Annotated in this window: 99 protein-coding genes and 6 pseudogenes (1 of these 105 running past the window's edge); 66 read left to right on the top strand and 39 right to left on the bottom strand. The window is 62.4% G+C overall.

Features of this window, described 5'->3' with window-relative positions; translation table 11 throughout:
- From AC15MQ_RS03040 to AC15MQ_RS03015, 6 genes and pseudogenes are all read right to left on the bottom strand, one after another.
- A protein-coding gene (locus tag AC15MQ_RS03040; protein WP_483079284.1) for a cupin domain-containing protein crosses the window boundary here: on the bottom strand, window positions 1-586 show its 5' portion. Its footprint begins 755 nt before the window's first position; only the first 586 of its 1,341 coding nucleotides appear in the window; its start codon is at window positions 584-586; its stop codon lies off the left edge, out of view.
- A 13-nt stretch (window positions 587-599) separates the two neighbouring features.
- Window positions 600-1,751, bottom strand: a complete 1,152-nt coding sequence (locus tag AC15MQ_RS03035; RefSeq protein WP_483079283.1) for a cupin domain-containing protein — start codon at window positions 1,749-1,751, stop codon at window positions 600-602.
- A gap of 10 nt (window positions 1,752-1,761) precedes the next feature.
- Window positions 1,762-3,576 carry a GMC family oxidoreductase gene (locus AC15MQ_RS03030; RefSeq protein ID WP_483079282.1) on the bottom strand — a complete coding sequence of 605 codons (1,815 nt, stop codon included), beginning with the start codon at window positions 3,574-3,576 and terminating at the stop codon, window positions 1,762-1,764.
- A 10-nt stretch (window positions 3,577-3,586) separates the two neighbouring features.
- Window positions 3,587-4,630: a gluconate 2-dehydrogenase subunit 3 family protein gene (locus tag AC15MQ_RS03025; protein ID WP_483079281.1), complete on the bottom strand. Its 1,044-nt coding sequence runs from the start codon at window positions 4,628-4,630 to the stop codon at window positions 3,587-3,589.
- 286 nt (window positions 4,631-4,916) lie between these two features.
- Window positions 4,917-5,276 (bottom strand): annotated as a pseudogene (locus tag AC15MQ_RS03020) (ISAzo13 family transposase); the annotation flags it as partial.
- 189 nt (window positions 5,277-5,465) lie between these two features.
- Window positions 5,466-6,626: pseudogene (locus tag AC15MQ_RS03015) on the bottom strand (transposase).
- A gap of 650 nt (window positions 6,627-7,276) precedes the next feature.
- Here AC15MQ_RS03015 and AC15MQ_RS03010 point away from each other — a divergent pair.
- The gene (locus AC15MQ_RS03010; protein ID WP_483079280.1) at window positions 7,277-9,112 is read left to right on the top strand and encodes an alpha-amylase family glycosyl hydrolase; all 1,836 of its coding nucleotides are present in this window, start codon (window positions 7,277-7,279) and stop codon (window positions 9,110-9,112) included.
- Window positions 9,113-9,187: 75 nt separating this feature from the next.
- Complete coding sequence (locus AC15MQ_RS03005) at window positions 9,188-10,705, top strand: MarR family transcriptional regulator (protein WP_332335740.1); 1,518 nt, start codon at window positions 9,188-9,190, stop codon at window positions 10,703-10,705.
- 427 nt (window positions 10,706-11,132) lie between these two features.
- Here the strand turns inward: AC15MQ_RS03005 and AC15MQ_RS03000 are convergent, their stop codons facing one another.
- From AC15MQ_RS03000 to AC15MQ_RS02990, 3 genes and pseudogenes are all read right to left on the bottom strand, one after another.
- On the bottom strand, window positions 11,133-12,242 hold the full coding sequence (locus tag AC15MQ_RS03000) for an IS91 family transposase (RefSeq protein ID WP_287665915.1): 1,110 nt from the start codon (window positions 12,240-12,242) through the stop codon (window positions 11,133-11,135).
- Window positions 12,239-12,696 (bottom strand): annotated as a pseudogene (locus AC15MQ_RS02995) (tyrosine-type recombinase/integrase). Before AC15MQ_RS02995 ends, AC15MQ_RS03000 begins: the two are co-directional and overlap by 4 nt.
- Window positions 12,662-13,147 carry a site-specific integrase gene (locus tag AC15MQ_RS02990; protein WP_483079020.1) on the bottom strand — a complete coding sequence of 162 codons (486 nt, stop codon included), beginning with the start codon at window positions 13,145-13,147 and terminating at the stop codon, window positions 12,662-12,664. Before AC15MQ_RS02990 ends, AC15MQ_RS02995 begins: the two are co-directional and overlap by 35 nt.
- Window positions 13,148-13,419: 272 nt before the next feature.
- Between AC15MQ_RS02990 and AC15MQ_RS02985 the strand changes: the two genes are divergently transcribed.
- Window positions 13,420-13,866 carry a helix-turn-helix domain-containing protein gene (locus AC15MQ_RS02985; RefSeq protein ID WP_483079186.1) on the top strand — a complete coding sequence of 149 codons (447 nt, stop codon included), beginning with the start codon at window positions 13,420-13,422 and terminating at the stop codon, window positions 13,864-13,866.
- Between the two features lie 37 nt (window positions 13,867-13,903).
- Window positions 13,904-14,422 (top strand): IS630 family transposase, encoded by a 519-nt coding sequence (locus AC15MQ_RS02980; RefSeq protein ID WP_483079185.1) that lies wholly within the window; start codon window positions 13,904-13,906, stop codon window positions 14,420-14,422.
- Between the two features lie 136 nt (window positions 14,423-14,558).
- Here the strand turns inward: AC15MQ_RS02980 and AC15MQ_RS02975 are convergent, their stop codons facing one another.
- Window positions 14,559-15,353: a PEP-CTERM sorting domain-containing protein gene (locus AC15MQ_RS02975; RefSeq protein WP_483079279.1), complete on the bottom strand. Its 795-nt coding sequence runs from the start codon at window positions 15,351-15,353 to the stop codon at window positions 14,559-14,561.
- A 1,021-nt stretch (window positions 15,354-16,374) separates the two neighbouring features.
- Here AC15MQ_RS02975 and AC15MQ_RS02970 point away from each other — a divergent pair.
- The 9 genes from AC15MQ_RS02970 to AC15MQ_RS02930 all read left to right on the top strand — a co-directional run bounded on the left by AC15MQ_RS02970 (window position 16,375) and on the right by AC15MQ_RS02930 (window position 20,621).
- Window positions 16,375-16,617, top strand: coding sequence for a type II toxin-antitoxin system Phd/YefM family antitoxin (locus AC15MQ_RS02970; protein WP_287665422.1), 243 nt, complete (start codon window positions 16,375-16,377; stop codon window positions 16,615-16,617).
- The gene (locus tag AC15MQ_RS02965; RefSeq protein WP_287665419.1) at window positions 16,614-16,877 is read left to right on the top strand and encodes a Txe/YoeB family addiction module toxin; all 264 of its coding nucleotides are present in this window, start codon (window positions 16,614-16,616) and stop codon (window positions 16,875-16,877) included. Before AC15MQ_RS02970 ends, AC15MQ_RS02965 begins: the two co-directional genes overlap by 4 nt.
- Window positions 16,878-17,014: 137 nt before the next feature.
- Complete coding sequence (locus AC15MQ_RS02960; protein WP_483079278.1) at window positions 17,015-17,494, top strand: type II toxin-antitoxin system VapC family toxin; 480 nt, start codon at window positions 17,015-17,017, stop codon at window positions 17,492-17,494.
- Complete coding sequence (locus AC15MQ_RS02955) at window positions 17,487-17,699, top strand: hypothetical protein (protein WP_483079277.1); 213 nt, start codon at window positions 17,487-17,489, stop codon at window positions 17,697-17,699. Before AC15MQ_RS02960 ends, AC15MQ_RS02955 begins: the two co-directional genes overlap by 8 nt.
- A gap of 297 nt (window positions 17,700-17,996) precedes the next feature.
- Complete coding sequence (locus tag AC15MQ_RS02950) at window positions 17,997-18,233, top strand: DUF4160 domain-containing protein (protein ID WP_483079276.1); 237 nt, start codon at window positions 17,997-17,999, stop codon at window positions 18,231-18,233.
- Window positions 18,214-18,528 carry a DUF2442 domain-containing protein gene (locus AC15MQ_RS02945; RefSeq protein ID WP_287665406.1) on the top strand — a complete coding sequence of 105 codons (315 nt, stop codon included), beginning with the start codon at window positions 18,214-18,216 and terminating at the stop codon, window positions 18,526-18,528. Before AC15MQ_RS02950 ends, AC15MQ_RS02945 begins: the two co-directional genes overlap by 20 nt.
- Window positions 18,529-18,643: 115 nt before the next feature.
- Window positions 18,644-19,036, top strand: a complete 393-nt coding sequence (locus AC15MQ_RS02940; RefSeq protein WP_483079275.1) for a VOC family protein — start codon at window positions 18,644-18,646, stop codon at window positions 19,034-19,036.
- A 333-nt stretch (window positions 19,037-19,369) separates the two neighbouring features.
- A complete protein-coding gene (locus tag AC15MQ_RS02935; protein ID WP_483079274.1) occupies window positions 19,370-19,831 on the top strand; it encodes a methyltransferase family protein in 462 nt (153 codons plus the stop codon).
- 94 nt (window positions 19,832-19,925) lie between these two features.
- Window positions 19,926-20,621 (top strand): aspartate/glutamate racemase family protein, encoded by a 696-nt coding sequence (locus tag AC15MQ_RS02930; RefSeq protein WP_483079273.1) that lies wholly within the window; start codon window positions 19,926-19,928, stop codon window positions 20,619-20,621.
- 117 nt (window positions 20,622-20,738) lie between these two features.
- Here the strand turns inward: AC15MQ_RS02930 and AC15MQ_RS02925 are convergent, their stop codons facing one another.
- The 3 genes from AC15MQ_RS02925 to AC15MQ_RS02915 form a co-directional block, all read right to left on the bottom strand.
- Complete coding sequence (locus AC15MQ_RS02925; RefSeq protein WP_483079667.1) at window positions 20,739-21,311, bottom strand: Uma2 family endonuclease; 573 nt, start codon at window positions 21,309-21,311, stop codon at window positions 20,739-20,741.
- An 82-nt stretch (window positions 21,312-21,393) separates the two neighbouring features.
- Window positions 21,394-24,471 carry an efflux RND transporter permease subunit gene (locus tag AC15MQ_RS02920; RefSeq protein WP_483079272.1) on the bottom strand — a complete coding sequence of 1,026 codons (3,078 nt, stop codon included), beginning with the start codon at window positions 24,469-24,471 and terminating at the stop codon, window positions 21,394-21,396.
- Entirely contained in the window at window positions 24,468-25,628 is a 1,161-nt protein-coding gene (locus tag AC15MQ_RS02915) for an efflux RND transporter periplasmic adaptor subunit (RefSeq protein WP_483079271.1), read from the bottom strand. The genes AC15MQ_RS02920 and AC15MQ_RS02915 overlap by 4 nt, the downstream gene beginning before the upstream one ends.
- 331 nt (window positions 25,629-25,959) lie before the next feature.
- Here AC15MQ_RS02915 and AC15MQ_RS02910 point away from each other — a divergent pair, with 331 nt between their 5' ends.
- From AC15MQ_RS02910 to AC15MQ_RS02895, 4 genes are all read left to right on the top strand, one after another.
- Complete coding sequence (locus AC15MQ_RS02910) at window positions 25,960-26,292, top strand: hypothetical protein (RefSeq protein ID WP_483079270.1); 333 nt, start codon at window positions 25,960-25,962, stop codon at window positions 26,290-26,292.
- A gap of 118 nt (window positions 26,293-26,410) precedes the next feature.
- Entirely contained in the window at window positions 26,411-27,502 is a 1,092-nt protein-coding gene (locus AC15MQ_RS02905; protein ID WP_350497178.1) for an alkene reductase, read from the top strand.
- Between the two features lie 407 nt (window positions 27,503-27,909).
- Window positions 27,910-30,555, top strand: coding sequence for a cysteine rich repeat-containing protein (locus AC15MQ_RS02900; RefSeq protein WP_483079269.1), 2,646 nt, complete (start codon window positions 27,910-27,912; stop codon window positions 30,553-30,555).
- Window positions 30,556-30,625: 70 nt separating this feature from the next.
- Window positions 30,626-31,084, top strand: coding sequence for a hypothetical protein (locus tag AC15MQ_RS02895; protein ID WP_287654391.1), 459 nt, complete (start codon window positions 30,626-30,628; stop codon window positions 31,082-31,084).
- Window positions 31,085-31,112: 28 nt separating this feature from the next.
- Here the strand turns inward: AC15MQ_RS02895 and AC15MQ_RS02890 are convergent, their stop codons facing one another.
- The 4 genes from AC15MQ_RS02890 to AC15MQ_RS02875 form a co-directional block, all read right to left on the bottom strand.
- A complete protein-coding gene (locus tag AC15MQ_RS02890; protein WP_483079268.1) occupies window positions 31,113-32,561 on the bottom strand; it encodes an efflux transporter outer membrane subunit in 1,449 nt (482 codons plus the stop codon).
- A complete protein-coding gene (locus tag AC15MQ_RS02885; RefSeq protein WP_483079267.1) occupies window positions 32,558-35,740 on the bottom strand; it encodes an efflux RND transporter permease subunit in 3,183 nt (1,060 codons plus the stop codon). Before AC15MQ_RS02885 ends, AC15MQ_RS02890 begins: the two co-directional genes overlap by 4 nt.
- A gap of 12 nt (window positions 35,741-35,752) precedes the next feature.
- On the bottom strand, window positions 35,753-36,931 hold the full coding sequence (locus AC15MQ_RS02880) for an efflux RND transporter periplasmic adaptor subunit (protein ID WP_483079266.1): 1,179 nt from the start codon (window positions 36,929-36,931) through the stop codon (window positions 35,753-35,755).
- Window positions 36,932-37,110: 179 nt separating this feature from the next.
- The gene (locus tag AC15MQ_RS02875) at window positions 37,111-40,608 is read right to left on the bottom strand and encodes a calcium-binding protein (protein ID WP_483079265.1); all 3,498 of its coding nucleotides are present in this window, start codon (window positions 40,606-40,608) and stop codon (window positions 37,111-37,113) included.
- 422 nt (window positions 40,609-41,030) lie between these two features.
- Here AC15MQ_RS02875 and asd point away from each other — a divergent pair, with 422 nt between their 5' ends.
- Window positions 41,031-41,885, top strand: coding sequence for an archaetidylserine decarboxylase (gene asd, locus AC15MQ_RS02870; protein ID WP_287665375.1), 855 nt, complete (start codon window positions 41,031-41,033; stop codon window positions 41,883-41,885).
- 57 nt (window positions 41,886-41,942) lie between these two features.
- Window positions 41,943-43,667, top strand: a complete 1,725-nt coding sequence (gene cptA, locus AC15MQ_RS02865; RefSeq protein ID WP_287665373.1) for a phosphoethanolamine transferase CptA — start codon at window positions 41,943-41,945, stop codon at window positions 43,665-43,667.
- A gap of 77 nt (window positions 43,668-43,744) precedes the next feature.
- On the opposite strand, the gene AC15MQ_RS02860 is transcribed toward cptA, so the two are convergent.
- Complete coding sequence (locus AC15MQ_RS02860) at window positions 43,745-44,602, bottom strand: HTD2 family dehydratase (protein WP_332335748.1); 858 nt, start codon at window positions 44,600-44,602, stop codon at window positions 43,745-43,747.
- A gap of 351 nt (window positions 44,603-44,953) precedes the next feature.
- Here AC15MQ_RS02860 and AC15MQ_RS02855 point away from each other — a divergent pair, with 351 nt between their 5' ends.
- The 15 genes from AC15MQ_RS02855 to AC15MQ_RS02785 all read left to right on the top strand — a co-directional run bounded on the left by AC15MQ_RS02855 (window position 44,954) and on the right by AC15MQ_RS02785 (window position 63,860).
- Complete coding sequence (locus AC15MQ_RS02855; protein ID WP_287665909.1) at window positions 44,954-46,141, top strand: CaiB/BaiF CoA transferase family protein; 1,188 nt, start codon at window positions 44,954-44,956, stop codon at window positions 46,139-46,141.
- Between the two features lie 22 nt (window positions 46,142-46,163).
- Complete coding sequence (locus tag AC15MQ_RS02850) at window positions 46,164-47,390, top strand: CaiB/BaiF CoA transferase family protein (protein WP_332335747.1); 1,227 nt, start codon at window positions 46,164-46,166, stop codon at window positions 47,388-47,390.
- A 23-nt stretch (window positions 47,391-47,413) separates the two neighbouring features.
- On the top strand, window positions 47,414-48,634 hold the full coding sequence (locus tag AC15MQ_RS02845) for a 2-methylfumaryl-CoA isomerase (protein ID WP_483079666.1): 1,221 nt from the start codon (window positions 47,414-47,416) through the stop codon (window positions 48,632-48,634).
- A 67-nt stretch (window positions 48,635-48,701) separates the two neighbouring features.
- Window positions 48,702-49,745 carry an HpcH/HpaI aldolase/citrate lyase family protein gene (locus AC15MQ_RS02840; RefSeq protein WP_483079264.1) on the top strand — a complete coding sequence of 348 codons (1,044 nt, stop codon included), beginning with the start codon at window positions 48,702-48,704 and terminating at the stop codon, window positions 49,743-49,745.
- Window positions 49,746-49,778: 33 nt separating this feature from the next.
- Window positions 49,779-50,837, top strand: a complete 1,059-nt coding sequence (locus AC15MQ_RS02835) for a MaoC family dehydratase (protein WP_287654375.1) — start codon at window positions 49,779-49,781, stop codon at window positions 50,835-50,837.
- A 284-nt stretch (window positions 50,838-51,121) separates the two neighbouring features.
- Window positions 51,122-51,718, top strand: a complete 597-nt coding sequence (locus tag AC15MQ_RS02830) for a 2-oxoacid:acceptor oxidoreductase family protein (RefSeq protein ID WP_287654374.1) — start codon at window positions 51,122-51,124, stop codon at window positions 51,716-51,718.
- Window positions 51,711-52,964 carry a pyruvate ferredoxin oxidoreductase gene (porA, locus tag AC15MQ_RS02825; protein ID WP_287665364.1) on the top strand — a complete coding sequence of 418 codons (1,254 nt, stop codon included), beginning with the start codon at window positions 51,711-51,713 and terminating at the stop codon, window positions 52,962-52,964. Before AC15MQ_RS02830 ends, porA begins: the two co-directional genes overlap by 8 nt.
- Before the next feature lie 11 nt (window positions 52,965-52,975).
- The gene (locus AC15MQ_RS02820) at window positions 52,976-53,989 is read left to right on the top strand and encodes a thiamine pyrophosphate-dependent enzyme (RefSeq protein ID WP_287654370.1); all 1,014 of its coding nucleotides are present in this window, start codon (window positions 52,976-52,978) and stop codon (window positions 53,987-53,989) included.
- Window positions 53,989-55,611, top strand: a complete 1,623-nt coding sequence (locus AC15MQ_RS02815; protein ID WP_483079263.1) for an NAD(P)-binding protein — start codon at window positions 53,989-53,991, stop codon at window positions 55,609-55,611. Before AC15MQ_RS02820 ends, AC15MQ_RS02815 begins: the two co-directional genes overlap by 1 nt.
- A gap of 161 nt (window positions 55,612-55,772) precedes the next feature.
- On the top strand, window positions 55,773-58,502 hold the full coding sequence (ppdK, locus tag AC15MQ_RS02810) for a pyruvate, phosphate dikinase (RefSeq protein ID WP_287654368.1): 2,730 nt from the start codon (window positions 55,773-55,775) through the stop codon (window positions 58,500-58,502).
- A gap of 161 nt (window positions 58,503-58,663) precedes the next feature.
- Window positions 58,664-59,773, top strand: a complete 1,110-nt coding sequence (gene tgt, locus AC15MQ_RS02805) for a tRNA guanosine(34) transglycosylase Tgt (protein WP_287665355.1) — start codon at window positions 58,664-58,666, stop codon at window positions 59,771-59,773.
- Between the two features lie 53 nt (window positions 59,774-59,826).
- Complete coding sequence (yajC, locus tag AC15MQ_RS02800) at window positions 59,827-60,156, top strand: preprotein translocase subunit YajC (protein WP_287654366.1); 330 nt, start codon at window positions 59,827-59,829, stop codon at window positions 60,154-60,156.
- Window positions 60,157-60,214: 58 nt separating this feature from the next.
- Complete coding sequence (secD, locus tag AC15MQ_RS02795) at window positions 60,215-62,095, top strand: protein translocase subunit SecD (protein WP_287654365.1); 1,881 nt, start codon at window positions 60,215-60,217, stop codon at window positions 62,093-62,095.
- Between the two features lie 12 nt (window positions 62,096-62,107).
- Window positions 62,108-63,052: a protein translocase subunit SecF gene (gene secF / locus AC15MQ_RS02790; RefSeq protein ID WP_287654364.1), complete on the top strand. Its 945-nt coding sequence runs from the start codon at window positions 62,108-62,110 to the stop codon at window positions 63,050-63,052.
- 115 nt (window positions 63,053-63,167) lie between these two features.
- Entirely contained in the window at window positions 63,168-63,860 is a 693-nt protein-coding gene (locus AC15MQ_RS02785; RefSeq protein WP_483079262.1) for a cytochrome b/b6 domain-containing protein, read from the top strand.
- A gap of 211 nt (window positions 63,861-64,071) precedes the next feature.
- Here AC15MQ_RS02785 and AC15MQ_RS02780 read toward each other — a convergent pair whose 3' ends face one another.
- The 4 genes from AC15MQ_RS02780 to purB all read right to left on the bottom strand — a co-directional run bounded on the left by AC15MQ_RS02780 (window position 64,072) and on the right by purB (window position 66,682).
- A complete protein-coding gene (locus AC15MQ_RS02780; RefSeq protein ID WP_483079261.1) occupies window positions 64,072-64,527 on the bottom strand; it encodes a c-type cytochrome in 456 nt (151 codons plus the stop codon).
- A 131-nt stretch (window positions 64,528-64,658) separates the two neighbouring features.
- On the bottom strand, window positions 64,659-64,979 hold the full coding sequence (locus AC15MQ_RS02775; RefSeq protein WP_483079260.1) for a DUF2322 family protein: 321 nt from the start codon (window positions 64,977-64,979) through the stop codon (window positions 64,659-64,661).
- 3 nt (window positions 64,980-64,982) lie between these two features.
- Entirely contained in the window at window positions 64,983-65,315 is a 333-nt protein-coding gene (locus tag AC15MQ_RS02770; RefSeq protein ID WP_483079259.1) for a hypothetical protein, read from the bottom strand.
- Window positions 65,315-66,682 carry an adenylosuccinate lyase gene (purB, locus tag AC15MQ_RS02765; protein ID WP_483079258.1) on the bottom strand — a complete coding sequence of 456 codons (1,368 nt, stop codon included), beginning with the start codon at window positions 66,680-66,682 and terminating at the stop codon, window positions 65,315-65,317. Before purB ends, AC15MQ_RS02770 begins: the two co-directional genes overlap by 1 nt.
- 122 nt (window positions 66,683-66,804) lie before the next feature.
- Here purB and AC15MQ_RS02760 point away from each other — a divergent pair, with 122 nt between their 5' ends.
- Window positions 66,805-67,413: a glutathione S-transferase gene (locus tag AC15MQ_RS02760; protein ID WP_287654357.1), complete on the top strand. Its 609-nt coding sequence runs from the start codon at window positions 66,805-66,807 to the stop codon at window positions 67,411-67,413.
- Between the two features lie 165 nt (window positions 67,414-67,578).
- Here AC15MQ_RS02760 and motB read toward each other — a convergent pair whose 3' ends face one another.
- Window positions 67,579-68,547, bottom strand: coding sequence for a flagellar motor protein MotB (motB, locus tag AC15MQ_RS02755; RefSeq protein ID WP_287654355.1), 969 nt, complete (start codon window positions 68,545-68,547; stop codon window positions 67,579-67,581).
- Window positions 68,548-68,578: 31 nt separating this feature from the next.
- Window positions 68,579-69,436 (bottom strand): flagellar motor stator protein MotA, encoded by an 858-nt coding sequence (gene motA, locus AC15MQ_RS02750; RefSeq protein WP_287654354.1) that lies wholly within the window; start codon window positions 69,434-69,436, stop codon window positions 68,579-68,581.
- A gap of 166 nt (window positions 69,437-69,602) precedes the next feature.
- Between motA and AC15MQ_RS02745 the strand changes: the two genes are divergently transcribed.
- Window positions 69,603-70,142: an NUDIX hydrolase gene (locus AC15MQ_RS02745; RefSeq protein ID WP_287654353.1), complete on the top strand. Its 540-nt coding sequence runs from the start codon at window positions 69,603-69,605 to the stop codon at window positions 70,140-70,142.
- On the opposite strand, the gene AC15MQ_RS02740 is transcribed toward AC15MQ_RS02745, so the two are convergent.
- The 13 genes from AC15MQ_RS02740 to AC15MQ_RS02680 all read right to left on the bottom strand — a co-directional run bounded on the left by AC15MQ_RS02740 (window position 70,139) and on the right by AC15MQ_RS02680 (window position 81,605).
- Window positions 70,139-70,417, bottom strand: a complete 279-nt coding sequence (locus tag AC15MQ_RS02740; protein WP_483079665.1) for an energy transducer TonB — start codon at window positions 70,415-70,417, stop codon at window positions 70,139-70,141. The two genes, AC15MQ_RS02745 and AC15MQ_RS02740, sit on opposite strands and share 4 nt — an antisense overlap.
- 480 nt (window positions 70,418-70,897) lie before the next feature.
- Window positions 70,898-71,038, bottom strand: a complete 141-nt coding sequence (locus AC15MQ_RS02735; RefSeq protein ID WP_287654394.1) for a DUF3149 domain-containing protein — start codon at window positions 71,036-71,038, stop codon at window positions 70,898-70,900.
- Window positions 71,039-71,041: 3 nt separating this feature from the next.
- The gene (locus AC15MQ_RS02730; protein ID WP_287654351.1) at window positions 71,042-71,590 is read right to left on the bottom strand and encodes a FixH family protein; all 549 of its coding nucleotides are present in this window, start codon (window positions 71,588-71,590) and stop codon (window positions 71,042-71,044) included.
- Window positions 71,587-73,002, bottom strand: coding sequence for a cytochrome c oxidase accessory protein CcoG (ccoG, locus tag AC15MQ_RS02725; protein WP_287654350.1), 1,416 nt, complete (start codon window positions 73,000-73,002; stop codon window positions 71,587-71,589). The genes AC15MQ_RS02730 and ccoG overlap by 4 nt, the downstream gene beginning before the upstream one ends.
- A gap of 262 nt (window positions 73,003-73,264) precedes the next feature.
- On the bottom strand, window positions 73,265-74,173 hold the full coding sequence (gene ccoP, locus AC15MQ_RS02720) for a cytochrome-c oxidase, cbb3-type subunit III (protein WP_287654348.1): 909 nt from the start codon (window positions 74,171-74,173) through the stop codon (window positions 73,265-73,267).
- On the bottom strand, window positions 74,170-74,364 hold the full coding sequence (locus AC15MQ_RS02715) for a cbb3-type cytochrome oxidase subunit 3 (RefSeq protein ID WP_287654347.1): 195 nt from the start codon (window positions 74,362-74,364) through the stop codon (window positions 74,170-74,172). Before AC15MQ_RS02715 ends, ccoP begins: the two co-directional genes overlap by 4 nt.
- A 4-nt stretch (window positions 74,365-74,368) precedes the next feature.
- Complete coding sequence (gene ccoO, locus AC15MQ_RS02710; RefSeq protein ID WP_287654346.1) at window positions 74,369-74,983, bottom strand: cytochrome-c oxidase, cbb3-type subunit II; 615 nt, start codon at window positions 74,981-74,983, stop codon at window positions 74,369-74,371.
- A 14-nt stretch (window positions 74,984-74,997) separates the two neighbouring features.
- Window positions 74,998-76,425, bottom strand: coding sequence for a cytochrome-c oxidase, cbb3-type subunit I (gene ccoN, locus AC15MQ_RS02705; RefSeq protein ID WP_287654345.1), 1,428 nt, complete (start codon window positions 76,423-76,425; stop codon window positions 74,998-75,000).
- Between the two features lie 337 nt (window positions 76,426-76,762).
- Entirely contained in the window at window positions 76,763-76,960 is a 198-nt protein-coding gene (gene ccoS, locus AC15MQ_RS02700) for a cbb3-type cytochrome oxidase assembly protein CcoS (RefSeq protein WP_287665338.1), read from the bottom strand.
- A gap of 6 nt (window positions 76,961-76,966) precedes the next feature.
- The gene (locus AC15MQ_RS02695) at window positions 76,967-79,423 is read right to left on the bottom strand and encodes a heavy metal translocating P-type ATPase (RefSeq protein ID WP_483079664.1); all 2,457 of its coding nucleotides are present in this window, start codon (window positions 79,421-79,423) and stop codon (window positions 76,967-76,969) included.
- 40 nt (window positions 79,424-79,463) lie between these two features.
- On the bottom strand, window positions 79,464-80,615 hold the full coding sequence (locus AC15MQ_RS02690) for a tetratricopeptide repeat protein (protein WP_287654343.1): 1,152 nt from the start codon (window positions 80,613-80,615) through the stop codon (window positions 79,464-79,466).
- Window positions 80,612-80,920 carry a tetratricopeptide repeat protein gene (locus AC15MQ_RS02685; RefSeq protein ID WP_483079663.1) on the bottom strand — a complete coding sequence of 103 codons (309 nt, stop codon included), beginning with the start codon at window positions 80,918-80,920 and terminating at the stop codon, window positions 80,612-80,614. The genes AC15MQ_RS02690 and AC15MQ_RS02685 overlap by 4 nt, the downstream gene beginning before the upstream one ends.
- 34 nt (window positions 80,921-80,954) lie before the next feature.
- Entirely contained in the window at window positions 80,955-81,605 is a 651-nt protein-coding gene (locus tag AC15MQ_RS02680) for a tetratricopeptide repeat protein (protein WP_483079662.1), read from the bottom strand.
- A gap of 199 nt (window positions 81,606-81,804) precedes the next feature.
- On the opposite strand from AC15MQ_RS02680, the gene AC15MQ_RS02675 reads away from it, so the two are divergent.
- The 7 genes from AC15MQ_RS02675 to ispH all read left to right on the top strand — a co-directional run bounded on the left by AC15MQ_RS02675 (window position 81,805) and on the right by ispH (window position 88,734).
- Window positions 81,805-82,323 (top strand): hypothetical protein, encoded by a 519-nt coding sequence (locus AC15MQ_RS02675; RefSeq protein WP_483079257.1) that lies wholly within the window; start codon window positions 81,805-81,807, stop codon window positions 82,321-82,323.
- A 212-nt stretch (window positions 82,324-82,535) separates the two neighbouring features.
- Window positions 82,536-82,793 (top strand): PEP-CTERM sorting domain-containing protein, encoded by a 258-nt coding sequence (locus tag AC15MQ_RS02670; RefSeq protein ID WP_483079256.1) that lies wholly within the window; start codon window positions 82,536-82,538, stop codon window positions 82,791-82,793.
- 288 nt (window positions 82,794-83,081) lie between these two features.
- Window positions 83,082-84,005, top strand: coding sequence for a bifunctional riboflavin kinase/FAD synthetase (locus AC15MQ_RS02665; RefSeq protein ID WP_332335738.1), 924 nt, complete (start codon window positions 83,082-83,084; stop codon window positions 84,003-84,005).
- 8 nt (window positions 84,006-84,013) lie between these two features.
- Window positions 84,014-86,842 (top strand): isoleucine--tRNA ligase, encoded by a 2,829-nt coding sequence (gene ileS / locus AC15MQ_RS02660; protein WP_483079255.1) that lies wholly within the window; start codon window positions 84,014-84,016, stop codon window positions 86,840-86,842.
- On the top strand, window positions 86,829-87,335 hold the full coding sequence (gene lspA / locus AC15MQ_RS02655; RefSeq protein ID WP_332333154.1) for a signal peptidase II: 507 nt from the start codon (window positions 86,829-86,831) through the stop codon (window positions 87,333-87,335). The genes ileS and lspA overlap by 14 nt, the downstream gene beginning before the upstream one ends.
- Window positions 87,335-87,805 (top strand): FKBP-type peptidyl-prolyl cis-trans isomerase, encoded by a 471-nt coding sequence (locus AC15MQ_RS02650; protein ID WP_483079254.1) that lies wholly within the window; start codon window positions 87,335-87,337, stop codon window positions 87,803-87,805. Before lspA ends, AC15MQ_RS02650 begins: the two co-directional genes overlap by 1 nt.
- Window positions 87,806-87,813: 8 nt before the next feature.
- Window positions 87,814-88,734, top strand: coding sequence for a 4-hydroxy-3-methylbut-2-enyl diphosphate reductase (ispH, locus tag AC15MQ_RS02645; RefSeq protein ID WP_483079253.1), 921 nt, complete (start codon window positions 87,814-87,816; stop codon window positions 88,732-88,734).
- A 9-nt stretch (window positions 88,735-88,743) separates the two neighbouring features.
- On the opposite strand, the gene AC15MQ_RS02640 is transcribed toward ispH, so the two are convergent.
- The gene (locus tag AC15MQ_RS02640) at window positions 88,744-89,436 is read right to left on the bottom strand and encodes a TonB family protein (protein WP_483079252.1); all 693 of its coding nucleotides are present in this window, start codon (window positions 89,434-89,436) and stop codon (window positions 88,744-88,746) included.
- 355 nt (window positions 89,437-89,791) lie between these two features.
- Here AC15MQ_RS02640 and AC15MQ_RS02635 point away from each other — a divergent pair, with 355 nt between their 5' ends.
- The 21 genes and pseudogenes from AC15MQ_RS02635 to AC15MQ_RS02535 all read left to right on the top strand — a co-directional run.
- Complete coding sequence (locus AC15MQ_RS02635) at window positions 89,792-90,226, top strand: type IV pilin protein (RefSeq protein ID WP_483079251.1); 435 nt, start codon at window positions 89,792-89,794, stop codon at window positions 90,224-90,226.
- Entirely contained in the window at window positions 90,223-90,807 is a 585-nt protein-coding gene (locus AC15MQ_RS02630; RefSeq protein ID WP_483079250.1) for a GspH/FimT family pseudopilin, read from the top strand. Before AC15MQ_RS02635 ends, AC15MQ_RS02630 begins: the two co-directional genes overlap by 4 nt.
- Window positions 90,804-91,280, top strand: coding sequence for a type IV pilus modification PilV family protein (locus tag AC15MQ_RS02625; RefSeq protein WP_483079249.1), 477 nt, complete (start codon window positions 90,804-90,806; stop codon window positions 91,278-91,280). Before AC15MQ_RS02630 ends, AC15MQ_RS02625 begins: the two co-directional genes overlap by 4 nt.
- A gap of 6 nt (window positions 91,281-91,286) precedes the next feature.
- Window positions 91,287-92,342: a PilW family protein gene (locus AC15MQ_RS02620; RefSeq protein ID WP_483079248.1), complete on the top strand. Its 1,056-nt coding sequence runs from the start codon at window positions 91,287-91,289 to the stop codon at window positions 92,340-92,342.
- Window positions 92,343-92,413: 71 nt separating this feature from the next.
- The gene (locus tag AC15MQ_RS02615; protein WP_483079247.1) at window positions 92,414-92,959 is read left to right on the top strand and encodes a pilus assembly PilX family protein; all 546 of its coding nucleotides are present in this window, start codon (window positions 92,414-92,416) and stop codon (window positions 92,957-92,959) included.
- A 30-nt stretch (window positions 92,960-92,989) separates the two neighbouring features.
- Window positions 92,990-98,080: a pilus assembly protein gene (locus tag AC15MQ_RS02610; RefSeq protein ID WP_483079246.1), complete on the top strand. Its 5,091-nt coding sequence runs from the start codon at window positions 92,990-92,992 to the stop codon at window positions 98,078-98,080.
- Window positions 98,081-98,286: 206 nt separating this feature from the next.
- Window positions 98,287-99,411 (top strand): homocitrate synthase, encoded by a 1,125-nt coding sequence (gene nifV / locus AC15MQ_RS02605; RefSeq protein WP_483079245.1) that lies wholly within the window; start codon window positions 98,287-98,289, stop codon window positions 99,409-99,411.
- Between the two features lie 4 nt (window positions 99,412-99,415).
- Window positions 99,416-100,231, top strand: a complete 816-nt coding sequence (gene cysE, locus AC15MQ_RS02600) for a serine O-acetyltransferase (protein WP_483079244.1) — start codon at window positions 99,416-99,418, stop codon at window positions 100,229-100,231.
- Window positions 100,224-100,751, top strand: a complete 528-nt coding sequence (locus AC15MQ_RS02595; protein ID WP_483079243.1) for a hypothetical protein — start codon at window positions 100,224-100,226, stop codon at window positions 100,749-100,751. The genes cysE and AC15MQ_RS02595 overlap by 8 nt, the downstream gene beginning before the upstream one ends.
- 14 nt (window positions 100,752-100,765) lie before the next feature.
- Window positions 100,766-101,080 (top strand): nitrogenase-stabilizing/protective protein NifW, encoded by a 315-nt coding sequence (nifW, locus tag AC15MQ_RS02590; RefSeq protein WP_483079242.1) that lies wholly within the window; start codon window positions 100,766-100,768, stop codon window positions 101,078-101,080.
- Between the two features lie 4 nt (window positions 101,081-101,084).
- Window positions 101,085-101,543 carry a nitrogen fixation protein NifZ gene (locus AC15MQ_RS02585; protein ID WP_483079241.1) on the top strand — a complete coding sequence of 153 codons (459 nt, stop codon included), beginning with the start codon at window positions 101,085-101,087 and terminating at the stop codon, window positions 101,541-101,543.
- Window positions 101,536-102,399 (top strand): nitrogen fixation protein NifM, encoded by an 864-nt coding sequence (gene nifM / locus AC15MQ_RS02580; RefSeq protein ID WP_483079240.1) that lies wholly within the window; start codon window positions 101,536-101,538, stop codon window positions 102,397-102,399. The genes AC15MQ_RS02585 and nifM overlap by 8 nt, the downstream gene beginning before the upstream one ends.
- 146 nt (window positions 102,400-102,545) lie before the next feature.
- Window positions 102,546-103,721, top strand: a complete 1,176-nt coding sequence (locus AC15MQ_RS02575; RefSeq protein WP_287665274.1) for a DUF2863 family protein — start codon at window positions 102,546-102,548, stop codon at window positions 103,719-103,721.
- A gap of 10 nt (window positions 103,722-103,731) precedes the next feature.
- Window positions 103,732-105,063, top strand: coding sequence for an adenosylmethionine--8-amino-7-oxononanoate transaminase (locus AC15MQ_RS02570; RefSeq protein WP_483079239.1), 1,332 nt, complete (start codon window positions 103,732-103,734; stop codon window positions 105,061-105,063).
- Window positions 105,060-106,214 (top strand): 8-amino-7-oxononanoate synthase, encoded by a 1,155-nt coding sequence (gene bioF, locus AC15MQ_RS02565; protein WP_483079238.1) that lies wholly within the window; start codon window positions 105,060-105,062, stop codon window positions 106,212-106,214. The genes AC15MQ_RS02570 and bioF overlap by 4 nt, the downstream gene beginning before the upstream one ends.
- The gene (gene bioH / locus AC15MQ_RS02560) at window positions 106,211-106,957 is read left to right on the top strand and encodes a pimeloyl-ACP methyl ester esterase BioH (protein WP_483079237.1); all 747 of its coding nucleotides are present in this window, start codon (window positions 106,211-106,213) and stop codon (window positions 106,955-106,957) included. The genes bioF and bioH overlap by 4 nt, the downstream gene beginning before the upstream one ends.
- The gene (gene bioC / locus AC15MQ_RS02555; protein WP_287665267.1) at window positions 106,957-107,727 is read left to right on the top strand and encodes a malonyl-ACP O-methyltransferase BioC; all 771 of its coding nucleotides are present in this window, start codon (window positions 106,957-106,959) and stop codon (window positions 107,725-107,727) included. The genes bioH and bioC overlap by 1 nt, the downstream gene beginning before the upstream one ends.
- A complete protein-coding gene (bioD, locus tag AC15MQ_RS02550; RefSeq protein ID WP_483079236.1) occupies window positions 107,724-108,413 on the top strand; it encodes a dethiobiotin synthase in 690 nt (229 codons plus the stop codon). Before bioC ends, bioD begins: the two co-directional genes overlap by 4 nt.
- 161 nt (window positions 108,414-108,574) lie before the next feature.
- A pseudogene (locus AC15MQ_RS02545) lies at window positions 108,575-108,835 on the top strand (IS5/IS1182 family transposase); the annotation flags it as partial.
- 306 nt (window positions 108,836-109,141) lie between these two features.
- Window positions 109,142-111,013, top strand: a pseudogene (locus AC15MQ_RS02540) (sensor domain-containing protein); the annotation flags it as partial.
- A gap of 317 nt (window positions 111,014-111,330) precedes the next feature.
- A pseudogene (locus AC15MQ_RS02535) lies at window positions 111,331-111,537 on the top strand (IS5/IS1182 family transposase); the annotation flags it as partial.
- Window positions 111,538-111,722: 185 nt separating this feature from the next.
- Here the strand turns inward: AC15MQ_RS02535 and AC15MQ_RS02530 are convergent.
- The gene (locus AC15MQ_RS02530) at window positions 111,723-111,983 is read right to left on the bottom strand and encodes a hypothetical protein (RefSeq protein ID WP_483079680.1); all 261 of its coding nucleotides are present in this window, start codon (window positions 111,981-111,983) and stop codon (window positions 111,723-111,725) included.
- A gap of 269 nt (window positions 111,984-112,252) precedes the next feature.
- Between AC15MQ_RS02530 and AC15MQ_RS02525 the strand changes: the two genes are divergently transcribed.
- Both AC15MQ_RS02525 and AC15MQ_RS02520 read left to right on the top strand, forming a co-directional pair.
- On the top strand, window positions 112,253-113,887 hold the full coding sequence (locus AC15MQ_RS02525) for an ATP-binding domain-containing protein (RefSeq protein ID WP_483079235.1): 1,635 nt from the start codon (window positions 112,253-112,255) through the stop codon (window positions 113,885-113,887).
- 97 nt (window positions 113,888-113,984) lie between these two features.
- Window positions 113,985-115,343, top strand: coding sequence for a vWA domain-containing protein (locus AC15MQ_RS02520; RefSeq protein WP_483079234.1), 1,359 nt, complete (start codon window positions 113,985-113,987; stop codon window positions 115,341-115,343).

Genomic DNA, 115,343 nt, shown 5'->3' with positions numbered 1-115,343 from the left:
CACCGCGCTCCAGCGCGGCGCGGCCCTTGGCGTCCAGCCGGCCAAGCAGATCGCCTTGGTCATACGCCCAGATTTCGATCTCGTAGCGGTGCGACAGCGGGTTGTACGGCACCAGGATGGTCTGCGTCCCGGTCGAGGCATTGCCGACCTTCAGGTAAAGCCGCACCGCATCTTCAAGCAGCGGTCCGCCGTCGGCGCTCAGCAACGAGTTCAGACCGGGCGTGTAGCTCAGCCGAAGGAAGGGGCCGGTCCAGTCACCTGCGTGCGCGTAGCCGCGGCTGAGCTGGGTATCGGCGAGATCAAAGCCCGCGACGTTCTGCTTCTGGAAGTCGTCCTTATTGTCCTGAAGGCGCACGTCATCAACCTGCCAGTCGTCGCCCGAAGGGCCGTAAAAGGTCAGGTTGCGAAACGGAAACACGAAACCGCGGCTGCCGACGACATAGTGCTGCAGGCCCGCAGACGTGTCGGTACCCTCGATGGCCTCCAGGAGCTTGGTCAGCGGGTTGTTGCGGTTGTAGTTGGGTGAGGTGCCAGGCACCAGCGCTACGACGTTGTGAATCTCATGTTCGACGAGCGTGTACATCATGGCGGCTCCGGTCTCAGGCGCTGTGGTAGAGGAATGCAACGAAGCGCAGCGGCGAATTGCCCGCGTTCTCGATGCCGTGGATGCCTCCGCTTTTGGTGAAGATCACGCTTCCCGGCTGCACCGGCACCTTGCGGACCTGGCGCGGGCCGAAACCGTAGATGTCCTTCTCGACGGGCGCCACATTGGCCAGCTTCGGGTCGTCATCGAAGCCGAGGTAGGCAAAACCCTGGCCCTCGACCACGTAGTACAGTTCCTCGCTGCCGATGTGCCGATGTGTTCCTTCCACGACACCGGGCGGAATCGTGACCTCATGGAAGAACACCACGCTGCCGCCGAACTCCTGCTGCAGGATCCAGCGCATCTCCAGGATGTTGTTCTCGGCACGCTGAGGATTGTTGTCGTTCATCATCGCGTTGCGGTAGCGCACCGGTGCGATGTCAGCGGTCACATTCTGGAAATACCAGCCGCGCTGGAAGTCGACGCCGTAGCTGCGCTGCTTGTCGGTGTTTAGCCCGCTACTCGGCTCCTGAGAGAACGGCCGCTGGACGTTGCGCTCGTAGTAGTCGTCGACCGCGCGATCGCGCTCCGGCGTGGTGCGTCCGTTGGGCCATTGCAAGGCGGCCTCCTTGAAGGACAGGTTCACCCACCGCAGATCGTCAATCTGCTCCAGCACCGGCACGAACTCGGGGACCACGGTGATGCTGCCGCCGTGGCCCATCATGCTCAGGACCTGGTAGTCGTGCCGCGTTCCAGCGGGCGGCTCCAGCGATTCCCAGATCTCGGCGGTGTACGAAGCGACCCATGGGCACCAGTCCAGCGCAATTGTCGCGGTGGCCTCGTGATAAGGTGCCTCCTTAAGTGACACGCGGATCTGCGCGTCGATGGTCTGGGACAGGAAGCGACCCTTCTCGCGCACCGTTTCCACCAGGCGCGAGCCCTTGTACTCGATGCGCAGGAAGTTGCTTAGCTTGAGACCGTCCAGATACACCTCGCCCTTGAGCACGTTAATGTCCGCCTTGCCGCGAACTTCGCGCACGTTGTACCGATAGCGCGCGCTTCGCGTCGCGTTGAGGTACTGCGCGTGATAGATGCGGTCGGGGAAGAAGACGACCTGGAATATCTGGTTCTGCGGGTCCGTCGCGAATTTGTTAAAGCGATTGTCCACGGCGGCTCTCCTATGGCAGCGTCTGACGGATCAGGTCCGCCACACGAAATGAATTGGCCTGGATCGTCAGCGTTGGGTTCGCGCCGCCAGAGGTCGGCATGAAGGAACCGTCAGTCACGTAGAGGTTGTCGAAGCCCCAGACGCGGCAGCTAGGATCGAGCACCGAATCGCTCTCGGCGGTGCCGAAGCGCATGCCGCCAAGGATGTGGTTGGCGATGCGCAGGGCATTGCCGTACACCGAGCCCTCGGCGATCTCGCCGCGCGTCACGCCGGGAATTCCGGCCAGCAGAATGTCCTCGCAGACGCGTGCCAGCGCCTTCATCACGGCCTCGTCGTGTGGATGCCAGTCCTTGATGATGTGCGCCGACTTGCGGCCCCACTTGTCGGGCGTTGGGTGCAGCGTGATGCGGTTGTCCCAACGCGGGATCTGGTTAGCCATGAAACTGACTGACAGACGAGTGCCAAAGTCGTCGTTCAACCAGCCCGAGAGTGCATCGCCGTACTTCCAGGTGGCACCCGCGAAGCCGCCCCAATTGCTGTCCAGGTCCGCACTGCCGTCCGTGCGCGCCAGCGTTACGGGCAAGCACTGGTCCGACGTGTTGTTGTAGATCGCGCCGCCGGCCCAAAGCCCTTCTGCTTGCAGGAAGTCGGGTCTAGCGCAGGCGTCGGTGGCGTAATCGCTGTCCAGCGAAATCGACTTGTCGAAACGATGCCCTTTCACCACGGTCTCGGCGCCACCGAAGGCGTGCGTGAGGAAGAAGCGTCCCAGCAGACTGCTGGGCTGCCCATAGCGTAGGTTCTGGCCCAACCCCATCAGATCCTGCTCCGCAGACAACATGAGCAACCGCACGGATTCAATGGCCGAGCAGGCCACGACGACGCATTTTCCAGTGACGGAGGCCACGCGACCGCTGGGGTCGCGATACACCACGCGCTTGACCTCCCGTCCGGCCGACTCGAGGTGCGTCACGCTGCAATTGGCGCGCAACTCGAGATCGTGGCCAGTTCGTATCGTGGGCCGCAGCAGCGAGACCCATGTGTTGGATTTGTAACCGAGCGGGTCGCCATATCGGTTCACATATCCAACTTTCGGCTGCCCCGCTTTCCGGCCACTCGGCTCGTGATCCTCTGTAATTACGGCCAGAGGGGTGCGGTACGTCTGGTAGCCAAGCGATCGCATGCCGCTTGCTGCGAATTCGCTGATGGGATTGGGCGGCAATGGCGTTTGATAGGCGTCGTTGGCGAAGGCCTTGGCCTGCCCCGTAACAGTGCCGTTGATACCTAGCAACCGCTCAGCCTTTTCGTAATAAGGGGCCAAGTGCTCGTAATCGAATGGCCAGTCACGCACGTGGTCAAGGGCAGTGCCATCGTCCAGCTTGAGCGAGCCGGCGCGCCCCTGGTTGAAGCTGGCGAGCTTGAAATCCGTGGGCGAGAACCTGAGCGAGACAGCCCCATAGATCTGCGTGCCTCCGCCGACGGCCTGCGCCGTGTAGCCTTCAATGGTTGCGCGCGGCGGTGAGTTCTTCAGATCCGAAAAAATGTGCGGTTCATCGTTGATATCTGGCTCGATGTGACTGGAGTAGAACGCGTCGCCCGTGTTGGCCATACCGGGCACCGTGATGATCCGCTCGTGACCCGCGTTGAAGAATTCATCGCGTTTGTAATCGCTGAGGTTGCCGCCTTGCAGTTCGTCCTGGGTGCGCAGCATCGGACCCTTCTCGATCACTAGCACCGAGTAGCCGGCGCGTGCCAGTTCATAGGCGATCGGCGCACCGCCGGCGCCGCTGCCGATGACCACTACATCGAATTTATTGCGCAGTGCCATATCGTCGTCCTCAGCCCCTGTACTCATTACTGGTGCCCAGCGGAGCTTCCATCCCCTGCCGCCAATCGAAAGCGGTCGCGCCCGTGTCGGCCCTGAACCGCGAGCCGAGGTAGTCCCAACCCAACCCCGAGGGATTGCCACCGTACTTGGGATGCGAGAAGGCGCCACTCATCGCGTGGCGCCGCAACACTTGCAGAAAATATGAGGGACTCTTATAGCGCTCGCTATTCCAGCCATCAACGAAGAGCGCCGCGGAGTGAAATCGCATCTCGTCGTAGAGGCGGCGGTATTCGCCTTCCTCGACCGACTCCGGCGGTGCGCCGCCGTTGCGCCGCCGTAGAACCGTATCAAGCATTTCCAGGCAGGTGCGGTAAGTGTACGCGTGATGGCGTTCCTCTTTGGCCACAACCTTGTCAATGAAGTTGGCCACACCCAGCGAAACATCAAGCCGGAAGAGGTGCTGGACCTGATTCTCCTGGCCTTCGCGAGAAAGGAAGTTCAGTTGCTCGGAGCTATTGGCAGGCAAGATGTGCCGCGTCAGCCGGTCGAGAATTGTGAACTCCCAGCGCTCGAAGGTGATGGGCTGCGGGTACGCCCAAGTGAAAAAGCTGGACCAAGTCTCACCGGAGGCCAAAACTTCAGTCTGCGGGTTGATCGGATCCAAAGTCATAGAGCCGTCAAGACGGAACAGGTACCGGTGGCACTGGGCCTTGCGAATGGCCAGCGTGACGCTCCAGAAATCGGAGTCGCCTACGGGTTGCAGCGGTATCTCTTCGTGCAGCACATGAGCCGTAGTGAGGAGCGAAATTGCGCCGGGCGCCCCGTCGCGCGCGTGCCAAACGAAGGTGACATCGTTCCAGTCATAGGCATTGGCCTCGGTGCCGTGATGGCTGTCAATGACGGGATACCGCCAGCAATCCGCGATGCGAGCACGCGGCTGACCGTCATAAATGCCCCGCGGGCTATGTCGCTCATCCGTGTTGGAGCGAGCCAAATACTTCGTGCAATGGTTCAGGACGTACTGAACGTCCTTGTCGACACGACGCAGTTCCATCTCCCCCTCCCTGTAGACGGCGCCCTCAAAACGTCATTACGCGGCATCGTAGTGACTATCCCTGAGCCGGCAGTCAGCCGTATGGCCCAAAACAGCTAGCAACCAATCATATTGAAAAGAAAACTCGTCGCGCCGTTCCCGAAGTTCGGAACAAGGATCGGAATTTTGGCGCCATTTTCAAAAGCATCGGGACGATACTATCATGGTCAATCGCAGAATTGACGTGCGAATCTCTTGAAATCTCGGTCTGGAAGCCCACTGCATTGTGCCGCCAGACAGGGGACGCATAGGTGCTTTTGCAAGTCCAGCGCAGCGGCGACATCGGATCACCACGCGTTGTCGGCTCTACCAAGGCGTCGACTTCGCTCAGTAAGCTGGCATCCTTGTCAATCAGTTTCTTTCGCCCACCTCCTGCCGCTCGCGCTCGGAGTGGCACGCCTTGCTCCCCGGCTGACACCGGTGCATTCAGTTCACTCAAACCGGCATGAATCGTCGTGCGCGACAGGCCAGTCGCCTTGGCGACCAAGGCGACGCCACCACGCCCCAGGCTTCGCGCCTCCGTCGCCGCCCAAAGGCGAAGCGTGGCCTCATCCAGCCTCCCACACAGCGCTTGATACTTGGCTTCTATGGCTAACTCTTGCTCCATGGAGCCTCTTGCAAAACTCACCCGGTGCGAGTTGCTGCGCCGCAGCATTCGCTCTCCGGGAGCGATTTTTGTTGCGAGCGAAGCCTGTCGGGCTGAGCGGCTAACCTGATGGCATAGTTTTCTGAATCCGGTGCGAACCCCCTCCTGCACTCCTCGAGTGCACCGCGTTCAGAGAGCGGAGGCTGGGGGTCATCGTCGTAATCGCATCAATTGGTCAGCGGACAGCGCCAGAATGCCGAACATCAGGTGGGCCATCACCTTGGTGTGGCCCTTGACCCGGATGTTCCGGCCACCGAACTCATCCTTGAGGCGGGCGTTGCTCCGCTCGGCGGCGCTCCGCTCGTTGTAGCGGAGCGCTTCGGCCGGAGAGAATTCGATCTTCTCACCGCGTCGCGGGTTGTGGTCGATCAGGGGAACGTGCCCGAGGCTCTTGCTGTGCGCGCGCAACTCGCTGCTGCAATAGGCCGCGTCCATGAGGTCATAGAGGCTGGTGACGCGCTCGGCGCTGATCAACGACAGGGGAATGGCGGCGAGGCTGTCGTGCATCGAGGCGCTGGAAAGGAGCGCTGAGATGGGGACACCACAGTCGGCGGTGTCGAGATGCAGCTTGTAGCCGGTCCAACTGTTCTTGTAGCCCTGCGCATTGCACTTGGTGCCGCGATCGCACGCGGTGGGAATCTCCTGGAGCATTTGCGCCAAGGCTTTGCCCGCGCTGGCGCTCGATCGGCGAGGCCTTCGCCGCCGGACGCGCTTCGCCGCGCCGCGGGCGGCCCCGCTTTCTCGCCGGCGCCGGCGGTGCCGGCGTGCTCGTCGTCGCGGCAGGGCTCTCTTCGGTCGCCAACAGGGTGGGCTGTGCCGTGGTGGCCCCTTTCTTCTGCGCCTTTGCCTTTCCCGGCGGGGCGTTCGCGGGCCTCGATGGCTGTCCCATCGCGGCTGAGATGCCCGATCAGTTGATCGCCCAGGTGCTCCTTGATCAGGGCTTCATGGACTCGTTGGCCCAGGCTCCCTGCGGCAAACTCGTCGAAGGCGCGCGAGAAGGTGGCCTCGGAAGGCAAGGTCCGGTACAGCGGGAAACCACAGATGCGGCGCAACGACACGGTCATTCACCAGGCGATCGAGCAGCCCCACCGTCGTCGTCAAGCCCAGCACCGCCTTGGCGACAAAGGCGTTCGCCAGCCACGCCCGCTCAAACGGCGGACGGCCGACACCACACCACGACACTGCCGTGAACTCCTCGATCCGCACCCACTCGAGAATGTGGATCACCCGCTCCAGCTTCGGCGTCATCGCGCCCCAGCGCGCCTCAAGTTCCGGGATCAGTTCGTGCTGCACCACATTCCACCGGTCCATCGTCCGGCAAGCTGTGCTATCGTTCGTCATGGCAGGCGTGATCAGGGTTTCGACGCTCCAATCATGCCAGAAATGGCCGCCTGCCACCCCATTGCCAACCGCTTGCACGGAAAAATTCGGCTGAATAGCGAGTTTTGCAAGAGGCTCCATGCTGAAGCCATAGGCCAATCACCACAAATGATCAAGTTATTTTTGCTTAACGCCTAAGGCGGTCTTTGACAACCTCAATGCGCTCGCCGCCTATGTCGCCACGGACGCGCTCATCGATCCGGATTCGGCCTACAAGATCAACCGAACCCTGGCGATCGACAAGATCAAGCGACAGATCGGCCGCTGGTTGCTAGCCGCCGCCACCCCGCGTCGCCTCAAACCGCTGCTTGAGGAGCTCGCTTTGAACCTTCAGAAGTTCGTAGCCAACCGTTCTCGACCTCGAAAGCCCCAGCCCAAACCACACCGATCCCATGCCTATAAGCGGACATGACAAAATGCTAAGTTGTGAGGATGGGGGGGCACTCTGAGAATCGCGATGTAGGCCAACCCAGAATTGGAAATTGACTGCGGCCCCGGCTTCACCCACAATCCTAAGAAAGCCTTTGCATTTCCTATCCCTCCTTTCGATGAAGAGAATGACTGAAATAGGAGACGAGCAGATGAAGAACTTAAAAGTATGGGCGCGTAACGCTCAAAGCGTGGAACTCGTAACGAGAGACAAGCAGTCGTTCGCGCCACCGATCCTGCTAGAACGGACAACCGCTCAGTATCGGGGCGCGACGATGGACGGATATTGGCAACTTCCCCTCCAACACCGCCAGGCCTTCCCACTCAACGACGGAGACGGGTATTGGTTCAAGATCTTGATCGAGAACGGCGAGACCCGCTACCGTGTCGACCCTTATGCCCGAGCCTTGAACCATAGCGAGTCTTATTCGATCTACAAGGACCCGGACCAATTTCAATGGACTGACAGTGGGCACCGCCCTCCGTCCCGCGGCCAGATGGTAATCTACCAGCTCTTTCAAGGAGGTTACGTCGGGCGCGGCGACGAAAACTGGAAGGATCCTGCTGGAAACAACTACCACTTCGGATGGGGCCCCGCGAGGAAGGGGAATTTTCCTCAGCTTCGCAACAAGCTCGACTACATTCAGACCCTCGGCGTCAACACGATCGAGATCCTACCCATCAATGAGTTTAATGGGGACAGCTACATCGGGTACGCCTCGGTGACGTTCTTCGCCATCGAGTCCTCCTACGGCAACGTAGTAGGCGACGGCAGTTCGTACGACGATCTAAAAACATTCATCAACCACGCACACGCTCGCGGCATCTCGGTCATCGCCGACGTGGTGTTGAACCACTTTGGGCGCGCCGGCGATTCAGGCCCCCTATGGAACTTCGACTCGACCACGAAGAACATCTATTTCAGCGGCGAGGAAGCGTCGAATCAGGCGGGCGGTACCTTTGGCATGGCCCCAAACTGGAAGAGTTACGAGGTGCAGAAGTACATTGAGGATGCCTGCCGGTACTACCTCGAAGAACTCCACTTCGATGGGCTCAGGTTCGACTTTACTTCCCAGATTGTGAACAAGAACGCAGGGGCAGGAGACAACAGTGGAAGCGAAGTGCTGCGCAGGCTGGTGCGCGGTCTCAAAAAGACCCACCCGGAGAAAATTTTCATGTGTGAGCATTGGGACGAGTACACCGGGAGTTACAGCCGCTGGATGATGGAACACATCGGCTTTGACTCGGGATGGTTCAACTTTCGGCAGCCGGTGCAAAAGGCCCTTGAGCCGTTCGCCCAGGGTATCGAAGGTAACCTTGCGCATGCCATCAACGGCGGTAACTACTCTCATTCACACAGCCGGGTCATTTATGCCAACAACCACGACGAGTGCTGGTGGGATGGTGGACCAAACCATAACAAGTATTACCCGGTAAGTCAGTTTGGCTGGCGAGGCGACTATTGGTCCAAGAAGAAGTCGCGGATGATGTATGCTCTTAGCTTCTTCGTCCCGGGGATCCCGCTGTTCTTCATGGGCGATGAGTTTGCCATGGAGGGCAGCTTCAACGATGCCAGGAAGGACCATATCCTCAATTGGACTTTGGAAAAGCTCACCCCCGGTCCTGAATTCAAGGCCATGTTTCGGAGCCTGATCGAGATTCGACAGACCTACGATCCGCTTACTCGCGACGGCGCTACGTTTGAGTGGCTCCACTACCCCAATGACGGATGGTTCGCCTTCAAACGGAAGTGGAACGCCGCTGTGCTCATCGTGGCTGGCAATTGGACTGGCTTAGACATGCTCCACTACGCGGTCTCCACAAACGGCGAGACTGGCAACTGGAGTCAGATCTTCAACAGTGATTCGACCCATTTCGGCGGGGATGGAGTCGGCAACTATTTGAACAACCCAAACTCAGGAGGGGGAACGATCACGATCAACATTCCCAAAAATGGGATCGTGGTGATGGGAAGGACGTCGTTGTAGGACCTAAGCCGGCGAAGCCGGAACCAAACAGGTTGAGATTTCTGTCATAGCCCAAACGGAAAAGCGGAGGCGACCATGACACAGATGCTGACCGATCGCTATCACGAGCGGCTTGCCGGAACACTCTCCTGCTACGACCGGATCGTGATTACGGGCACGTTGCCGGGCGCGTGCTACGCGGCGGGGATGACGAGTTTTCTCAATGCCCGGCACATTCGCATTTTTGACTACCCGCGCTTTGCCGAACCGCTGCGTGATCGCATTCGTGAAGCCGCACAGGCTCTGGCGACCGCGCAGGGAGCGCGAATCGAGCACGTGGCCAAGGCGCACATCCGCAAGGAAGACCTCGTTGCCGCGGTGCTCAAGGACCGTGGGGATCATCCAGGATTGGTGCATGTGCTCTCCGCCATGGAAGCCTGTGACGCCTACGAACCCTGGCACGACAAGCAAAGTCACCAAACCTTTCTGCGCCATACCTCGGGCAAGTGCCTGCACTACTACTTCTACTGGATGGACGAAACCCTCGGACTGATCTACCTGCGCGTGCCGACGTGGAGTCCATTCCGGCTGCAGTTCTACTGCAATGGCCACAGTCGGTTGGCACACTCGCTGACAACGGCAGGTATCGACTACGCGATGGCGGACAATGCGTTCATCCGTATCACCGATTGGGAACGGGCGCAGCAACTCGCGGACGCCTTCTCGCCAGACACCCTGCATGCGCTTCTGGACCACTACGCCGAGCAGTGCTGCCCAATTCTGGATGTCTTCGGACAGTCTTATCACTGGAGCCTGATGCAGGTCGAATACTCTACCGATCTGGTGTTCCGCTCCGACGCCATCCTGAAGTCGCTCTACGAGGAACTCTCCCGGCAGGCCATCTTCTCGGTCAAGGCCGAGCAGGTCGCCAGTTTCCTGGGCAAGAAGATCACGCCGCAACTGGCACAGGAACTCGGCAGCCGCTTCACGACGCGTATCGAGGGCACCTGCATCAAGCACCATTTTGGCAAGGTATCGGTCAAGATGTACGACAAGTTCAACCGTGTGCTGCGCCTGGAAACCACGACCAACAACGTTTCCTTCTTCAAGCACCACCGCAAGGTGGAACATCGGGATGGTCACGAGTCGCGCGAGATCGCCCCCCTCCGAAAGACCATCTACAGCCTGATCGACTTGCGCGAGATCCTGCTCGGCTGTAACCGCCGCTACCTCGAATACCTCTCCGCACTCGACGACTTTTCCGCCGGCGATCGTAACCTGCATCGGCTGGTCAACCCCAAGACGGTCAACGGCCATACCCTCAAGGGCTTCAATTTCTTCGATGCCACTCAGCAGGCCCTGCTGCGGGCGCTTCAGCGTCCCGAGTTCAACATCCGTGGCATCCGCCGTGCCGACCTCGTCCCCTTCTTGCGCCAGATCTCGCCGGCCAGCATCACGCGCCAGCTTTGGCGCCTGCGCCAGTTCGGTCTCATCAAGAAAGTCGTTCATGGCTATCGCTACTACCTGACCCGTCTGGGCCGCTCGACCATCGCCGCCGCTTGTCGAATCACTGAACAAACCATCGTCCCGGCTCTCGCCCACGCTACCCCGTAACTGAATCTGCTCAGGAAATGTAAAGATCTGAGTCATAAGTGACTAACCCATGTTTAACGGGCCAAGAAAAACCTATCGCTGAATCAATTACTTGCGTGCCAGGAAAGTAACTTCTCAAAAACCCCAGGCATAACGAATAAGGATAGATCGTGCGAAGCCACGATCTGATCCGATTGTTGGACGAGCCCGTGGGGAGCCGACTGGGCCGCCTAGAAAATATGTTTTTGGGAAGTCTCCTGGCTGAACATTCTGCCCAGCTGGCGGGAACTTGAACCTGGTTCGAATGCCTGCCGTTGGGACAGACGATGCCCCATCTGGGCGGTGGTGGGCGAAGAACCCCGGATGGGCGCCGACTGGAGGCGAACCCGCATCTCAGCTTGCGGGCGCTGAAGTCCCGTGCCACTCCAGGGAAGGTTCTCCTACACGATCAGGGGTTCCCTTCGGCCGCGATGGAGATGGGCAGCTGCCCCGTGAACGGCGAAGGAATGCGCGTTCGCACGATCGCCATCACGGCTCCACAGCAGGTGCACAGAATCGGCGCCCGTTGCTTGACCCAGGCCAAGGTCTGACCAGGAACGCACTTCAGCAGCACGTGCAGCAAGGCGATCACGTGCTTGCAGTTGGGATGCAAAAAGCCGAAGTTGCGCGCCCGCCGGAAGCCCTTCGGCAAGACATGCTGCAGGACCAGCCACAGGAACTGAGCGCCGGACACGGTCCGCCGCTCCCTCCTCGTCGTCTTGGCGTTGCGATAGCGGAAGCTCACCTGCCCGTTGGCGCAGGCGACGATATCGTTCTCCTGAATGACACCCCGATAAAGATAGCGCCCCAGATAGATGAGGGCCGACTCGCCGCTGCCCACCGACTTGCAATCCACCACCCACTCCTGGGGATAGCGAGCAGGAAGCGTCAGCCCGGCCGTTTCGATCGCCGCCAGGATCTTCGCCCGAAAGACCTTGGCCAGAGCCTTGTGGTTGAACAGATAGCCCCCTTTGGCCTTGCCTCGCGGCTTGGTTCGCCATTGCTTTTGCTTACCGTCGACCACTGCCGCAGGCATGACGAGATGGACATGCGGGTGATAATCCAGCCGGCGCGTGTTCGTGTGCAGCACCGCAGTGGCACCCGGCGTCCCCTGAAGCGGTTTGTCGTTCTGGCTGAAGGTACGCACCGTCTCCCAGCTACAACTCATGAGCAGATCATAGACGACGTTCTGGTGCGCCCAGGCCAGCGTCCGGAATTCGGCGGGCAGGGTGAAGGTCAGCAGAAAGTACTCGGCGGGCACCTGCTTCTTCAACTGACGTTCCAGCCATTGCTGACTCTCATGATGCTGGCAGTGCGGGCAGTGGCGGTGGCCGCAGGAATGTGGCACCAGTTTCTGATGCTCACATGCCGTGCATTTGACCTGCATCATGGGGCTGGCCTGCGTGCGGCAATGTTTCATGGCCGCGAGTGCGCGGTAGTGATCAGGCGTGAGTTGATCCCGGTATTGCGCCAGGAAGTCCGCCTCGAAGGTGTCAATGACGGTAGCCAGGCGGATCATTTGACCTGCCCCCAGGTGATGGAGAAGCCATCCATCAGGCCGTTGATCCGTGCGATGGCGTGATGCTTGGTCTGGTCGGTCAGATGGGTGTAGCGAGCGGTGGTCAGAATCGAGTGATGGCCGAGGAATTTCTGCACCTCGATCAGATCGACGCCAGCCTCGATCAGGTGGGTCGCGTACGAATGGCGAAGGCTGTGGGGGGTGATCTTTTTTTTAGCCCGCAGGCCTCGACTACCCGGTGCAAGGTGGTCTGTACGCCACCGGGGTCCATCGGCGTCGTGGCGGTCGCCGCGCCTTTCAGGCCGTCGTGGCGACTGGGAAAGAGCAGGACCGGGTTACGATGCACCTGCCAGAAGCGGCGCAGGAGTTGATGGGTCGCTTGCGGCAGCGGCACCAGACGATCCTGGTTGCCCTTGGCGTCACGGATATGCACGCGCCCGCGTGCGCCATCGATGTCGCCGACCTGCAGCCGCAGCCCTTCCCCCAGGCGGCAGCCCGAGGCTATAGAGCGTGAAAAAGAACACGCGGTAACTGAGCACCCGCGTGCGGGTGATGATCCGCTGGGTTTCATCGACCGTGGCGATGTCGGGTAAGCGCTGACTTCTGGGCGGCTTGATCAGGCCGGGCATCGCCCAGGGCCGGCGCAAGACGTGCTCGTAGTAAAACTTCAAGCCATACAGATCGAGCTTGACGGAACTCCACGAGTGCGACGCCACCAGTTCGGTGAAGTAGTCCAGCAATTGCTGCTCGGACAGTGCGTCAATCTGATGATCAAACCGCTCGCCGATCCGCCGGATGGCGCGCGAGTACGCCTCGATGGTCTTCGGTTGCAGCCCCTTGAGGGTCAGGTGTTGCAGATGCCGTGCGTAGTTGCGATCAAACGTTGCTTCCGGTGATGTGCTCATCGTAACATGACCTCCAGTTTCGTCAGGGGAGAGTCCCTCGTTCGAGGGGTGAGGTCATATTCTGATGCGAGCGCATCGCCACCGGATCCTCCGCGCAGCGGCTTCGTCCAACCCTACGCTCAAGCGGGACTGCGCAAAAGTAGGAGTAATAGGGTAGAGTAGCGGAGCAAAAGGGGCCAGGCTCGAATTACGCTAAGCGCTTCCTGATAAATATTTCGAGTTAAGCCAGTATGCCTGCATACTGTCCGCTCCAACCTCCCGAATGCCTCGCCATGTCCCGCAGAGCCAAAACGTTGACCCTCACAGCACAAGAGCGCCAGCAACTGACGCAGGTAGAGGAGCGAGGCAGTGACTGGCGCGAACGCCGGCGAGCCCGGACCGTACTTCTCCTGGCTGAAGGAGGGTCCCTTGACGGAGTGGCGAAACAGCAGAAGCTCCACAAGGAAACCGTAGCCAACCACAGGGATGCCTGGCTGGCCAGGGGGTTCATCGGGCTGCGCGACCTGCCGCGCAGTGGTGCCCCTCGCAAACTATCGGAAACGTATCAGCAGGTACTCTGCGCCTGGGCGACGGCTGATGCCTGTACGGCCCCCCAGTTGAGGGACCGCCTGTCAGAGGAACATGGCGTACAGGTTTCGGTGGGAGTGGTTCAGGCGGCCTTGAAAGAGAAGAACTATGTCTGGAAAAGGACCCGGCACAGTCTAAAAAAAACGGGATGAGGCGAAATTTCGAGCAGCCCAGGTAGAAATAGATGAATTGCTTGAAAAAACAAAGCTTGGCGAACTCACGTTATCGTATATGGATGAAGCCGGCTTTGTGCAGACCCAGCCCAATCGGAGCGCCTGGACCGAGACAGGAGAGGTGCACCGCATCACGGCCGCGCGGGGAAAGCGTCTGAATGTGATGGCCGCGTTGATCTCGACGGGTGAATTGTTCACGGCCAAGTTCTGGGAGACAACGACCGCAGCTCTTTTTGGCGGCTTCCTCGGTCTCCTCCTGGAAAGCGTCGGCAGACCCCTGACGGTGATTCTGGACAATGCTTCCATCCACAAGGCGAAGGAAATCCAGCCCCTGTTGGCCCTGCTGAAAGAGAAGGGCCTCACGCTTTACTTCCTGCCACCCTACAGTCCGGAACTGAACCGCGTCGAGAAGCTCTGGCACAAAATGAAGTACGAGTGGATGGCCTTCAAAGCACGGAACTCTGCCGGGCTTGAGGCTGACGTCGACAAAATTCTGGACGGTTTCGGCTCTCATTATCGAATGACTTTTTGCTAGGCGCTTACCGAATTTCGACGTTCATATTTTCAGCAAGAACTGCTCTTGCGACCCGGCAGACTCCGTTACCGGCTTTCTCGGAATTTAAATCGAGCCTGGCCCCTTTCCGATTAGGAGCCCCTAAAGATCAAAGCACTTACTCGAGAGCGCTTACGAAACAACGTCCCAAAACCCCCAAGCCAAGCGCAGCAAATAGCAAACAAAGCGTGCCAGGTTCCGGCACTGAGGCAACGTTATCGCGTACAAGAATGGCACTCACATTTGAGCCCTCAAAATCATCGGGACTTTGAAAGTCTGGAATGATCTGTGTCATGGCGTATATAGTGGGCTCGATTGTGCCGTCGCTAATAATATAAGCGGCGACAGCAATAATTCCGACTTTCGAAGGATCTTCGCCTAAATCGTCATACCATCCTTGCGTCACAATACCAGTGACGGAGGTATCCCAAAGGCTCCTTGTGGAGCGCGGATCTGGTGGAGCACCGAACGAGACGTTGATTCCAAGCAATTCAATAATATTATATGCCGCGTTGTAAGCCTGCGTTCCGTAATTAAACGTTGTATAGCCATTTTGATAATTCAATATCGCCAGAGGCCCAACATAGTCCGTGATAAGCTGATTAATCTCCTCGCCGTTTGCGTACCTCCAGCCATCTTGTACGTAGCCACCAAAGCCCGACAAAACCGAATTGTAGGACTGCCCCGCAAGCGGAGTGTTGTGCAGCCAATCCAGTCCGGTATTCGTATCCGTCGCATACGCACCGTTGTTGATTAGAACTGCGTTTGATACAGAAGACACACCAAAAAGCAGTACAAATATCAAATAACAAATTTTTGCCCTAATTTTAGCAAAAATATTTAATGTTCTTGTATTGAAAAGAATAATAGATATCAATGCTATAAAGTGATGCACATCACGTAGGAAATTCATTGGGAAACCCTCACCCTCGTTAAAACAATAGGGGCTATAAAAAAGGCTATAATACGACTAAGAAAATAACACATGCATTACGTGATTCACTCAGAGTCAAAGCCAGATAGTGGCAGCGTAGTGCTTTCGAGCAACAATGATCCCAGGATTCTGTAGTAACAGAAATATATGTATATCCAGACTTTCAACGGAGGAACTTTGCTGGCACATGACTGGCTGCACCCATTGGAATTCTAAACCTGAACGGCTAGAAAAAGATACGCGTTTAAGTAACCTTAGCGGGCAATAGGGGTCACCCATTAGCCGGCCCGTGCCAAGCGTGCAAAGCAAGGCCTCGCGTTGCTATCGCGATACCGTTTTGAGAGAGCAAAAGGGGCCAGGCTCGAATTACGCTACCGAATTACGACGTTCATATTTTCAGCAAGAACTACTCTTGCGACCCGGCAGACTCCGTTACCGGCTTTCTCGGAATTTAAATCGAGCCTTGCCCCTTTCCTAAATCGAGCCTGGCCCCTTTCCGCGTATGCCTTTCCGCGTAAACAGCCTGGCCCCTTTTCCGCGTACACCCGCCAGTTACGCCGCCTGTATCAGGAACTCGGCGTGCGCGGCGCCATCGCCTTCATCCGGAATTCCTGCGCCGCCCCCTGGCTCGATCCTGCGCGGATGCGCGTGCTCCTCGCCCAACCGTTCCTGCTGCAACTCGAATAACCTTGTCCGGCCCTGCCCAAGACCGCTTCCCAAGCACGGCGCTCTCAGCGCCGGCAAAGGCTCGCCTCGCGATCGTACCGGAGCTCCTACCACCTCTCAACACCCTCTTCACGGACCCCACACCACCCGCGCATCCAGCGCTCACTTGCCGCCAACACGCCGCAATCTGACCGCCACAGCGGCGAAAGCGCGGGTTTCCAGCAAACGCCTCCGATTCGGCACGGTCATGCGTCAGGGCTGGCCTCTTGATTGGCGCATTGACGTGACGTACGGAAAAGCGTACCGTTATGGCTTCACCTGAAGGAGATCAAACATGGCTGCCCTTACCGCGAGCGAAGCCCGCGCCAACCTATACCGCCTTATCGACCAGACAGCCGAATCACATCAGCCTATCCATATTGCGGGAAAGAGGACGAGCGCGGTTCTCCTATCCACTGAAGACTGGGACGCCATTCAGGAAACACTCTACTTGCTCTCGATCCGTGGCATGCGCGAGTCTATCAAGGAGGGTATGGCCGAGCCTGTTGGCAAGAGTGCCAACAGGCTTAAGTGGTGAGTTGGCAGGTCGTCTATTCGAAGCACGCACAGAAGGACGCCAAGAATCTGGCGGCTGCCGGCCTCAAGGACAAGGCGCTGGATCTGTTGGCGGTTCTCGCTGCGGACCCGTTTCAGAATCCGCCACCCTATGAAAAGCTCGTTGGTGACCTCGCCGGCGCCTACTCGCGACGCATCAACATTCAGCACCGTTTGGTCTACGAGGTCTTTGCCAAAGAGCGCATTGTCCGTGTCCTTCGCATGTGGTCGCACTACGAGTAGAGGCCCAACCCGGCGTTGCAGGGGGCGCTGCGCGATGAAGCCGCGCAGCGCCCCTGTGCTCAAGCACAAAGGGGGCCAGGCTCGATTAAGGAGAGCAATAGGGGGCAGAATACGGCTTATGCAAAAGGACTGAATACTTGAGACGCAAAATCTACGTCGAAACGTCTGTTATTAGCTACCTGACAGCACGCCCCAGCAAGAACGTTATCGAAGCAGATCATCAGCAGAGCACTTACATCTTCTGGGACCGGCGTAGCGAATTCGACTTGGTGGTGTCGGAACTTGTTGTCACTGAATGTGGCGCTGGCGATGCCTCAGCGGCGAACAAGCGGCTCGACGCGCTCTCGGCAAGACCACTGCTAGACATTACGGCCCGGAGCGTTGAACTGGCGAAAGGACTAGTTGCCGCGGGAATCGTCCCGGCCAGGGCAAGTGAAGATGCTTTGCATATTTCGATTGCCACAGTTCATTTCGTGGATTATTTGCTGACGTGGAATTGCCGGCATATTGCTAACCCTGAAATTCAGGCGCGTATCGCTGAACACTTCCAACAACAGGGCTCGTTCTTGCCTTTTATTTGCACACCTGACGAACTCTTGGGAGACGAAAATGGCTGACAGCATCATTCGCGAAGTACGTGCGATACGTGAGCAGCACGCAGAAAGTTTTGACTTCGATCTCGACCGTATTTATGCCGATCTTCAGGCCCGCCAGATCAAGCACGCAGCCGAGGGGTGGACGATCATCCCCACTCCTGTCATCGCGCCAGCGGAGCCCAACTCGGCATTGCAGCGGACTCGCTTCGCTCACCGCAGAATTTGACGTTGAACTAAACCGCTGACGCGGTGGTGGGGAGACCCACCGTCGCGTTGCTGTTTCTGAATGATCGTCCTGAGAAGGCGCAGTTTTTCACACTGAACGTCATCAAATCGATCTTCATCATTGGGAATGTTCCCGATCTGGATGAGGAGAACGAGATGACCGAACTGCGCAAGCGGATGAGTGACGCAAGGAGAGTCTTTGTTGATTCTGATTCCACTAGCGGAAGCATACAGCCGACGCGCTGCGCGCGAGGTTGGTCTTGGTCGTTAGGCACATGGCGTCCCGAGGATAGTCCGAATGCCCACTGTCTTGCGTGTCGGAGCGTATCGGTTTTTCTTCTACGCCAGTGATCGAGGTGAGCCCGAGCATATCCACGTGGAGCGTGAAGACAGCATCGCCAGGTTCTGGCTCGACCCGGTTCGTATTCAAAGCAGTGGAGGCTTCTCACGAGTCGAAATCAGCCGAATTGAGAAGCTCGTCGAGAAGCATCAGTCTGAATTGATGGAGGCTTGGAATGAGTATTTCCGCGATTGAAATCGAGATTCCCCTCGCCCAAGCCGTGAGGGTCACTCAGGATTCTTTGCACGTCGATCTTGCTGACGGGCGGACGATCTCTGTTCCGCTCGCATGGTACCCGCGCCTGCTGCATGCCACGGCTGATGAACGAAAGAGCTGGCAGTTAATTGGAATGGGTCGAGGCATCCATTGGGAGGCTCTTGACGAAGACATTAGTGTGGAAGGTCTGTTGGCGGGAAGAGCCTCTGGAGAGAGCCAGACCTCGTTGAAGAAATGGTTGAACTCACGATCATCGGGCCTGACCGGCGCTTAGAGCGGACCGGCCGCAAGCGGCCTGAAAAAGCATCGCCGCTTTCGGCCGATCCGTTCAAGCTTGACGTTAAGCCGCCCGGCGCACCAAGATCGCTGATATCAAGAAGGAAAATATCATGATCAAGCAAGTATTCATCAATCTCCAGGTTGCCGACCTTCAGAAATCAGTTGCCTTCTTCGCGGCACTTGGATTTTCGAAGAACCCACAGATGTCCAGTGACGCTGGCGCATGCATCGTCATGAGCGATGCAATTTTTGTCATGCTGAGTACGCACGACGGATTCCGAAATTTCACGCCGAAATCCATTTGCGACACAAAGACAGCCGTTGAGGTTCTTGTCTCGCTCTGTTGTGAAAACCGTGAAGAAGTCGATGGCCTCGTCGCCAAAGCAATTGCATCTGGAGGCTCGACCTACGACAAGCCGGAAGATCTTGGTTTCATGTATTCACATAGCTTTGTCGATCTGGATGGCCATGGTTGGGGGCTTTTCTGCGTGAGAGAGACATAGGCACGGCAATGATTTGCGCATTATTGACTGAGCCAAGGCATCTCGCTCGCGAAAAACTCATCGCCCAGCGAGCAGCCTGAATGCTTAAGCGTAGCGCCATGAGGGGCTGTCCCCTGTTTTCAGCCTTCGTCGGTTTCGTTCCCGGTTTTCCCGGTGCTCATTCCCAAGGTGGACGCTGGATGAAGTCAACCACAACCTGGCGAGGCCAGACTGAAGGCGGCCGGCGTGCAGGTTATAGCTGCCCCCGCCAATCCGGCAAGTTTGCCTCACACTGCATTGCAGCGGATTCGCTTCGTTCACCGCTGAATTTGTCTACAGGCATCACCGACACCCATGCAGTGGCTTGAACACAAGATTCCGCCTCCGGTCGTTGGCGCACTCGTGGGCGTGGCGATGTGGCTCGTTGCGCCTTTTGGCCCAGCGCTGGCGCTTGCTGCAAGCACTCGGCATGTCGCCGCAGCAGTCCTGATCGCCGTAGCCCTGGCGTTCGATATTGCGGGTCTGCTGGCCTTTCGCGCTTCGCGAACCACCATTAACCCGCTCACGCCCGATCGGGCGTCGGCGCTGGTCACCGGCGGGGTCTACCGAATCACCCGGAATCCCATGTACGTGGGCCTGTGCTTCATCTTGTTGGCCTGGGCCGTACATCTCTCGGCGTGGCTGCCCTTCCTGGGCCCGCCCATCTATGTCCTGTGCATCACGCGCTACCAGATCCTGCCGGAGGAGCGCGTTCTTCGTCGCTTGTTCGGGGAGCAGTACGTCCAGTACACCGCCCGTGTCCGGCGCTGGCTGTGACGCCAACCCTTCGCAGGAGCCGACTCGCACCAACATGGCGCTCGCGCCTCGGATTAAACCGTCGGGCGTCCCCGGAACTCACAAAGGAGCATTCTTGAAGACCATTGGCCTTATTGGTGGCATGAGCTGGGAATCAACCATCCCCTACTACCGCATAATCAACGAGACGATCAAGGAACGATTGGGCGGACTCCATTCGGCGAGGATCGTTCTCTACAGCGTAGACTTTCAAGAAATTGAGCGCCTGCAGCAGGCCGGTAACTGGGAAGCCGCCGGAATAATTCTGGCCGATGCGGCGCGTTCACTCGAGGCGGCAGGAGCCGCCTTCCTGGTTTTGTGCACCAATACCATGCACAAGGTGGCGTCCAGCATTGAGGCTGCCGTGGCCATCCCGCTGTTTCACATTGCCGATCCAACCGCCACCGCAATCAAACGCGCGGGCCATTCATCCGTTGGCCTGCTTGGCACGCGGTTCACCATGGAACAAGCCTTCTACCGCGACCGATTGAGCGAGCAGCACGGCCTTCGGGTCATCGTTCCTGGTGCGGAAGATCGCGCAGTTGTCCACCGCATCATTTACGAAGAGTTGTGCCTGGGGATCGTCAGGCCGGAGTCTCGCAGCGCGTATCGAGGAGTCATTGAAAGGCTTGCCTCCCAAGGGGCACAGGCCATCATTCTCGGATGCACTGAGATTTCGCTGCTGGTCGATCAGCAGGACTCACGGGTTCCACTTTTCGATACCGCAGCCATTCACGCACGAATGGCTGCGGAAGCAGCGCTATCCCCGTGACGACCCACCCCGCGGTCAACCGGAAGCCCAGCATCGCCGGCTTCCGCGAATCCATCCAGTTCAACCCTGGCGTCGATGACTGCCCTGTCAATGCGCCAGCCGGCACCACGCGACGCATTACGCCAACAGCTCGGTTGGCGTAACGAATACACCCGGCACCAACAGCGGCGCGATCGCGTCGACGGCGGCCGGCGTGCGGATCAGGCCATAATTGTTGCCGGCCGGTTCCCTATGCACCGTCATTTCGCCGGTATTGGCATCCAGTAGCCAGACTTCCGGGATGCCGTGGCGGGCATAGCAGCGAAGTTTCACCTCGCGGTCGTATTTGAGCGTGCTGTCGGACACCTCGACGATCAACAGGATGTCGGGCGGGCCGGGAAGCCTGTCGAGGTAGTTGTTCCGCGTGACCAGGGAGATATCCGGCAGCGGTTCGCTGTTGTCGCCAAGCTGGATCGGATTCTGGACGCGCACCATGTAGCTCGCGCGTGGCCCGCCGCCCAGCAATTCCGCCAGGCGATCGACCAGAAACGCATGCTTGCAGCCTATCGGCGCCATGTCGATCAACTCCCCATCGATCAATTCGATACGGTCGGTCTCGTCGAGCACACCGGAGCGTGCCATAAGGTGATATTCCTCCACCGACCAACGATGATACTGAACGGCCGCGGATTCGCGAGCTTCTTCAAGCATGGTGGACATGGCGCCTTCCCGAAGTCATGGGCGAAGAGATGATAGTCCTGCTATTCGTCTGCCGGCAATGGCTCCACCCCTTTCATCCGGCGTCGATGAGCACTTCGCCTCCTCCTGCCACCGCCTCCTTCCGCCTCGCCAGCAAGGTATACACCGTCGGCACGACGAACAGCGTGAACAAGGTCCCCAGCAGCAGGCCGCCGACGATCACCCAGCCAATCTGTTGCCGGCTCTCGGCGCCGGCGCCGCGGGCCAGGGCCAGGGGGATCGTCCCCAGCACCATCGCCCCGGTGGTCATCAGGATCGGCCGCAGCCGCAGGACCGAAGCCTCGATCACCGCCTGCCTGATCGCGCTCCCCCGCTCCTGCAACTGGTTGGCGAACTCGACGATCAGGATGCCATGCTTGGTGATCAGCCCGACCAGCGTCACCAGCCCGATCTGGCTGTAGACGTTGAGCGTGCCGCCGCTGAGCAGCAGCGCCAGCAGCGCGCCGGTCATCGACAGCGGCACGGTCAGCATGATGATGAACGGATCGCGGAAGCTCTCGAACTGGGCGGCAAGCACCAGGTAGATGAAGGCCAGCGCCAGGATGAAGGTCAGCGCCAGCGACGACGACGAGAGCTTGAACTCGCGCGACTGGCCGGCATAGTCGATCGCATAGCCGGGCGGCAGCACGCGCCCGGCGGTCTGTTCGAGGAACGTCAGGGCTTCGCCCATGGCGTAGCCCGGCGTCAGGTTGGCGGTGAGGGTCACCGCCCGCCGCTGTCCGAAGTGGTTGAGTTCGCGCGGACTGACCGTCTCGTTCACCCGCAGCAGATTCGCCAGCGGGATCATGCTGCCGTCCTTGGCGCGGACAAAGATGTCGCGAATGTCCGACGGCGTGGCCCGGTCGATGTCCGCGACCTGGACGATCACGTCGTATTGCTCGCCCTCGCGCTTGAAGCGGGTCACCTGGCGGCCGCCGAGCATGGTTTCCAGCGTCCGCCCGACGGTTTCGATCTGCACGCCGGTGTCCATCGCCTTGTCGCGATTGACGATCACCGACAGTTCGGGCTTGTTCAGCTTGAGGTCGGTATCGACGTTGGTGAAACCGGGATTCTTCGCCACCTCGTCGAGGATCTTGCGGGTCATCTGTTCGAGCTCGGTATAGGACGCCGAGGTGACGATCACGAAATTGACCGGCCGCTCGCGCGGACTCTGCCCGAGCGACGGCGGCAGCACCGGAAAGGCGAGCACGCCCGGGATGCCGCTGAATTTCGGGAAAAGCTCCTTGACCACCGCCGCCGAGTTGCGTGTCCGCTGGCTCCAGTCCGTCAGTCCGACGAAAGAGATGCCCTGGCTGACAGTCGGGTTGCCGGCGACGACGAAGTAGCGCTCGACGTCGGCGGTCTGGGCATAGATGTTCTGGAGCTGCGTGGCGTACTTTTCGGTGTAGTCGAGCGTCGCCCCCTCGGGCCCGAGGAACACCCCGAGAATCACGCCACGGTCTTCGATCGGCGCCAGTTCGGACTTCAGTGCGCCGAGCAGCAGCACGTTCGCCCCCGCGACCAGCGCAAAGGCCAGCATCACCAGCCAGCGCCGTGCCAGCGCGGCGGTGAGCACGCGGCGATAACCCGCGGTCACCCAGTTCAGGAAGTTCTCCACCCGGACGTAGGCCTGGCCGTGCCGCGTCTCGTGCTTCAGCAGCAGCGAGCACATCATCGGTGACAGCGTCAGGGCGACGAAACCCGAGACCAGCACCGCCCCGGCGAGAGTCAGCGCGAACTCGACAAACAGCTTGCCGGTGCGCCCGGTCATGAAGGCCACTGGCGCATACACCGCGGCCAGGGTGATGGTCATCGCCACCACCGCGAAGCCGATCTCCTGCGCGCCCTGGAACGCCGCCTGCCGGCGCGGCATGCCCTCCTCGATGTGGCGGTAGATGTTCTCGAGGACGACGATGGCGTCATCGACGACGAGTCCGATGGCCAGCACCAGCGCCAGCAGGGTCAGGGTATTGATCGTGAACCCGAGCACCAGCATCAGCGCGAAGGCACCGATCAGCGACACCGGGATGGTCACCAGCGGAATCAGCGTCGCCCGGAAATTGCGCAGGAAAATGAAGATGATCAGCAGCACCAGCAGCATCGCCTCGCCGATGGTCTTGAACACCGCGTCGATCGAACGGTCGATGAACACCGACGAATCGTAGGCGACGCTGGCGGTCATTCCCGGCGGCAGTTCGCTGATTACTTTCGGCAGTTCGGCGCGCAGCGCGCGCGAAAGTTCGAGCGGATTGGCCGTCGCCTGCTTGATCACCCCGAGCGCCACCGCCGGCCGGCCGTTGAAGCGCACGCTGCTACGCTCCGAGGCGGCGCCGATTTCGACCCGCCCGAGGTCGGCGATGCGCACCGGGTAGCTACCCTTGGCATCGGCCGCCTGCTTGACGATGATCTCGGCGAACTGCGCCGGCTCGGAAAGATCGGTGCGCGCGACCACCGAGAATTCGCGGCTGCGACTCTCGATGCGGCCGGCCGGCACCTCGACGTTCTGCCGCCGCAGGGCCTCCTCGACATCCTGCGGCGTCAGGGAGAAGGCCGCCAGACGGTCACGATCTAGCCAGATGCGCATCGCAAACTTGCGCTCGCCGAAGACGCGCACGTCGGCGGCGCCGGGCAGCGTCTGCAGGCGCGGCTTGACGATGCGATTGGCGATGTCGGTGACCGCAAGCGCCGAATGCTGGTCGGAGGAAAACGCGATCCAGATGATCGGATTGGCGTCGGCCTCGACCTTGGCGATCACCGGTTCGTCGATGTCCGTCGGCAACTTGTTGCGGACCCGCGAGACGCGGTCGCGCACATCCGAAGCCGCCGAGTCGGGGTTGCGCTCGAGCTTGAAGCGCACCGAGATCTGGCTGTTCTCCTGGCGCGAGATCGAGGTGATGACGTCGACGCCTTCGATGCCGGCCAGCGAATCCTCCAGCGGCTTGCTGATCTGCGACTCGACGATTTCGGCGGAGGCCCCGCGATAGGTGGTATCGACGGTGACCACCGGTTCGTCGATCTTCGGGTACTCGCGCACCGGCAGACGGGTGTACGAGACCAGCCCGACCAGCATGATCGACAGCGAGAGCACCGTCGCAAACACCGGGCGACGAATGCACAGATCGGAGATTTTCATTTGCCCGGCCCCGCCGTCGCGGCCGTGGCCGCCGGCGGCGGCGTGCCGGCGGCGCCATCGCCGACGACGCGCACCGCCGTCTCATCGCGCAGCTTCATCTGCCCGGCGGTGACCACCTCGTCGCCGGCGCTCAGACCCTCGACCACCTCGACCTGCGCATCGCGGCGCAGCCCGGTGCGGATCGGCGTGCGTTTCGCCCGGCCATCGATCACGCGGTAAACATAAGGCGCCTTGCTGTCCGGCACCACCGCCTGTTCCGGGATCAGCAGCACCTGGTTGCGCTGCTCGAAGATCAAACGTACACGTACGAACATGCCGGGGCGCAGCCGCGCTTCGCGGTTCGGCAGATGCGCGCGCAGCGAAATGGCCCGCCCGCCCGCCTCGACCAGGGGATTGATCGCGTCGAGCACCGCCGTGAACACCTCGCCGGGCAGCGCGTCGCTCGACACCTCCAGGCGCTGCCCGGGCTTGAGTTGCGCGAGGTACGATTCGGGCAGGCGAAAATCGATCTTCAGCGTGCTGATATCCTCGATGTTGATCAGCTCCTGCCCTTCCTTGACGTAGTCGCCGACACTGATGTTGCGAATGCCGACGATGCCCGAGAATGGCGCCAGCAGACGCATCTTGTCGAACCTGGCCTGCGCCAGCGCCAGCGCCGCTTCCTGGACCTTCAACGCCGCCTGGGCGTTGTCGAGCGCCTGCTGGCTGATGAATTTCTTCTCGAAGAGATCGGCCGTGCGCTGGTAATTGCTGCGCGCGAGGCCGAGGTTGGCGCGGGCCTGATCGAGTTCCGCGGCCTGCGTCGCGGCGTCGAGCACCAGCAACAGCGAACCCTTGCCGACCGCCGCGCCGTCCTGGAAGTTGATCGACGCGATGCGGCCCGCGGTCTCCGGGCGCATCACCACCGACTCGTTCGAGCGCAGCGAACCGACCGCGCTGGCGTCGAGCGCGAGCGCAGCCGCCAACACGCGCGCCGTCTCGACGGGAAGCGCCTGGGCCGGCGGCGCGGTGCCCGACTTCGCCGCACTGCCGCCAGGCACCGCCGGCAACGTCGGGCCGGCCGTGCCGCGAAAGCCCGTGTAGGCAAGATAGCCGAGCCCGAGAAGGCCGGCCAGGGCCAGGGCCAGCACCAGAAAGCGCTTGTTGCTGCTCGACATGTCGATCCGAATCTTCCGCCGCAGCGGCTCAATGAAGGGAGTTCACCACTGCCGTGCCCGGTGGCCCGGCAGGCGGCGAAGTGTAGCGAAGCCCGATGATATCGGAAAGCCCGCACAACGCACGCCTGCCGGGCGCCGGCCCAGCGGCGGCGCTTGTTTTCCTGCGCCTTACCGCGACATTGTTGGCAAAACGGGGGGCTTTTTCGGTTCAACTCCGGCAGGCGCGGTGCTAGAGTCCCGCTTGTCGTGTTCGTCGATTCGATTGCCTGTCGATTGTCTGACCGCCCGTTCCGGTGCATTGGCGTGCGGTCACCGAAACGGGAGTGGGTCAATGAGAATACCAGCCGAAGTCATACCACCTGTCGCCAACCTGAACAAGGAGATCGAAGGCGAAAGGAAAACAGAACCCGTCGGCGGCGCCGCCGGACTGCCCGACGAGGTTTCGGCCTCGCCGGATGGCCAGGCGCCACCGTTCGCGGAACGGGGCAAGCGCCGGCAGGCGGCAACGTCGCCGGTCGTTCACCAGCAGCAGGAACCGCCGCCGCAGGCCGAGCGACGACAGGCCGAGCGCCGTTCGGAAAACCGGCCGGTCCTGCTCGACACGCGCACGCAGCGCGGCCGTCGGCAAGCCTCCGGGGATCAGCGCATCAATATCAAGGTCTGAGCGCCGCGCCGAGCTTTCGCTGGTATCCTTGACGGATTCCGGGTCGCGTGCGCGATGGCCTGCCCCCGTCGCTCGCCAGAGCGTACCGCCCCCCGTTTCACTTCCTCAAGGACTCCGCATGCGCACACTTTTCAGCCCGCTTCGCGTCGGCGAAATCGACCTGGCCAACCGCATCGTCATGGCCCCGCTGACGCGCAACCGCGCGGCACCCGGCCAGGTGCCATCGACCCTCGCCATCGACTACTACCGGCAACGCGCGACCGCCGGACTGATCATCAGCGAGGCGACGCAGATCAGCCCCGCCGGCCAGGGCTACCTCGACACGCCGGGAATCTACAACGCCGAACAGGTCGCCGCATGGCAGCGGATCACCACCGCCGTGCATGCCGAAGGCGGACGCATGGTCGCGCAGTTGTGGCACGTCGGGCGGATCTCGCATGTCTCGCTGCAACCCGAGGGTCAGGCGCCGGTGTCGTCAACCGCCCGCCGCGCCGACACCAAGACCTTCACCAGCAACGGCTTCGTCGACGTTTCGACGCCGCGCGCCCTGCGCACCGACGAGATCCCGGCGCTGATCGCCAGCTACCGACACGCGGCGCGTTGCGCGCTCGACGCCGGCTTCGACGGCGTCGAGGTGCATGGCGCCAACGGCTACCTGATCGAGCAGTTCCTGCGCGACAGCATCAATGACCGTAGCGACGAATACGGCGGCTCGATCGCCAACCGCGCGCGCCTGCTGGTCGAGGTGATGCAGGCCGTCGCCGGCGAGATCGGCGGCGGCCGCACCGGATTGCGCCTGTCTCCGGTCACCCCGGCCAACGACGCGGCGCAGGACAGCAACCCGCAGGCTTTGTTCGAACATGCGCTGACCCAGCTCGCGCCGCTGCAACTCGCGTTCATCGAAGTGGTCGAGGGCCAGACCGCCGGCCCGCGCGATTTCGCGCCCTTCGATTACGCCGCGCTGCGCAGCCGGTTCAACGGCCCCTGGATGGTCAACAACGGCTATCAGCGGCAGATGGCGCTCGACGCCGTCGCCACGGGCGCGGCCGATCTCGTCTCATTCGGCCGCCCGTTCATCTGCAACCCGGATCTCGTACGCCGGCTGCGCGAAAACGCCGCCTGGAACGCGCTCGACCCCAGCACCCTGTATGGCGGCGGCGCCAAGGGCTATACCGACTATCCGACGCTCGACGAACCGGTGACCGCCTGACGCAGCACTGACCGACTCCCCGAGGCCCGGCCGTGCATGCTTGAGACTCACGCATGGCGCCCTGAACCCTGACCTTGAGTTTTCGGGACGCGCGCCCGACTCTCCGAACCTCAAGCGTGAGTCTCTGTGCCTCACAGGCGACTTTCCGAGCCTCGACCTTGAGTCTCTGCACCTCGCAAGTGACTCTCCGAAGCTCGACCGTGATTCCCTGCGCCGCACGCTGGACACGCCGCGGCCTGACCTCGACGCTCCGTGCCCGGAGCGTGAACCGTTGCACCCTGACGCCAAGTCCCCGTGGCTTGCGTCTGGCACTGCGAACGGCCACCACCTTGTTCCGCAGCCGTTACAATAGCCTGACCGGATGCTCGCGGCAGCGTCGAGGGATATCAACTTGGAGGGGAAAACGGATGATCCAGCAAGACACTTTCCAACGCATTCGTCAGGGGTTGCGCGCTGCCCTGGCGGTATTGCTCGTCAGCCTGGCCCTGCCGACGGCGGCACAACAACCCGGTTCGGCGCAGATCAGCGCCATCCGTCAGGCGTGCCGCGCCGATTATCAGGCGAACTGTGCCGGGGTGCCGACCGGCGGCGCGGCGGCGATGTCCTGCCTGCAGGAGAATGCGATGTATACCTCGCCGGCGTGCCAGCAGGCCTTGCGCGCGGCAAGCGGCGGCGGCGCGGCGGCGACGGCACGACTGGCGGCAAGCACTGACCGCGCCGCGGCGGCCGACAGCTGGCCACACACACTCAGCGGTGCCAGTGGCAGCGCGGTCGTCTATCAGCCGCAGGTCATCGCCTGGCCCGACCGGCAGACGCTGCGGACGCGCATCGCACTGAGTGTGACACCGGCGGGCGCGACGGCGGCGGTACTGGGCACCGTCGAGGTGAGCTTCGCCACCAGCACAGACCTGTCGACACGCTGGGTAACGCTGTCGAGCCCCCAACTTGTCAGTTCGCGTTTTCCGGCCGCCGACACCGCCCAGGCGGAACGTATCGACGCGCACATCCGGTCGGCGCTGGCCGCGCTCCCCGCCAAGCGCGTGCCGCTGGACACCCTTCTCCTGAGCCTGCGGCGGGAGACCGAGACGCCACCGGCTGTCGCGGTGCACAATGAGCCGCCGCGCATCTTCGTCAGCGAGCGCCCGGCCAGCCTGCTGATCTTCGATGGCGCACCGGTGTTGACCCCGATCGCCGGCACGCCCCTGAGCTATGCCGTCAACACCAACTGGAGCATCTTCTTCGACGGCGACACGCACACCTGGTACTGGCTGAACAACGGCGCCTGGCTGCGCGCAAGCAGCGTCGAAGGACACTGGACGCCGGCCGGGACGCTGCCGCCCGCCTTCTCCGGACTGCCGAACGATCGCAACTTCGCCGACGTTCGCCAGCAGATTCCCGGACGCCAGTTGAGCATCGCCGACGTGCCACAGGTCTTCGTGTCCACGGTGCCGGCCGAGATCATCGTCACACTCGGCGCGCCGCAGTTCACGGCCATTCCCGGAACCAGCCTGCAGTACGTGGCCAACACCGACGCGGCGCTGTTCCGCGACGCCGGCAACGGCCAGTTCTACTACCTGGTGTCGGGCCGCTGGTTTTCGGCAAGCAGCCTGAGCGGTCCGTGGACCTTTGCCACCACCCGCCTGCCGCCCGATTTCGCACGCATCCCGGCCAGCAGCCCGCGCGGCTTCGTGCTCGCCTCGGTGCCGGGAACGGCGCAGGCGCAGGAGGCGCTGATCCAGGCGCGCATCCCGCAGCAGGCAACCCTGAGCAGCAGCACCGCCAGGCTCGACGTGGTCTATGCGGGGCCACCGAAATTCGAGCCGATCCCGGGCACGACCATGGCCTATGCGGTGAACACCTCGTTCAATGTGGTGCAGGCCGAGAACAGCTATTACGCCTGCCATCAGGGGGCGTGGTTTGTCGCCGCCTCGCCGCTGGGGGCGTGGACGCTGGCCGGGTCGGTGCCCGACGCGATCTACACGATTCCGCCGAGCAGCCCGCTCTACCCCTGTACCTACGTGCGCGTCTACGCGTCGACGCCGACCACCGTGACCTACGGCTACACCGCCGGCTATACCTTGGGCTACATCAGCGCCGGGGTGATGGTCTACGGCACCGGCTTCTATTATCCGCCGGTGATCTATCCGGGACTGGTGCCGATCTACTACCCGTACCCGGTCAGCTACGCCGGCGCCACCTACTACAACTCGGCCACCGGCGCGTGGGCACGCGGCGGCGCGATCTACGGCTCCTACTACGGCGCCGCAGGCGGTACCGCCTATAACCCGGCGACCGGCGCCTGGGCGCGCGGCGGTGCGGTGTACGGACCGTACGGCGGCGCCGGCGCGTTCTCGGCCTACAATCCGACCACCGGCAGCTATGCGCACGGCAGCGCGGTCTGGGGCGCCAACGGCGCGGCCGGCAACGCCAGCTGGTACAACGCCCGCACCGGCGTTTCCGGGACCACCAACCAGAACAGCAACGCCTATGGCCGCTGGGGATCGAGCACCGTCTCGGGACCGAACCAGACGGTGCACACGCAGAGCCAGAGCAATGCGCGCGGCGCGGCCGGATCGTTTACTTCGAGCAGCGGTGCCGAGGGCGCCGCGGTGCGTGGGGCCGGCGGCAACAGCGCCGGCGCGGTCAAGACCGCGAGCGGCAATGTCTATGCCGGTGCCGATGGCAACGTGTACAAGAAGACCTCCGACGGTTGGCAGAAGTACGATAACGGCGCGTGGAATTCGCCGCAGAAGCCGGCGAGCAGTTTTTCCGGCGCCAGCGAGCGCGGCAGCGCCGGTGCGGCGGCCGGAGAAGGCGCCCGCGGCTTCGACCAGTCGGCGCAACTGGAGCAGGATCACCAGGCGCGCTTCGACGGCGCGCAGCGGCAGCAGCAATTCGGCGCGACGGGTGGCCAGGACAGTTTCGCCTCGCGTTTCGAGGGCGGCATGCGCGGCGGTGAAGGCGGCTTCGGAGGCATGCGCTCGGGCGGTTTCGACGGTGGTGGCGGCTTCCGTGGCGGCGGCGGTTTCGGCGGCGGCAGGTTCCGGCGCTGAGCGTGCCAGGGGCCGCGGCGGCGACGCCGGCTCGGCCCGATCTGGCGACACATTCGAGAGGAGAACGCTGATGCAGCGATCGCGTCACATGCACAGTCTGTTGGCCGGCAGCGTCCTGCTGGCCCTTGCCGGCGTTGCCGACGCCCAGGCGCTATTCCTGGCCCGGCGCGCGGTCGGGCGCATCGAACAGATGTCGCAGTCGTCGCCGACCACCGGCGCCGCCTACGACACGGCGGTGGTGATCGTCGAGGTCGCCCCGGATCGGGTCTTCGCCACCATCAAGCGCCTGCTGGCCGAGAACACGGAAGTCCGGGTGACCGGCAGCGATGACGCCCGGCGCTCGGTGGAGTTCACCGACGGCACGCAGATCGGCGGCATCCAGGTCAACCCGCTCAACGACCAGCTGTCGCAACTGCTGGTCTCGACCGCGCATCCCGGCATCACCACTTCGACGACCTCGAAGATCGTGGCGCGCATCATGGACGTGTGTCGGGAGTTGAACGTCGCCTGCCACCCGGGAGGTTCCTGATCCTCGCCACCGGGTTTGCTGGCGAGGATCAGAACAGCGGCGGCAGCATCTGCGGGGCGGCCGAAGGGCCGCCGCCGCTGAGTTTGTCGGCTTCATTTACCCAGCCGCCGCCCATCGCCTTGTAGATGTTCACCGCAGAGGCGAACAGCGAGGCACGCAGGGACGCCAGATTGAGTTCCGCCGGGAACAGCGTCTGCTCGGCCTGCAGCACCGTCGAATAGCCGGTGTACCCGCCGTCGTACTGCAAGCGTGCCAGGCGCGCGTACTCGGTCAGGGCGACGACCAGCCGCTGTTGCGCGGCGAGTTGCTCCTGCAGCTTCTGGTTGGCGACCAGCGCGTTGTCCACATCGGCAAAGGCGTTGCGGATCGCCAGCTGGTAGTTGAGCAGCGCCGCCTTCTGCCCGGCTTCGGCCTGCGCGACCTGACCGCTGACCGCGCCGAAGGTGAAAATCGGGCCGACCAGGGAACCGCTGTAGTTCCAGACGCGCGCCGAGCCCTTGAACAGATTCGACAATTCGGAACTGGCGCCGCCGAAAGCGCCGGTCAGCGAGATCGCGGGAAAGTACAGCGCCCTGGCCGCGCCGATCTGCGCATTGGCGGCCACCAGCGCCTGCTCGGCCTGCAGCAGGTCGGGGCGCTGCTCGAGCAGGGCAGACGGCAGGCCGGCCGGTACCGGCGGCAGGGCAAGTTCATCGACCGACTTGCCACGGGCGATCGGACCCGGATCGCGGCCGATCAGGACTGCCAGCGCGTTCTGGTTCTGCGCGATCTGCGATTCGAGCAGGGGAATCTGCGCCGCCGCCGACTCGTATTGCGACTGCGCCTGCACGACGTTCATCTTCGACACCTGGCCGTACTTGAACTGCAGTTCGAAAAGCCTGACCGATTCGCCGTAGGTCGACAACGTCTTGCGGGCGACCTGCAGTTGCGCGTCGAGGCCGCGCAATTGCAGGTAGCTGTTGGCCACCGAAGCGACCAGCGACAGGATCACGCCGCGCCGCGCTTCGTCGGTGACCAGCAGGTTGGCCAGCGCCGCCTCGGACTGGCGCCGAATGCGGCCCCAGAGGTCGATCTCCCAGCTTGCCGAGAGCGCCGCCTCGTAGGCCGTGCTCGGGTTCGGGTAGTTGCGCAGCAGCGCGGCAAACGCCGGTTCGAGCGAGCGCTGGCGCTCGCCGGTGGCCGCGTAGCCGAGTTGCGGAAAGAGTAGCGAGCGCGATTGTGTGAGCAGCGCCGCGGCCTGCTCGACGTTGACCGCGGCGATCGCGATGTTGCTGTTGTGCGCCAGTCCTTCGATGATCAGTTGATCGAGCACCGGGTCCCGGAACTGCTTCCACCACCGCGTGTCGGCGGTGTCGGCAGCGTCCTTCGCCGCGTACTGGAACGTCGCCGGGGGATCGACTGGCGGGCGCCGGTAGTCGGGGCCCATCAGGCAGCCGGCGAGCAGCGCGGTGCCGGCGCAGACGAGCAGACGCTTCATGCCTGGCGGCCGTCCGGCGACGACGCCGACGCCGGGTCAGCGGCTTCCCGCGGCATCGCCTCGCGGCGGCGCTCGGCGAGGCGGTCGAAGAGGTAGAAGAACAGCGGCACGTAGAGCATGGCCAGCGTCGTCTCGCCGATCATTCCGCCGATGATCCCGGTGCCGATCGAATGACGGGCATTGGCGCCGGCACCGAGCGCCATGGCCAGCGGCAGGCAGCCGAAGGCGAAGGCCAGCGAGGTCATGATGATCGGCCGCAACCGCTGTTCGCCGGCAAGCACGGTCGCTTCCATGATCGACTTGCCCTGCCGGCGGAAGTCGACCGCCGACGACACCCGCAGGACCGCGTTCTTGGCGCCGAGGCCGATGAGCACCAGCAGGCCGATCTGGAAGTAGACGTCGTTCTCCAGCCCGCGCGCCCAGTTGGTGAGCAGCGCCCCGAGGATGCCGAAGGGCACTGCGGTCATCACCGCGCCCGGCAGCGTCCACGACTCGTACTGCGCGGCGAGCACCAGGAAGACGATCAGCAACCCGAAAGCAAAGGCCAGCGCCGAGGTGCCGCCGGACTGCTTCTCCTCGAAGGCGAGGCCCGACCAGGCGAAGGTATAGCCTGCCGGCAGGACTTCGCGCGCCACCGCCTCCATGGCCGCGATCGCCTGCCCGGAACTGAAACCCGGCGCCGGGTTGCCGATCACCTTGGCCGCCGGGAAGCCGTTGAAATGCGGCAGGATGTCCGGGCCGGCGCGCCAGTGCGTGCTGACCACCGCCGACAGGGGCACCATCTTGCCCTGGCTGTTGCGGGTGTACAGCCGCGTCAGATCCTCGGGTTGCTGGCGGAATTTCGCATCCGACTGCACGATGACCCACCAGACGCGGCTGAACTGGCTGAACTGGCTGGCGGTCAGCGAGCCGAACTGCGCCTGGATCGCGCTGTAGACATCCTGCACCTGCAGACCGAGCAGCGTCGCCTTGTCACGATCGACATCGGCCCGCAACTGCTGCGCCTGCGCCGTGAAGGTGCTGTTCAGCGCAGCCAGCTCGGGACGCGTACGCGCCTTGTCGAGGAAGGCGCGCGTCAGCTCGTCGAGCTTCGACGGGTCGCCGGCGGTGCTGTCCTGGATCCAGAATTCGAAACCGCCGGTGGTGCCGATGCCCGGGATCGGCGGCGGCGCGATCGGCAGCACGATCGCCTCCTCGATGTGTCTGGCCTGTTCGTAGAGCGCGAGCAGGATGGCGCGGGCGTTCTGGCTGCGCGCCGAGTCGATCGAGGCGTAACGTTCGTCGAAGGACCTGAAGGTGACGAAGAAGGTCGCCGCATTCGCCTTGTAGCCGGCATCAATCAGACTGTAGCCGGTGATCATCGAGCGCCGTTCGACCCCCGGAATCTTCGCCAGGATGGCATCGACGCGCTCGGCGACGGCCTGCGTGCGATCGAGGCTGGCGGACTGCGGCATGATGATCGCCACCATCGCGTAACCCTGATCCTCGTTCGGCACGAAGCTGGTCGGCAGCAGGTGAAACAGATGCCAGATGCTGTACAGGAACACCGCCAGCAGCAGCAGGGCTACCACCACCCGCTTGATGACCCATTCGACCGCGTGCCCGAAAGCCCGCGTCACCCGCTCGACCTGGCGGTTGAACCAGGCGAAGAAGCCGCGCTGCGCCGCCGGGGTGTGCCGGAGCAGCAGCGAACACATGGCCGGGGTCAGGGTCAGAGCGACAAAACCCGAGAGGCTCACCGAGATGACGATGGTGATCGCGAACTGGCGGTAGAGCTGGCCGGTGGTGCCGGGCAGGAAAGCGGCCGGCACGAAGACCGAAGCCATCACCAGGACCACGGCGACGAGCGAACTGCCGATCTCGCCCATCGAGCGGATCGTCGCCTCCTTCGCTGCCAGATGGTGTTGCGTCATGTTGCGCTCGACGTTCTCGACGACGACGATGGCGTCGTCGACGACCATGCCGATCGCCAGGATCAGGCCGAACAGGGTCAACAGGTTGACCGAGAAGCCGAGCGCCAGCATGCCGGCAAAAGTGCCGACCAGCGCGACGACGATCGCCACCGCGCAGATCAGCGTCGTGCGCAGACTCTGCAGGAACAGGTAGACGACCAGCACCACCAGCACCATCGCCTCGGCCAGCGTCTTCAGCACCTCCTCGATCGACAGGCGCACGAAATCGTTGGTGTCGAGCGCCACCACCACTTCGAGGCCCTCGGGAAAACGCGACTTCATCTCCGCCAGCGCCGCGCGCACGGCCTGCGAAACCACCAGGCCGTTGGCACCCGGCTGCTGGTAGATGGCGATGAAGGTCGTCGGCTCGCGGTCGAGCTGGGTATCGACGATGTACTGTCGCAGGCCCACTTCGGCGCGCGCCACGTCTCCGACGCGGACGATCGCGCTGCCGTCCTGGCTGGCGCGCAGGATGATCCTTTCGTATTGGCGCGGGTCGACGAACTGGCCCTGGGTGACCACCGGGAAGCTGAGTTCGACGGCGCCGGCGGTCGGCTGCTGTCCGATCTGGCCGGCGCCGAACAGCGCATTCTGGGTGTTGATCGCATTGGCGATGTCGCTGGTGGTGATCGCCAGCGAGGCCATGCGGTCCGGGTTCATCCAGATGCGCATGGCCTGGTCGGGGACGCCCATGATCTGGGCCTGGCCGGCGCCGGGAACGCGTTTCAGCGCATCGAGCACGTACACGTTGGCATAGTTGGCGACATAGCCCGGGCTGTAGCGGCCGCCCTTGCCGGTGACGCCGAGCAGCATCATGATCGTCGAGGATTTCTTCTGCACCGACACGCCCTGTTGCGTCACCGCCGAAGGCAGTTGCGGCAGCGCCAGGTTTACGCGGTTCTGCACCTGCACCTGCGCGATGTCGGGGTCGGTGTCGAGGGCGAAATAGACGGTCAACAGGAGCTGGCCGGTGGCCGAACTGCTCGAACTCATGTACAGCATTTTGTCGACGCCGTTGATCTGCGCCTCGATCGGCGCCGCCACAGCGTCGGCCAGGGTCTTGGAATCGGCGCCGGGATAGGTCGCCTGCACCGTGACCTGCACGGGGGTGATCGTCGGATACTGCTGTACCGGCATGACGAAGATCGCGACCAGGCCGGCGATCACCACCAGGATCGCGACGACTGCCGCGAAGATCGGACGCTCGATGAAGAATCGGGAGAACATGCCGGCGGCGGCTCAGGAGCCGGCGGCTGCCGGTTGGGACGCCGGCGGCATCACCGTCACCTTCGCGCCCACCGACAGGCGCTGGCCGCCATTGACGACGACCTGTTCGCCGGCCTGCAACCCCTCGGCGACGAACCAGCTCTCGCGGTACCAGTCGCCGACGGTGATCGGCCGCTGCTCGGCCTGGCCTTCCTTGTTGACCAGCCAGACGAAATGACCCTGCGCGCCCTGCTGCACGGCGCGCTGCGGGATGAGGATGGCGTTGGGCCGCTGCGCCCCCTGCAGGCGCGCCCGCACGTACTGGTTGGGACGCAGCACCCCGTCCGGGTTATCGACCGTGGCGCGGATCAGGAAGGTCCCGGTCTGCGAGTTGTACGAGGGATCGGCAAAGGTGATCTTGCCGGTATGCGGGAATGGCGTACCGTTACCCAGCTCGATTTCGACCAGCAGCTTGTTGTCGGCGGGCAGCTTGAGCAGTCCCTTCCTGACGTTGGCACGCAGGCGGTCGACTTCGTTCTCCGAGATGCTGAAATTCACCCACATCGGGGTGAGCACCGAAACGGTCGTCAACTGGCTGTTCTGCGAGTTGACATAGGTGCCTTCGGCGAGTGCTGAGAAACTCGTCACGCCGGCAACCGGCGAGGTGATTCGGGTATACGACAGGTCGAGCCTGGCCGACTCAAGCTGCGCCTTCGACTGCGCCACCGCCGCGGCGGCCTGCTCGTACTGACCCTGCGCGTCGTCGAGGTCCTTTTGCGACAGCGCGTTCTGCTCGACCAGCGGCCTGGTGCGCTTGAGATTGGCCGTCGCCACCTGCAGCGATGCCTGGTTGCGCTGCAGCGCGGCGGCGGCGCCATCGACCTGCACCTGGAACGGCTTGGGGTCGATCTGGAACAGCAACTGGCCGGCCTTGACCACCGCACCTTCGGTATAGACGCGCTTGTCGAGAAAGCCCGAAACCCGCGCCTGGATATTGACCGCCTGCGAACTCTGCGTCTGCGCCACGTATTCGGCCGACACCGGGACGTCGCGCGCCTCGACCGTCATCGTTGTGACTTCGAGCGGAGCCGGACCCGGCTTTGGCGGCTCCCGGCCGCAGCCGACCAGGCCAGCCAGCGCAATGACCATCGCGGCGCAATGGCTGCTCAGTGGTTTGGCAATGGGGTGCTGGTGCAGCAGTGCGATGGGCATCGGGGTTTCCGACAATTGGCGAGCGCCGGCAGGCGAATGGACCACTCAACGGTCTGGCCGAAAGTATCTCCGGCAGTCACAGCACAGTCAAGCGCGTGGACGCCAAAGGGAAGCGTGGATTGGCGCCGGCCGCCAGGGTGCCGCCGCGGTTCATGCACCGCGGCGGCGGGCTGACCCGGTCAGAAAATGAAGTCCGCCGGGCCCAGATCGGCGACCCTGACGCCGATCAGCAGGACCTCGTTGCCATGCCAGGTGATCAGCGCGTTGCTGCCGACAGCGGCGAGACTCAGGTCCTGGAGGCCGGCAACACCAGTGTCATGAAAGTTCAGACGGTCCGTGCCATCCCGGAAATCGCTCACGACATCGTGACCCCAGGCGACGCCGAAAACGAAGGTGTCCGCACCGCTGCCGCCGGCGAGTTTGTCGTTGCCGCCGCGACCGTCCAGAATGTCCGCGCCGGTACCGCCAAACAAGACTTCGCCACCACTACTGCCGATGACGACATCCTGGCCATCACCGCTGTCGATCGTGAGCTTGCCGACGAAGGTGGTGGCGCTGAAATCGAGCCGATTGTTCTGCCAGTCTCCGACAATGCGCGCCGCCCCCGTGACGGCCGAGACATCGACGATCTCGACGCTGTTGCCCGGACCGAACGCAGTCATCCCGATATCGACCTTGCCGCCATACGCGACGATGCGGTCCTTGCCGCTGCCGCCGTCGTAGCGGTCGTAACCCTCGAAACCGCTGCCAAGGTGACCGCTGACGCGGAAGGTGTCGTCACCGGCGCCGCCGGCGAGCTGGTCGGTGCCCGTGCCGCCATGCAGCACGTCGTTGCCGTTGCCGCCCGAGAGCGTCTGGTCGCCCCAACTGCCGCCGTCGATGCTGTCGTCGCCGGCGCTGCCAATGATCGAGTCCTGGCCGCCACCGCCGTCGATCGTGAGCTTGCCGACGAAGGTGGTCGTGCTGAAATCGAGCCGATTGTTCTGCCAGTCCCCGACGATGCGCGCCGCCCCCGTGACGGCCGAGACATCGACGATCTCGACGCTGTTGCCCGGACCGAAAGCAGCCATCCCGATATCGACCTTGCCGCCATACGCGACGATGCGGTCCTTGCCGCTGCCGCCGTCGTAGCGGTCGTAACCCTCGAAACCGCTGCCAAGGTGACCGCTGACGCGGAAGGTGTCGTCACCGGCGCCGCCGGCGAGCTGGTCGGTGCCCGTGCCGCCATGCAGCACGTCGTTGCCGTTGCCGCCCGAGAGCGTCTGGTCGCCCCAACTGCCGCCGTCGATGCTGTCGTCGCCGGCGCTGCCAATGATCGAGTCCTGGCCGCCACCGCCGTCGATCGTGAGCTTGCCGACGAAGATGGTCGCGCTGAAATCGAGCCGATTGTTCTGCCAGTCCCCGACGATGCGCGCCGCCCCCGTGACGGCCGAGACATCGACGATCTCGACGCTGTTGTCCGGACCGAAAGCAGTCATCCCGATATCGACCTTGCCGCCATATGCGACGATGCGGTCCCTGCCGCTGCCGCCATCGTAGCGGTCGTAACCCTCGAAACCGCTGCCAAGGTGACCGCTGACGCGGAAGGTGTCGTCACCGGCGCCGCCGGCGAGCTGGTCGGTACCCGTGCCGCCATGCAGCACGTCGTTGCCGTTGCCGCCCGAGAGCGTCTGGTCGCCCCAACTGCCGCCGTCGATGCTGTCGTCGCCGGCGCTGCCGATGATCGAGTCCTGGCCGCCTCCGCCGTCGATCGTGAGCTTGCCGACGAAGGTGGTCGCGCTGAAATCGAGCTGATTGTTCTGCCAATCGCCGACGATGCGCGCCGCCCCCGTGACGGCCGAGACATCGACGATCTCGACGCTGTTGCCCGGACCGAAAGCAGCCATCCCGATATCGACCTTGCCGCCATACGCGACGATGCGGTCCTTGCCGCTGCCGCCGTCGTAGCGGTCGTAACTCTCGAAACCGCAGCCAAGGTGACCGCTGACACGGAAGGTGTCGTCACCGGCGCCGCCGGCGAGGCTGTCGTTGCCACTGCCACCATAAATCAGGTCGTTGCCGTCGTCACCGGCGATACGGTCGTTACCCCAACCGCCATAGACCAGATCGTTGCCGGCACCGGCGGTCACATTGTCGTCGCAGCCGCCGGCATTGATCTGCTCGCTGCGCTCGTCCCCGCTGATGCGGTTAGCACCCTCGTCGCCCAGGACAATCGGTGCCTGCCCGTAAAAGAAATTGAGCCAGGTGGCGACATCAAAAAGCGAGGCATTCGGGTCACCATCCTCATTGAGGAAGTGGCCATTGCGGATCTCGAAACCCAGGTGATAGATGCCGTCGCCCACCGTGTCCACCAGGTTGCGACCAAAGAAATCGGTCGTGGCACCGTTGTTCTGAACGTAGTGATAACCGCTGGCATTCCCGCCCTCGTCATCGCCATGCAGATTCGTCCACTGTTTCAGCAAGGCGGTATTGCCCTGGATCAGATGATTCATCGCGGTGAGTTCTTCGACCGTGATCCAGCCGTCGGCACTCGCGCCGGTTTTGCCGATCAGGTCGACGATGATCCTGTTCATGGCATCGGCGGCTTTGGCGCCTTCGTTGATCTCGGCCGCCGCCGTATTGCGTGCCAGCCCTCGGTCGCTCTTGACCACATCGACAATGCGATCCAGCCCGGTGCCGGTGCTCGAGGCATCTGAGAGGAAGTAGTTGAGCCAGTCGGCGACATCCGACAGGGCTGCGTTGCGATCACCATCCTCATTGAGGAGATGACCGTCCTTGATCATGAAACCAAGGTGGTAGATGCCGTCGGCCACGGTATTGACGAGGTTTTCGCCGAAGAAGGTGGTGCTGGCGCCATCGTTCTGGACCTTGTGGAAGCCGGTTTCCAGACGCTTCTCGTCATCACCGTGCAGTCGCGTCCATTCGGCCAGGCGCCCGGCATCGGCACGCAGGTAGCTGTTCAGGGCGACCACGTCCGACACCGAAATCCAGTTGTCACGGGCCACACCGGCCGCCGCCAGAGCTTCGCGCAACATCAGGTTCAAGCCATTGGCGGCATCGGCACCAGCGGCGATCTGTTGGTCGCTGATCCGGCGATCGAGCCCGGCATCGGCCATGATCAGGTCGGTCATTCGGTCCAGCCCGGTACCGCTCTGCGAGTGGTCAACATAGAACTGGGTCAGCCATTCGGCGACCTGTTCCAGCGAAGCGTTCGGATTGCCATCCTCGTTGAGCAAGTGACCGTCGCGGATTTCGAAGCCCAGGTGGTAGATGCCATCGACGACCGTGTCGAGCAGATTGTTGCCGCGGTACCGGCTGTTGCCGCCGTCGTTCTGGATCAGGTGGTAGCCAGTCTCCGCGTCCGTTTCGTCGTCGCCGTGCAGCACCGTCCACTCGCTGGCATAGTTGCTGCGCAGATAGGCGTTCATGGCCCTGACTTCATCGACGGTAAACACCTTGTCGTCGGCAGCGTGTGTTGCCATGGCCGCCTTCACGATCAGTTCGTTCAACTGATTGGCCGCCCTGGCTCCCGCCTTGATGTCCTTTCCGTCAGTTGCACCCGCGAGCCCGGCATCGCGATGGATCGCGTCGACGATCTGATCGAAACCCGTCCCGGTCAGTCCGGTAGACGGACTCCCGACGAGGCTGTACGACCTGACTCCTGAACTGCTGGGCATGGGTGGGCTCCTTCGAAAGGTCACCGCGACGGGTAGATGAGGGGCGGACGAAGCGGCGATTTCGCCGACCGGAACGAGAGCATTGCGGATATCATTATAGTCAGCAAGGTTGCTCGCCGTCGCCGCCACAGGTGACCGCTGGTCGGGTCGATCCGGGCGTTCATCACCTCCGACCCCAAGACCATCGGCCGCATATAGGGCGACGAACAGCAGATGGGTTTGGCGAGGGTGCCTGGCGCCCGCTACCCGCCGCGGCTTGTCGCCGTACGTGATGCCGCAGGACAGGGGGCGGTGGTGCACTGACCCGCAGCAGCGGGCGGTGACCGGACAAGACTGTCCGGCCCTCGACCGGTTCACGGTGGTCATGCGGACCACCGGCCGAAGCCGTATAATCCTGCGCTATCAATCCTGCAGGCTCAATCGTGTCCGACCGTCTCGCCGTACTGTGCCAATACCTTATCCCCAAACAAGCACTTACCACACTTGCCGGCAAATTCGCCGAGAGTGAAGCCGGCAGCCTCAGCACCAGCGTCATCCGCTGGTTCGTCAAGCGCTACGGCGTTGACCTGAGTGAAGCCGTCGATGACGACCCGGTCAGCTACCGCAGCTTCAACGAATTCTTCACCCGCCCGCTGCGTGCCGGTGCACGACCGCTGGCCAACGCCGACTTCCTGTGCCCGGTCGACGGCGCGATCAGCCAGTTCGGCCGCATCGACCGCGACCAGATTTTTCAGGCCAAGGGCCACCACTACTCGACCACCGCTCTGGTCGGAGGTGACAGCGAGTTGGCGGCACGTTTCGAAGATGGCGCTTTTGCCACGCTGTACCTCAGTCCTCGCGACTATCACCGCATTCACATGCCGGTCGCAGGCCGCCTGCTGCGCATGATGCATGTTCCCGGCGCGCTGTTTTCGGTCAATCCCGTAACCGCACGCGGGGTCCCCGGTTTGTTCGCGCGCAATGAACGCGTCGTTTGCGTCTTCGAGGCCGAGTTCGGCTGCTTCATCCTGACCCTGGTCGGGGCCACCATCGTCGGCAGCATGGCCACCGTCTGGCATGGCACCGTCAACCCGCCACGCGGCAAGGAGATTCGCCAGTGGCACTACGCCGATCAGCAGATCCGGCTCCACAAGGGCCAGGAAATGGGTCGCTTCCTGCTCGGATCGACGGTGGTCATGCTGTTCCCGAAAAATGTGCTCCGCTTTACCACGGACTGGGTTCCGGAGCGCCCGATCCGCATGGGCGAAGCGATGGGCCAGCAGGTCGCGCCGTGCTGATCGTCAGCCCGGCCGGCGGCGACCTGCAGGCTCCCGTTCGCCGATAAGGGAAACGACATGCTCTCTGCCAGACCGGCGACCGTCCCTTCGCAGGCCATCGACTGGTCAGGTCTGGGCTGGATGTACCTGTTCTTCTGGTACTTCTCGGGAATCACCCAGCTATTGCTGCAGTTTACCGGCTTCGTCAATTTCTTTCCTTTCGGCCAGGCAGCCTTCATGAGCCTGCTCTGGTTGGTACCACCGCTGTTGTTCCCGCGCAGAACCAGGACCATCGCCGCACTCATCGGCGTGGTGCTGTGGTTTTTTTCCCTGTTCAGCCTCGGTTTTTTCTGCATCTACAAACAGGAGTTCTCGCAAAGCGTCATTTTCATCATCTTCGAGTCCAACCAGGCCGAAGCCAGCGAGTATGTAGCGCAGTACTTTGTGTGGTGGATGCTGCCCGCCCTGATGGCCTATAGTGCCGGCGCCGCCTGGTTGTGGACACGCATCCGCCCGGTCTGGCTGGCGCGCCGGCAGGCGGCGGTATTGAGCGCCCTGATTCTCGCCTTCCTGTTTGTATTCCCGCTGTTCAAACCTCTGGTCATCAAGGGAAGCAGCCTCGAAAAAGCCAGGGAAGAGTTGGAAGAAAACATGGAGCCGGCGGTTCCCTGGCAAATGCTGATCGGCTATTCCCAATACCGGCAACAGTTGCGCAACATGCAGAGCCTCCTCGAAGGCAACGCCAGGATCCCGCCGCTGGCCAATCTGCAGGATTCGACTGCCGGTCTACCGGCGACGCTGGTGCTGGTCCTCGGTGAATCGACCAACCGGCAACACATGAGCCTTTACGGGTATCCGCGCCCGACCACACCACAACTGGACGGCATGCGCGATCAACTGCTGGTCTTCGAGCAGGTGTATGCACCGCGCCCCTTCACCATCGAAGTCCTGCAGCAGGTGTTGACCTTCGCCGATCAGGAAAACCCGGATCTGTACCTGACCCGGCCATCGCTGATGAACATCATGAAACAGGCGGGTTACCAGTCCTACTGGATCACCAATCAGCAGACCATGACCAAGCGCAACACCATGCTGACGACTTTTTCCAGGCAAACGGACAAGCAGTACTACCTGAATTTCAGTCGTTCGCAAAACTCTCGCCAGTATGACGAAGTCGTGCTCGAACCATTCCAGGAGATCCTGCGCGACCCGGAACCGCGCAAATTCATCGTCGTACATCTGCTCGGCACGCATGCCAAATACGAATACCGATACCCGTCGGCCTACGCCCGCTTCAGCGGTCGGGAAGGTCTCCCCGAAGCGCTGAGCAGCAAGCAGGTGGCGGTTTCCAATGATTACGACAACGCCGTGCTGTACAACGATTTCGTGGTCTCCAGCCTGATCCGGATGCTCGCTGCGGCGCGGTTGAACTCCCTGCTGGTGTATTTCTCGGATCATGGCGAGGATGTCTACGATTCAACCGGACACCAGGTCCTGGGGCGTAGCGAAGGCAAGCCGACCCTGCCGATGTACGCCATCCCGTTCATCGTCTGGAACTCGGAGCAGTGGCGAGCCGCGCATCCGCGCACTTATCCTCGCGAGGTTCTCGATCGACGCTACAGCACCTCACACTTCATCCATACCTGGTCCGATCTCGTCGGCTTGCGCTTTGATGACTTCGACGCCAGCAAGAGCCTGATCAGCAGGGATTTCAAGGAACGCGCCCTGTTGGTGGGCAGTCCCGCCCAGCCCGGATCGCTGATCGACCTGCGGTCAATGATGCCCAGACCGGCAACCCGCTAGCGGCAGGTCGGCCAGATCACAAGTCCGGCCTGCCCGGCCTGCGCAGCAACTGCCAGTGGTCGCGACAGGGTGCCATTTCACGGCACAGACGCCAGTTCGGCGGTGGCGCTCATCGCCGTCGTGCCGTCCGGTCCCTGCGCCGCAAGCGACAACTCGTCGCCGTTGGCTGCGCACACGAGGCGAAACGGTGCCAGGTCGAATAGCGGTGCCAGGCCACGGAAACTGAACCCCTGGACCGTCCGTGCGAACTGCTGCCGAACCAGTTCCATCAACAACACCGCAGTCAATGGGCCATGCACCACCAGGCCCGGATAGCCCTCTTCATTGATCGCATAGGGCCGATCGTAATGAATCCGGTGCGCATTGAAGGTCAGGGCCGAGAAGCGGAACAGCAGCCTGGCGTCCGGGGTCACGATGCGCGTGCTGGAACCTGCCGGCAACAGCGGCCAATCGAGCACGCGTGGGCAGGGCACGGCCGGCCCGGGTTCCCGGTAAACGATGTCCTGTTCCTCCTCGATACACAGCCGACCGTTCTGGTAAAAGCGGCAGAGCACCGAGACAAAGGCGAGCGCGCCGGAACGTCCCGACTTCAGCCGGATATCGCGAATGAGCGCCTCGCGGCGCGCCGCTTCGCCGATCAGCAACGGGGCGTGAAAGCGCATGCGTGCGCCGGCAAACATCCGCCTCGGATAGGGAATCGGCGGCATGAAGCCGCCGCGCTGCGGATGGCCGTCGTCACCCAGCAAGGCCTGTGGGGCTCTGGGGAGAAAATAGAACCAGTGCCACAAGGGCGGCAGGGCACTCCCGTTCCCGAAGCGCGTCCTGGTGTCGTCGAGCGTGGCCGCCGCCGCGCGGGCGGGAGCCACGCTCATGTCATCGTCCGTGGTTTCCTGGCGGCCAATCCAGGCGGCGTAGTCTGCGGTGGCGTCGGTCATGAAAGGGTTCCTTCTGGAGGCTTTTCGGAAGCGGTGCGGCAAGTACAGCACAGCAGGCCGGCAAACTCAAGCCTCAGATCTTTGCGCCGGGACGCCTGTTTTCACCCTATACTGCGCGGATTGCATCGCTACCGGGCCGGCCATGAAATCAGCCAGGGGCGCATTTTCCCGGAGATGCTGTCGAGAGGTGCGGTCATGAAAGAGGGAGCAACTTCGGCGACATCCGCCTCGTTGCGGTCTGGCGTCGAGGAGAGAGAGGACGAGACGCCGGCAGTTGATCGTTCCTCGATCAACGATGAACGGCAGCACGACCCGGATCAGGAGCGCTCGGCCGATAACGACAAGCTGCCGATGAGCGGCCTGCGGGTGATCGACGTCGGCACCTTCCTGGCCGGTCCCTATGCGGCGTCGATCCTCGGCGAGTTCGGTGCCGAGATTCTCAAGGTCGAGCATCCGATCGCCGGCGATCCCATGCGCCGCTTCGGCACGGCGTCGAAGCGCCACGACGCGACGCTGGCCTGGCTCAGCGAAGGCCGCAACAGGAAATCGGTCACCCTCGACCTGCGCCAGCAGGAGGGTGTCACCCTGTTCCTGAAACTGGTCGCCAAATCTGACGTCCTGATCGAGAACTTCCGCCCCGGCACGATGGAGGAATGGGGACTCGGCTGGGACGAGTTGAGCAAGGCCAACCCCGGTCTGGTCATGCTCCGGGTCTCGGGCTACGGACAGACCGGGCCGTATCGCCGACGCTCGGGGTTCGCGCACATCGCACACGGTTTTGCCGGTCTGTCGTACCTCGCAGGTTTCCCCGGCGAAACTCCGGTGGTTCCGGGTACGGCGCCCATGGGTGACTATCTGTCCAGCCTTTACGGCGCCATTGGCATCCTGCTGGCACTGCGCCACCGCGAGGCGACCGGCGAGGGACAAATCATCGACATCGGGATCTACGAGGCGGTTTTCCGCCAGATGGACGAGATCGCCGCGGCCTACGGCCTGTTCGGCAAGGTCCGCGAGCGCGAAGGCGCGGGCAGCTTCGTCGCCGTTCCGCACGGGCACTTCCGCTGCATCGACGACAAGTGGCTGGCCATCGCTTGTACTACGGACAAGATGTTCGAACGCTTCGCCGCGGTGATGGGCAAACCCGAACTCGCCGCCGCCGATCGCTACGGCGATCAGCGCAAGCGTCTGGCGGCGCGCGACGAGGTCAATCGCATCGTCATCGAATGGGTCGGCTCGATGACGCGCAAGGAAGTCATGCAGCGCTGCATCGACGGCGAAGTACCAGCCGGCAAGCTCAACAGCATCGCCGACATCTTCGAGGATGAACACTTCCAGGCACGTGGCAACCTGGCCCGACTCCGGGAAGAAGGCCTCGGCGAAGTGGTCGTTCCGGGGGTCGTGCCCACCTTGTCCGAAACACCCGGCAGGATTTCCAATCTCGGCCCGCCGCTCGGCAACGCGACCTATGAGGTGCTGCGCGAACTGCTGGGGATTTCCGCACAGGAAATCAAGCGGCTGCGGCAACACAAGATCATCTGAACCGACCATCGCGAGACCCCCCATGCACACCCAACCGACCGCGAGCAGGCTACCGCTCGAAGGCATTCGCGTCATCGACGCTGCGACGGTCATCGCCGCCCCCTACAGCGCGACCATTCTGAGCGAGTTCGGCGCCGAGGTCCTGAAGGTCGAAAATCCGATCGGCGGCGACCCCATGCGGCACTTCGGAACGCCGACCCAGCGCAAGGACACACTGGCCTGGCTCAGCGAAGCCCGTAACAAGAAATCGGTGACGCTCGACCTGCACCTGCCCGAAGGCGTCGAACTGTTCAAGAAACTGGTTGAGAAGTCGGACGTGCTGTGCGAAAACTTCCGGCCCGGCACCCTCGAAAAATGGGGACTCGGATGGGAGGTGCTGCATGCGATCAACCCACGGCTGATCATGCTGCGCGTCACCGGCTATGGGCAGACCGGCCCATACCGGGACCGACCCGGTTTTGCCCGCGTCGCACACGCGGTCGGCGGCATCGCCTTTCTCGCCGGCATGCCACGCGGGACACCGGTGACGCCGGGGTCGACCACCCTCGGTGATTACCTTACCGGTCTGTACGGCTGCATCGGCATTCTGATGGCCTTGCGCCACCGCGACCGCACCGGCCAGGGGCAGTATATCGACGCCGCGCTGTACGAGTCGGTCTTTCGCTGTACGGATGAACTGGCGCCGGCGTACGGGATGTTCGGACGGGTGCGCGAGCGGCACGGACCGACGCACAACGACTTCGCCTGCCCGCACGGGCATTTCCCGACCAAGGACGACGGCAAGTGGGTGGCCATTTCATGCGTCACCGACAAGCTCTTCGAGCGCCTGGCAATCGCCATGGGACGCCCCGAACTGGCGGCGCCACACGTCTATGGCGACCAGAAGACACGCCTGGAGAGCCGTCATGACGTCAACGAAATCGTCCGCGACTGGTGCGGGTCGCTGCACCGCGAGGAGCTCCTCAACCGCTGCTTCGCTGCCGGCGCGCCGGCGGGTCCGCTGAACAGCATCGCCGACATTTTTGGCGACCGACAGTTTCACGCCCGGCGCAACCTGGTGGCCATCGACGAGGAGGACATTGGCGAGACGGTGATCGTGCCATCGGTGCTGCCGCGCCTGTCGGCGACACCGGGGCGCATCAAGCACCTCGGTCCGCGCCTGGGGCAGCATACCGACGAAGTACTCTCCGGTCTGCTGGGTCTGGAGGCGCACGAGATCGAAGGGCTGCGCAAGAAGCGCGTCATCTGAACGCGGCAGGAGGCATGGAAAGCATGGACGGTATTCTCAAGGGGTTGCGAGTCGTCGAGGGATCGGCTTTCGTCGCGGCGCCACTGGGCGGGATGACTCTGGCCCAACTCGGAGCGGAGGTCATCCGTTTCGACCCGATCGGCGGCGGCCTCGACTATCGCCGCTGGCCACTGACCCGCGACGGCCAGCACAGCCTGTTCTGGGCCGGTCTGAACAAGGGCAAGCGCTCGATCGCCGTCGACTTCCGCAAGCCGCGCGGGCAGGAGTTGCTGACGCAGTTGATCTGCGCACCGGGCGAAAACGCCGGCCTGTTCAGCACCAACTTCCCGGCCAGGGGCTGGCTGAGCTATGAAAAACTGCAAGCGCATCGCCAGGATCTGATCATGATCAACCTGACAGGTCGCCGCGACGGCGGCTCGGAGGTGGACTACACCGTCAACCCGCAAATCGGCCTGCCGTTCATGACCGGGCCGACCAACTCTCCGGACGTGGTGAACCACGTCTTTCCAGCCTGGGACTTCATCAGCGGCCAGATGATTGCCGTTGGCATGCTGGCCGCCGAACGGCATCGGCGACTCACCGGAGAAGGACAGCTGGTACGGCTGGCGCTCAAGGACGTGGCACTGGCGATGCTCGGCAATTTCGGCATGCTCGCCGAGGTCATGGTCAATGACACCGACCGGCCACGCCAGGGCAACTACCTCTACGGCGCGTTTGGCCGCGACTTCGAAACCCTCGACGGCAAGCACTTGATGGTCGTCGGTCTGACCGACATGCAGTGGCAGTGTCTCACCAGGGCCACGGGTCTGCAGGAAGCGATCGCGGCGTTGGGCACACGGCTTGGCCTCGACCTGGAAGACGAAGGTAATCGCTTCCGTGCCCGCCAGCAGATTGCCGCGCTGATGGAGCCGTGGTTCCACGCGCGCACGCTCGCCGAAGCGGCAGAGATCCTCAATGCCCACCGGGTCACCTGGGGCCCCTACCGCAGCGTGCGTGAAGCCCTGGCCTGCGACCCGGACTGCTCGGTCGACAATCCGCTGTTCACTCTGACCGAACAGCCGGGCATCGGGTCCTACCTGATGCCGGCCACGCCGCTCGAATTCGGTCGTTCACCGCGCCTGCCGGCAATGCCGGCGCCCGCCCTCGGCGAGCATACCGACCAGATTCTGCTCGACATCCTCGGCTTGAGCGCAGCCGAAGTCGGCCGCCTGCACGATCAGGGCGTCGTCGCCGGGCCCGCCTGAGTATCAAAGCCGCCGCAGAGAGCAAGCACTCTGCGGTGTATCCACCCACCTCTGCAGGGAACAAACCATGAAGCTACCCGTTCATTTCTACAAGCCACTCGCCATCGGTGCGCCTCAACCCCTGCGTGAACTGCCGGTGCGGCCGGAACGAATGATCCACTTCTTTCCGCCGCACATCGACAAGATCCGCGCCAAGGCGCCCGAAACCGCCAGGCAATGCGACGTGATGTGCGGTAACCTCGAGGATGCGATCCCGATCGAGGCCAAGGATGCGGCGCGCGCCGGTTTCATCGACCTGCTCGCCAGCCATGACTTCGGCGACACCGCCATGTGGGTGCGGATCAACGCCCTGAACAGTCCCTGGGTCCTCGACGACCTCAACGAGATCATCAGACACGTCGGCAACAAGCTCGATGTGATCATGATTCCCAAGGTCGAAGGGCCATGGGACATTCATTTCGTCGATCAGTATGTCGCCCTGCTCGAAGCGAAATACGCGATCAGGAAGCCGATTCTGCTGCATGCGCTGCTCGAAACGGCGCAGGGAGTGACCAACGTCGAGGCGATCTGCGGTGCCAGCCCGCGCATGCATGGTCTGAGCCTTGGCCCGGCCGATCTGGCCGCGTCAAGAGGCATGAAGACGACCCGTGTCGGTGGTGGCCACCCCGGCTATGGCGTTCTCGCCGACCCCGAGGAAGGCAAGGATCAGCGCGCGTTCTTTCAACAGGACCTCTGGCATTACACCGTCGCGCGCATGGTCGATGCCGCGGTCGCGCATGGTCTGCGCTCGTTCTATGGCCCGTTTGGCGACCTCAAGGACGAAGCCGCCTGCGAAGCGCAGTTCCGCAACGCCTTCCTGATGGGCTGCTCCGGCGCATGGTCGCTGGCACCGAACCAGATCGCCATTGCCAAGCGTGTTTTCAGTCCCGACGTCAAGGAAGTGCTGTTTGCCAAGCGTATCCTGGAAGCAATGCCCGATGGCAGCGGCGTGGCGACGATCGACGGCAAGATGCAGGACGATGCGACCTGGAAACAGGCCCGCGTCATCGTCGATCTGGCCCGCCTGGTTGCCAGGCGCGACCCGGAACTGGCCGCAGCCTATGGCCTCTAGACCCTTTACTCAAGACTACACGGAGAGACGCCAGTGAGCGAAAAGACCAGGCTGGGCAACTTCTTTGAAGACTTCTGGGTCGGGCAGAAGATCGCCCACGCAACACCGAGAACGATTACCGAAGGGGACGTGGCGCTATACACCGCGCTCACCGGTTCGCGCTTTGCCACCAATTCGGCCGACACCTTCGCGCACAGCCTGGGTTTCCCGCGGGCGCCGGTGGACGATCTGCTGGCGTTCAACATGGTCTTTGGCCGCACGGTGCCGGATATTTCGCTCAACGCCATCGCCAACCTCGGTTACGCGGCCGGCCGCTTTGGTCATCCGATCTATCCAGGAGATACGCTCACCGCCGATTCGACGGTGATCGGCCTCAAGGAAAACAGCGACGGCAAGACCGGCATCGTCTATGTGCGCTCGTGTGGCGTCAACCAGCGTGGGCAGATCGCACTCGACTATTGCCGCTGGGTGATGGTTCGCAAACGCAATCCCCAATCGCCGGCACCTGCCGCGAGTGTGCCCGATCTGCCCAGCGCCGTCGCAGCCGCCGACTTGATTGTGCCGACCGGGATCAGGATCGAACAGTACGACTGCGCGCTGGCCGGCAGTTCCGAGTTGTGGGACGACTACCGGGTCGGCGAGCGCATAGATCATGTGGACGGCATGACCATCGAGGAAAGTGAACACATGATGGCCACCCGACTTTACCAGAACACCGCGCGTGTGCACTTCAACCAGCAGGCCGAGCAGGCGGGGCGCTTCGGGCGTCGCATCATCTATGGCGGCTACATCATCAGTCTGGCGCGCGCGCTGTCATTCAATGGCCTGGCCAACGCCTTCAGCCTCGCGGCGATCAATGGTGGCCGACATGTCTCCCCGGCATTCGCCGGTGATACGGTATACGCCTGGTCGGAAGTGATCGCGCAGTTGATCATTCCCGGGCGTCACGATCTCGGAGCCCTGCGGCTACGTACCGTAGCCACCAAGGACCACCCCTGTGCCGACTTCCCCTACAAGAGCCCTGACGGTCGTTACGACGCGAGCGTGCTGCTCGACTTCGACTATACGGTGCTGATCCCGCGCCGGGCGTAGCGGCTACCTTTCGACTCGGCGAGAGCAGCGGCGACACCGCTGGCACGCGCCGAGGTCGCACCTTGCCGGTGAATGCTGCGCCGCAGCGCACCGGCAAGTGCACACCCCTGTTTCTGCCTGATCACCGAACCGCAACGGCAAGCGGAGGCGTTTCCTTGCGTCCCCGGAGAAGACCTGCTCCGAGCCTCGCGCTGCAGCCATGAGTTGGTTGCTTGTTTTCAATTCGTTAGAAGTAAGTTATCCTGAGCGGGCGTCAAGAGAAAATTGAAAACAATGGAGGAAACATGTTCCAAGTCCGAATACACGGTCGCGGCGGCCAAGGCGTGGTTACGGCTGCCGAGATGTTGTCGATTGCTGCGTTTGAGGAAGGCCGCCATGCCCAGGCCTTCCCGAGTTTCGGTTCCGAGCGTACTGGAGCCCCGGTCGTCGCGTTCTGCCGTATCGCCGACAAGGAAATCCGGCTGCGCGAACCGATCATGGAACCCGATGCACTGATCATCCAGGATCCGACCCTGCTGTACCAGGTCGATGTCTTCTCCGGCCTGAAGAAAGGCGGTTACATCCTGATCAACACGACGCGCAGTTTCGACGAGTTGGGGCTGGGCGATTTCGTCCGTGACTGGCCAAAGGAAAGGTTGTGTACGGTCCCTGCCACCGATCTCAGTCGCCAGCACGTCGGTCGTCCGATGCCGAATGTTCCCTTGCTGGCCGGCTTTGCCGCCGCCTCGGGTGTCATTCGGCTGGAGTCGGTGATCAACGCCATCCGGACCAAGTTCCCGGAGAAGATCGCCAACAGCAACATCGCCGCAGCCACCGCGGCTTACCAGTTCGTCCTCGACGAGATCGCCAACGCGCGTCAAGAGGAGGTAGTCCATGCTTAAGCAGACTGAAGGTTCACACGCCGTTGCCGAAGCCGTCGCCCTTTGCCGGCCAGAGGTCATCTGCGCCTACCCCATCTCGCCACAGACCCATATCGTCGAAGGACTCGGCGAAATGGTCAAGGCCGGCGAAGTCGCAAACTGTGAGTTCATCAACGTTGAATCCGAATTTGCCGCGATGAGCGTTGCCATCGGCTCTTCGGCAACCGGCGCCCGGACGTACACCGCCACCGCTTCACAGGGTTTGCTGTTCATGGTTGAAGCGGTGTTCAACGCTTCCGGTCTTGGCCTGCCGATCGTCATGACCGTCGCCAATCGCGCCATCGGCGCACCGATCAACATCTGGAACGATCACTCGGACTCACTGTCGCAGCGCGACTGCGGCTGGATACAGCTGTTCGCCGAAACCAATCAGGAAGCCCTCGATCTGCACATCCAGGCCTTCAAGCTGGCTGAGGAAGTGAGCCTGCCGGTAATGGTGTGCATGGACGGCTTCATTCTGACGCACGCGTACGAACGTGTGGACGTCCCCACTCAGGAGCAGGTCGACGCCTTCCTGCCTCCGTACGAACCTCGCCAGGTGCTGGACCCGACTCAGCCGGTATCGATCGGCGCAATGGTCGGACCGGAGGCCTTCTCGGAGGTTCGCTACCTCGCGCACGCCAAGCAGATGCAGGCGCTCGAACGTATCCCGCAACTGGCTGAGCAATTCAAGGAAGTGTTTGGTCGCGACTCCGGCGGCCTGACACATTCGTACCTGACCGACGATGCCGAAACCGTCGTCGTGGCCATGGGCTCGGTGCTGGGCACCATCAAGGACACCGTCGACGAGATGCGTGCTGCCGGCGACAAAATCGGGGTGCTGGGCATCACCTCTTACCGGCCATTCCCGATCGACAGCGTCCGCGCCGCCCTGCAGAACGCGCAGCGCGTGGTGGTCCTCGAAAAGAGCCTTGCCGTCGGCATCGGGGGCATCCTGTCCACCGATGTGCGCATGGCCATGTCCGGTCTGCAACTGCACGGGCATACCGTCGTGGCCGGGCTCGGGGGGCGAGCGATTACCAGAAAATCGCTGCGCGCCCTGTTTGCCCAGGCCGCGCGCGGTGAACTGGGTCACCTCACCTTCCTCGATCTCGACTGGAACGTGGTCAACAAGCAGCTCGAACGCGAGCGCACCACGCGCCGCTCGGGCCCGGCAGCCGAAAGCATGCTGCGCGACGTGGGCGTCATAGCCGCCCGTATTGGCTGAGGACATCGACGATGAGCTTCCAACCCCTGCATTTTTACCAGACCGGCACCTTCACCATTGGCAACCGCCTGCTCGCCGAAGAAGACCTCAGCGTGCAGTCCGATATCGAGCGTACCAATTCACTCAATTCCGGGCACCGCGCCTGCCAGGGCTGTGGCGAAGCACTTGGCGCGCGTTTCGCCATCGACGCGGCGATGAAGGCCGCGCGTGGCCGCCTGATCGCGGCCAATGCCACCGGTTGCCTGGAGGTCTTCTCGACGCCCTACCCCGAGACTTCCTGGCAGATCCCCTGGATCCACTCGCTGTTCGGCAACACCGCTGCAGTCGCCACCGGCATCGCCGCGGCGATCAAGGTGAAAAGACAAAAGGGCGAGATGGGTGACGTCCGCGTCGTGGCCCAGGGCGGCGACGGTGGTACCACCGACATCGGCTTCGGCTGCCTGTCGGGAATGTTCGAACGTAACGACGACGTGCTGTATATCTGCTACGACAACGGCGGTTACATGAATACCGGTGTGCAACGCAGTTCGGCCACCCCCCCGGCAGCGCGCACGGCGACCACCATGCCGGTCGGCCCGGAGCCGGGCAATGCTTTCGGTCAGGGCAAGTTCGTTCCGGCGATCGCCATGGCGCACGAGATTCCGTACGTCGCGACGGCCACCGTCGCCGGCTTGCACGACCTCGAATACAAGGTCACCAAGGCCATGGGCATGCGCGGCGCACGTTACATCCATATTCTGGTGCCCTGCCCCCTGGGCTGGGGCTCGGCGTCGCAGGACACCATCCGGCTGGCGCGCCTGGCCAAGGAAACCGGCATTTTTCCGGTCTTCGAGGCCGAACACGGCGAAGTCACCGGCGTCCTGAAGATCCGCCGCCAGCAGCCAGTCGAGGAGTATCTGCGACTGCAGAAACGCTATGCCCACCTGTTTGGCAAGACACCGGCAGTGGAAACGATCGCCCGCCTGCAAGCGGCGGCGGACAAGAACATTCGCAAGTACGGACTGCTCGACCAGGAGGCGAACTGATGGACAAACCCTTTGCTATTACCCTCGACCCTGGCTCGTCACTGGCCAACCACACGGGCTCCTGGCGCACCTCACGGCCGGTCTATCTTGACCGCCTGCCGCCCTGCAACAAGCAATGCCCCGCCGGCGAGGACATCCAGGGCTGGCTGTTCCACGCCGAATCCGGTGACTACGAAAGCGCCTGGCGACACCTGACGAAAGACAACCCTTTCCCGGCGATCATGGGACGGGTCTGTTACCACACTTGCGAGAGCGCCTGCAACCGCGGCCAACTTGATGCGCCGGTCGGCATCAATTCGGTCGAGCACTTTCTCGGCGACGAGGCACTCAAGCGTGGCTGGAAGCTGACGGCACCTGCCGTCGAAACCGGGAAACACGTTTTGGTCGTCGGCGCGGGCCCCTCGGGCATGTCGGCCGCTTACCACCTGCGTCGACTCGGTCACCGCGTCACGGTGCATGAGGCCGGCCCGCTGCTAGGCGGCATGATGCGCTTTGGCATTCCCAAGTACCGACTGCCGCGTGACGTACTCGAAGCGGAAATGCAGCGCGTGGTGGACCTCGGCGTCACGGTCAATCTGAACAGCAAGGTCGCGAACATCCTGGACACCATGCAGGCCGGCGCCTTCGACGCCGCGTTCCTGGCTGTGGGGGCACACATCGGCAAGCGAGCGATGATCCCGGCGGGCGACGCCGCAAAGATCATCGACGCCATTTCCTTGCTGCGCAGCATGGAAGGTGAAGATAAGCCCATGCTCGGGCGTCGGGTTGTCGTTTATGGTGGCGGCAATACCGCCATCGACGTGGCACGCACCGCCAAACGCATGGGCGCCGAGCCGCTGATTGTTTATCGCCGCACCCGCGAAAAAATGCCGGCACACGACTTCGAGGTCGAGGAAGCGCTGCAGGAAGGAATCATGGTCAAGTGGCTATCGACCATCAAGCAGGCCGACGAGTCCTCACTGACCATCGAAAAGATGGCCCTCGACAGCAAAGGCTTTCCACAGCCGACGGGTGAATTCGAAACCATCGAAGCCGACTCGCTGGTGCTGGCGCTCGGGCAGGACGTTGATCTGGGCCTGCTCGACGGCGTTCCGGGACTGCAGGTGAGCGATGGCGTGGTGCAGGTCGGTGCCAACATGATGACTGGCCATCCGGGTATCTTCGCGGGTGGAGACATGGTCCCGGCCGAACGCAACGTCACGGTCGGCATCGGTCACGGCAAGGCCGCAGCCAAGCACATCGATGCCTGGCTGCGCGGCGAGCAATATGTCCCACCGCCAAAACACGAAGTCGCAGCGTTCGCCAACCTGAACACCTGGTACTACACCGATGCGCCGAAAACGGTACGTCCCATGCTGGACATCATCCGTCGCCAATCGACCTTCGACGAAGTCCAGGGCGGTCTCGACGAGGGGACAGCGCTCTTTGAGGCCCGACGCTGCCTTTCCTGCGGCAACTGTTTCGAATGCGACAACTGCTACGGTGTCTGCCCTGACAACGCAGTGATCAAGCTTGGCCCCGGCAAACGCTTCGAGTTCAACTACGATTACTGCAAGGGCTGTGGGATGTGCGTTGCCGAATGCCCGTGTGGTGCGATCAAGATGGAGGCCGAAGAAATCTGACCGCAGTACCGCACCAGTCTTGCCGCTCCTGACCCGTTTGACGGACAGGAGCGTACTTGAACACCGTGGCCCGATGCAGATCCCGGGTCACCGACTCTGGGGGCACTTCGAGCGTGCCGTTCGAAGTGTCCTTTCCTTGTTTCCTCACCCGCGAGGTATGTATGCCAACTGAAACAAAGAACGTCTACGTATTTGGTGCCACCCGAACTGACGGCGATGCCAAGATGAAGAATTTGCTGGGAGGCAAGGGTGCCAACCTTGCCGAGATGTGCCGCCTGGGAATTGCGGTGCCATCCGGCTTCACGATCAGCACCGAAGCCTGCACCGTTTACAGCGAGCAGGGCAAGGACGCCGTGTTCAAGTTGATCGAAGCGGACGTCCGGCAGGGCGTCGCATTTGTTGAACAGGAAATGGGGAAGAAGTTCGGCGACGCGTCCGATCCGCTGTTGCTGTCGGTGCGCTCAGGCTCGCGCGCGTCGATGCCGGGAATGATGGACACCATTCTGAATCTCGGGCTCAATGACGAAGCGGTTCTTGGCCTCGCTCGCAAGGCCAAGAACGAACGTTTTGCCTGGGACTCGTACCGCCGTTTTGTGCAGATGTACGGCGATGTGGTCATGGGTCTCAAACCGGTGTCCAAGGAGGACCATGATCCCTTCGAAGTGGTCATTGACATGGTCAAGGAGAAGAAGGGGGTTCAGCTCGATACCGACCTCGACACCGAAGACCTGAAGGAACTGGTGCTGCGTTTCAAGGGCCTGATTCGTGCCCGCGTCGGCCGTGAGTTTCCGACAGATCCCTGGGAACAGCTCTGGGGTGCGGTGATGGCGGTTTTTCAGAGCTGGAACAACGACCGGGCCAAGGTTTACCGCGAGTTGAACGACATTCCGGATTCGTGGGGCACGGCGGTAAACGTGCAGGCCATGGTCTTCGGCAATCTCGGAGACAACAGCGGCACCGGTGTTGCCTTCACTCGTGACGCCAGTACCGGCGAAGACCTGTTCAACGGCGAGTTCCTGATCAACGCCCAGGGTGAAGATGTCGTGGCCGGCATCCGTACGCCACAGCAGGTTACCCTCGAAGGTTCGCGGCGCTGGGCGCAACTTGCGCTGGTCAACGAAGAGGAGCGCCGCAGCAAGTTCCCTTCCCTCGAAGAACTGATGCCCGACATCTACCAGCAACTCCTGCAGGCCGAAACAAAGCTGGAGAAGCACTACGCCGACATGCAGGACGTCGAGTTCACCATCCAGGAAGGTCGCCTGTGGATGCTGCAGACCCGCAACGGCAAACGCACCGGCTCGGCAATGGTGCGTATTGCAATGGAAATGCTGCGCCAGGGCATCATTGATGAAAAGGAAGCTCTGCGGCGTGTCAACCCCGAGCGCCTGAACGAGCTTCTGCACCCGGTCTTCGATCCGGCGGCAATCAAAAAGGCACGCTCGATCGCGCATGGCCTGCCGGCGTCTCCCGGCGCGGCGACCGGACAGATCGTCTTCTTCGCCGACGAAGCCGAGGAGTGGGTCAGAAAAGGCAAGACCGTGATCCTCGTGCGGCAGGAAACCTCGCCCGAAGACCTGCGCGGCATGAGCGTCGCCAAGGGCATTCTCACCGCTCGCGGTGGCATGACCTCGCACGCGGCCGTGGTCGCGCGCGGCATGGGCAAATGCTGCGTCTCCGGAGCCGGTGCGGTGCATGTCGACTACCACGCGCGCACGATGTCGATTGGCAGCGAAACCTATAAGGAAGGCGATTGGCTGTCGCTCGACGGATCGACCGGGGAAGTCTACCTGGGCCAGGTACCGACCAAGGAAGCTGAACTCACCGGTGACTTTGGCACGCTGATGGAACTCGCCGACCGCTACAAGCGGCTTGGTGTGCGCGCCAACGCCGACACCCCCGAAGACGCCAAGGCCGCACGCAACTTCGGCGCCAAGGGGATCGGCCTGTGTCGTACCGAACACATGTTCTTCGAAGGTGATCGCATCAAGGCGGTCCGCGAAATGATTCTCGCCGACGACGAAGCCGGGCGTCGGCGCGCACTCGCCAAGCTGCTGCCCATGCAGCGGGGCGACTTCGAAGGTCTGTTCCGCGAGATGAGCGGTCTGGCGGTGACCATCCGCCTGCTCGACCCGCCACTGCACGAATTCGTTCCCCACGACGAAGAAAACCAGCGCATCATGGCTCACGAAATGAACGTGCCGCTGGGGGTGATCAGGATGCGGGTCGATGATCTGCACGAGTTCAACCCGATGATGGGCCACCGCGGCTGCCGCCTCGGCATTACCTACCCGGAAATCACCGAAATGCAGACCCGCGCGATACTTGAGGCGGGCCTCAACATGAAGGCCAAGGGTTACGACGTCAAGGCCGAGATCATGATTCCGCTGGTCGGGACCGTCCGTGAATTCAACGCCCAGGCCAAGATTATCCGCCAGACGGCCAAGGCGGTCTTCGCCGAGCGTGGCGAGAATCTGGACTTCCTGCTTGGCACCATGATCGAGACACCACGCGCTGCGCTGATCGCCGACAGCATTGGCGCACAAGCCGAGTTCTTCTCGTTTGGCACCAACGACCTGACCCAGATGACCATGGGTTTTTCGCGCGACGATGCCGGCAAGTTCCTGCCCAGCTACCTCAAGGATGGCATGTACGAGCAGGATCCGTTCCAGTCGATCGACCAGAAGGGTGTTGGCCTGCTGGTCAAGATGGCCGTCGAAAAAGGTCGTGCTGCACGTCCCGGGATCAAGCTGGGCGTCTGCGGTGAGCACGGAGGTGACCCGGCTTCGGTCGAGTTCTTCCATCGCACCGGTCTCGACTACGTGAGTTGCTCGCCATTCCGGGTGCCGCTGGCCCGTCTGGCGGCTGCCCAAGCGGCAATCGATAACGACTGATCGGTCGAGCGTCTACTTCCAGCCGGCTTCGTTTTCCATCCAGCCCGGGCCAGCAGCACGCCCGGGTGTCGAGAAGGCGCAACGCCGGCAGTACTCCACGACGAGCACCGCTGCTTTGGCAGGGGTGCTCGTCGTCTTCTACCCTGAGTATTCCTGCGCAAATGCAATTTGAACTGCTGGCCAGCGATGGCGCGGCCCGGCGAGGGCGCATCACCCTCGCTCATGGCATGGTCGAAACACCCGCCTTCATGCCGGTCGGGACTTACGGAACGGTCAAGGCGATGACACCGCGCGATCTCATCGAGACCGGCGCGCAGATCTGCCTGGGCAACACTTTCCACCTCTGGCTGCGGCCGGGTCTGGAAGTCATCAACGCACATGCCGGCCTGCACCGTTTCATGAACTGGCACGGCCCCATACTTACCGATTCCGGTGGCTTCCAGGTGTTTTCGCTGGGCGCGCTGCGCAAGATCACCGAGGAGGGCGTCAGATTCCAGTCGCCGATCAATGGCGACCGCCTGTTCCTGACTCCCGAGGAATCGATGCACATCCAGAAGGTGCTCAACTCCGACATCGTGATGATCCTTGACGAATGCACGCCCTACCCGGCCACCCACGCCGAAGCGGCCACATCGATGCGCCTGTCGCAGCGCTGGGCGCGCCGCTCGCGGACGCAGCACGACCACCTGGAGAACACCAACGCGCTGTTCGGGATTGTCCAGGGCGGCATGTACGAAGATCTCCGCGACGAATCGCTGGCCGCGCTGGTCGACATCGGCTTCGACGGCTTCGCCATCGGCGGACTGTCGGTCGGCGAGCCGAAAACCGACATGGCGCGCATCCTCGCGCACACCGCGCCACGCCTGCCGCAGCACAAACCGCGCTATCTGATGGGGGTGGGCACACCCGAAGATCTGGTGGCCGCCGTGCAAGCTGGAATCGACATGTTCGACTGCGTGTTGCCAACACGCAATGCGCGCAATGGCCATCTATTCACTCGCCACGGCGATGTCCGGATTCGCAACGCCAGGTACAAGCACGATCCAGGCCCGCTTGACGCGAGTTGCGCATGCTACACCTGCCGAAACTTTTCGCGCGCCTATCTCCACCACCTCAACCGCGTCGGCGAGATTCTCGCCGCTCAACTCGCGACGCTGCATAACCTGCACTACTATCAGGAACTGATGCGCGACCTGCGCACTGCGATTGCCGCTGGCGCACTGGTCAGAGCGGTGGAAAGCTTCCACAGCGCACGCGCTCGGTCGAACTGACGGGATGGTACAATCTCGGGTTCAATTCAAACATTCTGCTTTAGGAGACTGATGTGCTGATCAGCACCGCCCACGCCCAACAAGCCGCTGCCGCCACCGACCCGACAGGCGGCCTCATGCAATTGCTGCCGATCATTCTGATGTTCGTGGTGCTCTACTTTCTGATGGTTCGACCGCAAATGAAGCGCGCCAAGGAACACAAGGCGCTCGTCGAAGGTCTTGCCAAAGGCGATGAAGTGGTCACCGGCGGCGGCATTGCCGGCCGCGTGACACGGGTCAGCGACAATTTCCTCGCTCTCGAAATCGCCGACACGGTCGAAATCCAGGTCCAGAAGCAGGCGGTTACGCTGGTTCTGCCCAAGGGAACGCTGAAGTCGCTTTAACCACCTCCCGGGTAGCCTGCCCTGCGGCAGTACCCGCGCGCTCGGACCGCAAGCACCCATGAATCGTTACCCGCTCTGGAAATACGTCATCGTCGCCGTCGCCATGCTGCTCGGCCTGGTATATACCTTGCCGAATTTTTTCGGCGAGTCCCCTGCGGTGCAGGTTTCCAGTGCCAAAGCCACGCTCAAGGTTGACGACAAGACCCGTGAACGCGTCGCCACTACCCTCCAGACCGCTGGCGTCGAGCACAGCGGCATCTTCCTGGACAGCAACGGGGTCAAGGTTCGGCTGCGCACCACCGACAGCCAGTTGCAGGCCAAAGACCTGCTGGAGAAACAGTTCAACCCGGATGCCAGCAACCCGCAGTATGTGGTTGCACTGAATCTCCTGTCGAGTTCGCCGCAGTGGCTGAGTAGCCTGCACGCCCTGCCGATGTATCTCGGCCTGGACTTGCGCGGCGGTGTGCACTTCCTGCTGCAGGTCGACATGAAGGGCGCGCTGACCAAGCGTCTGGATTCAATCAGTGGCGATCTGCGCAGCCTGCTGCGCGACAAGACCATCCGCCACGCCGGCATCTCGCGCGAAGGCGAGCGTGTGATCGTTCGTTTCCGCGACAGCGAGGCACGCAACAAGGGACGGATGGTACTCGAGGACAATCAGTCCGATCTGCTCCTGGCGGACCAGGGTGAGGGCGAGGATCTCAAGCTGGTCGCCACGCTGAAGCCCGAGGCTGTAAAGCGGATTCAGGAGTTCGCCATCCGGCAGAACATGACGACGCTGCACAACCGCATCAACGAACTCGGCGTCGCCGAGCCGGTAATCGCCCAGCAGGGCGCCGACCGCATCGTCGTGCAGTTGCCGGGGGTGCAGGACACGGCCAAAGCCAAGGACATTCTCGGCCGCACCGCGACGCTGGAAATCCGGATGGTCGACGAGACTGCCGGAGCCCTCGAAGCGGCACAGGCGGGCCAGGTCCCTTTCGCCACGGAACTCTACGTTGAACGTGGTGGCATGCCTCTGCTGGTCAAAAAGCAGGTGGTGCTGACCGGGGACCGACTGACCGACGCACAGCCTGGTTTCGACAACCAGACCCAGGAGCCGGCGGTACATCTCACGCTCGACTCGGCTGGTGCCCGGATCTTCAAGGACATCACGCGCGACAACGTCGGCAAGCGCATGGCCATCGTCCTGATCGAGAAGGGCAAGGGCGAAGTCGTCACCGCGCCGGTGATCCGCGCGGAGATCGGTGGTGGCCGTGTCCAGATCTCGGGCCGCATGAGCAGCATGGAAGCCAATGACACCGCACTGTTGCTGCGTGCCGGCTCGCTGGCGGCACCGATGGACATCATCGAGGAGCGTACCATCGGCCCGAGTCTCGGTGCCGACAACATCAAGAAAGGCTTCCTTTCGACGATGTGGGGGTTTGCGGCCATTGCCACATTCATGATCGCCTATTACATGCTCTTCGGACTGGTCTCGGTGGTTGCCCTGGCTTCCAACCTGCTGTTCCTGGTGGCTTTGCTGTCCTTGCTGCAAGCCACGCTGACCCTGCCCGGAATCGCCGCCATCGCGCTGACGCTGGGTATGGCCATCGATGCGAACGTGCTGATCAACGAGCGCATCCGGGAGGAACTGCGGAATGGCTCGACGCCGCAGGCTGCGATCCACACCGGTTACGAACGGGCCTTCGGAACGATCCTGGATTCCAACATCACCACGCTGATTGCCGGCATCGCCCTCCTGATTTTCGGATCGGGTCCAGTTCGCGGCTTCGCGGTGGTGCATTGTCTCGGGATCCTGACCTCATTGTTCTCGGCTGTCGTCGTCTCGCGTGCGCTGATCAACCTCATCTACGGCCGTCGCCGCAAGGTCGAATCCCTGGCTATTGGTCAGGTCTGGAAACCGGGTAACACCACCGGCAATGTCGCCGTCAATTAGGAACAAGCCAAGATGGAATTTTTCCGGATCAGAAAAGACATCCCGTTCATGCGGCATGCGCTGTTGTTCAACGTCATATCGTTGCTGACCTTCCTGCTGGCCGTATTCTTCCTTTTCAGCCGGGGTCTGCATCTCTCCGTCGAATTCACCGGCGGTACGCTGATCGAACTGAACTACGCGCAAGCGGCAAATCTGGAGCAGGTCCGCAGCGGTCTCGGCAAGGCCGGCTACAGCGACTTTTCGGTGCAGAATTTCGGCTCCAGCCAGGACGTGCTGATTCGCCTGCCGCTCAAGGCCGAGCAGAACACGGCCAAGATCGGCGAGTCGGTCATGCAGGCCCTGCATTCCGAGGCCCCAGGCGCCACCCTGCGACGCGTCGAATTCGTCGGCCCACAGGTTGGCAAGGAACTCGCCGAGAACGGCGCCCTGGCGCTGCTGCTGGTAGTCATCGGGATCGTCGTCTACCTGGCCTTCCGGTTCGAGTGGCGGTTCTCGGTATCGGCAATCATCGCCAACCTCCACGACGTGATCATCATCCTGGGTTTTTTCGCCTTTTTCCAATGGGAGTTCTCGCTTTCAGTCCTGGCAGCGGTGCTGGCCGTACTGGGCTACTCGGTGAACGAGTCCGTCGTCGTATTCGACCGCGTGCGCGAGACCTTCCGAAAGGCCCGCGGTCTGAGCACACCACAGGTCCTGGATCACGCCATTACCAGTACCATTTCGCGCACCATCATCACGCACGCCTCGACGCAAATGATGGTTCTCTCGATGCTGGTTTTTGGTGGCGAGACGCTCTATTACTTCTCTCTGGCCCTGACGATCGGCATCTGCTTCGGGATCTACTCGTCGGTATTGGTCGCCAGCCCACTGGTCATGTGGCTCGGTGTCTCGCGTGAGCAATTCATTCGCCCCAAGAAGCAGATCGAAGGCGCAAATGCGGACGGAGCGGTCGTCTAGGTCCCACTGCACGACACAAGGCGTGAACAGGCGCACGACAGGAAGATTGGCTGATCACACTGGATTTTAGGGGCCAACGCAGATCTCCCCCCAGCACGGATCACGGAGAGGGACAATGGGTAAGCAACGCATCCGGCTTTGGGACCTGCCGACAAGGTTCTTTCACTGGTCCCTGGTAATCCTGGTCCTCGCCTCTTTCGTTAGTGGAAAGCTCGGTGGCAACGCCATGAACTGGCATGGAAATTTCGGCCTGGCGATTCTCGGCTTGCTGACCTTTCGAGTGGTCTGGGGAATCGTCGGCTCGAGCTATGCCCGTTTTGCCCAATTCTTTCCAACGCCCGCGTCAGTCCTCGCCTACCTCCGCGGTCGATGGCAGGGCGTGGGCCACAACCCGGTAGGCTCATTGTCGGTCTTCGCACTTCTGACCTTGCTTGGCTTTCAGGTCGGCACGGGCCTTTTCAGCAATGACGACATTGCATTCCACGGTCCGCTCTATGACCTGATCAGTAAGGATCTGAGCGACCGAATGGTCAGCCTGCATGGATTGTCGGTCAATCTGCTTCTCGCCATGGTAATTCTTCACCTTGCGGCGATCACATTCTACGAGCGCGTAAAGAAGGACAACCTGGTCAAGCCGATGCTGACCGGCTGGAAGGAAGTCGAAGAGGGCAGCGGCGAGTCGGCTACTGGCGGCGGCCCGCTGGCCTTCCTGGTGGCCTTGCTGATCGCCATGGTGGCAGTTTATGGCGGCTCCGGCGTATGGCTACCAGCGGATCCGCCAGCCCCTGTTTCAGTTCCGGCCTGGTAAAGCCACTCCCTGCTCCCGGACAGCGTAGAAGAACCTCCTGTGGGCGGGCAACGACAGCCGAACAGGCTGCGTAATGACGACAGCGCGGTGCCTTGCGCCCATCACGCCGGCTCGAATTTCTGGCGGGGTCAACCGGACGAGACGAGCACCGAGATCCCGTTGTTCTACCACTGAGTCACAGCAGAGCGGGCTTTGCAAACTGGCTTTTGGGTCAGTCGTTGCGGAACTTCTCGTGGCAAGCCTTGCAGCTTTCCCCGGTCTTGCCAAACTGCACCTTGATGGCAGCGACGTCACCCGTGGCAGCGACCTTCTGCAACTCATTGGCTTCCTTGATGTAAGCCATCGCCAGTTCCTTGACCTTGTCCGGTTCCTTGAAGAACTCGGGTTTGACACGCGTCTTCTGGCCCGCGACATCCTTCTCTGTCCCCGGTCCAAACAGCGCACCCATGCCAGAGCCAGCCGTCGCCGCAATCACGTTGGCAGACGCCAGCACCTGCTCCTTGTTGTAGGTCCCTTCAAGGTTGGCCTTGATCTTTCCCATGTTCCAGGCCATGAAACCGTATCCCGCCTTGCGGATTTTGATCATTTCTTCGGGTTTCAGGCCCTGCTGAGCCAGAACGACACCAGCAAAACTACCCAGCAACAAGGCAGCAACGAATTTCTTCATCTTCTTTCTCCTATAAAATGCAGTGAACAAGCTACCGAAAGGGGTTCTTCCGGGTAACTTCAATCTGCCTGCGGCACCTCTGACAAGCAAATGCAGGAAACGGGGCAGCAGCCAGGAATCGCCAAACCTGGTCAGACAGCAAACACGTGCTTGGTACGCAAGGTCTTGCGCTCTTCAACAAGCACGAACAGGCGCTCGATGTTCGGGTGCGTACCCGGGTTGACCTGTTCCTCCTCGGCGTACTCGGCAAAGACTTCCAGCCCCTTCCTGGCGGCCTCGGGCGTGATGGCGCCGTAGGTCTGAGCGAGGTGGTTGTAGACCGCAACAGAACCCTGACTGCCCGCCCTGTTCTCGATGGTTGCGACGACCTCGCCTGCTGCATCAAGCAAACAAATGGCTGCAACATGCGAGATACCCGGCAACTTCTTCAGGTTTTCTGCAAATTTCGGCACCTCTCATTCCTTCCGGCTTCGTATCGCCCCAAGGACGATGCCCATCGCCGCGCAGGCAAGGGTGATCGCCAACACCAATTCGCCAGTGGCCTGCTCGGGGCCGACGATCGACGACCAGACGGCCGCAGACAGGCCGCCCGCCAGCAAGCCAAATACCCCGCCGATAAAGGCACCACGCCTGAACGCTCCACGCCGACCGTCTTCGCCACAGCAATGCGGGCAATACAGTGAGCCTCCGGGCACAAGTTGCTCACAACTCCGGCAGAAGATCATCTCCGGCACAGGCCCACCTGATGACAGCGCCTGATCATGCTCTGGACTGGACTCGGGGGACATCAGATCTTCCTCGCCAGTTGCGCGGCCATGCCGGTATATGCCCATGGCGTCAGTTCGAGCAATTCTTCCTTCGCCGCAGCGGGAATTTCAAGGCCTTCGATAAAACAGCGCATGTCCTCACGCGACACACGCTTGCCACGCGTCAGCTCCTTGAGCTTCTCATACGGATTGGCGATGCCAAAACGCCGCATGACCGTCTGCACCGGTTCGGCCAGGAGTTCCCAGTTGGCATCGAGATCACGTTGCAGACACGCGCCATCAGCCTCCAGTTTTTGCAGGCCGCGCAATAGCGAGTCGTAGGCGAGCAGCGTATAGCCGAGAGCAACTCCCATATTGCGCAGCACCGTCGAATCGGTAAGATCACGTTGCCAGCGCGAAAGCGGTAGCTTCTCGGCAAGATGGCGAAGCACTGCGTTGCCCAGTCCCAGGTTGCCCTCGGAATTCTCGAAGTCGATGGGGTTAACCTTGTGCGGCATCGTCGACGAACCAATTTCCCCCGCCTTGAGCTTTTGCCGGAAATAGCCCAGCGAAATGTAGCCCCAGAGATCTCGATTGAGGTCCATGAGAATCACGTTCGCACGCGCAAAAGCATCGAACAACTCGGCCATCGAATCGTGCGGTTCGATCTGGATGGTGTAGGGATTGAACTCCAGGCCCAGTGACTCGACGAAGGATCGAGCAAGGTGCTCCCAGTCAAAGGCCGGGTAAGCCGCCAGATGGGCATTGTAGTTGCCTACTGCACCATTGATCTTCCCCAGCAGCTTGACACCGGCGATGGTTGAACGCGCCCTGCCAAGACGATAGGCGACATTCGCGATTTCCTTTCCAAGCGTCGTCGGCGTCGCCGGCTGCCCATGCGTACGCGACATCATCGGCAGATCAGCCAACTGGTGAGCAAGTTCCCTGAGACGCTCGATCACCTGGTCGAGCATCGGCAACATCGTTCCGTCGCGAGCGGCCTGCAACATCAGCGCATGCGCGAGATTGTTGATGTCTTCCGAGGTACATGCGAAATGGATGAATTCGGCAACCTGCGTCACTTCCGCATTGGCAGCCAGGCGCTTTCTGATCCAGTACTCCAGGGCCTTCACGTCATGATTGGTCACCGTTTCGATCGCTTTCACTTCGGCGGCATGCAACGGGCTGAAATCGGCAAGCAAAGCGTCCACTTCGGCCAGCGTTGCCGGCGAGAAAGTCGGAATCTCGGCAAAATGCGGTTCGGCCGCCAGGGTCTTGAGCCACTCGATCTCGATCTGCAAGCGGCGCCTGATGAGGCCGTATTCCGAGAACTCGGGCCTTAGCGCATCGAGCTTGCCGGCGTAGCGCCCGTCCAGTGGTGACAGGGCAGTGAGCGAAGAAAAAGGCATAAAGATCGTCCTGGAAACGGTGCAAGGTAGCCTGCTATTTTACCCGCCTGCGGAATACGCCCGTAAACCGGATACGACCGCGATGCTATAATTGTCTTGAAATATTTACAATCAGGAAGCCAATGAAGCTTATCGGATCACTGACCAGTCCCTTCGTCCGCAAGGCGCGTGTCGTTCTGGCCGAGAAAAAGATCGACTACGAATTCGAGATCGACTCACCATGGACCGCGGAAAACCAGGTCGCGAACGTAAACCCGTTGGGCAAGATTCCGGTCCTGGTGCTCGACGACAACACCGTCCTCTTCGATTCACGCGTTATTGTCGAATATCTCGATAACGTTGCGCCAAACAACAAGTTGATGCCTGGTCCGAATCGCGAACGCAGTGAAGTCAAGCGCTGGGAAGCCCTCGCAGACGGCATGTGCGACGCCGCCGCACTGGTTTTCCTGGAAAGGAAGCGGCCCGTCGCACAGCAAGGGACCGAATGGCTCGCCCGCCAGAACGAGAAGATCATCCGCAGTCTGCAGTTCATGTGCGACGAACTTGGCGACAACACCTGGTGCATGGGAACGCATTTCTCTCTGGCCGATGTTGCAGTTGGCTGCGCCCTAGGCTATCTTGCCTTCCGCTTTCCCGAAATTGACTGGCGGGAAAAGCACCCCAACCTCGCGCGCCTCTACGACAAGCTGATGCGGCGACCGGCTTTTGTGGAGACCATCCCGCAAGGATGACCGGCATTCGGTCAAAGTAGCGAGGCACGGGCTGCCTGCGGCCGCCCACCGGGAGCACGCCCACCAGCAGGTAAAACCCCTTCCAATGTAATCCCCGTTCGACGCTGATCTGTCCAACCTTCAGACGGCATGCACCGCTTGCTGTACGGCCAATCGATTCCGGTTTCAGCCCTTGCTGCCGGGCACGGGAGCCGCGGGCGGGGTCATTTTTCCGGCGTCGATTCCCCCTGCTCCGACTTCCACCGCATCGCCCTTGCCGTCTTCCTGCAATAGCGACTCTTCCGACCGTTTGTTCAGGACCACGATGCTGATGCGCCTGTTGATCGAACTGAGTGGATCATTCTTGTCGAAAAGGACCGTCGACGCCAGTCCAACCACCCGCAAGACCTTGTGTTCATCCATGCCGCCGACGATCAATTCGCGGCGCGAAGCGTTCGCCCGATTGGCAGAAAGCTCCCAGTTAGAGAAGCCTTTGTCGCCACCACCGAATTGTGCCGCGTCGGTGTGACCCGACAGACTCAGCTTGTTGGGCACGGCATTCAATGCCTTCCCGATCTCGCGCAGGATCACTCGCGTGTAGGGCTTGAGTTCGGCGCTGCTGGTGTCAAACATCGGTCGGTTCTGTTCGTCAACGATCTGAATTCGCAACCCCTCGCTGGTAATGTCAATCAGGAGTTGACTCTTGAACTGCTTGAGCGCCGGATTGCTCTCGATCAACTTTTCGATGTTCTCCTTGAGTTCGGCGAGAACGACTTTTTCGCGTTCTTCAAAGGCCTTGCGTGCCATCTCGGCATTGGTTTCCTTGAGGTTCAATGCCTTGTTCGCGGACTCGACATCGCCACTCTTGACCTGCCCCGCAGTCCGCGTCAGGTCCTTGCCGCCCCCCTTCAGCACACTCGAGCTGTCACCGGTCCCCGAGCCACCGGTCGAGGCGATCTTCAAGGGATTCTGGAAATAGTCCGCGATCCCTTTCAGGTCGCCGCTGGCCGTCGACCCCAACAGCCACATGAGCAGGAAGAAAGCCATCATCGCCGTGACGAAGTCGGCATAGGCGATCTTCCACGCCCCACCATGGTGTCCGCCAGCAACCTTCTTGATGCGCTTGATGACAATCGGCCGTACGTCGTCGCTCATTCACCCACTCCACTCAATCGAAAAGGCAGGCTCACTTGCCCTTACGGTTCTTGAGTTCCTCCTCAAGTTCGCGGAACGTCGGACGAACTGCGGCAACCAGCGTTTTGCGCCCGAATTCGACTGCCACCTGTGGCGCATAGCCCGACATCGACGCCAACAGCACGACCTTGATGACCTGGTAGATCTTCGACCCGTCCTGAGCTTTCTGCTCAAGGAGATTGGCCACCGGAGAAACGAAGCCATAAGCGATCAGAATACCCAGGAAAGTGCCGACCAGCGCTCCTCCGATCATCTTGCCTAGCACCGCCGGGGGTTCGCCGACGGAACCCATGACATTGACCACCCCCATGACAGCCACGACGATACCGAAAGCCGGCACCGCGTCCGCGACCTTCGACACCACATGGCCGGGTGTCTCGACCTCGTGATGGTGTGTCTCGATTTCGATATCCATCAGGTTCTCGATCTCGATGGCATTGAGGTTGCCGCCGACCATCATGCGCAGATAATCGGTAATGAACTCCATGACATGGTGGTCGCTGGCAAGCGACGGGTATTTTCCGAAGATCGGGCTATCCTTCGGATTTTCGACGTCGTTCTCAATCGACATCAAGCCTTCCTTGCGCACCTTGGCCAGGATCTCGAAGAGCATGGCCAACAGATCGACGTACAACACCTTGGTAAACTTCGAGCCCTTGAAGATCCCGGGCAAGGCTCCTACTGTCGTCTTGATGACACTGATGTCGTTGGATGCCACGAACCCGCCGATTGTCAGGCCGACGATCGCCACGTATTCGAGCGGCACCCACAGCGCGGCCAGGCTCCCATGCACCGCATAGGTCCCCAACGCGGATGCCAGAATGATCACGTACCCAACAATCAGAAACATCCGACCCCCCTTGTCATTGCGCGCGGCGCGTGCATCGCCGACCTTGGCTCGTCATTGTCGCGCATTGTAGCCAGATTGCGAACCACCGATCGCATGCGGCTTCCCCCGCAGCACGAATCAGATAAACTTGCCGGGTAATCCAGCAAACTCAAAGGGACTTGGACCCATGAATTTCTGCAGTCAATGCGGCGGAGCGGTCAGCCTGCTGATCCCCAAGGGCGACAATCTGCCACGTCACGTTTGTCAGTGCTGCGGGACGATTCATTACCTCAACCCCAAGCTGGTGATCGGCTGTGTAGCCGAGTGGGAAGATCGGATCCTGCTTTGCCGGCGTTCGATTGCGCCGCGATACGGCTTGTGGACGCTGCCAGCCGGATTCATGGAAAACGGCGAATCGACAAGCCAGGCAGCGGTCCGTGAAACGCTTGAGGAGGCATGTGCGCGTGTCGAGATCCTGCAGCTTTTTTCGCTCGTCAATGTACCGCACATCAACCAGGTTCACCTGTTTTACCGCGCCCGCCTGCTCGACAAGGCTTTCTCTGCCGGCCAGGAAACCCTGGAAACGGCACTGTTCTCGGAGGACTCCATACCGTGGCAGGAAATCGCTTTCCAGAGTGTGGCGTTATGCCTGCGTGCCTACTTCTCCGATCGCAGTGCCGGTCGCTTTGTGTTCCACGAAGAGGATCTGCTTCCCGCCGCGGCCTAGCGATCGCTCTCGCGGATGAATTCGATCGGTAGCACGAAGCGAAAATCTCGACCCTTGAGACTATCCGGCAGCATGGTCGTCAGCGATGCCTGTTCAATCATCGACAGGGCCTGCTCATCCAGGAGCGAGTGTCCACTGGAACGGACAAGCGCAGGCTGCGGCCTCTGCTGCCAACTGGTCATGCTGACCGCCACCTCGACAGTACCCTCCCAGCCGCGCTCGATTGCCAGCACCGGATAACGCTTGAAGCGACGCGCAGCAATTGCCAGTGACACACGATATCCGCGCAGAGCGTCAGCGCTGACGCCTTCGCCGACTGCCGACAAATCTCTGCCATGTGCTGGCGGCGATACCTCTGGCGGCGGCGCAAGTTGCTGAGGCGGTATCTTCGCCAAGTTCGGCGGTGCCGGCTTTGCAGCGAGGGTGCTCGACCTTGTCGGCGTACGCGCCGCACTGAGCGGCTGCGCCGCCGGTGGCGCTGCCTGCTTACTCCCTGATTCACTGCCCAGCGCCGGCAAAGGCATCACCTGCCCTCCTGGGAGCACCTGCTCCGGAAACCTCAGCCCCCCTTGTATGACTCTGCTCGGCACTGCAATGCGCAGCGCAGCGGCTGGCAGGATAGTCAGCAGGCAGCAGGCATGCACCAGCAGCGATGCCAGCAGCGCCAGATACAGGCTGCGGCGACCGTCCACAGCTTGGTCGAGCAAGTCATGGCCGAACCGAAGCGGCGCGCGAAGCCGCGACGGTCCGCCTTTCTATTTACGCGCGTGCAGTTGATCTTCGCGTATTTTCTTGCTGAAAAAAAACGAAAACCATCCCGCCATGCCAATCACAAAAACAATCACGAACAGGCTGAACAAGCCGTAGTCACTCGAAAATAGCAAATCCCAAGCCATCATTTACCTCCTGTCTGAATTCCCCTGCGCTGCAGCCACTGCCGACGTCGTCAGCCGAAAGACCGGCTGCTGCTCAGTCACCCAAGCGCCCATCAGGCGCCACTCCTGCCGATCGTCCTCGAGCGTTATGTGCCAACGACCACGGAAAGGCAAGACTCCCCCCGCATAGACACCTCCCCCCTCGGAACGTAGCGTCACCTTCTGATCGAAGCCAGCACGGGTGGGGTGAGCAATGCCCAGGTTCAGCGTTTCCGGCAACCTGCCCCCCTCCTTCGCACGCAGCAGCGCACGCAAGCGATCACCCTCGCCACCCATGACAAGTTCCGCTTCGATGCCCAGTTCGGCGGCCCGCTGGTCGCGCACCGTCCGTTGGTTTACCGTCAGGCCCTGCTTGTAATAGTCGTCCTCCACGAGACCGTCATTACTGACCACCGCCAGATATGCGGTAACGACCCCGGCGATGATGACCAGCGCCGGCCCGAGCATCAGCAGCCACGGCCAGGGCTCCCGGTACCATGCCGGCGCGCTGGAATTCATTCGAGGATTGCTCATGGCAGAAAGAAGCTCGTTTTTTCGTGAACCGCGATCTTGTCGTGGTTCTCGGCTCGGACATCGAAATAGATCTCGTTTGATCCTCTTTTTCCGGCTCCGGGTTCGACACGCGCCGAAAGCGCGACGGTCTTCGATGAGGCCGCTGGAACCTCGACCTGACGCTCGCCGACGATATCAATGCCTTCGATGCCGCTGACCTCGATCGAATAGCGATGCGGCGCTTCGTCGGTGTTCGAGATATGCAGGCGGAAGACGTTCTCGATGCGTCCGTCGTCCGCCTCGCGGGACAAAGTTGCGCGGTCGCGCAGCACATCGACCTTCAAGGGCACGCGATGAGCAAGACTCCACACCGCCGCCATGATGATCGCCAGCAGGATGCTCGAATACAGCAGTGTCCGTGGGCGCAGCAAATGCGCAAGCATTTCCCTGGCGGTATAGTGCTTGGCCAGGGCATTCTCGGTGGAGTAACGGATCAAACCACGCGGTGAGCCAACCTTGTCCATCACCTGATCACAGGCATCGATACAGGCGGCACAGGCGATACATTCGAGCTGCAAGCCGTTACGAATATCGATGCCGGTCGGGCAAACCTGAACACAAATGCTGCAGTCCACACAGTCGCCAAGAGGCTGTGCCTTCGCAGCTGCACCTTTCCGACGTAGTCCGCGCGGTTCGCCGCGCTCAGGGTCGTAGCTGATGATCAGGGTATCCGGGTCGAACATCACACCCTGAAATCGTGCATAGGGGCACATGTACTTGCAGACCTGCTCACGCAGAAATCCGGCCATCAGGTAAAGAAACGCCGAGTAGAAGAATATCCAGAATGCCTCCCAGGGACCCAGATCAAAGGCGGCGATCTCGCCGAAGAGTTCCCTGATTGGCGTGAAATAGCCGACGAAGGTGATCCCTGTCCATAACGCAATCAGCAGCCACAAGGAATGCTTGATGACCTTCAGCCGCAGTTTGCGCGGATTCATCGGCTGCGCATCCAGTTTCATCCGTGCCGGGCGTTCCCCCTCGATCTTCCGTTCGATCCACATCAGGATCTCTGTGTAGACCGTCTGTGGACACGCGTAGCCGCAGAATAGCCGCCCACCCACGGCAGTCACCAGAAACAGTCCATATGCTGAAATCACCAGCAAAACGGCCAAGTAGATCACATCCTGCGGCCAGAACACCAGGCCGAAGATATAGAACTTGCGTTCAACGATGTGAAACAGGACTGCCTGCCGTCCGCTCCATTCGATCCAGCACAGCCCGTAAAACAGGGACTGGGTAAATACAACCATTGCCCAGCGCCAGTTGTTGAAAATCCCATCTACGCTGCGGGCGTAAACCGTTCTGTGCTTCTCGTACAAGCCATCCACATTGATGGGGATAGCCTTGGCCTTGCTGCTGGCCGCGTCATCCATGATTTCAGCTCCGATCCATTTCAGAATTACACCAAACTCTAATATTACATTGCAGCGCCAGTGTGATCTTGATTTGAATCAGCCAAGGCTGGATTAAAGTGCAAATCCCTGCCGGAGGAAAACACCTTCATGCAGGAGGGCTTTTCCATCCGGCACAAGACAACCAATCGTGCGACCTGTTCGGTACTTCGCTAGTCCAGCCTACTGGAGCAAAAAAACGGAGCGACCAGAGCCGCTCCGTTGATCCAGGAGGACAACTTGGCTACTTCTTGTCTGCGGCAGTGCTCAGGCTGAGTACATAGGCTGCCAGGACGTGCACCTTGGCTTCACCGAGAAACTCCTTCCAGGCCGGCATCTGGTTGGTACGACCCTTGGTAATGGTTTCCATGATCGTCGCCTCTGAACTGCCGTAGAGCCAGGTCTTGTCGGTCAGGTTCGGTGCCCCCAGCGCATGCATGCCTTTTGCGTCGGGACCATGACAACCTGAACATCCGGCCGTATTGAACGCTTCCTGTCCCTTCGCTACACGTACTGAATCAGCTGGCATCCCGGACAAGGAACGCACGTAATTGGCAAGATCCTTGATCGTTTCGGCGCCGAGTTGGGCATGCGGCGGCATCACCCCCATCCGACCGCTGCTGATCGTCTCGACGATCTGAGCCGGCTCGCCACCCCACTGCCAATCGTTATCGGCAAGATTCGGGAAGCCTTTCGAGCCGCGCGCATCGGCACCGTGGCACTGCATGCAGTACGTGAGGTACAGGCGCTTGCCCGTCTCGATGCCCTCCTTGTCGGCGGCCAGAGCCTGCAGATCCATCTTCATGTACTTGTCGTACAGCGGCTTGCTCTGCTCGTCAGCCTTGGCGACTTCCTTTGCGAGCTGGCCGCTGGACGACCAGCCCAACATGCCCTGGTAGCTGCCAAGCGTCGGATACAGTACGCAGTACACCAGGGAGAAGATCACCGTGATATAGAACAGCCACATCCACCATTTCGGCAACGGGTTGTTGTACTCCTCGAGTGTCTCATCCCAGACGTGACCGGTAGTATCGACCCGGCTGCCGGCTGGTGGGGCGCTCTGCGTCCACAGCAGGACGCCACAGGCGATGATACTGACCAACACGAGGAGAATGACGTACCAGTTCCAAAACTGATTCACAAAATCGTTCATGATGCTTTCCTTTGTCCGTTGCGATCCAGGCCCAGTTCGGCCCTATCCGCATCTTCATCGGTGAAAGGCAGCATTGCCGCTTCTTCGAAGCGCTGCTTGTTGCCTTTCACACCGTACGCCCACCAGACCACGCCGAGGAAGGTCAGCAGGGACACGACTGTTACGATGGATCGCAGATCGTTGATGTCCATGCGCTTACTTGGCGTTCTTCATTTCGAGGCCCATCCCCTGCAGATAGGCAATCACCGCGTCGAGTTCGCTCTTGCCTTCAAGCTGCTTTCTGGCAGCAGCGATCTCGTCATCTGTGTAAGGCACGCCGACCTTGCGCAAAGCACGCATTTTGGCTTCGATGCTATTCGCGTCGGCTGGCGCCTTTTCGAGGAAAGCGAAGGCGGGCATGTTGGACTCCGGAACGACATCGCGCGGATTGATCAGGTGCGCACGGTGCCACTCGTCGGAATAACGCCCACCGACCCGATGCAGGTCCGGACCCGTGCGTTTTGAACCCCACTGGAACGGATGATCGTAGACGAACTCACCAGCGACCGAGTAGTGACCATAGCGTTCGGTTTCCGCGCGGAAGGGACGAATCATCTGTGAGTGGCACAGAAAACAGCCTTCGCGGATGTAAACGTCACGCCCAGTCAGGCGGACCGGATCGTAGGGCTTGAGCCCGGTCACCGGTTCCGTGGTCGACTTCTGGAAGAACAGGGGCACGATTTCGACCAATCCACCAACACTGACCACCAGCAAGGTCAGCAGCACCATCAACGCGACATTGCGTTCAATTGCGTCTTGCGTAATTTTCATTTTTTCTTCCCCTGTCAGGCGTGGTGAGCAGCGGGCACCAGGATGCGTGCATCATCGACGGACCGGCCACCGGCGATCGTCTTGGCCATGTTGTAGGCCATGATCAGCATGCCGGACAGGAACAGGAGACCTCCGAGGAAACGGATCGCCCAGAACGGATACGAGGCCTTGACCGATTCGACGAAGCTGTAGGTCAGCGTGCCATCGACGTTGACCGCCCGCCACATCAGACCTTGCATCACGCCAGCGATCCACATCGAAGCGATGTACAGCACGACGCCGATCGTCGCCACCCAGAAGTGCACCGTGATCAGCTTGACGCTGAACATCTCCGGCTTGCCGAAAAGACGCGGCAACAGGTAATACATGGCACCAATCGACACCATGGCCACCCAACCCAGGGCACCCGAGTGAACGTGTCCAACCGTCCAGTCGGTGTAGTGAGACAGCGCGTTGACCGTCTTGATGGCCATCATCGGGCCTTCGAAGGTCGACATCCCGTAGAACGACAGCGAAGTGATCAGGAACTTGAGGATCGGGTCATCGCGCAGTTTGTGCCATGCGCCCGATAGCGTCATCACACCGTTGATCATGCCGCCCCAGGAGGGTGCCAACAGGATCAGCGAGAACAGCATGCCCACGGATTGGGTCCAGTCCGGCAGCGCGGTGTAGTGCAGGTGGTGTGGACCGGCCCACATATAGGTGAAAATCAGGGCCCAGAAGTGCACCACCGACAGACGGTACGAATAGACCGGGCGGCCAGCCTGCTTCGGAACAAAGTAGTACATCATGCCCAGGAAACCTGCGGTTAGGAAAAAGCCGACCGCGTTGTGGCCATACCACCATTGCACCATGGCGTCCTGCACACCGGCGTAGGCCGAGTAGGACTTGGTCAGCGAAACCGGAATGGCGGCACTGTTGACCACATGCAGCAAGGCAACCGCGAGAATGAATCCCCCGTAGAACCAGTTGGCCACATAGATGTGCGTGACCTTGCGCTTGGCGATGGTACCGAAAAACACCACCGCATAGGCTACCCAGACCAGGGTGATCAGGATGTCGATCGGCCATTCGAGTTCGGCGTATTCCTTGCCCGAGGTGATCCCCAACGGCAAGGTGACCGCGGCAAGGACGATGATCAACTGCCAGCCCCAGAAAGTGAATGCCGCCAGACCATCCGAGAAAATCCGGGCATGACAGGTCCGCTGCACGACATAGTAGGAAGTGGCAAAAAGTGCGCAGCCGCCGAAGGCAAAGATCACCGCATTGGTATGCAACGGGCGTAAGCGACCAAAATGCAGCCAGCCCAGGTTCAATTCCGGCCAGACCAGTTGGGCGGCGATGATCACACCGACCAGCATTCCGACTATCCCCCAGATGACGGTCATCACGGCAAACTGCCGCACCACCTTGTAGTTATATGTTGACTGAGTTTCCGACATGGACTCACCTCGTTCTTGACTAAAAACCGGCTTTCACCGCCCCGAATGCCCTTATTCTGAGCACTGACTTTGCAGATGTTATTCTAACCCCCGGAGGGTCAATTTGACGCAGATCAAGTTGCACTCTTCCTGCGCAGCGACCCCGGCACGCAAAAAAAGGGTGCGTCGAAACGCACCCCAACCCCAACAGAGAAATCCCGACACGCCCCAGGCAACCAACCCCGCCCGTGCTGCATGAGCGCCATCGACCGGCGTATTATCGCCATCCGCGAGAACCCATTATTGACCTGGATCAACAGAAGTGCAGCTTGACGAAGCCGCATGCGCTCAGACCGGCTCAGACCGGCTCACGCCGGGCGGCGGGATCCGCTGCCTCTGACGGCGGTGATGGCGCACGATCATCGTCCATCAGAATACGGTAAGCCGGGCCCTCGAGATCGTCGAACTGACCGCTGCGCAACGACCACCAGAAGGCAATGGCGATCAGAAAAACCAGCACGACGGAGATTGGAATCAGCAGGTACAGCGTTTCCATCGACGATCAACTCTCAGCGACATGCTGCAGCCGCAGCGAATTCGCAACGACCAACAATGAACTACCGGACATGCCGATGCCGGCCATCCAGGGAGCGATGAAACCCGTCATCGCCAGGGGCAGGGCGACCAGGTTGTACGCAAAGGACCACCACAGGTTCTGGTGGATTACCCGCAGGGTCCGGCGCGCGACGACGACGCCACGCCACAGATGCTGCAGGTCTTCGGAGAGCAGCACCAGATCGGCCTGAGTGCGTGCCAGCTGCGCCCCCCCGCCCATGGCCACCGACACCTGCGCCTGCGCCAACACCGGCGCATCATTGACACCGTCACCGACCATCGCAACGACGGCTCCGCCGGCTTGCAAATGACACACGTAAGCGTGCTTGGCCTGCGGTGATGCGTCCGCATGCACCTCATCGATACCCAGCGCCTGCGCCACCCGGCGCGCCGCCGCCGCAGCGTCACCACTCAGCAGCGCAACGTGGCTGCCCGCGGCGTGTAGCGCTGCAACCATGGCTGCAGCTTCTGGCCGCGGCTCGTCGCCAATGCGAAACAACGCGATCCAGCCAGTATCGTCACCGAGCGCAACCACGGTATCACCGCCATCGAGCAGTAACTGCGCACTGTCCGGCAAGGGCCTGCCATGCAGTTTGAGTACATAGTCCGGCCGCCCGACGCGCACCTGGCGGCCGCCGTACTGCGCCTTCATGCCACATCCAGGCTCGTTTGCCAGGCCCTCGACAGCCGGCATGTCCCGCCCCGCCATAGCCACCCGCAATGCCTTGCCGATCGGATGCTCGGACGCCTGCTCAAGAGCCGCCGCCAGCGCCAGACTCTGCTCCCGACCGAGCGTACCGAGCGGCAGGACTTCGAGCACGTGCATCTCGCCGGTGGTCAGCGTGCCGGTCTTGTCGAACACGAAATGGGTAGCCCGCGCGAGGGTTTCGATGGCATGACTGCGCGTCACCAGCAAGCCCGCGCGCGCCATTGCTCCGCCGGCAACGGTCAGCGCCACCGGGGTAGCCAGCGACAGCGCACAGGGACAACTGACGACCAGTACGGAAACCGTGATCCACAGCGCCTGCCGGGGGTCGATGAACGACCAGGCGACGGCCACGCCGACCGCCAGGAACAACAGACAGATGATGAAACGACTGGCGATGCGATCGGCCAGTTCGACGATCCGGGGTTTCTCCATCGCCGCACGTTCCATCAGCCGGACGATCGCCGACAGGCGCGTGCCTTCGCCGACCTGCGCCACCTCGACCAGCAGGGGGCTTTCGATATTCACTGCACCACCGGTCACGGGCACGCCAGGGCGCTTGCGCACCGGCGCACTCTCCCCGGTGAGCAGTGCCTCGTTGGCAGTGCTTTCCCCCTCGATGACCCGCCCATCCGCCGGAATGGTTTCCCCGGGTTTGACCAGGACGACATCGCCCGCGCGCAGGTCGGCAGCCATCACCTGCACAAGGTCGCGCTGGTCGGGATACGCGGGCATACGCGCTGCGACCACCGGCATCAGCCTGGCCAGAGCCTCGGTGACGCTGACCGCACGCTGTCGGGCGGTCATTTCCAGGAAGCGCCCGCTCAACAGGAAGAAAACGAACATCGTCACCGAGTCGAAATAGACTTCCCCGCCGGCCATCAGCGTCGCCCAGACACTGGCCGCGAAGGCAGCGCCAACCCCCAGTGCGACAGGCACATCCATGCCCACCCGACGGAGTCGCAGATCGCGCCAGGCGTTGCGGAAAAATGGCGCTGCCGAATAGAGCACCACCGGCAGTGTCAGCACCAGGCTGGCCCAGCGCATCAACTGTTCGACCGCCGGCGTCATCTCGCCGTCGCCCGCCAGATACACCGGTACGGCGTACATCATCACCTGCATCATGCCGAAGCCGGCGACAAACACCCGCCACAGCGCAGCCCGCCGCTCCTTGCGCGCGAGTTCCTCGCTCTTCGCCGTATCGTAGGGATAGGCACGATAGCCGATCGCGGCGATCGCCGAAAGAATCTCGGACAGCCTGACCCGCCGTTCGTCCCAGCAGACGCGCGCGCGCCGCGTCGCGTAGTTGATGTCCACCGCAGTCACCCCGGGCAGGCGCGACAGGTGTTGCTCGTTCAGCCAGATACACGCCGAACAGGTGATCCCTTCGAGAATCAGCGACGCCTCGCGCTCGCTGCTGTCAGGCCCCTCGCCGCGGACGCGCACGAAACCCTTCTGGAAATCGGCATGATCATAAAGCTGCAAGCCCTCGACGATCGCCGGCATGGCCTCGCGCGGGGCATTCGGCAAGGCATCACGATTGCGGTAGTAATCGCCCAGGCCGTTGTCTATAATCGCCTGCGCCACCGCCTGACAGCCGCCACAACACATGCCGCGCGCCTGCCCGTCGATATTTACCGAGAGATCCACTCCGGTCGCCACGGCTTGTCCGCAGTGGTAGCAATCACCAGGGTCCATCACTGCCAGGAGGATGTCGACCGCGCTTGCTGGCCCGCCCTCAGCCGCGTTTCCCAAGTTGCTTGGCCTGCGCCTGCGCTTTCCTCTCCTCGTTGGCGTCGCCGCGCGCCCGGTGCACCGCCGCCAGGGTATCGAACACATTCGGGTCTTTTGGCGTCAACAGCGTTGCATTCTGAGCCAGCTTCAGCGCCTCATCGAGTTTGATCTTGCGCTCGGCAAGGAGCCAGGCCAGATTGTTGTAGGCGTGGACCGCTTGCACATCGTTCTTGATCGCCGCGCGATAAGCCGCTTCCGCCTCGTCCCAACGCTTCAGCTCCTGATAGGCGATACCCAGTTTAACTAGCGGCAGCGAGGCTTTCGGAGCCGCTTTTACCGCCAGCTTGAACTCCACGACCGCCCTGTCACCCTGGCCCTGCGCCATCAGCACCTCACCGCGGCCCATCCGAACGGCAACGTCGTCGACGTGCATGTCAAGCGCCTGATCATAAGCGGCCAGCGACTTGTCGTACTGCTTCTGGGCAAACAACAACTGCGCCTTGGCAAGCAACGGCAGCGGATTGTTCGGGGCCAGACGGGCGGCGGTGTCAAACTCCGCCAGAGCTTCGTCCAGCTTACCCGAGTGCGACAATGCCCGGCCAAGCCCGAAATGTCCGCCGGCGTGATTCGGATCGATCTTCAGCACGTTACGAAAGGCATCGACAGCGGCTGGCCAGCGCTGTGATCCGTTGTACAACTCACCGAGCGCCAGCCAGGGCCAGATCAGCTTGGGTTCCATCCCGGTCGCCTTCTTCAACGCCGCTTCCGACTTGGCGTAGTCTTTTCTCCCGTAATAGAACTGGCCGATCGCGGTCTGCACCTCGGCGCTCTGTGGCGCGATGCCCTCGGCACGGCGCAGATACTTCTCCGCATCTTCTGAGTGCCGCTCGCGGCTGGCAACCTCTGCCAGGCCCAGCAAAGGTAAATACGAGCGTGGATCGGCTCTGGCGCTCTCCTCGAATGCCGCGGCAGCTTCGCGCAGCTTGTTCTGGCCCAGGAGTTCACGACCTTCGGCGAATTTCCTTTCGCCGGCAGTACGCGGTTGTTCGGCCTGGCTCGGCACAACCGAAAGCTGTTCGAGCAGCAGTGCATCCGCTGAAAAAGAAAACAGCACCGCCGCAAGTACCGTCAACAACTGCAATATGGAGCGACTCATGGCAAGGTGGTCCCCGGCGTGGTAGAACTCGAATCAAGGCTAACATGCCTTGACGATGGGGTAAAGACTGGCGAGCGGCAACAGTGCAGTCTTGAAGCATGGATTGCTCGGCCAGTGGCTTTCTTCCTGGCGCTTCGCCGACAACGCCTTGAGCCGAGCAGTTGCGCGTCCTGCTCGTCAGATGAGCGTTCTCCCAGGTCAAGTGCGGACTTGAAACTGGCTGCGGCCTTGTCAGGCTGGCCCTTGGCCTGCAGCGCCAGTGCCAGGCGGTAGTGAAAGTCGGGTACCCCAGGCGCGGACTTTATGGCATTCCCATAAGCTTCGATTGCCTGGTCGTATTCACCGCGTGCCGAATGGACGAAGCCAGCATGTCTTCAAACGAAGGAGTGCCCGGCTGAAATCGAGCGCACGGAGGGCACGCCCTGAGCGCCAGTCGAGGTCGCGCTTGCGTTCGGCTGCCACCCAGGCCAGGTTGTTGTGCGCCAGGGGGATCTTGTCATCGGCCTCGACTGCACGCAGGTAGGAGCTCTGCGCCGCATCGAGCTGCCCGGCAGCCTGCTGCAAGATACCCAACTTGAGGAACACATGGGCCGAGCCTGGGGGCTGCGCGGTCTTGAGCATCTCCGTCAACTCGACGACCGCCTTGTCCCGCGCACCACTGAGGACAAGCACGTCAGCACGGGCGATGCCGATACGCATGTTTGAAGGCTGCACTTTGGCGGCACGGTCTGGGCCGGCCAGCGCCTGATCAAACTGCCGGTTCTTTGCCTGCAACTCGGCAAGTGCGATCAGAGGCAGGGGATTGCCTGGCGACAGTCCGGCCGCGTCTTCAAAGGCTGCGGCGGCACCTGCCAGGTCGCCGCCGGCGGCCAATGCACGCCCCAACCCGAAGCGTGCACCCGGGTGCCTTGGCTCGCGGCAATTGCGTTGCGGAAGGACTTGGTGGTTCCACCAAGAAGCGCACCGGGGTCGGTAAGCGGTGTCGAAAATTCTTACAAGTTACCGAAGCGGTTGTCTCAGAAAATTGTTGATTTCTTTTTATATTAGCAATATAAAACATATGGCACGCATCATGCTTTGTCCTAAGTGTCTGGTAAGCACGCTCCTAACGCAAACAAACCGATCAAGAATGTGCTTAGACGAATGGCATTTGAGGTTTAACTTTCGATTGACTTTTAGGAGAATGAAAATGAAAAAATTCGGACTGGCACAGGCCCTTGTGCTTGCTGGTGGAGTGTTGGGCAGTGTGGGTTTTCTTGGAACTGCTGAGGCGGCATCAATCAGCAACGGGACTTTGACGCTGGACGTCAATGCAACCGGATCGATTCACGATGTGACGAACGCGGCCGGTGGCTTCTGGAACTACGGTTACCAGACGATTGGTTTTGGCATCAGCAGTTCCGCCGGTTTCGGTCGCGAAGACGCCAATGTGGGTGCTGGCAGCTTTGCCGGGGCCACGGTTGGCTTCTTCGTGTTTGGCTTCGGCGACTTCGCCGCCGACGCATCGGCCGACTTTGGTACCGTCATCGGCGCCGACAGCAGTACCACCCGTACTGCTGACTGCGCTGAGTTCGGTGGATGTCGACGCTTATTCGTACACCAATGGCAACACCCCGAGCACCAATGGCTTCAGACGTGCGCCGGCTCACGGCTACGGGTTCAAGTGGGCTTGGGCCTGCCGCCCGCCCTGATACCCGAGCCGGGTTGAATGGCCCTCGTCGGAGCTGGCACTGGCAGGAATTCTGCCTCGTCGCCGCAAAGTGATCGCCAACTAAATCAAACGGCTTGCGATATGCGATACGCCGCCAACTGCAGACGGCGCCTTTTTTGCGTACCAGAGTCTCGCGAAATATGTCGCTCAAAGGACTGACAACAGTGCGGTGCAGCAAATGAAGCAGCAACGTTTGATACCGGCGTTCAGTGTCGAAAATCATCACAACGCGCTCGCAAATCGCTGCCTTATACGGGACCCCGTATGATCCCAACCTGGCCAACGAGGACATCGGGATTGCGATCATCTGGGAGAAGACCCTGGCGGCTGGGGACTCGATTACGCTGAACTATATCCAATCCTACGGGACGCCAGATGACATTCTCGTTCCAGAGCCGGGTACATTTGCTCTACTTGGTGCCGGCGTGTTGGGACTGTTTGGCGCTAGACGGCGGAAAGCAGCCTGAGCGTCAGGGGTCATTGACCAAGGAGAAGCACTTATCAAAGGGCCTTGATACGGCGTAGCCGGATCAAGGCCAAAATTTGCGGCACATTGCGCGTCGGTCACGTCATGGACGACGATCAGTTGCAATCCTTGTTTGCCATGGGCCAGCGGCGAAAGTTTTCGCCGCTGGCCCATATTGTATTGAATCTCGTTTTGTTGCCGGCACACCTTCCGATTGGACCGCACAGGAGCATCAAGCCAGCGAAATGCCGCTATAATCGCGAGTTCTTTGGCCTTCCCTTGCCGCCCGATGCTCGTCTATCGCGGTTTCACACAGACCACGCACAGTGCTACCGTCCTGACCATCGGCAACTTCGATGGCGTCCATCTCGGCCATCGGGCACTGCTGGCACGTCTGACGGCAGCCGCCAGCGAAGCCGGCCTGCCGGCGGCGGTGCTCACTTTCGAACCGCACCCGCGCGAATTCTTTGCCCCGGAAGCGGCGCCCTCACGCCTGTCGACGCTGCGTGAAAAGCTCGAACTGCTTGCCGACGACGGCGTCGACCTGGTCCACGTTTGCCACTTCAACGCCCGCTTCGCGGCCCTGAGCGCCGAAGCCTTCATCGAGCAGGTGCTGTTGGGCGCCTTGCGCGTGCGGCACCTGATCGTCGGCGACGACTTTCGCTTCGGCGCCAGGCGTGCCGGCGACTTCGCGTTGCTCAGCGACGCCGGCGCCCGCCTCGGCTTTCAGGTCGAGGCCATGGACAGCGTCACCCTCGACGGCGAGCGCGCATCGAGTTCGGCCGTTCGCGACGCGCTGCAGGCCGGCCATCTCGAACAGGCTGCGCGCCTGCTCGGCCGCCCTTACTCGATCGATGGACGGGTGGTCCATGGCGACAAGATCGGCCGGCAACTGGGCTTCAATACGGCGAACATCCGCATCAAGCACGAACGACCAGCACTGCAGGGAGTATTCGCGGTCGAAGTCAAGGGCTTGCCGGGTGGCCCGCACCAGGGTGCTGCCAACCTCGGATACCGACCGAGCGCGAACCAGGTCGTAAGACCACTGCTCGAAGTGCATCTCTTTGATTTCAATGCCGACATCTACGGCGCCCATTTGAACGTCCGCTTCCTGCACAAGCTGCGCGACGAAATGAAATTCCCCGATTTCAACGCCTTGAAGGCGCAAATCGCCAGCGACGTTGCCGCGGCGAAAGCGTACTTCCAGTTCTGAGAACCGCCATGGCCGACTACAAGAAAACCCTCAACCTCACCGACACGCCATTTCCGATGCGCGGTGACCTGGCTCGACGCGAACCGCAGTGGGTCGCCGCCTGGCAGGAGACAAAACTCTACGAGCGGATCCGCGAGGTCTCGCAGGGACGCCCCCGTTTCGTGCTGCACGATGGCCCGCCCTACGCCAACGGAGACATTCACATCGGCCACGCGGTCAACAAGATCCTCAAGGACGTCATCGTCCGCTCGAAGACGCTGGCGGGCTTCGACGTACCGTATGTTCCGGGCTGGGACTGCCATGGCCTGCCGATCGAGCATCAGATCGAAAAGCTGCACGGCAAGCATGTCCCGGCCGAGCGGGTGCGCGAACTGTGCCGCGCCTTCGCCGGCGAACAGATCGAGCGCCAGAAGAAGGATTTCATCCGCCTCGGTATTCTCGGAGAATGGGACAATCCTTACCTGACCATGAACTTCAAGACCGAAGCCGACGAAATCCGTGCGCTCGGTGCGATATTGCAGAAGGGTTACCTCTACCAGGGCCTGAAGCCGGTCAACTGGTGCCTCGACTGTCGCTCGGCGCTGGCCGAGGCCGAGGTCGAATACGAAGACAAGACCTCGTCGGCGATCGATGTGGCTTTCGAAGTACACCCCAATCACGCCGACAAGCTGGCGCGGGCTTTCGGCCTCACGCACCTGCGCGGGCCGGCCTTCGCCGTGATCTGGACGACCACGCCCTGGACGCTGCCGGCCAACGAGGCCGTCAGCGCGCACCCGGACTTCGACTACGAACTGATCGACACCCCCCGCGGCGCCCTGATCCTGGTGCGTGAACTGGCCGCTGCCTGCCTGCAGCGCTATGCCCTCGCCGGGACGGTGATCGGTTCGGCCAAAGGCGCGGCGCTCGAACACGTGCTTCTCAAACACCCCTTCCAGGCCCGCGACGTGGCCATCATCTGCGGCCGGCACGTCACCGTCGAGGCCGGCACCGGCCTGGTGCACACGGCGCCAGCGCATGGCACCGACGACTACCTGATCGGCAAGGTGTATGGTCTGCCGGTGAACAATCCGGTCGGCGACGATGGTCGATTCGTCGCCGGCACCCCGGCGCTGGGCGTCGGCGAGCTTGCCGGCAAATCGGTCTGGGAGGCCAACCCGCTGGTGCTGGAGGAACTCGCCGCCAACGGCCACCTGCTGAAATCCGAGAAGATCCAGCACAGTTATCCGCACTGCTGGCGCCACAAGACACCGATCATCTTCCGTGCCACCACGCAGTGGTTCATCGGCATGGATCACCGCCCGACGTCGACCGAAGCCGCGGCGACGCCCCTCAGCGAAGAGGAACCGACGCTGCGCTGGTGCGCCGAGCGCGCAGTTGACGAAACGCGCTTCTTCCCGACCTGGGGTCGCGCGCGCCTGGAAGCGATGATGCGCACGCGTCCCGACTGGTGCGTCTCGCGTCAGCGCAACTGGGGCGTTCCCCTGCCCTTTTTCCTGCACCGCGAGACCGGTGCGCCGCATCCACGCACAGTCGAACTCATCGAAGCCGTCGCCCAGCGCGTCGAAAAGGCCGGCATCGAAGCCTGGTTCGCGCTTGACGCCGGGGAACTGCTCGGCGCCGAGGCCGAGCAATACCGGAAGATGAGCGACACCCTCGACGTCTGGTTCGACTCCGGCGCGACGCACTCCAGCGTCCTGCGCGGCTCGCATCGCAACGGACTCGCCTACCCCGCCGATCTCTATCTCGAAGGCTCCGATCAACATCGTGGCTGGTTCCAGAGTTCGCTGCTGATCGGCTGTGCGATGGACGGGCAGGCACCCTACAAGGCCCTGTTGACGCACGGCTTCGTGGTCGACGGCAAGGGCCTGAAAATGTCGAAATCGCGGGGCAACGTGATCGCCCCGCAGAAGATCGGCGACACGCTCGGCGCCGAGATCCTTCGCCTGTGGGTCGCGGCCACCGACTACTCCGGCGAACTGTCGATCTCCGACGAGATTCTCAAGCGCGTCGTCGAATCCTACCGCCGCATCCGCAACACCCTGCGCTTCCTGCTGGCCAATACCGCGGACTTCGACGCCAGCCGCGATCTCCTGGAGATCGAACAATGGCTGGAAATCGATCGTTACGCCCTGGCCATGACCCGGCAACTGCAGGCGCAATGCGAAGCCGACTACGAGCGCTTCGAGTTCCACCGCGTCGTGCAGTCGCTGCAGACCTTCTGTTCCGAGGATCTCGGCGGCTTCTACCTCGATATCCTCAAGGATCGTCTCTATACTACTGCCGCCGCTTCCGCGCCACGCCGCTCGGCACAAAGCGCCCTGTGGCATATCCTGCAATGCCTGACCAAGCTGATGGCGCCGATCCTCTGTTTCACCGCCGAGGAGATCTGGCAACTGCAAAGCGGTGACCGCCAGCAGTCGATCATGCTGCACACCTGGCAACCACTGCCGGCACCGGCCGGCGAAGGCGAACTGCTCGAAAAATGGGGCAAGATCCGGACCTACCGCGGCGAAGTCATGCGCGCCCTCGAAGAACTGCGCAGCGCAGGCAGGATCGGCTCGCCGCTGCAGGCTGCAGTACAACTGCACTGCGACGGCGAGAAGCACGCGTTGCTTGCTTCGCTCGGCGACGACCTGCGCTTTGTCCTGATCTGCTCGCAGGCGGCGGTCGTGCGCGACCCGGTCGACCAACTATTGTGCACCGCGCTGACGCACGCCAAGTGCGAGCGCTGTTGGCATGTGCGCGCTGACGTCGGCAAGCACCCGGAGCACCCCGGCCTGTGCGGCCGCTGCATCGACAACCTGTACGCGGAAGGCGAAGCCCGTGCCTTCGCGTAACATCGACCGCTGGCTGGTGCTGGCCGGCATCATCGTCACCTTCGACCAGGTCAGCAAATGGCTGATCCTCGCCTGGTTGCAGCCTGGCGACGTGATCTACGTCGCCCCTTTCTTCAACTGGGTGCTGACCTTCAACCCCGGCGCCGCGTTCAGCTTCCTCTCCGATGCCGGTGGCTGGCAGCGCTGGTTCTTCACTGCCCTGGCGCTGGGAATTTCGGCGTGGATCGTCAGTGTCCTGCCTCACCATAGCGGCGAATTCCGGCTCTCTCTGGCCCTCACGCTGATCCTCGGCGGTGCGCTCGGCAACGTCATCGACCGCCTGCGTTTCGGCGCGGTGATCGACTTCGTGCAATGGCACGTCGCCGGTTTCTACTGGCCGGCTTTCAATATCGCCGATTCGGCGATCTGCATCGGCGCGCTGCTGATGGCCTGGGACCAGTTTGCCGCCAGACCCGCCGAGCAGAATCCCGCGCGCTGCGAGCGAGGTCGCTGATGCCGCCGCCATCTAATGGCACCCGGCCATCGAAGATCATCGCAACGGTGCTGGCCGACAGTTTCCTGACGCTGCACTACAGCCTTGCCGATCTCGACGGCGACGAGTACGTCAGCACCTTCGGCCTGTCTCCCGCGACCCTGCAGATGGGTAGCGGCCAGCTCGCGGAAACGCTCGAACAGTGCCTGCTCGGAATGGCCACCGGCAAGCGTCAGGTCTTTGAGCTTGCGGCAACGAACGCCTTTGGTATCCACAACCCCCGCCTGGTCGAACGTATTGCGCGCAGTGCCCTGCCGCCGGAGATCGAACTCAGGGTCAACTCGCTGGTGGAATTCAGTTCGCCCGACGGCGCCGGCAACTTTGCCGGTTTTCTGCGCGAACTGAGCGACAACAGCGCGCTCTTCGACTTCAACCATCCGCTCGCCGGCAAAGCCCTCCGCTTCGAGGTCGAAGTCATCGCCATCATGTGAGATCCAGCATGCAGGTCATTCTCGCCAATCCCCGCGGCTTCTGCGCCGGCGTCGATCGCGCCATCGCCATCGTCGAGCGCGCCATCGAGAAGTACGGTGCGCCGATCTATGTTCGCCATGAAGTGGTACACAACCTCTTCGTCTGCGACGACCTGCGTGCCAAGGGCGCCATTTTCATCGACGAACTGGCCGACGTACCGGCCGGCGGCACGGTCGTTTTCAGTGCCCACGGTGTTTCCAGGGCCGTTCGCGAGGAAGCCGCGGCACGCGGCCTCAAGGTCTTCGACGCCACCTGCCCGCTGGTCACCAAGGTGCACCTCGAAGTCGCCAGAATGCGCAGGGAAGGCCGTGAGATCGTGATGATCGGCCACAAGGGACATCCCGAGGTCGAAGGCACGATGGGGCAGAGTGGCGACGGCATGTACCTCGTCGAAACCGTCGCCGATGCCCGCCAACTCCAGGTCAAATCCCCGGCCAGCCTGGCCTACGTCACGCAGACCACCTTGTCGGTCGACGACGCCGCGCAGGTCGTTGCCGCCTTGAAGGAGCGTTTCCCCGCGATCATCGGCCCGAAGAAGGACGACATCTGCTACGCAACGCAAAACCGGCAGGATTCAGTCAAGCAACTGGCACGCAACAGCGAAGTCGTCCTCGTCGTCGGCAGCCGGTCGAGTTCCAACTCGAATCGACTCCGCGAAGTCGCCGAACTGATTGGCAGCCGCGCCTACCTGGTCGACCAGGCCGAACAGATCAACCCAGAGTGGCTCAATGGTGCCAGCCGTATCGGCGTCACCGCCGGCGCGTCGGCCCCGGAAGTCCTGGTGCAGAACGTCGTCGATCGCCTGTCGGGAGGCGACCGCGCGAAAGTCGCCCAGCTCGACGGTGCCGAGGAAAACGTGACCTTCGCCCTGCCTCGCGAACTGCAGTAGCGCCCGGGCCTAGCGCCCCAGCGGCCTAGCCGGCGCTGGCGAGACCGCAGCGTTCCCCGCGGCCACCGACCGGGCCGCCGCCGGATCGGCGGCCACTTGCCGACGCGGGTCACCAACGCTCACCCGGTCGGTCGCATGGCTGCCGTCAGTTTCGCCGCCGTCGAACACAATTTCGAAACGCGTCTCGCTGTTGACCGCCACCCCTTCGATCTCGCCCGGACTGAAACGCAATCGCGCAAAGACTGCAGCTGCAGCCGCGTCGAAATCGGCCGACAAGCTGCTGCCAGCCACTTCGACGCGATCGACCGTACCGCCGACACCGACGAACACCCGCAACACCACCTTGCCGGTACGCTGCCCGGTAGTGCCCGGCTTCTCCGGCTGCGGTATCAGCGGCTCGTCCAGCAACTTCGGTGCAACCGTCAGTTCGGAACGTGGGAAATACCAGGGACCCGGCGACGCGTCGATGGCGAAGGGGGCCACCAGGTACGGCGGCAGCTGCGCCTCCAGCCGCTGCTGGCCCAACGTCGCGAGCAGTGAAGTCGCGTCGGCGGATTCGGCCGGCTCCGGCGGCAGCGCTGGCTCCGACTCGGCAACGCGCGTCGAAGGAGCGTCTGCGGACGCCGCCAAGATCTCATCGCCAGGCGCTTCGATGGCCGCCGGTGGCGCCGCGCGGGCCGTGCTGCGCAGCGTTGCGAACACGGTCGACCTGCCCAGACCCGGCCCCACCGCCCCGGCACCCGGCCGCAGAACCGCCCACACGCCCCAATGGAGCAGTAGCGACCCGGCGAGCGCCCAGAGCAGCCTGCGCCACTGTTCCTGCTCCGCTGAACGGCCCGTGAATGCCCCTATCGAGAAGCGCACTGTCTGAAATGAAGATGCCGGAGGAGCCGAAAGCAGGATTCTACCGCTCCCGGTTGCGCACACCGCGCCACTCGTCCCCCAACGACTGCCGTACATCGCTCGGCGCTTGCTCCAGACCAGCCCTGGACTATGATGGCATCAGTCGCCGTTACGCCCGGCCCCCCCCAAGCTGCTCCCGAGGAAGATCGACGCTGTGAACAGACAAACCGGCTTCACCTTGATCGAGGTCATGATCGTCGTGGTCATCATCGGCATTCTCTCGGCAATCGCCATACCCAGCTACACCGATCACCTGACCCGCTCCAGAATCACGCAGGCGACCTCCGGTCTGGCGGAACGACGCACGCGCATGGAGCAGTTCTTCCAGGACAACCATTTCTATTTCCAGGCCGATCCGCCGATCAGTGCGCCGGCCTGCGCCGCCGACACGACCGCCAGCAGCTACTTCAATTTTTCTTGTCCGACGCTGACCGCGACCACCTACACCCTGACCGCCACCGGCAAGAGTTCGATGACCGGCTTCACCTACACGGTCACCGAGGCCAACGTCAGGGCCACGCCCGCCGTCGCCGCGGGCTGGACGACCTCCGCGACCTGCTGGGTCACCAGCAAGGGAGGTGGCTGTTGAAACCCGGGCGCGGCTTCAGTCTGGTCGAACTGATCGTCGGCATGGCCATCCTCGGCGTGCTGCTGGCGATCGCCATGCCGGCCTTCAGCAACTGGCTGCGTAACGCCAGGGTGCGCACGGCCGCCGAATCGGTGCAAAACGGCCTGCAGTTGGCCCGGGCCGAGGCCGTAAGGCGCAATACGACCATCAGTTTTCAACTTGTCGACACCACCGACGACAGTTGCGCGCTGAGCACAGCCGGCCCGAACTGGGTGGTCAGCTTCGACAGCCCGGTCGGCGCCTGTGCAACACCGCCCTCCGACACCGTCGCGCCGCGCATCATCCAGTTGCGCAGCGGTGCCGAAGGCTCTGCGGACACGACCCTGGCGGCCGACCAGTCGGCCCTGGTGTTCAACAGCCTGGGGCGCCTCACGCCGGTGCCGGCCGCCAACGTCACGATCAACGTTGCGAGTGCGACCGGCGGGCTTTGTCTGGCCAGTGGCGGGCCGATTCGTTGCCTGCAGATCATTGTGACGCTCGGTGGCCAGATCCGCATGTGCGATCCGGCCCTGGCCGTCGGCGACGCGCAGGCCTGCACATGAACCGATCGCCCAACACCGCCAAGGCCCAGGCAGGCGTCATGCTGCTGGAAGCGCTGATCGGGATCCTGATCTTCTCGCTGGGCATCCTTTCGCTGGTCGCCCTGCAGGCGACGTCGATCCAGCTCACCAGCGACGCCAAGTACCGTACCGACGCCAGCCTGCTGGCCAATCGGCTGATCGGGCAGATGTGGGCGAGCGGCTTGACCACCGCCGGCCTGCAGGCGCAGTTCTCGACGGCGTGTACCGATTGCACCACCTACAACGCCTGGCTCGCCGATGTGCAGGGGATCGATGGCCTGCCGGGCGTCGTGGCGGCGTCGAGCGGCGTCGACTCGACCTTGCCGGCCGTGACCGTTGACAACACCGGACAGGTGGTCATCACCATGTTCTGGCGCACGCCGCAAATGCCGACCAGCGGCGCGAATTCCTCGCACCGCCATGTCGTCGTCTCACAAATCGTCCGCAACCCCTAGACCGCCATGAACTCGCACTCAATACCGCCCGCGATGGCCAGACCAGGAGGCTTCACTCTGGTCGAAGTGATGGTCGCGATGGTCATCGGCATGATCGGGATCATCATCATGATGCAGGTTTTCGCCTCTGCCGAAGGGCAGAAGCGAACGACGACGGGCACCGGCGATGCGCAAAGCAACGGCGCGATGGCGATCTATACCCTGCAACGCGATATCCGCGAGGCGGGTTACGGCTTCAACGCCATGAACGCCCTCGGCTGCGCTCTGGTTCTGCCAAGTCGTACGCTCACGCAACTTGCCCCAGTCGTCATCAACCCACCGATCGCAGACGTCCCGGCCGGCGACGCCAACACCGACACCCTGCTCATCGCCTACGGCAACGGCGAGGGCTCGCCGGAGGGCGATGTGATAACCGCCGTCCCCAGCGCAACAGTGATCGGGGTACAGACCGCAGCGAGCTTTTCCGTTGGTAGTCAGGTAATCGCCGCCCCCTCAGGCCCAACCGCCGGCTGCAGTTTGACATTGGCAGGAGTGGACTCCATCGCAGCACCTAACCTCACCACCACGGTAGCCAGCGGCGCCGTCGATGGCGGCACACTTTTCAACCTGGGTACCAACCCAAGAATCCTCGCTTACGCCGTTCGTGGCGGCAACCTCACGTTCTGCGATTACCTAGGCCCAAATGATTGTAGTTTGGCTACAAGTTATGTTGCAATCGCCAACAACATCGTAAGCCTGCGAGCCCAATATGGGCGCGACACCGATGCCGTCCCGGACGGCATCGAAACCTGGGACCAGAACCCACTGTTACCGGCTCCGGCAAGTGCAGAGACTCGCGCCTGTCGATGGGCCAGAGCCTCGGCGCTGCGTATCGCGGTCGTCGCGCGCAACAGCCAGGTCGACCAGGGCACGGTCACCGCGCAGGCGCCGGTCTGGGAAGGCAGTGGCGGCGCGGCGATCGATCTGACCGCCAGGGCCGACTGGCAGAATTACCGCTACAAGGTCTTCGAGACCGTCGTACCACTTCGCAACCTGAGCTGGATGGCCCCATGTACGCCCTAAGGCAAAAACCTGTACCGTCACCAGCGCTTGCCGGCAACAGCCCATCAAGTGAGCGCGGTGTCGTCCTGCTGGTGGCGCTGATCATCCTCGTGGCGCTGACGCTCGCCGGGGTGGCGCTGATTCGCTCGGTCGACACCGCCAACATCATTGCCGGCAACCTGTCGTTCCGCGAATCGGCGGTTCACTCTGGCGAAAGTGGTACGCAGGCCGCGATCACCTGGCTGGAAGAGAACAACAACTCAACGCTACACAACGTTGCCGTTATAGAGGACCGCCTGATTTTCTACTCTGCCGCTCGCGCTGATCGTGACGTCGATGGCGACGAGTCTTGGGAAGTGTATTGGAACAGGGTTAAACCGCCAGACGACTGGACCTACCCTGTGGATCCCGCAGGCAACACCGTACGCTTTGTGATACATCGGTTGTGTGATGAAAACAACAAAGCTCCGCATAACACCAACTGCGCCAAACCACCCGCCGGCGTCAACACCGGCGGCAGTTTCAGTGCCGGCGGTCCAGCACAGATCGCCAGCAACCAGGTCTATTACCGCATTACCACACGCATCACCGGACCACGCAATACGGTCGCCTACCTCCAGACCGTCGTGGCGCTGTAGGTCGTCAAGCAGTTCAAGAAGGAGTTTGCCATGCAAACCAGGAAAGTGACCACCCAATCGCTGTCGCTGCTCGCGCTGCTGCTGCTTGCCGTGGGCGCCCCGGCCGGGACAACCCAACTGGCCAACTCGCCAATCTCCGGTGCTTCTTCGGTCGAGATATCGCCCAACGTGATGTTCGTCCTCGATGACTCGGGGAGCATGGCCTGGGACTTCCTGCCCGACTGGGCGGAAAGCACCGACCGCTCCCGGAGCAGGAATGCCGGCTTCAACGGCGTGGCATACAACCCGGCCATTACGTATACGCCGCCGAAGTATTTCTCCGTTGATGGCTTGCCCGACACCACCACCTACCCCAGCCAGACCTCCGCCAACACCAGCGCCTGGACAGCCGTCAAGGACAACGGCTACGACCTCGGCGCGTCGGCAACGACCCGCAACCTGGTCGGCAGCGCCTTCTACTATACGACCCAGGCCGGCGAGTTCTGCACCAACAAGAGTCTGAAGTCGTGCAGTACCACGTCGGATGCCTCCCACCCGGTGGCGGCCAAACTGCGCTGGTGCAAGACTGCGGCAGAAGCCATCGCCCTGACGCCCAGCGCGGGTGCCTGTCAGGCCGTGCGGATCGAGACCTCTGGCGCCAATACGCCGTTCGAGTTCGCCCGCCTGCCCGCGCCACGCACCAGCACGATCACCCTCAGCGGCACCAGCAGCACGTCGATCAGCAGCATCACCGTCAGCTCGCTGCAGATCCTATCGACCACCATCGCCGCCTCCACCGATCCGGCGGTACTCGCCGCCAACATCGCCACCAGCATCAACGCCTGCACGTTCATCAAAACGGGCACCTGCGGCATCGTCGGTTACAGCGCCGTTGCCGCGGCCGGCGTGGTCACGGTCAGCGCGCCGGGCGCCGTCACGGCCACACCGGCGGTGACCAAGAGTGGCTCGATGAGCGTCAGCACCACCGCCTTCGCGCGCCCCTCGACCAACCGCGCGCCGGGTGAAAACCTGCTGACCGTCATCACCGAGACGACCACCACCTATCCCAAGCTCGGCGCCCGCAGCGACTGCGCCGCGGACCCCTGCACCTATGCCGAGGAAATGACCAACTATGCGAACTGGTGGGCCTATTACCACACCCGCATGCTGACCATGAAGACCGCCGCCAGCCTGTCGTTCGAACCGATCGGCAGCCGTTTCCGTATCGGCTACATGACCATCAACAACAACACCAGCACCGACTTCCAGAACATCGACGTGTTCAACGCCGCCCAGAAGAAAGCCTGGTACGACAAGCTGTTCTCCGCCGTACCGAACCTGAACACGCCGCTGCGGATCGCGCTGTCGAACGCCGGCCGTCTGTACGCGGGTCGCCTCAATGAAACCAGCTTCAACGGCGTCGACGTCGTCGACCCCGTGCAGTTCTACTGCCAGCCGAACGTCACCATTCTTTCGACCGACGGCTACTGGAACGAAGGCGCCGGTTTCAAGTGGGACGGCAGCACCGCCGTCGGCGACCAGGACGGCCCAACCACCGGGGAAGTGCGACCTCAACTCGATGGCGGCGGTTTTCAGGAGCAGAAATCCACCGAGCAGGTCAACAAGACCACGCGCCAGGAGATGGCCGCAACGGGTCCGCGGCAGAAGCGGACATCGCCCCTGCAGACGCGCACCCGGACGGGACACATGCAGGAACTCACGGGACCGCTACAGGTCCGGGCCTACGTCCTGCAACAACGGGTGACGCAGGTACGGCAACGGACTTCCAGCGACGGCGGCCTGACCTGGAGTGCTTTCGGCGATGTCGCGTCGTGCTCGCCGGTCACCGGCCGGGTGGACTGCGTAACGCTTCCCCGCGGCAGCGCGGCCGACACCCCAAGCTGCACTTATGTCGTCGGCGGCACGACGGTGACCGGCGCGGGCACCGACAGTGAAGTCACGACCTACACCACGCGAGTCGAATGCCTGTACCGGGACCCGGTTCCCACCTGGTCCGACACCACCAGTACCTGCACGGTGGCCAACCGGACATCGGCAACCACGACCGGCACCGTCTATCGGGCCGACGCGAAAGCCTGCCGTTACAACTGGGGCACCACCTGGACCGATGTCGATTCCTGCACGGCCGCGGAATCGACCGCTTCGCCGTACACCGTGACTCTCGGCCGCAGATGTCAGCGGGACTGGAGCGACTGGGTCACCGCCACCGGCAGTTGCACCACCTCGGCCACCGTGGAATGCCGGGCCGACCCCGACCATTGGACCGACTGGACCGACACCGCGAGTTGCAGCACCGGGACATCCGGAACCACGGTGACCGAATGCCGGACCAACCTCGGTTCGCCGGTGGCCGTGGCACCGCCATGCACGGCAGTGACCACGGGCATCATGCGGACGACGTGCAGTACCAACAGTACGGGCCCGACAGCCGTCGACCCGACCACCTGTACCGCCGCCGAGCCCAGTGCCGAAAACGACTATGTCTTGACCACCTGCCCGGTCACGACCACCGGTCCGACCGACGTGGCCTCCTGCACCCCGGCAGAACCCACCTCCCCCAGTTATACCCGAACGACCTGCTCGACCTTGCCCAGGGGCCAGACCCCCGACACGCTCGCCGATGTGGCCCAGTATTACTGGAAAACCGACTTGCGTGATCCCGCGCTGACGCCGGACCGCTGTACCGGCGGCCCGGTGGTCACCGGCGAAGTGACGGTGCATAACAACGTGTGCACCAACGACGCCTTGAAAGGGCCACGGCAGAACATGATCACCTATACCCTCGGCCTCGGGGCATCGGGTCTGATGGGCTACGACAAGGATTATCCCACCGCCACCAGCGGCGATTTCTACAGCATCAAACTCCCCGAGAATGCCAACCCCGATGCCGGCATCTGCCCCTGGCAGCCCGTCGGAACGCCCTGCAACTGGCCGAAACCCGAGAGCAACGCGCAGACCAACATCGACGACCTCTGGCACGCCGCGGTCAACGGTCGCGGCACCTACTTCAGCGCTTCCGACCCTTCGTCCCTGGCGGGCGGCATCAGCAGCGCGCTGCAGTCGGTGGAAGTCAAGGCGGGTGCCCTGGCAGCGGTCACGGTCACCAGCCCGAACCTGGTCGCCGACGAGGCCGGAAACTCGATCTTCGAAGTGTCTTTCACCGCCGGAGACTGGTCCGGAGATCTGGTCAAGCGCACCATCGACGGCACGACCGGCGCGATTTCGGCGACCCCGACGTGGGCGGCGCAGGCGAAACTCGACGCCAAGGTATCGACGGACGGTTATGCGGCGCGCAAGATCCTCACCTTCGATACCAGCGAGACCTCGACCACCAAACTGAAGTCGTTCCGTTGGGACGACGAAGGGCTCAGCGATGCCGAGAGAGCGGTTTTTGTCGGTCTCAGCGATGCCGACAAGGCGTACTTTGCCAAAACGGCCATCGCGCCACCTTCCGGCACGCTGACGCAGTTCTGCACGGTCGGCACGATCTGCCTGCCGGATGCCACACAAACCGCGGCCAGCGGGAAAAATCTGGTTAACTTCCTGCGCGGCGACAAGAGCAACGAGGGTGCGCTGGTCAGCACCACCACCTACTACCGCCAGCGTACCCACCTGCTGGGCGACATCGCCGGTTCCGAAGCCGTCTATGTCAAGGGGTCGCCGTGGAACTATGCCGACTACCAGTACGGCACCTTCAAGGCGAGCAACGCGAGCAGAACGGCGATGGTCTACATCGGCGCCAACGACGGCATGCTGCACGCCTTCAATGAGAGCACCGGTGAGGAGGCCTGGGCCTATGTCCCGGCACTCGTCCTGCCGACGGTCTACAAACTGGCCGACAAGAGCTACTCGTCGCTGCACCAGTTCTATGTCGATGGCACACCGGTGATGGCGGACATCTGCGCCAGCGACTGCGCGACCCCGGCTGCCGGCGACACCGCCAGCCCGGTCTGGAAAACCATTCTCGTCGGCGGCCTGAACCATGGAGGACGCGGCTACTACGCGCTCGACATCACCACCCCGGCCTCGCCCAAGGCACTCTGGGAATTCACCCACGAGAATCTCGGCTACAGCTACGGCAACCCGGTGATCACCAAACTCAAGGACGGCACCTGGGTGGTCATCGTGGCGTCCGGATACAACAACGTCGGTCCCGGAGACGGCAAAGGCTATCTGTTCATCCTGAACGCCGATAGCGGTGCGCTGATCCGGGCGATCACCACCGACGTCGGCGACACCACCACCCCCAGCGGGCTAGCGCGGATCACCGCCTGGGCCAACTTCCCGGACAACAACAACACCGCGCAACGGGTCTACGGAGGCGACCTGCTCGGCAACCTCTGGCGCTTCGATGTCAATGGCGACATTCCGACGACCGTCGACCCGCCGGTTTATGACGCGCAGCGCCTGGCGACCCTGAAGGACGCCGGTGGCGTCGCCCAGCCGATCACCAGCAAGCCTGAACTCGGCAAGATCGCCGGCCAGCCGGTGGTTTTCGTGGCCACCGGACAATTGCTCGGCGCCGATGATCTGGGGAACACGCAGACGCAGTCCTTCTACGCCATCAAGGACCGGCTGATCAACGCGGATTACGGCAGCCCGCGGCCACTGACGCCCCCACAGACCGACCCGGTACCAGGGGATTTCGTCCAACAGACGCTGACCTCCGGCACTTGCGGCGAGGGCAATCCCTACTGCAACGAAGGCGACGCGATTGTCACCAGCAGCAGCGAGACCGTCGATTTCCATACTAATGACGGCTGGTTCGTCGACTTCCCGGTCGCGGGAGAACGGGTCAGCACCGACCTGCGCCTGCAACTCGGAACCCTGACCTTCAACACCAACACGCCGACCTCGGGAGCGTGCGCTGCCGTTGGCGTGAGCTTCGCCTACTTCCTCGATTATCGGACCGGCGGACCCGTTGAAGGAACCGATGGACTCGCCGGTGCCAGGCTTGGCGAATACCTGGCTACCGCGCCAAGCGTGATCCGCCTGGTAGATGGCACGATCAGGGAATTGATCCGAACCGATGCCCCCGGCACCCTCAGCAAGCCGGTGCCGATAGACCCGACGGGGCCTGGCACGCGCCGGGTATCCTGGCGGGAACTGGATGCCGAGTAGCAGACGGCAGCAAAGAACGGGAAGAGCCGCGAAAGCGGCTTTTCTCGTTTACAGACTTGACCCGGCAGCGCCTCGCGTCGCTTTCCAACAGCAGCCACCCAATGTCGTAGCAAACCCGACAATTCCGCTACAAACGTGTTTTGCAGCGGCCGATTTGCAAGGCATTTCATGCTGGCACCGGATTTGCTAGTCAGTCACTGACCGCCATGACCAACAAACCCCGAACCCACATCTTCATCAACGACACCACCCTCCGCGACGGTGAGCAATCGGCTGGGGTAGCCTTCAGTCTCGACGAGAAAATCGACATCGCGCGTCGCCTCGATGCACTCGGCGTGCCCGAGCTGGAAATCGGAATTCCAGCCATGGGCGACGCCGAGCGCGCAAGCATTCAAGCGGTCGCAGCACTCGGACTGCGCGCCCGCCTGATGGTCTGGAGCCGGATGAATCGCGCCGACATCACGCTCGCGGCGGGACTTGGCCCACAGTTGATCGACATTTCGGTACCCGCTTCGGATCAGCATCTGCATTCCAAACTGCAGCGCGATCGGCGGTGGCTGCTGACGCAGATCGGCGAGCATGTGCGTCTGGCACGCGATCTGGGATTTGGCGTCGGCATCGGTGCCGAGGACGCTTCGCGCGGCGACCCGGAACTGCTGGCGGCGATCGCCGAAGCGGCGCAGTCGGCGGGTGCCCAGCGCATCCGTTTTGCCGATACGCTGGGCGTGCTCGACCCCTTTGCGACCTTCGAGCGCATCCGTCATCTGCGCGCCTGTTGCGATCTGGAAATCGAGATGCATGCCCACGACGATCTGGGAATGGCCACGGCCAACACGCTGGCCGCCGCCTGCGCCGGCGCGACGCACCTCAACACGACGGTGAACGGTCTCGGCGAGCGCTCGGGCAATGCCCCGCTCGAGGAAGTCGTGCTCGGTCTGCACGTCTGCCATGGCATCGAGACGGGCATCGATCTGGCCGGTTTCCCGGACATTTCGGGTCGAGTCGCCATCGCTTCGGGACGTCCCCTGTGCTGGCAAAAAAGTATTGTCGGCGAAGGCGCTTTCACCCACGAGGCCGGAATCCACGTCGACGGACTGCTCAAGGACCCGGCCAACTACCAGGGCTTCGATCCTTCTCTGGTCGGGCGCAGGCATCGCGTCGTTCTCGGCAAGCACTCCGGAGCACGCGCCGTGCAACAAGTCATGTCCAGCCTCGGGCACGCCCTGTCGGACGCCGCGGCACGTGCCTTCCTGCAGCGGCTGCGAGGCTTCATGACCCACCACAAGCAGGTGCCTTCCGAGGCAGACCTGCTCAGACTGCTCGATCGCTGACCCGATGATGACCGACCTCTCGACGCCGTTGCTCCACACCGCCAGACCACGCCAAACCCCGCCGGGGCTGCGGGCGCTGTTCGCGGAAGACCTGGCCTGCGTTTTTGATCGCGACCCGGCGGCGCGATCGCGCATCGAAGTGCTGCTGACCTATCCCGGCCTGCACGCCATCCTCGTGCATCGCCTCGCCCATCGCCTCTGGCGCCGGGGCTGGGGATTCAGCGCACGCTGGCTGGCCTTCATCGGGCGCTGGCTGACCAATGTCGACATCCATCCCGGGGCCACCATTGGTCGCCGCTTCTTCATTGATCACGGCGCCGGCGTGGTCATCGGCGAAACCGCCGAGATCGGCGACGACTGCACCTTGTACCACGGCGTCACGCTGGGAGGAACGACCTGGAACAAGGGCAAGCGGCATCCGACCCTCGGCAACGGGGTAGTGGTCGGTGCCGGCGCCAAGATTCTCGGGGCCATCGCGGTGGGCGACGGCGCCCACGTCGGCGCCAATTCGGTGGTCGTCAAGGAAGTCCCGGCGGGCCGTACCGCCATCGGCATCCCGGCGCGACTGGTCGGCGGGCGCAGCAAGGTCGGCGCGGTGGGCACTGCCGGGATGGCCATCAATCTCGACCACCATCTGATTCCCGATCCCGTCGGCAAGGCGATCCAGTGCCTGCTGGAACGTATCGAAGCCCTCGAAGCCGGGTTGCGACCTGACGTACCGACACCCGCGACCGCGGCGACGGCCACGGAGACTGCGACGGGCACCTGCATCACCTGTTCGGCAGGCGAGTTGTGTTGCAAGGAACAGGGCCGTGGCTAGTCGACTCGAACTGCTGGAACTTGGCGATGATGTCCTGTACTTCGACGAACCCTGCCCGCCTGGCGTTGCCGCCCAGATCGTAGCGGCCGCACAGCAGTACGGCCAGCCGATTGCCGAGCAGCGGCTGCTCTACGCCTACTTCCTGGCCCCCGAGCAGCTCTCGGTGCTGGTGGCCATCTACCGCTACTACTTCTACCAGCATCGCCTCGAAGACGCGCTGCTGGTCGCCGAACGGGCCCTCGACGTCAGTGCCCGGCGCCTGCACCTCACCGGTAGCTGGAGCAACCTCGGGCCGATCACGCTCGGCGAGGCGGCGATGCGCTCGATGGGCATGCTGCGCTTCCATCTCCTGGCCCTCAAGGGTTCGGCAGTAATCCTGCTGCGCCTAGGACGACTGAACGAGGCGCGTGCGCGCCTGAAGAAGATTGCCGAGGTCGACACCCGCGATGCGCTCGGCGTGCTGCCGCTGCTGTCGGTGATCGATCGTCAGTACGCCCCTGCCCACGAACTGCTTGACTGAAACCGGAGAAGACCATGCCCTGCGAAACCGACGGCTTCGAGGACGACCTCGCCGACCTGAGTTCGGCCGAAGAATTTCTGGAATACTTCGACATCGACTTCGATGTGCGCGTGGTCCAGGTCAACCGCCTGCACATCCTGCAGCGCTTCCACGATTATCTGGCCAAACAGGAAGCCGGCAAGGCGCCCGACTACGCGGCCTACCGCCAGTGGCTGGCAAGAGCCTATGCGGACTTCGTCGACTCCAGCGCGCAGACCGAGAAGGTTTTCGCCGTGTTCCAGAAAGCCGAAGGCTCGTCTTTCGTGCCCCTGTCCTCGCTGACGGACTGAAGCCGTGTTGCCGCGCTGGGACTACGGGGATGCGGTGCGCGTAACCCGCAATGTGCGCAACGATGGCACCTTCCCCGGCGCCAGAACCGGCGATCTGCTGGTTCGGCGCGGTCGCGTCGGGCATGTTCGCGATGTCGGCACGTTTCTGCAGGACCAGATCATCTACTCCGTGCACTTCCTCGACGAGGGCCGCGTGGTCGGCTGTCGTGAGGAAGAGCTGATCGGGGTCGACGAACCCTGGATCGACAGCCGCTTCGAGGTTCGCCAGAAGGTACGCGCGACGCGCTCGCTGGTCATCCGCGGGGAGATTCGGGTACCGCTGGGCAGCCGTGGCGAGATTCTCGATGTCGACCGATCCGCGGCACAGGGCGTCGTTTATCACACCCACTTCGACTGCCTGCCGGGGAATCCCTTGCTCGTCCCGGAAGCCGCGCTCGGATTATGGGAGAGCGACGATGGATGAACCGGACAACGTCTATCTCTCGCTCAAGCTGGCCGCGAAACTGTTCGGCAAACCCCTGGAATCGCTGGCGCCCGACGAGTTGCACAGGGTAAACCGGGTCGCCGCCAGACAATCCGCGATCGAGACCCTGATCCTGGCAACACCGGAAGCCGCCAGTGTGATCCTGCCGGAAAACTCGATCGATGCCAGCCTGACCGAGATCCGCGGCCGCTACGGCAACGACCACGAGTACCAGACCGACCTCGAACGCATCGGTCTCGACGCCCACTCCCTGCGCCAGGCCGTCGCCCGCGACATGGTCGTCGAAGCGGTACTGGAAAGGGTCGCGGCGCAGGCGGCGGCGGTCAGCGAGATCGATGTCGAGATCTTCTGGTACCTGCACAAGGATCGATTTCGACGCGCCGAAACGCGCGCGCTGCGGCACATCCTGATAACCATCAACGAGCAACTGGCGGGCAACGACCGGCAGTCCGCCCACGTCAGGATCGAGGCCATCCGCACGCGCCTGCTCAGGGAACCGCAGCGCTTCGCGGAACAGGCGCTGAAGCATTCGGAATGTCCCACCGCGATCAACGGCGGCCTGCTCGGCACGGTGCCGCGCGGCCAGCTCTACCCGCAACTCGAAGCCGCTGCATTCGCCCTCGACGCCGCCATGCTCTCCGACGTGGTCGAGAGCGAACTCGGTTACCACCTGCTCTACTGCGAAGCCATCCATCGCGAGCGGCTGCTGAGCTTCGCGGAGGCTCGCAACACCATTCGCGAGTATCTGGAGCAACAGCAGCACAGCCTCTGCCAGAAGGCCTGGATCGCCACCCTGCGCCGGCCGGGCATGGGCGCAACCCCGCCGTCGGCCTAGACCAGGCCCGCACAGGTCGGTCTGCTGCGGGGAATCGCCGCGACCCTGCCACGACAGCCGGCACAGGCAAGAAGATGCATGCGCGCCAACGTCAGGCTCGCCAGCTTGGTACAATGACGGATTGACCGTCTTCCAGGCTCCAGACCATGAAACGCAACCGCTTCTCATCCCGCAAGCGCATTTCGGCCGACGCCACCGAGCTCAGCCGACTGGCCATCGGCCTTGCCGAATCCGGTAGCAAGCTTGAGGATCTGTTCTGGCAGAACCGCCTCGCCGAACTGGTGGACCGGTTGTTCCAGGAAGGCTCGGAGGATGACTTCACCGGCTCGCTGGACCGCCTCTTCGACGCCCATCCGATGGCCCATGACGATCTCGCGGACATCATCGAGTCGCAAGCCGAGTCGTGCGTGATGACCGATCGCGGCCACGCGCTCGACATCCTGCTGTTTGCAGCGCCGGTACTCGCCTGGTCGCGCTTTTCGATCCCGGCCACGGCGATCCCGAAGGGCACCCTGCAGACGCTGAAAGTCCATCTCTGCGCACACGTCTTCGCCGCCGGCAGCCGCGTGGCGCTCGCCGACTATCTGTACAGCCCGGATCAACTGCCGCACAGTTTTGTCGAGACCTGGCAGTTGCTGCAACAGCTTGGAAAAGCGGCGCTGGCGAGCAGCGATCTGACCATTGACGCGTCCTCGATGCCCGAAACCAACCGCTTTCTCTCGGATACCCGCTATGTGGTCGGGGCACTGGCCATTCCGCGCGGCACACCCATTTTTCGCTGGAACGAGGCCGACAAGATCACCCGTGAAGCATCCCTCAAGGAGTGGACCCGACAGGGCGGCCCCTGCCTCGAACCCCTGCTCACCGGTTGCGCCTATCAACCGCTGCTGGCCGACGCCTACCATGCGGCCTGCCGCGCGGCCGACAGCGCCTCGCGTCCCTACTCGCTGAACGCGTCGGTGGCGTTTCTGCAAAGCACCCTCGGCCAACCCGCCGAAAGCCTGCGCGCGGTGATCGGCGGCTTCCACGACAAGCGGCTGGAAGAATACCGCGTCGGTTTCGGCCCGCACGACAGCGAGATGATCTATCACGGGGTGGTCTGGCCCCTGCTGGGCATCGAAGACGAAACCAGCGATGTCGCCGCCGAAATCGAAGCCGCGCTGCGCAAGTCCGGTCTCAAGGAGGTGGTGGTGCTCGACCAGCAGTTCCCCTACGAGTTCTGTGACGACTGCGGCGCACCGCTCTACCCCAATATCGAAGGCGATACGGTACACGCCGAGATGCCGGAGCAGAACAACGCCCCTTCACAAACGCTGCATTGAATCGGGCGCGATGAACAACAGCGATCTGCTGCAGCGCAGCCTCAACGCCGTCTGGCATCCCTGCACGCAGATGCAGCAGCATGCGGCGGCGGCCGATGCCTTGCCGATGGTGCCGATCGCCAGGGGCGCCGGCGTCTGGTTGTATGATTTCGATGGCCGGCGCTACCTGGACGGCATCAGCTCGTGGTGGGTCAACCTCTTCGGCCACTGCCATCCGCGGATCAATGCCGCGCTGCGCGAGCAACTTGAAGAACTGGAGCACGTCATCCTCGCCGGTTTCACGCATCGGCCGGTGATCGAACTGTCCGAGCGTTTGTCGGCGTTGACCGGCGGCGCGCTGGGGCACTGCTTCTACGCCTCCGACGGCGCGTCGGCGACCGAAATCGCCCTCAAGATGTCGTTCCACTCGTGGCAAAACCGTGGCCGCACCGACAAGCAGGAATTCCTGTGCCTGGCCGGAAGCTATCACGGAGAAACCGTCGGCGCCCTGGCGGTCACCGACGTCGCGCTGTTCAAGGACGCCTACGCGGCGCTGATCCGCCCGGCGTGCACCGTTCCGACGCCGGACGCACGCCTCGCCGAAGCCGGCGAAACGGCCGTCGACGTCGCCCGCCGCGCGGCGGCCGCCCTCGAACGCCATCTCGAAGGGCATCATCAGCGCATCGCGGCGCTGATCGTCGAGCCCTTGATCCAGTGCGCCAGCGGCATGGCGATGTACGACCCGGAATACCTGCGCCTCGCCCGCGCGTTGTGCGACCGCTACGAGGTGCATCTGATCTGTGACGAGATCGCCGTCGGCTGCGGTCGGACCGGCACCTTCTTTGCCCACGAACAGGCCGGCATCCGCCCGGACTTCCTCTGCCTGTCCAAGGGCATCTCCGGCGGCTACCTGCCGCTGTCGATCGTGATGACCACCGCGGCAGTGTACGCGGATTTTTACGACCCGGCCACCAGCCGCGGCTTCCTGCACTCGCACTCCTACACCGGCAACGCGCTGGCCTGTCGCGCGGCCCTGGCGACGCTCGACATCTTCGCCGACGACCAGGTCATCGACGCCAACCGCATCCTCGCCGAGCACCTCGGCAACTGCCTGCGGCCTTTGGCGACGCACCCGCAAGTCCGGCACCTGCGCCAGCGCGGCATGATCGCGGCCTTCGACGTAGTCAGCGACGACCCCCAGTTCTCGCAGCGCTTCTACCGGCAGGCCCTGGCGCACGAAATCCTGCTGCGGCCGATCGGCAACACCGTCTATTTCATGCCACCGTACGCGATCAGCGCCGCCGAGTGCGAATTTCTCGTGACGCGCGCCACCGCCGCCCTGGACGCCGCGCTGCACACATGATCTGGGACGAACTGCAAAGCGCACTCGACGCCCTGCAGCGCGACGGCCTGAAGCGCAACCGCCGCACCCTCGAAAGCCCTTGCGGACCCGTTGCGCAGGTCGCAGGCCGGACGCTGATCAGCTTCTGCAGCAACGACTACCTTGGTCTGGCCAATGACCCGGCCCTGGTCGCAGCCGCCTGCGCCGGCGCCAGGACCTGGGGCGTCGGCAGCGGCGCCTCGCATCTGGTCAGCGGCCACTTCGCCGCGCACGCCACGCTCGAGGAGAAACTCGCGGCGTTCACCGGCTTTGCGCGTGCACTGCTCTTTTCCACCGGCTACATGGCCAATCTGGGTATCGTTCCGGCGCTGGTCGGGCGCGGCGACGCCGTCTTCGCCGACCGGCTCAACCACGCTTCCCTGATCGACGCCGTGCAACTCGCGCGCGCCGACAGCCATCGTTATCCGCACGGTGATCTGGCGGCTCTCGAACAACTGCTTGCCGCCAGCCCCGCCAGACGCAAGTTGATCCTCAGCGACGCGGTATTCAGCATGGACGGCGACCTCGCCCCCCTGCCCGGCCTGCTGGCGCTCGCCGAACGCTTCGACGCCTGGCTGGTCATCGACGACGCGCACGGATTCGGCGTGCTCGGCCCGCAGGGCCGCGGCAGCCTCGCGCACTTCCATCTGCCGCACAGCCGGCGCCTGGTCTACATGGGTACGCTCGGCAAGGCGGCCGGCGCGGCCGGCGCTTTCGTCGCCGGTGACGAAACGGTCATCGAATGGCTGGCGCAGCGCGCACGCACCTATATCTTCACCACCGCCGGCAGCCCGCTGATCGCCTGCGCTCTCGCCGCCAGTCTTGACCTGATCACGCATGGCGACGCGCGTCGCCAGCATCTGATGCAACTCATCGCCCAATTGCGCGATGGCCTCGCCGCTACGCGCTGGCGCCTGCTGCCGTCACCGACGGCCATTCAGCCGGTGATCATCGGCGACAACCACGAAGCCCTGCGCATCGCCGGCGCGCTCTACGAACGCGGCCTGTGGGTACCGGCCATCCGGCCGCCGACCGTGCCCAGGGGCAGCGCACGTCTGCGGGTATCGCTGACCGCGGCGCACAGCGAAGCGCAGTTGGCCCGCCTGGTGGATGCCTTGCGGGAGCTGGCGTGATCAGCGGTGTCGACAGCGTCCGGCACCTCGCCCTGATGCATGGCTGGGGCCTGGGCAGCGCCGTCTGGCAGCCAGTGGTGGAACCCCTGTCACGACGCTACCGCGTGCACCTGGTCGATTTGCCCGGCTACGGCCAGTCGCCCGACGACGATGCCGCGTTCGACGAAACGGCTCAAACCGTGGTCGACGCCCTGCCGCATCCCATCACCCTCTGTGGCTGGTCGCTCGGCGCCATGCTGGCGATGCGCGCCGCGTTACTCGCGCCGCAACGTGTGACCGGTCTGGTGCTGGTCGGCGCCACCGCCAGTTTCACGCAGCGCAGCGGTTGGCCGGAAGCACAGGCGCCGGCCCTGCTCGACAGTTTTTCGGACAGCATCACGCGTCAGCCGGAGCAGACCTTGCAGCGCTTCGTGGCCCTGCTCTGCCAGGGCGACCACCAGGCACGATCGCTGACGCGTACGCTGCGTGCCGGCCTGCGCAACGCCCCTGTTCCGGCCAGCAAGGTGCTGAGCCGCGGCCTGCACTGGCTGCGCGAGGTCGACTTGCGTGCCCTGCTGCCGGCACTGACGACCCGCAGTCTGCTGATCCACGGCGAAAATGACGCCCTGAACCCGCTGGCCGCCGCCCGGCGCTTGGCGGGACTCCTGCCCGATGCCCGCCTGGAGGTGTTCGCTGGAGCCGGACACGCGCCGTTCCTTGCCGACCCGCAGCGCTTCATCCAACTGCTCGACGACTTCCCGTGATGCCCACACCAACAGCTAGGCAGCGTGTGCGCGAATCCTTCGATCGCGCCGCGGCCTCCTATGACCAGGCGGCGGTACTGCAGCGGCAGGTCGGCGACGACCTGCTGCGCGAATTCGCCGCCGATCCCGAACCGGCCAGCATCCTCGACGCCGGCTGCGGTACCGGCCATGGACTCCAGATTCTGCATCGCCGCTGGCCGACGGCAGAGCTCACCGCGGTCGACTTCGCTCCGGCCATGCTCGCGCTGGCACGCCCGGATGCCGACTTCTGCCTGGCGGCCAACATCGAGGCGCTACCCTGCCAGGACGCGTGCTTCACCACCTGGTGGTCAAACCTCACGGTACAGTGGTGCGATGTCGACAAGGTGTGCCGTGAAGCGCGTCGCGTCCTGCGTCCTGGCGGACAACTGGCGCTGAGTACGCTCGGCCCGGAAACCTTCCAGGAACTGCGCGAGGCCTTCACGGGTATCGATCGCCACCGCCACACGCTATCGTTCAGCGCACCGGCAACGATTGCCCAGGCGCTGCGCGACGCCGGCTTCGCCGAGATCAGGCTGATTCGCCAGACGATCAGCCTGCCCTACCCCGATCTCAAGTCGCTGCTGCGCGCGGTGAAGGCGATCGGCGCCAACGCGGTCGGTGAGGGCGCACGCAGCGGCCTGCTCGGGCGCGCGGCGTGGCAGCGCGTGCAGGCGGCTTACGAACGGCACCGCACACCGGCCGGGCTGCCCGCCCGTTACGACGTGATTCTCGCCTACGCCCGAAAATGAACGATCCACGCGGCTGGTTCATCACCGGCACCGATACCGAAATCGGCAAGACTTTCGTCGCCTGCGCGCTGCTGCACGCCTTGCGGCGGACCGGCGTGACGGCTGTGGCGATGAAACCGGTCGCCGCCGGTTTTGATGGACACGGCCACAACGAGGACGTCGAGCGCCTGCTCGCGGCGTCGTCGATGCAGCCGGCACGGAACCTGGTCAATCCCTACGGTTTCCGCGCCGCGATTGCACCGCACATCGCCGCCGCGGAAGAAGGACGGCGCATCGACCTGCCGCAGATCGCCGCCGCGCTGGCCACGCTGCTGACGATGGCCGACGTCGTCCTGGTCGAAGGCGTCGGCGGTTTCTGCGTGCCGCTCGGCGACACCCGCGACACCGCCGACCTGGCGTCGCTGCTGGCCCTGCCGGTGATCCTGGTCGTCGGCATGCGCCTGGGCTGCATCAACCATGCGCTGCTGACCGAACAGGCGATCGCCGCCCGCGGCCTGCCACTGGCTGGCTGGGTGGCCAACCGCATCGATCCGGCGATGTCCCGCTTCCCCGAGAACCTGGCGGCCCTGCAGGCGCGGCTGCCGGCGCCGCTGCTCGGCGTCGTCGAGCATGGCACGACGCCCGAACACGCGGCCCTGGCGCTACGCCTTCCCGACTGGCCGGAAAGTCGCGCGTCGCCTGCCTGACGGAGGCGCAGATCGACAAGCTCAACGAGATCCGGGAGCGGGTGACCTGAAAGGTCGCTCAGAAGAGCCCCTTGCAAAACACGCCCTGCAAGGCTGATTTTTCGCGGCTGAGGGCGAGATCTGAGGGTGCGGGCGGCCACTTCTGGCATGCTACGGTTAGCGAGTTGCGTGACCACAGCCGGAGTCTCGGCCATGTGCCCCTGATCGATCACAATCCACGCCGTGGCACGAAGATCGAATTCTCCCCGGCTGAGGCGATCCGCGATAACGAGCGGACCGCCGCCGAGCGCAGCAACGCGCGGCTCAAGGACGAATTCGGCGGCAAGAACCTCAGAGTCCGGGGCGATACCAAAGTGATGGCCCACCTGATGTTCGGCATCCTGGCGCTGTCCGCTGATCAGTTGATGCGATTACGACAATGACCCCCAGCGTTCCCACTCCGGCCGCTGTGCATTCGTGGAATGCGGGAGGGGGTTCGCACCGAACGATGAAAACCATGTCATCATGGTCAGGCTCTCAGCCAAGAAGACTTCCCTCGCGAAAAAATCGCTCCCAGCAGGCGAATGGTGCGGCGCAGCAGATGGCGCAGGAGAGTTTTGCAAGTGGCTCAATATAAAAGGTCATTTGTGTGGAGAGATTTTTGTTCAGACTCAGCAAGGCCGCATAAGTCCGATGATAATCCGGCCAGAGCATCATCTACTCAAAATAAACTATTGAGGAAATATATTATGATCGGAAAAGAATGCAACACCGCCACCGTTGACGACATTGGCAAATCGGACGGCTTTCCCGATGTGCAGCACCAAGGTCCTTTGATTAACACCGGAGCGCTGCAAAGCGCGATTTTCAATAGCGCCAATTTCTCCAGTATCGCTACGGATGCCAAGGGCGTCATCCAGATTTTCAACGTGGGTGCCGAACGTATGCTGGGCTATACGGCTGATGAAGTGACGAACAAGATCACTCCTGCCGACATTTCCGACCCGCAAGAAGTGATTGCACGTGCCGAATCCTTGAGCGTTGAACTCGAAACACCAATTGCACCTGGTTTCGAGGCATTGGTGTTCAAGGCATCACGGGGTATTGAGGACATCTACGAGCTGACCTACATCCGCAAGGATGGCAGTCGCTTCCCGGCGGTGGTTTCAGTTACCGCCTTGCGCGACGCTCAAGATGACATCATCGGCTACCTGCTGATCGGCACTGACAATACCGCGCGAAAACAGGCCGAAGAAGCGCTGCTCAAGGCAGGAGCCTTGCAAAGCGCGATTTTCAACAGCGCGAACTTCTCAAGTATTGCGACAGACGCGCGGGGTGTGATTCAGATCTTTAACGTCGGCGCCGAACGCATGCTGGGCTACGAGGCCGCTGATGTGATGAACAAGATCACGCCCGCTGACATTTCCGATCCGGATGAACTGATAGCAAGGGCCAAAGCCTTGAGCACTGAACTCCTTACCCAGATCGCCCCCGGTTTTGAAGCCCTGGTTTTCAAGGCATCTCGAGGCATTGAGGACATCTACGAGCTGACCTATATCCGCAAGGATGGCAGCCGCTTCCCTGCGGTGGTCTCGGTCACTGCTCTGCGTGACGCACAAGATGACATCATCGGCTACCTGCTGATCGGTACCGACAATACCGCTCGCAAACGGATCGAAGCGGAACAGAAGCTGCTTGAAGCCGAGCAGAAGCAACTCGGTCAACGCCTGCGTGACCATCATTTCTATACCCGCTCCCTGTTTGAGTCGAACATCGATGCGTTGATGGCAACCGATCCCTCTGGAATTATCACTGACGTCAATAAACAGATGGAGGAACTTACCGGTTGTACGCGCGACGAGTTGATCGGCGCACCCTTCAAGAATTACTTCACCGATCCGGAGCGGGCCGAGGCCGGCATCAAACAGGTACTGAGCGAAAAAAAACTCGCCAACTACGAGCTCACCGCACGTGACCGGGACGGCAAGGAAACGCCGGTGTCGTATAACGCGAGAACCCTTTATGACCGCGACCGGCGACTTCAGGGCGTGTTCGCCGCCGTGCGCGACATTACGGAGCGCAAGCAGGCGGAGCAACAAATTCTCAATCTGGCGTCGCATGACGCACTGACGCACCTGCCCAATCGTCGCCTGTTCAACGACCGGCTGGACTTTACGATGGCCAACGGAAAGCGAAGTCGTCGGTATAGCGCGTTAATGTTTCTGGATCTGGACAACTTTAAAACCGTCAATGATTTACACGGGCATAACGTGGGCGATCTGTTGCTGATCGAGACGGCACAACGCATTTCCAGCTGTTTACGCGCGGTCGATACCGTCGCGCGTTTCGGTGGGGATGAGTTTGCCGTGATCCTCAACGAACTGGATGTGGATAGAAGAGAATCGAATAAACACGCGAACCTTCTCGCTGAAAAAGTTCGCACCATCCTGAACAAGAAATATCTGCTCAAATATCAGCTTGAAGGCAAGGCAGAAACGACGGTCGAACATCATTGCACAGCAAGTATCGGCGTGGTGTTGTTTCTCAATCATACTGCCAGCCAACATGACCTATTGAAATGGGGCGATATCGCCATGTACGAAGCCAAGGAGGCAGGGCGAAATTCTATCCGATTTTATGAACCGGGATGAAAACCACACGGCCAATTGCCGCTCCGCCCAAATTCGTTTCTTCATTGCTATAAATGCCCATGGACGCTATGCCCCTGTTACTCATGAGTGAATTTGAAGCCAGCATTGTCGGGCGGCCGCTTTCGATTCTCCCGCGCGAACGGTGAAGGGTTGCTCCAAAGTCTCATGGCCGACGCCAATGGGTCGAAAGTGAGCATGGGCAGGCGGACATCGAGAAACTGCCGGGTCAACACAAACGTAACACTCCGCAATGGCCGATGCCCTGTAAAGTCATATCCTTATACACAAATCCACGCCGTGGCACGAAGATCGAATTCTCCCCGGCGGCGGCGGTCCGCGATAACGAGCGGACCGCCGCCGAGCGCAGCAACGCGCGGCTCAAGGACGAATTCGGCGGCAAGACCCTCAGAGTCCGGGGCGATACCAAAGTGATGGCCCACCTGATGTTCGGGATCCTGGCGCTGTCCGCTGACCAGTTGATGCGATTACGAAAAGAGCCCCAGCGTTCCCTCTCCGGCCGCTGTGCATTCGTGGAATGCGGGAGGGGGTTCGCACCGAACGATGAAAACAATGTCATCAGGTTAGGCTCACAGCCAAGAAGACTTCCCTCGCGAAAAAATCGCTCCCAGCAGGCGAATGGTGCGGCGCAGCAGATGGCGCAGGGGAGTTTTCAAGTCGCTCAGAAGAACTGTTTGGCGAAGTTGGCCAGGGCGATGGCGATCGGGATGCCCATCATCCAGGTGAGCTTGCCGAACTTGGCATCCACCAAGGCAAACCTGTTCTCCATTCGCATTTCCAGGCGCTCGATGTCGTGCTTGGTGGACAACCCGGTATGCGACTTGACAATGGTCCGCACCACCGCATCGGCTTGTTCTGCGGGCATGCCTGCCGCGCGCAGCTCCTGGCCAGGTTCTTGGGTGTCGAAAGTGACCGTGCCCATGTGGCGTAGCTTGACACACCAAACCTTCTCTTGACAACCCGCCAGCAACCGGCAGAGGTGGCCCCGGATTTTTGATCACAGGAAATCCGCCTCTGGGGCTCTGAACCCCGCGGGAGGCTCGAAATCCATGGATCACCCGTGCATTCCACGCCGATTGACACCGGCACCCCCACGCCTCTTGTGCCACGGGGGTAAGTGGTGCCTGACGGAAGCAGGCAAGCTCCGGTACTATCCTGTACAGGCGAACCCGCCTGATCAGGAGATCCCCGATGGCCCGCATCATTCCCGACGGCTGGCGCGAACTCTCCGTCACCGGCGCCGCGCAACGCGAGATCGAAACCCTCGCCGTGCTCGCCGACGGCCTGCCCGACGACTACACCGTCTACCATGCGGTGCACTGGACCGGCATCGACGGACACTTTGCCATCTACGGCGAGATCGATTTTGCGGTGGTCAATCTGGCCGGCGACCTGCTGCTCATCGAGCAGAAGTGCGGATTTCTCGACGAAACGGCCGCCGGCCTGGTCAAGCAGTATCCGGGCAAGTCGAAGAGCGTGCCGGTGCAGATCTCGCGCATGGTCAGCCACCTGCGCGGCAAGCTCGCTGTCCGCGGCGATATTCCCTCGGTACACACCGACGCCCTCCTCTATTGTCCGGACTATACGGTCAGGAACCCGGAAACCGCGGGCCTGGTCCCCGAACGCATCGTCGATGCCAACCGCCGTGGCCAGCTCTGCCAGATCGTCCAGCGCCTGCTGCCGGCACGCGAGAAAACGCCGGCCACCACCAAAGTGCATGCTTTCCTGCGCAACCTGATCCAGCTCGATACCGACGTCAGCGCGCTGATGGGGCATGCCCGCGAGGTCGTCACCCGGGTTTCCGGCGGCCTGGCGCAGTGGGCGCGGCGGCTCGAATTCGAGCCCTTCCGCCTGCGCGTCACCGGCACCGCCGGATCGGGCAAGACGCAACTCGCCCTGGCCGAATTCCGCGCCACCGTCGAAGCCGGCCAGCGGCCGCTCTATGTCTGCTTCAACCGCCCGCTGGCCGACCACTTCAGGCGCATCGCACCGGCCGGCGGCATGGCCTGCACCTATCACCAGCTCTGCGACCAGCGCCTGCGCCAGGCCGGCGAGACACCCGACTTCACCTTGCCCGACGCCTTCGAGCGCCTGCAGAAAAGAGCCGCCGAACTGGCGGTGAGCGACGCCTTCCTGTTCGACACCCTGATCGTCGACGAAGGCCAGGACATCTCCGAGCCCTGGCGCGACTTCATCTTCCGCCATGCGCGCCCGGAAGCGCGCATCCTGTGGCTCGAAGACCCGCTGCAGAACCTCTACGGACGCCCGCCGACACCGCTGCCCGGCTGGGTGACGCTGCGCACGCAGAGCAATTACCGCAGCCCGCGACCGATCGTCGAATTGCTGCGCCGCCTGCTGCCCGGCGACCTCGACATCGAGGCGGCCTCGCCGATCGCCGCCGACGAAATCGAGATCCTTGACTATGCCGACACCCAGGGCCTGTTCGCCCGCGTCAAGGAGGCCATCCGGCTCTGCTACTCCGCCGGCTTCAAGAAGCACGACCTCGCCATCATCAGCTACCACGGCCGCGCGCAGTCGCACTTGCTGGCGCTTGACGCTCTCGGCCAGACCAGCCTGCGCCACTTCACCGGCGCGTACGACCTGTTCGGACAACCGGTCTATAGCCAGGGCGACGTGCTGGTCGAATCGGTGTACCGCTTCAAGGGCCAGGCCGCCCCGGCGGTCATTTTCACCGAGATCGATTTCGCAGTGCTCGACGATCAGGCGGTGCGCAAGCTCTTCGTCGGCGCCACGCGCAGTTCGATGAAGCTGGTGCTGATCCTGCACCAGAAGTCCGCCGCCGGATTGCTCGAACGCCTGCACTGATTCATCACCGCTGCGCCCGGTGGCGCATCCTGTGAGCTCGACGGTCGCTATCCTGCAGACATCTGCCGGCAATGGTGCCGGACGAACAGGAGACCCGATGCCCCATCACCAACCCCGTATCCTCATCCAGCCGCTCAAGCCGGCAGTCATCGCCGGCGTCTCCCAGAGGCTTCCGGTCCTGATCCGCGTGCAGGCGCCCGATGCCGCGCCGACGCAGGGAAAAGCACGCAAGCCTTACCACCTCGCCCTGGTCATCGACCGTTCCGGCTCGATGTTCGGTCCGCCGCTGGTTGAAGCCGTTCGCTGCACCAGGCACATCATCAACCAGCTCGCGCCCACAGACCTGGCCTCGCTGGTCATCTTCGACGACCGCGTGCAGACCCTCGTTCCGACCCACCCGGTTGGTGACCGCCAGGCACTGCACCTGGCCCTGCTGCAGATTCATGGCGGCGGCTCGACCAACCTGCACGGCGGCTGGCAGGCCGGCGCCGATGGCCTGCTGCCGACCGCCGTGCAGGCAGCACTGGCACGCGTCGTCCTCCTTTCGGACGGCAACGCCAATGTCGGCGAGATCACGAACACCACGGCGATCGCCGCCTGCTGCGCGCAGGCCGCCGAACGTGGCGTCACCACCTCGACCTATGGTCTCGGACCCCACTTCAACGAGGAATTGATGGTCGAGATGGCCAAACGAGGCGGCGGCAACCATTACTACGGGGATACCGCTGCCGATCTTTTCGAGCCTTTCGCCGAGGAGTTCGACCTGATCTCGGCCCTCTGCGCCCGCCATGTCCGCCTGTCGCTGGCGGCACCGCCACACGTCCGCATCCGCCTGCTCAACGATTATCGACGCGAAGGCCATGCGGACTTGCCGGTGATCCATCTGCCCGACATTGCCTTCGGCGCCGAAGCCTGGGCACTGGTCGAACTGGATCTGCCGCCGGCGTTCGCCACCGAGGACGCCCGGCAGTTGCTGCAAGCGACCGTCACCGCCTCGGCACCCGAGGATGAACCGTTATTCTTTGCCGACGCCACGCTGACTCTCACCGCGCTGCCGGCGACTGCCTGGGACGCGCTGCCGAATGATCCGCTGGTGGTCGCGCGCCAGTGCGAACTGGCTGCCGGCAAGCTGCTCGAACAGGCGCGCGCTGCCGCTGAATACGGCGACTGGAACACCGTCGAGCGCCTGCTCGCCGAAGCTCGCCTGCGCTTTGCCGAGCAACCCTGGGTGATCGAGGTGCTGGAGAGCATGGCGGAGCTAGCCGGCATGATGGACACTGCACGCTTCCGGAAGGAAGCGCTTTATGCCGCCCGCAAGATGAATTCGCGGATTTCGGCAAAGGAAGAATGCGGCTACCTGGGTCCGGACACCGAGTCGACCAGTGCCAGCTTCCTGCGCCGCAAGACGGCTCAGGGCAAGGCGCAGTTCGGCAATCCGGAGGATGAGAAGGAATAG

Source organism: Candidatus Accumulibacter propinquus (assembly GCF_056856495.1).
The sequence above is the reverse complement of the archived record's forward strand: the minus strand, read 5'-3'. Positions and strand labels throughout refer to the sequence as shown.

Bases quoted from the DNA above. Each gene is read 5' to 3' on its own strand.
- AC15MQ_RS03030 (WP_483079282.1), bottom strand. From the start codon at position 3,576: ATGGCACTGCGCAATAAATTCGATGTAGTGGTCATCGGCAGCGGCGCC.
- AC15MQ_RS03025 (WP_483079281.1), bottom strand. From the start codon at position 4,630: ATGGAACTGCGTCGTGTCGACAAGGACGTTCAGTACGTCCTGAACCAT.
- AC15MQ_RS03010 (WP_483079280.1), top strand. From the start codon at position 7,277: ATGAAGAACTTAAAAGTATGGGCGCGTAACGCTCAAAGCGTGGAACTC.
- AC15MQ_RS03005 (WP_332335740.1), top strand. From the start codon at position 9,188: ATGACACAGATGCTGACCGATCGCTATCACGAGCGGCTTGCCGGAACA.
- AC15MQ_RS03000 (WP_287665915.1), bottom strand. From the start codon at position 12,242: ATGATCCGCCTGGCTACCGTCATTGACACCTTCGAGGCGGACTTCCTG.
- AC15MQ_RS02990 (WP_483079020.1), bottom strand. From the start codon at position 13,147: ATGAGCACATCACCGGAAGCAACGTTTGATCGCAACTACGCACGGCAT.
- AC15MQ_RS02985 (WP_483079186.1), top strand. From the start codon at position 13,420: ATGTCCCGCAGAGCCAAAACGTTGACCCTCACAGCACAAGAGCGCCAG.
- AC15MQ_RS02975 (WP_483079279.1), bottom strand. From the start codon at position 15,353: ATGAATTTCCTACGTGATGTGCATCACTTTATAGCATTGATATCTATT.
- AC15MQ_RS02970 (WP_287665422.1), top strand. From the start codon at position 16,375: ATGGCTGCCCTTACCGCGAGCGAAGCCCGCGCCAACCTATACCGCCTT.
- AC15MQ_RS02955 (WP_483079277.1), top strand. From the start codon at position 17,487: ATGGCTGACAGCATCATTCGCGAAGTACGTGCGATACGTGAGCAGCAC.
- AC15MQ_RS02950 (WP_483079276.1), top strand. From the start codon at position 17,997: ATGCCCACTGTCTTGCGTGTCGGAGCGTATCGGTTTTTCTTCTACGCC.
- AC15MQ_RS02945 (WP_287665406.1), top strand. From the start codon at position 18,214: ATGAGTATTTCCGCGATTGAAATCGAGATTCCCCTCGCCCAAGCCGTG.
- AC15MQ_RS02940 (WP_483079275.1), top strand. From the start codon at position 18,644: ATGATCAAGCAAGTATTCATCAATCTCCAGGTTGCCGACCTTCAGAAA.
- AC15MQ_RS02935 (WP_483079274.1), top strand. From the start codon at position 19,370: ATGCAGTGGCTTGAACACAAGATTCCGCCTCCGGTCGTTGGCGCACTC.
- AC15MQ_RS02925 (WP_483079667.1), bottom strand. From the start codon at position 21,311: ATGCTTGAAGAAGCTCGCGAATCCGCGGCCGTTCAGTATCATCGTTGG.
- AC15MQ_RS02920 (WP_483079272.1), bottom strand. From the start codon at position 24,471: ATGAAAATCTCCGATCTGTGCATTCGTCGCCCGGTGTTTGCGACGGTG.
- AC15MQ_RS02915 (WP_483079271.1), bottom strand. From the start codon at position 25,628: ATGTCGAGCAGCAACAAGCGCTTTCTGGTGCTGGCCCTGGCCCTGGCC.
- AC15MQ_RS02910 (WP_483079270.1), top strand. From the start codon at position 25,960: ATGAGAATACCAGCCGAAGTCATACCACCTGTCGCCAACCTGAACAAG.
- AC15MQ_RS02905 (WP_350497178.1), top strand. From the start codon at position 26,411: ATGCGCACACTTTTCAGCCCGCTTCGCGTCGGCGAAATCGACCTGGCC.
- AC15MQ_RS02900 (WP_483079269.1), top strand. From the start codon at position 27,910: ATGATCCAGCAAGACACTTTCCAACGCATTCGTCAGGGGTTGCGCGCT.
- AC15MQ_RS02895 (WP_287654391.1), top strand. From the start codon at position 30,626: ATGCAGCGATCGCGTCACATGCACAGTCTGTTGGCCGGCAGCGTCCTG.
- AC15MQ_RS02890 (WP_483079268.1), bottom strand. From the start codon at position 32,561: ATGAAGCGTCTGCTCGTCTGCGCCGGCACCGCGCTGCTCGCCGGCTGC.
- AC15MQ_RS02885 (WP_483079267.1), bottom strand. From the start codon at position 35,740: ATGTTCTCCCGATTCTTCATCGAGCGTCCGATCTTCGCGGCAGTCGTC.
- AC15MQ_RS02880 (WP_483079266.1), bottom strand. From the start codon at position 36,931: ATGCCCATCGCACTGCTGCACCAGCACCCCATTGCCAAACCACTGAGC.
- AC15MQ_RS02875 (WP_483079265.1), bottom strand. From the start codon at position 40,608: ATGCCCAGCAGTTCAGGAGTCAGGTCGTACAGCCTCGTCGGGAGTCCG.
- cptA (WP_287665373.1), top strand. From the start codon at position 41,943: ATGCTCTCTGCCAGACCGGCGACCGTCCCTTCGCAGGCCATCGACTGG.
- AC15MQ_RS02860 (WP_332335748.1), bottom strand. From the start codon at position 44,602: ATGACCGACGCCACCGCAGACTACGCCGCCTGGATTGGCCGCCAGGAA.
- AC15MQ_RS02855 (WP_287665909.1), top strand. From the start codon at position 44,954: ATGAGCGGCCTGCGGGTGATCGACGTCGGCACCTTCCTGGCCGGTCCC.
- AC15MQ_RS02850 (WP_332335747.1), top strand. From the start codon at position 46,164: ATGCACACCCAACCGACCGCGAGCAGGCTACCGCTCGAAGGCATTCGC.
- AC15MQ_RS02845 (WP_483079666.1), top strand. From the start codon at position 47,414: ATGGACGGTATTCTCAAGGGGTTGCGAGTCGTCGAGGGATCGGCTTTC.
- AC15MQ_RS02840 (WP_483079264.1), top strand. From the start codon at position 48,702: ATGAAGCTACCCGTTCATTTCTACAAGCCACTCGCCATCGGTGCGCCT.
- AC15MQ_RS02830 (WP_287654374.1), top strand. From the start codon at position 51,122: ATGTTCCAAGTCCGAATACACGGTCGCGGCGGCCAAGGCGTGGTTACG.
- porA (WP_287665364.1), top strand. From the start codon at position 51,711: ATGCTTAAGCAGACTGAAGGTTCACACGCCGTTGCCGAAGCCGTCGCC.
- AC15MQ_RS02820 (WP_287654370.1), top strand. From the start codon at position 52,976: ATGAGCTTCCAACCCCTGCATTTTTACCAGACCGGCACCTTCACCATT.
- AC15MQ_RS02815 (WP_483079263.1), top strand. From the start codon at position 53,989: ATGGACAAACCCTTTGCTATTACCCTCGACCCTGGCTCGTCACTGGCC.
- ppdK (WP_287654368.1), top strand. From the start codon at position 55,773: ATGCCAACTGAAACAAAGAACGTCTACGTATTTGGTGCCACCCGAACT.
- tgt (WP_287665355.1), top strand. From the start codon at position 58,664: ATGCAATTTGAACTGCTGGCCAGCGATGGCGCGGCCCGGCGAGGGCGC.
- secD (WP_287654365.1), top strand. From the start codon at position 60,215: ATGAATCGTTACCCGCTCTGGAAATACGTCATCGTCGCCGTCGCCATG.
- secF (WP_287654364.1), top strand. From the start codon at position 62,108: ATGGAATTTTTCCGGATCAGAAAAGACATCCCGTTCATGCGGCATGCG.
- AC15MQ_RS02785 (WP_483079262.1), top strand. From the start codon at position 63,168: ATGGGTAAGCAACGCATCCGGCTTTGGGACCTGCCGACAAGGTTCTTT.
- AC15MQ_RS02780 (WP_483079261.1), bottom strand. From the start codon at position 64,527: ATGAAGAAATTCGTTGCTGCCTTGTTGCTGGGTAGTTTTGCTGGTGTC.
- AC15MQ_RS02770 (WP_483079259.1), bottom strand. From the start codon at position 65,315: ATGTCCCCCGAGTCCAGTCCAGAGCATGATCAGGCGCTGTCATCAGGT.
- purB (WP_483079258.1), bottom strand. From the start codon at position 66,682: ATGCCTTTTTCTTCGCTCACTGCCCTGTCACCACTGGACGGGCGCTAC.
- AC15MQ_RS02760 (WP_287654357.1), top strand. From the start codon at position 66,805: ATGAAGCTTATCGGATCACTGACCAGTCCCTTCGTCCGCAAGGCGCGT.
- motB (WP_287654355.1), bottom strand. From the start codon at position 68,547: ATGAGCGACGACGTACGGCCGATTGTCATCAAGCGCATCAAGAAGGTT.
- motA (WP_287654354.1), bottom strand. From the start codon at position 69,436: ATGTTTCTGATTGTTGGGTACGTGATCATTCTGGCATCCGCGTTGGGG.
- AC15MQ_RS02745 (WP_287654353.1), top strand. From the start codon at position 69,603: ATGAATTTCTGCAGTCAATGCGGCGGAGCGGTCAGCCTGCTGATCCCC.
- AC15MQ_RS02735 (WP_287654394.1), bottom strand. From the start codon at position 71,038: ATGGCTTGGGATTTGCTATTTTCGAGTGACTACGGCTTGTTCAGCCTG.
- AC15MQ_RS02730 (WP_287654351.1), bottom strand. From the start codon at position 71,590: ATGAGCAATCCTCGAATGAATTCCAGCGCGCCGGCATGGTACCGGGAG.
- ccoG (WP_287654350.1), bottom strand. From the start codon at position 73,002: ATGGATGACGCGGCCAGCAGCAAGGCCAAGGCTATCCCCATCAATGTG.
- ccoP (WP_287654348.1), bottom strand. From the start codon at position 74,173: ATGAACGATTTTGTGAATCAGTTTTGGAACTGGTACGTCATTCTCCTC.
- AC15MQ_RS02715 (WP_287654347.1), bottom strand. From the start codon at position 74,364: ATGGACATCAACGATCTGCGATCCATCGTAACAGTCGTGTCCCTGCTG.
- ccoO (WP_287654346.1), bottom strand. From the start codon at position 74,983: ATGAAAATTACGCAAGACGCAATTGAACGCAATGTCGCGTTGATGGTG.
- ccoN (WP_287654345.1), bottom strand. From the start codon at position 76,425: ATGTCGGAAACTCAGTCAACATATAACTACAAGGTGGTGCGGCAGTTT.
- ccoS (WP_287665338.1), bottom strand. From the start codon at position 76,960: ATGGAAACGCTGTACCTGCTGATTCCAATCTCCGTCGTGCTGGTTTTT.
- AC15MQ_RS02695 (WP_483079664.1), bottom strand. From the start codon at position 79,423: ATGGACCCTGGTGATTGCTACCACTGCGGACAAGCCGTGGCGACCGGA.
- AC15MQ_RS02690 (WP_287654343.1), bottom strand. From the start codon at position 80,615: ATGAGTCGCTCCATATTGCAGTTGTTGACGGTACTTGCGGCGGTGCTG.
- AC15MQ_RS02675 (WP_483079257.1), top strand. From the start codon at position 81,805: ATGAAAAAATTCGGACTGGCACAGGCCCTTGTGCTTGCTGGTGGAGTG.
- AC15MQ_RS02665 (WP_332335738.1), top strand. From the start codon at position 83,082: ATGCTCGTCTATCGCGGTTTCACACAGACCACGCACAGTGCTACCGTC.
- ileS (WP_483079255.1), top strand. From the start codon at position 84,014: ATGGCCGACTACAAGAAAACCCTCAACCTCACCGACACGCCATTTCCG.
- AC15MQ_RS02650 (WP_483079254.1), top strand. From the start codon at position 87,335: ATGCCGCCGCCATCTAATGGCACCCGGCCATCGAAGATCATCGCAACG.
- ispH (WP_483079253.1), top strand. From the start codon at position 87,814: ATGCAGGTCATTCTCGCCAATCCCCGCGGCTTCTGCGCCGGCGTCGAT.
- AC15MQ_RS02625 (WP_483079249.1), top strand. From the start codon at position 90,804: ATGAACCGATCGCCCAACACCGCCAAGGCCCAGGCAGGCGTCATGCTG.
- AC15MQ_RS02620 (WP_483079248.1), top strand. From the start codon at position 91,287: ATGAACTCGCACTCAATACCGCCCGCGATGGCCAGACCAGGAGGCTTC.
- AC15MQ_RS02610 (WP_483079246.1), top strand. From the start codon at position 92,990: ATGCAAACCAGGAAAGTGACCACCCAATCGCTGTCGCTGCTCGCGCTG.
- nifV (WP_483079245.1), top strand. From the start codon at position 98,287: ATGACCAACAAACCCCGAACCCACATCTTCATCAACGACACCACCCTC.
- cysE (WP_483079244.1), top strand. From the start codon at position 99,416: ATGATGACCGACCTCTCGACGCCGTTGCTCCACACCGCCAGACCACGC.
- nifW (WP_483079242.1), top strand. From the start codon at position 100,766: ATGCCCTGCGAAACCGACGGCTTCGAGGACGACCTCGCCGACCTGAGT.
- nifM (WP_483079240.1), top strand. From the start codon at position 101,536: ATGGATGAACCGGACAACGTCTATCTCTCGCTCAAGCTGGCCGCGAAA.
- AC15MQ_RS02575 (WP_287665274.1), top strand. From the start codon at position 102,546: ATGAAACGCAACCGCTTCTCATCCCGCAAGCGCATTTCGGCCGACGCC.
- AC15MQ_RS02570 (WP_483079239.1), top strand. From the start codon at position 103,732: ATGAACAACAGCGATCTGCTGCAGCGCAGCCTCAACGCCGTCTGGCAT.
- bioF (WP_483079238.1), top strand. From the start codon at position 105,060: ATGATCTGGGACGAACTGCAAAGCGCACTCGACGCCCTGCAGCGCGAC.
- bioC (WP_287665267.1), top strand. From the start codon at position 106,957: ATGCCCACACCAACAGCTAGGCAGCGTGTGCGCGAATCCTTCGATCGC.
- bioD (WP_483079236.1), top strand. From the start codon at position 107,724: ATGAACGATCCACGCGGCTGGTTCATCACCGGCACCGATACCGAAATC.
- AC15MQ_RS02530 (WP_483079680.1), bottom strand. From the start codon at position 111,983: ATGGGCACGGTCACTTTCGACACCCAAGAACCTGGCCAGGAGCTGCGC.
- AC15MQ_RS02525 (WP_483079235.1), top strand. From the start codon at position 112,253: ATGGCCCGCATCATTCCCGACGGCTGGCGCGAACTCTCCGTCACCGGC.
- AC15MQ_RS02520 (WP_483079234.1), top strand. From the start codon at position 113,985: ATGCCCCATCACCAACCCCGTATCCTCATCCAGCCGCTCAAGCCGGCA.